General features: G+C 67.1%; 99 protein-coding genes, 3 tRNA genes and 1 pseudogene (2 of these 103 running past the window's edge). 35 read left to right on the top strand and 68 right to left on the bottom strand.

Annotated features, from left to right (window positions below; translation table 11 throughout):
* The 3 genes from LDO14_RS12225 to LDO14_RS12235 form a co-directional block, all read right to left on the bottom strand.
* Positions 1-731, bottom strand: the 5' portion of a protein-coding gene (locus tag LDO14_RS12225) for an MBL fold metallo-hydrolase (protein ID WP_223991959.1). 91 nt of this gene lie to the left of the window's left edge; the window shows 731 of its 822 coding nt (coding positions 1-731); its start codon is at positions 729-731; its stop codon lies beyond the left edge, outside the window.
* A 216-nt stretch (positions 732-947) separates the two neighbouring features.
* Entirely contained in the window at positions 948-2,060 is a 1,113-nt protein-coding gene (locus LDO14_RS12230; protein WP_018768328.1) for a branched-chain amino acid aminotransferase, read from the bottom strand.
* A gap of 104 nt (positions 2,061-2,164) precedes the next feature.
* A complete protein-coding gene (locus LDO14_RS12235) occupies positions 2,165-3,217 on the bottom strand; it encodes a 3-isopropylmalate dehydrogenase (protein ID WP_018768329.1) in 1,053 nt (350 codons plus the stop codon).
* A gap of 150 nt (positions 3,218-3,367) precedes the next feature.
* Here LDO14_RS12235 and LDO14_RS12240 point away from each other — a divergent pair, with 150 nt between their 5' ends.
* The 4 genes from LDO14_RS12240 (at position 3,368) to LDO14_RS12255 (ending at position 8,707) form a co-directional block, all read left to right on the top strand.
* Positions 3,368-4,561, top strand: coding sequence for a histidine kinase (locus LDO14_RS12240; RefSeq protein ID WP_223991960.1), 1,194 nt, complete (start codon positions 3,368-3,370; stop codon positions 4,559-4,561).
* A gap of 2 nt (positions 4,562-4,563) precedes the next feature.
* Positions 4,564-5,292, top strand: a complete 729-nt coding sequence (locus LDO14_RS12245; protein ID WP_196804743.1) for a response regulator transcription factor — start codon at positions 4,564-4,566, stop codon at positions 5,290-5,292.
* Between the two features lie 101 nt (positions 5,293-5,393).
* Entirely contained in the window at positions 5,394-6,170 is a 777-nt protein-coding gene (locus LDO14_RS12250; RefSeq protein ID WP_056387913.1) for an ABC transporter ATP-binding protein, read from the top strand.
* A gap of 2 nt (positions 6,171-6,172) precedes the next feature.
* On the top strand, positions 6,173-8,707 hold the full coding sequence (locus LDO14_RS12255) for an FtsX family ABC transporter permease (protein WP_144599845.1): 2,535 nt from the start codon (positions 6,173-6,175) through the stop codon (positions 8,705-8,707).
* A gap of 88 nt (positions 8,708-8,795) precedes the next feature.
* On the opposite strand, the gene metG is transcribed toward LDO14_RS12255, so the two are convergent.
* The 8 genes from metG to ilvD all read right to left on the bottom strand — a co-directional run bounded on the left by metG (position 8,796) and on the right by ilvD (position 21,502).
* The gene (metG, locus tag LDO14_RS12260; RefSeq protein ID WP_018768335.1) at positions 8,796-10,355 is read right to left on the bottom strand and encodes a methionine--tRNA ligase; all 1,560 of its coding nucleotides are present in this window, start codon (positions 10,353-10,355) and stop codon (positions 8,796-8,798) included.
* 36 nt (positions 10,356-10,391) lie between these two features.
* On the bottom strand, positions 10,392-11,147 hold the full coding sequence (locus tag LDO14_RS12265) for an ATP-binding cassette domain-containing protein (RefSeq protein ID WP_018768336.1): 756 nt from the start codon (positions 11,145-11,147) through the stop codon (positions 10,392-10,394).
* A complete protein-coding gene (locus LDO14_RS12270; RefSeq protein ID WP_018768337.1) occupies positions 11,144-13,942 on the bottom strand; it encodes an FtsX-like permease family protein in 2,799 nt (932 codons plus the stop codon). Before LDO14_RS12270 ends, LDO14_RS12265 begins: the two co-directional genes overlap by 4 nt.
* 218 nt (positions 13,943-14,160) lie before the next feature.
* Entirely contained in the window at positions 14,161-15,750 is a 1,590-nt protein-coding gene (gene serA, locus LDO14_RS12275) for a phosphoglycerate dehydrogenase (protein ID WP_223991961.1), read from the bottom strand.
* Positions 15,751-15,875: 125 nt separating this feature from the next.
* Complete coding sequence (gene ilvC / locus LDO14_RS12280) at positions 15,876-16,901, bottom strand: ketol-acid reductoisomerase (RefSeq protein ID WP_026265624.1); 1,026 nt, start codon at positions 16,899-16,901, stop codon at positions 15,876-15,878.
* 83 nt (positions 16,902-16,984) lie between these two features.
* Positions 16,985-17,497 (bottom strand): acetolactate synthase small subunit, encoded by a 513-nt coding sequence (ilvN, locus tag LDO14_RS12285; protein WP_018768340.1) that lies wholly within the window; start codon positions 17,495-17,497, stop codon positions 16,985-16,987.
* A gap of 2 nt (positions 17,498-17,499) precedes the next feature.
* A complete protein-coding gene (locus LDO14_RS12290; RefSeq protein ID WP_018768341.1) occupies positions 17,500-19,407 on the bottom strand; it encodes an acetolactate synthase large subunit in 1,908 nt (635 codons plus the stop codon).
* Between the two features lie 376 nt (positions 19,408-19,783).
* Positions 19,784-21,502, bottom strand: a complete 1,719-nt coding sequence (gene ilvD / locus LDO14_RS12295; RefSeq protein ID WP_056387922.1) for a dihydroxy-acid dehydratase — start codon at positions 21,500-21,502, stop codon at positions 19,784-19,786.
* 261 nt (positions 21,503-21,763) lie between these two features.
* On the opposite strand from ilvD, the gene LDO14_RS12300 reads away from it, so the two are divergent.
* The 3 genes from LDO14_RS12300 to LDO14_RS12310 all read left to right on the top strand — a co-directional run bounded on the left by LDO14_RS12300 (position 21,764) and on the right by LDO14_RS12310 (position 24,306).
* Positions 21,764-22,930 carry a hypothetical protein gene (locus LDO14_RS12300; protein WP_134163866.1) on the top strand — a complete coding sequence of 389 codons (1,167 nt, stop codon included), beginning with the start codon at positions 21,764-21,766 and terminating at the stop codon, positions 22,928-22,930.
* Between the two features lie 55 nt (positions 22,931-22,985).
* Entirely contained in the window at positions 22,986-24,116 is a 1,131-nt protein-coding gene (locus tag LDO14_RS12305; protein ID WP_223991962.1) for a PQQ-dependent sugar dehydrogenase, read from the top strand.
* Between the two features lie 114 nt (positions 24,117-24,230).
* Positions 24,231-24,306: transfer RNA gene (locus tag LDO14_RS12310), tRNA-Lys, on the top strand.
* Between the two features lie 168 nt (positions 24,307-24,474).
* Here LDO14_RS12310 and LDO14_RS12315 read toward each other — a convergent pair.
* Positions 24,475-24,933, bottom strand: coding sequence for a MarR family transcriptional regulator (locus tag LDO14_RS12315; protein WP_018768344.1), 459 nt, complete (start codon positions 24,931-24,933; stop codon positions 24,475-24,477).
* Between the two features lie 96 nt (positions 24,934-25,029).
* Here LDO14_RS12315 and bcp point away from each other — a divergent pair, with 96 nt between their 5' ends.
* The 8 genes from bcp to LDO14_RS12355 all read left to right on the top strand — a co-directional run bounded on the left by bcp (position 25,030) and on the right by LDO14_RS12355 (position 35,027).
* Positions 25,030-25,503, top strand: coding sequence for a thioredoxin-dependent thiol peroxidase (gene bcp / locus LDO14_RS12320; protein WP_223991963.1), 474 nt, complete (start codon positions 25,030-25,032; stop codon positions 25,501-25,503).
* 120 nt (positions 25,504-25,623) lie between these two features.
* A tRNA-Leu gene (locus tag LDO14_RS12325) sits at positions 25,624-25,705 on the top strand.
* A 230-nt stretch (positions 25,706-25,935) separates the two neighbouring features.
* The gene (locus tag LDO14_RS12330) at positions 25,936-26,628 is read left to right on the top strand and encodes a fasciclin domain-containing protein (RefSeq protein ID WP_056387927.1); all 693 of its coding nucleotides are present in this window, start codon (positions 25,936-25,938) and stop codon (positions 26,626-26,628) included.
* A gap of 160 nt (positions 26,629-26,788) precedes the next feature.
* Positions 26,789-28,456, top strand: a complete 1,668-nt coding sequence (locus tag LDO14_RS12335; RefSeq protein WP_223991964.1) for an ABC transporter substrate-binding protein — start codon at positions 26,789-26,791, stop codon at positions 28,454-28,456.
* A 79-nt stretch (positions 28,457-28,535) separates the two neighbouring features.
* On the top strand, positions 28,536-30,038 hold the full coding sequence (locus tag LDO14_RS12340) for a malate:quinone oxidoreductase (RefSeq protein WP_056387928.1): 1,503 nt from the start codon (positions 28,536-28,538) through the stop codon (positions 30,036-30,038).
* Positions 30,039-30,106: 68 nt separating this feature from the next.
* The gene (locus tag LDO14_RS12345) at positions 30,107-33,337 is read left to right on the top strand and encodes an efflux RND transporter permease subunit (RefSeq protein WP_223991965.1); all 3,231 of its coding nucleotides are present in this window, start codon (positions 30,107-30,109) and stop codon (positions 33,335-33,337) included.
* A 113-nt stretch (positions 33,338-33,450) separates the two neighbouring features.
* The gene (locus LDO14_RS12350; protein ID WP_018768350.1) at positions 33,451-34,560 is read left to right on the top strand and encodes an LLM class flavin-dependent oxidoreductase; all 1,110 of its coding nucleotides are present in this window, start codon (positions 33,451-33,453) and stop codon (positions 34,558-34,560) included.
* Entirely contained in the window at positions 34,560-35,027 is a 468-nt protein-coding gene (locus LDO14_RS12355; RefSeq protein ID WP_018768351.1) for a MarR family transcriptional regulator, read from the top strand. The genes LDO14_RS12350 and LDO14_RS12355 overlap by 1 nt, the downstream gene beginning before the upstream one ends.
* Positions 35,028-35,102: 75 nt before the next feature.
* Here LDO14_RS12355 and LDO14_RS12360 read toward each other — a convergent pair whose 3' ends face one another.
* Both LDO14_RS12360 and LDO14_RS12365 read right to left on the bottom strand, forming a co-directional pair.
* Positions 35,103-35,909: a transglutaminase family protein gene (locus LDO14_RS12360; protein ID WP_134163864.1), complete on the bottom strand. Its 807-nt coding sequence runs from the start codon at positions 35,907-35,909 to the stop codon at positions 35,103-35,105.
* A gap of 66 nt (positions 35,910-35,975) precedes the next feature.
* Positions 35,976-36,803: a hypothetical protein gene (locus LDO14_RS12365; RefSeq protein ID WP_043424747.1), complete on the bottom strand. Its 828-nt coding sequence runs from the start codon at positions 36,801-36,803 to the stop codon at positions 35,976-35,978.
* Between the two features lie 180 nt (positions 36,804-36,983).
* Here LDO14_RS12365 and LDO14_RS12370 point away from each other — a divergent pair, with 180 nt between their 5' ends.
* Both LDO14_RS12370 and LDO14_RS12375 read left to right on the top strand, forming a co-directional pair.
* Positions 36,984-37,646: a DUF1684 domain-containing protein gene (locus LDO14_RS12370; RefSeq protein ID WP_018768354.1), complete on the top strand. Its 663-nt coding sequence runs from the start codon at positions 36,984-36,986 to the stop codon at positions 37,644-37,646.
* Positions 37,647-37,732: 86 nt separating this feature from the next.
* On the top strand, positions 37,733-38,221 hold the full coding sequence (locus LDO14_RS12375) for a GtrA family protein (protein WP_018768355.1): 489 nt from the start codon (positions 37,733-37,735) through the stop codon (positions 38,219-38,221).
* A gap of 14 nt (positions 38,222-38,235) precedes the next feature.
* Here LDO14_RS12375 and LDO14_RS12380 read toward each other — a convergent pair whose 3' ends face one another.
* The 5 genes from LDO14_RS12380 to LDO14_RS12400 are packed head-to-tail and all read right to left on the bottom strand — an operon-like array spanning position 38,236 to position 44,130.
* The gene (locus LDO14_RS12380) at positions 38,236-39,402 is read right to left on the bottom strand and encodes a cysteine desulfurase family protein (RefSeq protein ID WP_018768356.1); all 1,167 of its coding nucleotides are present in this window, start codon (positions 39,400-39,402) and stop codon (positions 38,236-38,238) included.
* A 7-nt stretch (positions 39,403-39,409) separates the two neighbouring features.
* Positions 39,410-40,327: a carboxylating nicotinate-nucleotide diphosphorylase gene (gene nadC, locus LDO14_RS12385; protein ID WP_223991966.1), complete on the bottom strand. Its 918-nt coding sequence runs from the start codon at positions 40,325-40,327 to the stop codon at positions 39,410-39,412.
* Positions 40,320-42,122 (bottom strand): FAD-dependent oxidoreductase, encoded by a 1,803-nt coding sequence (locus tag LDO14_RS12390; RefSeq protein ID WP_223991967.1) that lies wholly within the window; start codon positions 42,120-42,122, stop codon positions 40,320-40,322. The genes nadC and LDO14_RS12390 overlap by 8 nt, the downstream gene beginning before the upstream one ends.
* Positions 42,122-43,423: a quinolinate synthase NadA gene (gene nadA / locus LDO14_RS12395; RefSeq protein ID WP_056387944.1), complete on the bottom strand. Its 1,302-nt coding sequence runs from the start codon at positions 43,421-43,423 to the stop codon at positions 42,122-42,124. Before nadA ends, LDO14_RS12390 begins: the two co-directional genes overlap by 1 nt.
* Positions 43,420-44,130, bottom strand: coding sequence for an NUDIX domain-containing protein (locus LDO14_RS12400; protein ID WP_018768360.1), 711 nt, complete (start codon positions 44,128-44,130; stop codon positions 43,420-43,422). The genes nadA and LDO14_RS12400 overlap by 4 nt, the downstream gene beginning before the upstream one ends.
* 385 nt (positions 44,131-44,515) lie before the next feature.
* On the opposite strand from LDO14_RS12400, the gene LDO14_RS12405 reads away from it, so the two are divergent.
* The 3 genes from LDO14_RS12405 to LDO14_RS12415 all read left to right on the top strand — a co-directional run bounded on the left by LDO14_RS12405 (position 44,516) and on the right by LDO14_RS12415 (position 47,483).
* Positions 44,516-45,823, top strand: coding sequence for an amino acid permease (locus LDO14_RS12405; protein ID WP_223995213.1), 1,308 nt, complete (start codon positions 44,516-44,518; stop codon positions 45,821-45,823).
* 81 nt (positions 45,824-45,904) lie between these two features.
* A complete protein-coding gene (locus LDO14_RS12410; protein ID WP_018768363.1) occupies positions 45,905-46,732 on the top strand; it encodes an alpha/beta fold hydrolase in 828 nt (275 codons plus the stop codon).
* A gap of 103 nt (positions 46,733-46,835) precedes the next feature.
* Positions 46,836-47,483, top strand: a complete 648-nt coding sequence (locus LDO14_RS12415) for a phosphoribosyltransferase family protein (RefSeq protein ID WP_223991975.1) — start codon at positions 46,836-46,838, stop codon at positions 47,481-47,483.
* 79 nt (positions 47,484-47,562) lie between these two features.
* Here the strand turns inward: LDO14_RS12415 and LDO14_RS12420 are convergent, their stop codons facing one another.
* Entirely contained in the window at positions 47,563-48,897 is a 1,335-nt protein-coding gene (locus LDO14_RS12420; protein ID WP_018768365.1) for an MFS transporter, read from the bottom strand.
* A gap of 250 nt (positions 48,898-49,147) precedes the next feature.
* On the opposite strand from LDO14_RS12420, the gene LDO14_RS12425 reads away from it, so the two are divergent.
* Positions 49,148-49,879 carry an IclR family transcriptional regulator gene (locus LDO14_RS12425; protein ID WP_018768366.1) on the top strand — a complete coding sequence of 244 codons (732 nt, stop codon included), beginning with the start codon at positions 49,148-49,150 and terminating at the stop codon, positions 49,877-49,879.
* Between the two features lie 35 nt (positions 49,880-49,914).
* Here LDO14_RS12425 and LDO14_RS12430 read toward each other — a convergent pair whose 3' ends face one another.
* The 4 genes from LDO14_RS12430 to LDO14_RS12445 all read right to left on the bottom strand — a co-directional run bounded on the left by LDO14_RS12430 (position 49,915) and on the right by LDO14_RS12445 (position 56,643).
* Entirely contained in the window at positions 49,915-51,171 is a 1,257-nt protein-coding gene (locus LDO14_RS12430) for an MFS transporter (protein ID WP_223995215.1), read from the bottom strand.
* Positions 51,172-51,337: 166 nt separating this feature from the next.
* Positions 51,338-54,466 carry an SMC family ATPase gene (locus LDO14_RS12435; protein WP_223991977.1) on the bottom strand — a complete coding sequence of 1,043 codons (3,129 nt, stop codon included), beginning with the start codon at positions 54,464-54,466 and terminating at the stop codon, positions 51,338-51,340.
* Positions 54,463-55,641 carry an exonuclease SbcCD subunit D gene (locus LDO14_RS12440; protein ID WP_026265630.1) on the bottom strand — a complete coding sequence of 393 codons (1,179 nt, stop codon included), beginning with the start codon at positions 55,639-55,641 and terminating at the stop codon, positions 54,463-54,465. The genes LDO14_RS12435 and LDO14_RS12440 overlap by 4 nt, the downstream gene beginning before the upstream one ends.
* Before the next feature lie 57 nt (positions 55,642-55,698).
* Positions 55,699-56,643, bottom strand: a complete 945-nt coding sequence (locus LDO14_RS12445; protein WP_223991981.1) for an aquaporin — start codon at positions 56,641-56,643, stop codon at positions 55,699-55,701.
* A gap of 229 nt (positions 56,644-56,872) precedes the next feature.
* Between LDO14_RS12445 and LDO14_RS12450 the strand changes: the two genes are divergently transcribed.
* A complete protein-coding gene (locus LDO14_RS12450) occupies positions 56,873-57,958 on the top strand; it encodes an ADP-ribosylglycohydrolase family protein (RefSeq protein WP_223991986.1) in 1,086 nt (361 codons plus the stop codon).
* Here the strand turns inward: LDO14_RS12450 and LDO14_RS12455 are convergent.
* Positions 57,939-58,418, bottom strand: coding sequence for a DUF4395 domain-containing protein (locus LDO14_RS12455; RefSeq protein WP_223991988.1), 480 nt, complete (start codon positions 58,416-58,418; stop codon positions 57,939-57,941). The two genes, LDO14_RS12450 and LDO14_RS12455, sit on opposite strands and share 20 nt — an antisense overlap.
* Before the next feature lie 83 nt (positions 58,419-58,501).
* Complete coding sequence (locus tag LDO14_RS12460) at positions 58,502-59,557, bottom strand: exonuclease domain-containing protein (RefSeq protein ID WP_223991989.1); 1,056 nt, start codon at positions 59,555-59,557, stop codon at positions 58,502-58,504.
* Positions 59,558-59,625: 68 nt separating this feature from the next.
* Between LDO14_RS12460 and LDO14_RS12465 the strand changes: the two genes are divergently transcribed.
* Positions 59,626-60,420, top strand: a complete 795-nt coding sequence (locus tag LDO14_RS12465; protein ID WP_223991998.1) for a VTT domain-containing protein — start codon at positions 59,626-59,628, stop codon at positions 60,418-60,420.
* Positions 60,421-60,550: 130 nt separating this feature from the next.
* Here the strand turns inward: LDO14_RS12465 and rdgB are convergent, their stop codons facing one another.
* From rdgB to clpS, 6 genes are all read right to left on the bottom strand, one after another.
* A complete protein-coding gene (gene rdgB / locus LDO14_RS12470; protein WP_018768375.1) occupies positions 60,551-61,198 on the bottom strand; it encodes an RdgB/HAM1 family non-canonical purine NTP pyrophosphatase in 648 nt (215 codons plus the stop codon).
* Positions 61,195-61,953, bottom strand: a complete 759-nt coding sequence (gene rph, locus LDO14_RS12475; protein WP_026265632.1) for a ribonuclease PH — start codon at positions 61,951-61,953, stop codon at positions 61,195-61,197. Before rph ends, rdgB begins: the two co-directional genes overlap by 4 nt.
* Positions 61,954-62,004: 51 nt before the next feature.
* Positions 62,005-62,802, bottom strand: a complete 798-nt coding sequence (locus tag LDO14_RS12480) for an MBL fold metallo-hydrolase (protein ID WP_018768377.1) — start codon at positions 62,800-62,802, stop codon at positions 62,005-62,007.
* Positions 62,799-63,869 (bottom strand): glutamate racemase, encoded by a 1,071-nt coding sequence (gene murI / locus LDO14_RS12485; protein WP_043424768.1) that lies wholly within the window; start codon positions 63,867-63,869, stop codon positions 62,799-62,801. The genes LDO14_RS12480 and murI overlap by 4 nt, the downstream gene beginning before the upstream one ends.
* 66 nt (positions 63,870-63,935) lie before the next feature.
* On the bottom strand, positions 63,936-64,502 hold the full coding sequence (locus tag LDO14_RS12490; RefSeq protein WP_056387968.1) for a DUF2017 domain-containing protein: 567 nt from the start codon (positions 64,500-64,502) through the stop codon (positions 63,936-63,938).
* Positions 64,495-64,878, bottom strand: coding sequence for an ATP-dependent Clp protease adapter ClpS (gene clpS, locus LDO14_RS12495; protein WP_018768380.1), 384 nt, complete (start codon positions 64,876-64,878; stop codon positions 64,495-64,497). Before clpS ends, LDO14_RS12490 begins: the two co-directional genes overlap by 8 nt.
* Positions 64,879-65,092: 214 nt before the next feature.
* Here clpS and LDO14_RS12500 point away from each other — a divergent pair, with 214 nt between their 5' ends.
* Entirely contained in the window at positions 65,093-66,421 is a 1,329-nt protein-coding gene (locus LDO14_RS12500; RefSeq protein WP_056387970.1) for a nicotinate phosphoribosyltransferase, read from the top strand.
* Between the two features lie 9 nt (positions 66,422-66,430).
* Positions 66,431-67,063: an isochorismatase family protein gene (locus tag LDO14_RS12505; protein WP_018768382.1), complete on the top strand. Its 633-nt coding sequence runs from the start codon at positions 66,431-66,433 to the stop codon at positions 67,061-67,063.
* Positions 67,064-67,078: 15 nt separating this feature from the next.
* Here LDO14_RS12505 and LDO14_RS12510 read toward each other — a convergent pair whose 3' ends face one another.
* The 5 genes from LDO14_RS12510 to LDO14_RS12530 form a co-directional block, all read right to left on the bottom strand.
* A complete protein-coding gene (locus LDO14_RS12510) occupies positions 67,079-68,860 on the bottom strand; it encodes a DEAD/DEAH box helicase (RefSeq protein ID WP_018768383.1) in 1,782 nt (593 codons plus the stop codon).
* Entirely contained in the window at positions 68,860-69,201 is a 342-nt protein-coding gene (locus LDO14_RS12515; protein ID WP_026265633.1) for a DUF3039 domain-containing protein, read from the bottom strand. Before LDO14_RS12515 ends, LDO14_RS12510 begins: the two co-directional genes overlap by 1 nt.
* A 108-nt stretch (positions 69,202-69,309) precedes the next feature.
* The gene (gene nagB / locus LDO14_RS12520; protein WP_056387972.1) at positions 69,310-70,089 is read right to left on the bottom strand and encodes a glucosamine-6-phosphate deaminase; all 780 of its coding nucleotides are present in this window, start codon (positions 70,087-70,089) and stop codon (positions 69,310-69,312) included.
* A gap of 21 nt (positions 70,090-70,110) precedes the next feature.
* Positions 70,111-71,682: a transporter gene (locus LDO14_RS12525; RefSeq protein ID WP_134163853.1), complete on the bottom strand. Its 1,572-nt coding sequence runs from the start codon at positions 71,680-71,682 to the stop codon at positions 70,111-70,113.
* A complete protein-coding gene (locus tag LDO14_RS12530; RefSeq protein ID WP_026265634.1) occupies positions 71,664-72,458 on the bottom strand; it encodes an ABC transporter ATP-binding protein in 795 nt (264 codons plus the stop codon). Before LDO14_RS12530 ends, LDO14_RS12525 begins: the two co-directional genes overlap by 19 nt.
* Positions 72,459-72,509: 51 nt before the next feature.
* Between LDO14_RS12530 and LDO14_RS12535 the strand changes: the two genes are divergently transcribed.
* Positions 72,510-74,384 carry a Na+/H+ antiporter gene (locus LDO14_RS12535; RefSeq protein ID WP_026265635.1) on the top strand — a complete coding sequence of 625 codons (1,875 nt, stop codon included), beginning with the start codon at positions 72,510-72,512 and terminating at the stop codon, positions 74,382-74,384.
* Positions 74,385-74,398: 14 nt separating this feature from the next.
* Here LDO14_RS12535 and LDO14_RS12540 read toward each other — a convergent pair whose 3' ends face one another.
* From LDO14_RS12540 to LDO14_RS12555, 4 genes are read right to left on the bottom strand one after another with little or no spacing between them, the layout of a single operon-like run.
* The gene (locus LDO14_RS12540) at positions 74,399-74,683 is read right to left on the bottom strand and encodes a DUF3253 domain-containing protein (protein ID WP_018768389.1); all 285 of its coding nucleotides are present in this window, start codon (positions 74,681-74,683) and stop codon (positions 74,399-74,401) included.
* Positions 74,684-74,697: 14 nt separating this feature from the next.
* Positions 74,698-75,759: an NADH:flavin oxidoreductase/NADH oxidase gene (locus tag LDO14_RS12545; protein WP_263422478.1), complete on the bottom strand. Its 1,062-nt coding sequence runs from the start codon at positions 75,757-75,759 to the stop codon at positions 74,698-74,700.
* A gap of 35 nt (positions 75,760-75,794) precedes the next feature.
* Positions 75,795-76,787: a tetratricopeptide repeat protein gene (locus LDO14_RS12550; protein ID WP_223991999.1), complete on the bottom strand. Its 993-nt coding sequence runs from the start codon at positions 76,785-76,787 to the stop codon at positions 75,795-75,797.
* Positions 76,788-76,838: 51 nt separating this feature from the next.
* A complete protein-coding gene (locus tag LDO14_RS12555; RefSeq protein ID WP_223995217.1) occupies positions 76,839-78,512 on the bottom strand; it encodes a hypothetical protein in 1,674 nt (557 codons plus the stop codon).
* 324 nt (positions 78,513-78,836) lie between these two features.
* Between LDO14_RS12555 and LDO14_RS12560 the strand changes: the two genes are divergently transcribed.
* Positions 78,837-80,066 (top strand): AI-2E family transporter, encoded by a 1,230-nt coding sequence (locus LDO14_RS12560; protein WP_223995219.1) that lies wholly within the window; start codon positions 78,837-78,839, stop codon positions 80,064-80,066.
* A gap of 37 nt (positions 80,067-80,103) precedes the next feature.
* Here LDO14_RS12560 and LDO14_RS12565 read toward each other — a convergent pair whose 3' ends face one another.
* Positions 80,104-80,901 carry an alpha/beta hydrolase gene (locus LDO14_RS12565; RefSeq protein WP_018768394.1) on the bottom strand — a complete coding sequence of 266 codons (798 nt, stop codon included), beginning with the start codon at positions 80,899-80,901 and terminating at the stop codon, positions 80,104-80,106.
* Positions 80,902-80,930: 29 nt separating this feature from the next.
* The gene (locus LDO14_RS12570; RefSeq protein ID WP_026265638.1) at positions 80,931-81,284 is read right to left on the bottom strand and encodes a hypothetical protein; all 354 of its coding nucleotides are present in this window, start codon (positions 81,282-81,284) and stop codon (positions 80,931-80,933) included.
* A gap of 119 nt (positions 81,285-81,403) precedes the next feature.
* On the opposite strand from LDO14_RS12570, the gene nucS reads away from it, so the two are divergent.
* Both nucS and LDO14_RS12580 read left to right on the top strand, forming a co-directional pair.
* A complete protein-coding gene (gene nucS, locus LDO14_RS12575; RefSeq protein ID WP_134163850.1) occupies positions 81,404-82,099 on the top strand; it encodes an endonuclease NucS in 696 nt (231 codons plus the stop codon).
* A 307-nt stretch (positions 82,100-82,406) separates the two neighbouring features.
* Positions 82,407-82,610: a cold-shock protein gene (locus tag LDO14_RS12580; RefSeq protein WP_011692441.1), complete on the top strand. Its 204-nt coding sequence runs from the start codon at positions 82,407-82,409 to the stop codon at positions 82,608-82,610.
* A 94-nt stretch (positions 82,611-82,704) separates the two neighbouring features.
* Here LDO14_RS12580 and LDO14_RS12585 read toward each other — a convergent pair whose 3' ends face one another.
* The 14 genes from LDO14_RS12585 to LDO14_RS12650 form a co-directional block, all read right to left on the bottom strand.
* Positions 82,705-85,317, bottom strand: a complete 2,613-nt coding sequence (locus LDO14_RS12585) for a DUF2156 domain-containing protein (protein WP_134163909.1) — start codon at positions 85,315-85,317, stop codon at positions 82,705-82,707.
* 32 nt (positions 85,318-85,349) lie between these two features.
* Positions 85,350-86,678 carry an alpha/beta hydrolase-fold protein gene (locus LDO14_RS12590; RefSeq protein ID WP_223992001.1) on the bottom strand — a complete coding sequence of 443 codons (1,329 nt, stop codon included), beginning with the start codon at positions 86,676-86,678 and terminating at the stop codon, positions 85,350-85,352.
* Between the two features lie 5 nt (positions 86,679-86,683).
* Complete coding sequence (locus LDO14_RS12595) at positions 86,684-87,115, bottom strand: DUF2550 domain-containing protein (RefSeq protein ID WP_018768399.1); 432 nt, start codon at positions 87,113-87,115, stop codon at positions 86,684-86,686.
* Between the two features lie 10 nt (positions 87,116-87,125).
* Positions 87,126-87,410 carry a F0F1 ATP synthase subunit epsilon gene (locus LDO14_RS12600; RefSeq protein WP_018760117.1) on the bottom strand — a complete coding sequence of 95 codons (285 nt, stop codon included), beginning with the start codon at positions 87,408-87,410 and terminating at the stop codon, positions 87,126-87,128.
* 1 nt (position 87,411) lies between these two features.
* Entirely contained in the window at positions 87,412-88,866 is a 1,455-nt protein-coding gene (gene atpD / locus LDO14_RS12605) for a F0F1 ATP synthase subunit beta (RefSeq protein ID WP_018768401.1), read from the bottom strand.
* 83 nt (positions 88,867-88,949) lie between these two features.
* Positions 88,950-89,840, bottom strand: coding sequence for a F0F1 ATP synthase subunit gamma (locus LDO14_RS12610; RefSeq protein ID WP_018768402.1), 891 nt, complete (start codon positions 89,838-89,840; stop codon positions 88,950-88,952).
* A gap of 72 nt (positions 89,841-89,912) precedes the next feature.
* Complete coding sequence (atpA, locus tag LDO14_RS12615; RefSeq protein WP_018768403.1) at positions 89,913-91,550, bottom strand: F0F1 ATP synthase subunit alpha; 1,638 nt, start codon at positions 91,548-91,550, stop codon at positions 89,913-89,915.
* Between the two features lie 77 nt (positions 91,551-91,627).
* Positions 91,628-92,455 carry a F0F1 ATP synthase subunit delta gene (locus tag LDO14_RS12620; RefSeq protein ID WP_018768404.1) on the bottom strand — a complete coding sequence of 276 codons (828 nt, stop codon included), beginning with the start codon at positions 92,453-92,455 and terminating at the stop codon, positions 91,628-91,630.
* On the bottom strand, positions 92,455-93,006 hold the full coding sequence (locus tag LDO14_RS12625) for a F0F1 ATP synthase subunit B (protein WP_018768405.1): 552 nt from the start codon (positions 93,004-93,006) through the stop codon (positions 92,455-92,457). The genes LDO14_RS12620 and LDO14_RS12625 overlap by 1 nt, the downstream gene beginning before the upstream one ends.
* 54 nt (positions 93,007-93,060) lie before the next feature.
* Positions 93,061-93,279, bottom strand: a complete 219-nt coding sequence (atpE, locus tag LDO14_RS12630) for an ATP synthase F0 subunit C (RefSeq protein ID WP_003804776.1) — start codon at positions 93,277-93,279, stop codon at positions 93,061-93,063.
* A gap of 109 nt (positions 93,280-93,388) precedes the next feature.
* Entirely contained in the window at positions 93,389-94,189 is an 801-nt protein-coding gene (gene atpB / locus LDO14_RS12635; RefSeq protein WP_026265641.1) for a F0F1 ATP synthase subunit A, read from the bottom strand.
* Between the two features lie 81 nt (positions 94,190-94,270).
* The gene (locus tag LDO14_RS12640) at positions 94,271-94,609 is read right to left on the bottom strand and encodes an AtpZ/AtpI family protein (RefSeq protein ID WP_018768407.1); all 339 of its coding nucleotides are present in this window, start codon (positions 94,607-94,609) and stop codon (positions 94,271-94,273) included.
* Positions 94,602-95,084, bottom strand: a complete 483-nt coding sequence (locus tag LDO14_RS12645; RefSeq protein WP_223992007.1) for a hypothetical protein — start codon at positions 95,082-95,084, stop codon at positions 94,602-94,604. Before LDO14_RS12645 ends, LDO14_RS12640 begins: the two co-directional genes overlap by 8 nt.
* A gap of 111 nt (positions 95,085-95,195) precedes the next feature.
* The gene (locus tag LDO14_RS12650) at positions 95,196-96,308 is read right to left on the bottom strand and encodes an MraY family glycosyltransferase (RefSeq protein WP_018768409.1); all 1,113 of its coding nucleotides are present in this window, start codon (positions 96,306-96,308) and stop codon (positions 95,196-95,198) included.
* A gap of 275 nt (positions 96,309-96,583) precedes the next feature.
* Between LDO14_RS12650 and LDO14_RS12655 the strand changes: the two genes are divergently transcribed.
* The gene (locus LDO14_RS12655) at positions 96,584-97,480 is read left to right on the top strand and encodes a glycosyltransferase (protein ID WP_018768410.1); all 897 of its coding nucleotides are present in this window, start codon (positions 96,584-96,586) and stop codon (positions 97,478-97,480) included.
* Positions 97,481-97,520: 40 nt separating this feature from the next.
* On the opposite strand, the gene LDO14_RS12660 is transcribed toward LDO14_RS12655, so the two are convergent.
* The 10 genes from LDO14_RS12660 to argS form a co-directional block, all read right to left on the bottom strand.
* A complete protein-coding gene (locus tag LDO14_RS12660; RefSeq protein WP_056387995.1) occupies positions 97,521-98,279 on the bottom strand; it encodes a WecB/TagA/CpsF family glycosyltransferase in 759 nt (252 codons plus the stop codon).
* Entirely contained in the window at positions 98,279-99,091 is an 813-nt protein-coding gene (locus LDO14_RS12665) for an L-threonylcarbamoyladenylate synthase (RefSeq protein ID WP_134163845.1), read from the bottom strand. Before LDO14_RS12665 ends, LDO14_RS12660 begins: the two co-directional genes overlap by 1 nt.
* Positions 99,088-99,975, bottom strand: a complete 888-nt coding sequence (gene prmC, locus LDO14_RS12670; RefSeq protein ID WP_223992008.1) for a peptide chain release factor N(5)-glutamine methyltransferase — start codon at positions 99,973-99,975, stop codon at positions 99,088-99,090. The genes LDO14_RS12665 and prmC overlap by 4 nt, the downstream gene beginning before the upstream one ends.
* Positions 99,976-100,012: 37 nt before the next feature.
* Entirely contained in the window at positions 100,013-101,086 is a 1,074-nt protein-coding gene (gene prfA / locus LDO14_RS12675; RefSeq protein ID WP_018768414.1) for a peptide chain release factor 1, read from the bottom strand.
* 106 nt (positions 101,087-101,192) lie between these two features.
* The gene (gene rho, locus LDO14_RS12680; protein ID WP_223992009.1) at positions 101,193-103,394 is read right to left on the bottom strand and encodes a transcription termination factor Rho; all 2,202 of its coding nucleotides are present in this window, start codon (positions 103,392-103,394) and stop codon (positions 101,193-101,195) included.
* A gap of 293 nt (positions 103,395-103,687) precedes the next feature.
* The gene (gene thrB, locus LDO14_RS12685; protein WP_018768416.1) at positions 103,688-104,662 is read right to left on the bottom strand and encodes a homoserine kinase; all 975 of its coding nucleotides are present in this window, start codon (positions 104,660-104,662) and stop codon (positions 103,688-103,690) included.
* Between the two features lie 2 nt (positions 104,663-104,664).
* On the bottom strand, positions 104,665-105,771 hold the full coding sequence (gene thrC, locus LDO14_RS12690) for a threonine synthase (protein ID WP_018768417.1): 1,107 nt from the start codon (positions 105,769-105,771) through the stop codon (positions 104,665-104,667).
* Positions 105,772-107,088 (bottom strand): homoserine dehydrogenase, encoded by a 1,317-nt coding sequence (locus LDO14_RS12695; protein ID WP_018768418.1) that lies wholly within the window; start codon positions 107,086-107,088, stop codon positions 105,772-105,774.
* Positions 107,089-108,561: a diaminopimelate decarboxylase gene (gene lysA, locus LDO14_RS12700; RefSeq protein ID WP_018768419.1), complete on the bottom strand. Its 1,473-nt coding sequence runs from the start codon at positions 108,559-108,561 to the stop codon at positions 107,089-107,091.
* A gap of 4 nt (positions 108,562-108,565) precedes the next feature.
* A complete protein-coding gene (gene argS, locus LDO14_RS12705; protein WP_018768420.1) occupies positions 108,566-110,215 on the bottom strand; it encodes an arginine--tRNA ligase in 1,650 nt (549 codons plus the stop codon).
* A 210-nt stretch (positions 110,216-110,425) separates the two neighbouring features.
* Here argS and LDO14_RS12710 point away from each other — a divergent pair, with 210 nt between their 5' ends.
* From LDO14_RS12710 to LDO14_RS12725, 4 genes and pseudogenes are all read left to right on the top strand, one after another.
* Positions 110,426-110,917, top strand: coding sequence for an FMN-binding protein (locus LDO14_RS12710; RefSeq protein WP_051081309.1), 492 nt, complete (start codon positions 110,426-110,428; stop codon positions 110,915-110,917).
* 3 nt (positions 110,918-110,920) lie between these two features.
* Positions 110,921-111,794 (top strand): annotated as a pseudogene (locus LDO14_RS12715) (FAD:protein FMN transferase).
* A complete protein-coding gene (locus LDO14_RS12720) occupies positions 111,791-113,341 on the top strand; it encodes an FAD-dependent oxidoreductase (RefSeq protein WP_223992012.1) in 1,551 nt (516 codons plus the stop codon). The pseudogene LDO14_RS12715 and the gene LDO14_RS12720 overlap by 4 nt, the downstream one beginning before the upstream one ends.
* Before the next feature lie 110 nt (positions 113,342-113,451).
* Positions 113,452-113,524 (top strand) — tRNA-Arg (locus LDO14_RS12725).
* Positions 113,525-113,607: 83 nt separating this feature from the next.
* Here LDO14_RS12725 and LDO14_RS12730 read toward each other — a convergent pair.
* Positions 113,608-114,558, bottom strand: coding sequence for a cation transporter (locus LDO14_RS12730; RefSeq protein WP_056388010.1), 951 nt, complete (start codon positions 114,556-114,558; stop codon positions 113,608-113,610).
* A 125-nt stretch (positions 114,559-114,683) separates the two neighbouring features.
* Here LDO14_RS12730 and LDO14_RS12735 point away from each other — a divergent pair, with 125 nt between their 5' ends.
* On the top strand, positions 114,684-115,099 hold the 5' portion of the coding sequence (locus LDO14_RS12735; protein WP_134163840.1) for a M4 family metallopeptidase. 637 nt of this gene lie beyond the right edge of the window; the window shows 416 of its 1,053 coding nt (coding positions 1-416); it begins with the start codon at positions 114,684-114,686; its stop codon lies off the right edge, out of view.

Below are 115,099 nucleotides of genomic sequence, written 5' to 3' on the forward strand. Positions count from 1 at the left end.
ACGGAAGGCTCGACGTCGGAATAGACGGCGTCGGCCACCTCCCCCGCGGCTGCATCCTGGCCCAGCCGGTCCAGCGCGGCGCGGATCTGCGCCAGCCGTTCTTCCCGGTGTGTCCGGTAGTCCCGTGCGATGGCTTCAAGGGAGGGCAGCACCGGGCCGTGGGCCGGGAGGACGGTTGCGGGCCCCAGCGCTTCGAGCCGGTCCAGGGATGCCATGTAGTCGCCCAGCGTGCCGTCCGGATAATCCAGGACGGTGGTGCCGCGGCCAAGGACGGTGTCGCCCGTCAGCACCGATCCATGGTCCCCGTCCGCAGGCAGGTGGAAACAGACGGAGTCTGAGGTGTGGCCGGGCGTGGCCAGGACGACGATCTCCAGCCCTGCGGCCTGGATCACCTCTCCATGGACCAGCGGCACTCCCCCGCCGTGGCAGTGGCCGGGCTCCGCCGCCCGGACCGGCGCGCCCGTCAATTCATGCAGGCGGGCGGAACCCGCCGTATGGTCCGCGTGCCGGTGGGTCACCAAAATCAGTTCGACGGCGGCGGTCCCGGCCAGTGCGTTCAGGTGCGTTTCGTCCCGGGGACCGGGATCCACGACCACCACGGAGGAATGGCCAGGGGCACGCAGGAGGTAGGAGTTGGTGCCGTCCAGGCTCATGGGGCCGGGGTTGGGTGCCAGGATGAACTGTGTGAGCCCGGAGCTGCGCTGCAGCCGGGGGCCGGAAACTGAGGTCACCGGTCCATCCTTGCATCCGGCGCTGCCCCACCCCAGCCCCGCAGCGCGTCGGTGTGCCGGCATCCACCCCGCAACAGTCAGCAGCTTGTTCGCAAAACCACGCCTTCAAGGTCAGGATCTGCGAACCAGCCCAGGAATGCCTGTTGGCCGGAACGCAGGACGGCGCCTGCCGGACCCAAGTCCGGCAGGCGCCGTCGTACATTGAAAACTGCCAGGCTATGCCAGGCGGGTCAGCCAGCCGTGGGTGTCCGGCTCCGTGCCCGTCTGGATGCCCAAGAGCTTTTCGCGGATGGCCATGGTGGTCTCCCCCGCCTTGGCGTCCTCGGAACCGATGAACTCGGTGGCGTCCTTGAGGACTCCGATGGGAGTGATGACGGCTGCCGTGCCGCAGGCGAACACTTCGGTGATGTCACCGGAGGCCACGCCGTCACGCCACTCGTCAAGGGTGATCTTCCGCTCGGAAACCTCGCGGCCCATGTCCTTGGCCACCTGGATGACGGACATCCGGGTGACGCCTTCCAGGATGGTCCCGGTGAGCGCGGGCGTTACCAGCGAGCCGTCCTTCATGACGAAGAACACGTTCATGCCGCCCAGTTCTTCCACGGCGTTGTCGTTGGCCTGGTCAAGGAACAGGACCTGCTTGCACCCGTTGGCCTCGGCCTCCTGCTGCGCGATCAGCGAAGCCGCGTAGTTGCCGCCGCACTTGGCGTCGCCGGTGCCGCCACGGCCGGCGCGGGCATACTGCCGGGAGATCCAGATGGACACGGGCTTGAGCTCGCCGCCGAAGTAGTTGCCGGCAGGCGAGGCGATCACCCGGAAGGACACCTCGCGGGCGGCGCGGACGCCCAGGAAGGCCTCGGTGGCGATCATGAACGGCCGCAGGTACAGGGCCTCGCCGTCGCCGGAGGGGACCCACTCCTTGTCCACTGCCACCAGTTCGCGGATGGCGCCGAGGAAGTACTCGGCCGGCAGTTCCGGAAGGGCCAGACGGCGGGCGGATTTGTTCAGCCGCGCCGCGTTCGCCTCCGGGCGGAAGGTCCAGATGGACCCGTCCGCGTGGCGGTAGGCCTTCAACCCTTCGAAGATCTCCTGGCCGTAGTGGAAGACGGCGGCGGAAGGATCCAGGACGATCGGACCGTAGGGTTCGATCCGGGCATCGTGCCAGCCGCCGTTGCCGTCCGCGTCCACGCTGTAGTCCACGATGGCGGTGTGGTCGGTGAAGTAGTTGCCGAATCCCGGGTTTGCCAGGATGGCTGCACGCTCTTCGGCGGACTTCGGGTTGGCCGAAGGCTGCCGGGTGAATTCGACGCCATGGGCGGTCTGGGTCATGGTTCCTCCACGATCGGCCGCCACCTCGTTCAGCGCTGAACGGCGGGGCGGCATTTGGTGATTCGAGACAAGCTTACGCCCGATGCCGGATGCCCCGGCGCGGGCTAAAGGCCGGCGGTGATGGCGTCGCCCACGGCCGTGGTGCTGCGTGCGGTGCCGTCACGCTTTTCGACGTCGGCAACCACGGCAGCTTCAATCCTGCGGGCGGCGTCCGTGTAGCCCAGGTGGTCCAGCAGGAGGGCCGCGGAGAGGATCGCCGCGGTGGGATCTGCCTTGCCCTGGCCGGCGATGTCCGGCGCAGAACCGTGGACCGGTTCGAACATGGAAGGCGCGGTGCGGTCCATGTTGATGTTGCCGGAGGCGGCCAGGCCGATGCCGCCGGTGATGGCAGCGGCGAGGTCGGTGATGATGTCGCCGAACAGATTGTCCGTGACGATGACATCGAAGCGGGACGGGTCCGTGACCATGAAGATCGTGGCGGCGTCCACGTGCAGGTAGTCGTGAGTGACGTCCGGGAATTCCTGGGCGACGGCTTCGACGGTGCGCTTCCAGAGGTGGCCGGCGAAGACCAGGACGTTGTGTTTGTGCACCAGGGTGACGTGCTTGCGTTCCCGCGCGCTGGCGCGTCGGAAGGCGTCACGGACCACGCGCTCCACGCCGTGGGCGGTGTTCAGGGAAACTTCGGTGGCTACCTCGTGCGGGGTGCCCGCACGCAGGGTGCCGCCGTTCCCGACGTAGGGCCCTTCGGTGCCTTCGCGGACCACGATGAAGTCGATGGTGCCGGGGTTGGCCAGGGGGCTGCCGACGGTACCGTAAAGCCGGGAAGGCCGCAGGTTGACGTAGTGGTCCAGGCTGAACCGGAGCTTGAGGAGCAGCTCACGCTCGATGATGCCGGACGGGATCCGGGTGTCGCCGGGGGCGGCGCCCACCGCGCCGAAGAGGATGGCGTCGCGGGTCTTCAGGTCGGCCAGGACGTCGTCCGGCAGGGTCTCGCCGGTGCGAAGCCAGTGCTCGGCGCCGAGCTCGTAATGCGTGGGCTTGAGCTCCACGCCCTCCGCCGCAACAGCCTTTTCCAGGACTTTAAGGGCCTCGGCAATGACCTCGGGGCCGATGCCGTCGCCGGGAATAACTGCAAGATCGATGGAGGATGCGCTCATGTCTTCAGGGTAGCCAGACCATCCATATGCTGGTCAAGCCGTCCCATATTCCGGACACCGGGTCCGTCGGCGGCGTTGGAGTCCCGGACGTGTACAGCGATCAGCCCCAGGCATGAGGCACCCGCCACCGCATCAGCATAGAGTTTCGGGGTGGAATTACGGCACAAGGCTTATCACTGGCTCCGGGTCAACACCTTCCGGGTGGACCTGGTCCTCATGCTGGCGCTCCTGCTTTTCTGCGGCCCGGTGTACCTCATCGCGGACCGACCCTGGCACTTCGTGCTGTCGAGCGCACTGGTGGTGCCGCTGGCATGGCGACGCACCCGGCCGGTGCCCGCGGCGGGCGCCATTGTGGTGGCATCTCTGGCGTTATGGGCATCCGGGCTGGAGCCCCTGGCGGGATTGATGGCTGTTCCGCTGATCATCTATGCCGTTGCCGCCTACGGTCCTGCCCGGGCCAGCCGGTCGGTCCTGGGCCTGGGCCTGCTGGGCGGCGTGCTGCTGACCACCCGAAACCTCAGCAGCACGGCCCAAACGGGCGTGCTGGGCCTCACCATTAGTGCCGTGTACACCGTACTGATCTGGATGCTGGTGTTGTTCAGTTGGACCCTCGGGGACCTGACACGCGTCCGCCGTCAGCAACTGCAGACCCTCGCGGACCGTGCCCGTCGGCTCGAAACCGAACAACAGCAGGAACGCTCCCTGGCCGCCGCCGATGAACGCGCCCACATTGCCCGTGAGATGCACGACATCGTGGCGCATTCCCTGTCCGTGATCATCACCCAGTCCGACGGTGCACGATACGCAGCGGCAGCCAACCCTGCCGTGGCCACGGAAACGCTGGCCACCGTCGCCGCCACGGCACGGGAATCGTTGGCGGAAATGCGCCGGCTGCTGGGTGTGCTGCGGCACGGCGATGAGTCCACCACCCGCCCGTTGCCCGGACTTGTGGACCTCGATGAGCTGTTCCTGGGGTTCCGTTCGGCCGGCCTGCCGCTGGACGTCGAACAGCTGGGATCGCCGCGGCGCACCCTGCCTCCGGGCGCCGAACTCACGGCATACCGGGTCCTCCAGGAATCCCTGACGAACGTCCTCAAGCATGCAGGTCCGCGGGCCCGGGCCCGGGTTTTGGTGCGGTGGCAGCCACGCGGGCTGCAGCTCGAAGTGCACGACGACGGCCGGGGCGCTGCTGCCCATCCGGCGGTGGGTGCCGGGGAAGACGGCGGTAACGGGCTGCGGGGCATGCGGGAACGGATCAGCCTTTACGATGGTTCGTTGGCGGCCCGTCCGGCCGCGGGCGGGGGCTTCCAGGTTTCGGCCTTCCTTCCCTACACCGAGGCTTGAGCATGACTTTGCCACTAGACCGTGACACAACCGCTCCGATCCGAGTGGCGCTGGTCGATGACCAGCAACTGGTGCGCTCGGGATTCAGAATGCTGATCAACTCCCAGCCGGACCTTGACGTCGTGGTCGAGGCCGGGAACGGGCTCGAGGCACTCCAGGCCCTCGGAGCAGCAGCCGCCGACGTCGTCCTGATGGACGTGCGCATGCCGGGAATGGACGGCATCGAGGCCACCCGCCGGCTTATCGAACGCGCCGCTTCCGCCCCCGCCGGGTCAGCCAGGGCTGAACTTCGCGTCGTGGTGCTCACGACCTTCGATCTGGACGAGTACGCACTGGCGGCAATCGAAGCCGGCGCCAGCGGTTTCCTCCTGAAGGACGCCCCGCCGGAGGAACTGCTGGAAGCCATCCGCACGGTCCACCGCGGGGACGCCGTCATCGCCCCCTCCACCACCCGCCGGCTCCTGGACCACGTAGCTCCGCTGCTGCGCGCGCACGGCAACGAACGGCCCGAGGACCACGAGGCCGTCGAACGGCTCACAGCCCGCGAGCGCGAAGTGTTCACCCTCATGGCACAAGGGCGATCCAACCCTGAGATCGCGGCAGACCTGTTTGTCTCCGAAGCAACCGTCAAAACGCATGTAGGGCACATCCTGGCCAAGCTTGGGGCACGGGACCGGGTCCAGGCAGTCGTGCTCGCCTACGAGACCGGGGTTGTCACTCCCGGGGGCTGACGCCTGGCGCGGTGGTCTCAGACCTGGGTATGAGGCCGGCCCCGGCAGGACCAGACCACCGGCCGATCCCCGGGCGCCGGGTGCGGCCATAGCGTGGAAACATGACAACTTCCGCGCATGCCCATACTGCTTTTAACAGGCAAAACATCACCTCCGCTCCCGCCGTGCAGGCCCTCTCCCTGGCCAAGACGTACGGCCGCGGCGCCACCCGCGTCAGCGCCCTGCGTGAGGTCAGCGTCACATTCGATGCTGGCCGCTTCACCGCAATAATGGGCCCTTCCGGCTCCGGAAAGTCCACCCTGATGCACTGCCTCGCCGGCCTGGACACCGCGGACTCCGGACGGATCCTGGTGGGCGGGACGGACATCACGGCCCTGAACGACAAGCAGCTCACCACTCTTCGCCGCGACAGGATCGGATTTGTCTTCCAGGCCTTTAACCTCGTGCCGACGCTGACAGCCGAACAGAACATCACGCTGCCGCTGGCATTGGCAAACAAGGCCACCGACACCGCCTGGTTCGACACAGTGGTGGCCACGCTTGGCCTTAAGGACAGGCTCCGGCACCGGCCGCACGAGCTCTCCGGCGGTCAACAGCAGCGGGTGGCCGTGGCCCGGGCCCTGCTGACCCGGCCCGACGTGGTGTTCGGGGACGAACCTACCGGCAACCTTGATTCGACCGCCGGCGGCGAGGTCCTGGCACTGCTGCGCCGCAGCAGCCGGGAAATGGGCCAGACGATCATCATGGTCACCCACGATCCGGTGGCGGCCAGCTACGCCGACCGCGTGGTCCTGATGAGTGACGGCGGTCTGGTGGGCGAGATCGCCGAGCCCACCGCCGGGTCCGTCCTCGCTGCCCTCGGCAAGCTGGGAGGCTGATCGTGCTGCGCGTTGCCTTCTCGCAATTCCAGTCCCACAGCCGCCGGTTCATTGCCGTCGGCCTGGCGGTGATGCTGTCAGTGGCGTTCCTGTCCACCACCCTGATGATGGGGGCGAGTACCCGTGCTTCGCTGGGTGCCAGCCTCGGAGAGGCTTACAGCAAGGCCGGCCTCATCGCCACCCCGGACACGGGAACCTTCAATGATGCCGCCCTGGCAGCAGTCCGTGCGGTACCTGGCGTGACCGAGGCCTATGGCCGGATGGAGGCGTACGCCGAGTTCACCGCCGGCGGCCAGGAGGTGTTTGCGCAGGCCCGGAACCTGGCGCCGATGGCCTTGGAAACCGCGGCCGTGACCGACGGCGCCCTCCCGGAGAGTGCTGACGGCGTTGCGGTGGACAGGGCTGCCGCCGCCCGCTATGGGCTGCGCGTCGGCGACTCCCTGACCCTCAGGGCCCCCGACGGCGCCACAACCGTGGCCATGACCGTCACCGGGATCCTTCGCGGCAGCAACGACCCCTTCACCTCTGCCCTCCCGCAGATCGTCGCCGGGACACCGGCCGTCAGTGCCCTGGCAGCCGGTGCCCGGGACCCGCAAGGTGGTACCGGCGCCGGCGCCGGCTACGGGACCATCCAGTTGGCCCTGGCTTCAGGCACCGACGCCGCCACAACCAGCAAGAACGTGCTGGCGGCGCTCACCGGCGTCGGCGCAGGCGCGCAGGTCAAAACAGCAGACGAACAGGTCACCGCCCAGGTGGCGATGATGACCGGAGGCCAAGATGAACTGACAATCATCCTGCTGGCGTTCGCCGGGGTCGCCCTGATTGTCTCCGGCCTGGTGGTGACCAACACCTTCGCGGTGCTGGTGGCCCAACGCACCAGGGAACTGGCGCTGCTCAGGTGCCTGGGGGCGTGCCGGAGCCAGGTACGCAACTCGGTCCTGGCCGAAGCCCTGGTGGTGGGCCTGGTGTCCTCTGCGGCTGGTGTGCTCGCCGCCGTCGCCCTGATGGCTGCCCTGATCGGCTGGGCCGGGACGCAGCCGGACATGGCGTTTGCCACCATGGCCGTCCCGTCGTCGTCCGTCATTGCGGGGCTGGCAGTAGGCACATTCCTGACCCTGGGCGCCGCCCTGGTTCCCGCGAAAGCTGCCACGGCCGTGGCTCCGCTTGCTGCCCTGCGGCCGGCTGACGATGCCGGAATCGGGAACCGGCGCGGCCGAGTGCGACTGGTGCTGGGCCTTGCCGCCCTTGCCCTTGGTATTCCGTTGCTGGCCCTCGGCGCCGCGGGCGTGATGCTGGTGGTGGCCTTCGCCGGCGGCGTGCTCTCCTTCGTCGGAGTCCTGCTCTGCGCCACCCTGTTCGTCCCGCAGCTGGTGGGCCTGGCGGGACGGTTGGCCTCCCCTGCCGGCGTCCCCGGGAAGCTGGCCGCACTCAATGCCGTCCGCAACCCGGCCCGGACTTCCGTCACCGCTGCCGCCCTCCTGATCGGCGTCACGCTGGTGTCCCTCATGATGACCGGGGCTGCCACTGCCCGCCAGGCGTTTGATGACGCCCTCGCCGGTACCTACCCCGTGGATATGGCCATCACCGGGGGTGCACTGACAGCCCTCGAGCGTGACGCAGTAGCACGGATCGACGGCGTCGCTACTGCGGCCTTGCTGCCGGTAGCAGGCACCATGGCCGGCGAAGGCATGGACAGCCCCGTCTATGCCCTCGACGCGGCGGAGGCCGGCCGGCTGCTCCGCGACACCACTATTACCCTTGAACCGGGCAGGATCTACCTGCCCGAAGGCTCCCCGGCCGGATCCGTTGAGGTCAACGGCGCCGCCGGACGGGCCACCTTGGAAGCCGTGGTGCTGCGGACCCGCAACATCCCGGCCCTGGTGTCCACCGACACCGCCCGCCAGTCGGGCCTGACGGGCAGTGGCGTTGCCCCAACAGACAGTGCGCGGACCGATGGCACCGGCCCCGCGGCCAGTGCCGTCTGGCTGCGCCTGGCGGACGCTCCCGGCGGCGCACCGCTGTCCGCAGACCGGATCAAGGACATCCAGTCCGCTGTTGCCCAGGCAGCAGGCGTGTCCGCGGGTGCGGTCAGCGGCGCCGCCATAGAGCGGGTCACCTTCAATGAGGTCATCGACGTACTGCTCCTAGTGGTCACGGGCCTATTGGGGGTGGCGGTGCTGATCGCGCTGATCGGCGTGGCCAATACACTGTCGCTGTCCGTGCTCGAACGGACCAGGGAGAACTCCCTGCTCCGGGCGCTGGGCCTTACCAAAGGCCAGCTGCGGGGCATGCTGGCCCTTGAGGCAGCCCTGGTGGCCGGCGTCGCCGCAGTGATTGGTGCTGTCCTGGGCAGCGTCTATGGCTGGCTGGGGGCGCGGTCCGCCCTCGGCAGCCTGGCCGAGGTCACACCCTCCGTCCCTTGGCTGCAGTTGTTGGGGGTACTGGCCGTGGCCGTGGTCGCCGGCCTGCTGGCGTCGGTCATTCCTGCCCGGCGTGCGGCACGGCTGTCGCCTGTCCAGGGGCTTGCCGCCGCATAGCCCGCCGACGGCCGGGCCAGGGCGCCGGAACGGGAAAGGGCAGGTGGCGCGGAAGTCCGCCTCACCTGCCCTTTCGTGCGCCGGAACCTCAGGCTTCGGCCGGTTCCTCGAACTTGGGGAACACAGGAGTGGGAGCCGGCAGTGCCGTTCCCGGGACGATCGGGCTGGCGATGGCGGCGAACTGGCGGGCTTCACCTTCTGCCTGGCCCAGGGCGTCCAGGAGCTTGGCCGTGGCGTTGGGCATGACCGGCTGGGCCAGGATGGCCACGATCCGCAGGACCTCCAGGGTCACGTACAGGACGGTGTTCATGCGTTCGACGTCGGTCTTCCGCAGGACCCAGGGCGCCTGATCGGCGAAGTAGGCGTTGGTGTGGTGCAGCACGCCCCAGACAGCTTCCAGGGCGCGGCTGAATTCCTGCTTGTCGAAGGCGGCGCGGGCGGCGTCCAGCAGGCCGTTGGCCTGGTCAAGGATGGCCTGGTCCGCAGCCGTGAACTCTCCGGGGGTGGGAACCGAGGCGCCGCAGTTCTTCGCCACCATGGACAGCGACCGCTGTGCGAGGTTGCCGAAGTTGTTCGCCAGGTCCGCGTTCATGCGCCCCACGATGGCCTCGTGGTTGTAGCTGCCATCGGCCCCGAACGGGACTTCGCGGAGGAAGAAGAACCGCACCTGGTCCAGCCCATAGCGGGCAACGAAATCGGCAGGAGCCACCACGTTGCCCAGGGACTTGGACATCTTGACCCCGTTGTTGTGCAGGAACCCGTGGATCATGACCCGCTTGGGCAGATCCAGCCCTGCGCTCATCAGGAAGGCGGGCCAGTAGATGGCGTGGAACCGGGAGATGTCCTTGCCGATGATGTGGACGTCGGCGGGCCAGTACTTCCGGAACTTGTCCGAGTCCACATCCGGGTAACCGACGCCCGTGAGGTAGTTGGTCAGCGCGTCCACCCAGACATACATGACGTGCTTGTCGTTGCCGGGCACGGGAACGCCCCAGTCGAACGTGGTCCGGCTGATGGACAGATCCTCCAGCCCGCGCTTGACGAAGCTGATGACCTCGTTGAACCGGTACTGCGGCGCGCCGAATTCCGGGTGGGATTCATACAGTGCCAGCAGTTTGTCCTGGTAGGCGGACAGCCGGAAGAAGTAGCTCTCCTCCGCCGTCCACGTCACCTCAGTGTCCGTCTCTTTCGAGTAGCGCACGCCGTCGTCCTTGACCACGGTGTCATCCTCGCCATAGAAGGCTTCGTCCCGGACGGAGTACCAGCCCTCGTACTTGGAGAGGTAGATGTCCCCGTTCGCTTCCATCTTCTTCCAGATGGCCTGCGAGGCAGCGTAGTGGTCCTCGTCCGTGGTGCGGATGAAGCGGTCGTAGCTGATGCCCAGCGCGGCGTGCGCGGCCATGTAGACCTCCGCGTTCCGGTCCACCAGCTCCTTGGGCGTGACGCCCTCCTTCTCCGCGGTCTGGGCAATCTTCATGCCGTGCTCGTCCGTGCCGGTCAGGAACATCACGTCATAACCGTCCAGCCGCTTGAAGCGCGCCATGGCGTCGGTGGCTATGTACTCGTAGGCATGGCCGATGTGCGGCACACCGTTGGGGTAGGTGATGGCCGTGGTGATGTAGAACGGCGTTTTTTCTGGAGCAGTCACGTTCGGACGGTTACCTTCAGTGCGGAGTGGGCGGGGCTAGATCAGTTCTGTCAGGGTATCGCTCAGCCGGACCAGTTCGTGGTCGTGGGAGGCCACCAGGACGGCGATCCCGTCAGAGGTGGTGTCCTTCAGGATACTGATAATGCGGTTGGCAGAGGCACGGTCCAGGCTGGCTGTGGGCTCGTCCACCACCAGGACCCTGGTGCCCAGGATCAGGGCGCGGGCGATCGCCACGCGCTGCCGTTCACCGCCGGACAGCTGGGCGGGACGGTGCCGCATCCGCCGGCCAAGGCCCACCAGGTCCAGGAGGTCCTTGGCCATGTCGCGCCGCTGGTCCACTTCGCCGTCCGGAACGGCAGGCAGGAGCACGTTCTCCAGTGCGCTCATGCCGTCGATCAGGGCACCGCCCTGGTCCACATAACCGATCAGTGCACGACGGCGGTCGGCGATTTCGTCGTCGCCCATGCTTTCGAGCGAATCGCCTTCCCAGAAAACGCGGCCCGACGTCGGCAGGGTGAGTCCCGCGCCGACGGTCAGGATGCTGGTCTTGCCGGAGCCGCTTCGGCCGGCCACACAGTGCATTTCGCCGGCGTGCAGGGTCAGGTCGAAGCCTTCCACCACGCTCACGGCCTCGGCGCCGCCCTTTCCACCGCCATAGCGGATGGTGATGTCGCGCATCTCCAGCGGGGTGGCGTGGTCGGCCGACTTGACGATGGTGTTGGCCCGGGTCTGCAGGGGGACCTCGTTGGAGCCGCTCCTGCGGCTGCGCTGGAGGTTCGTCGGGTTTGTCATTGGACCACTTTCGTTGCAATAGGTATCCAGCAAATTACAGCCACCAGGCCGGCTACGGCGGCCCAGATGGCCGCGTAGGGTGCCAGCAGCAGGCCGATGCCCAGGGCGCCCAGCACGCCCAGCGGCAGGGCCACGGTTCCCACCAGTGCGTTCTCGAACAAACGGACCTGGCGGAGCATGTCAGGGTTCCAGCCCATCGCCTGGAGGATGCCAAGGTATTGCCGCTTGGCGTTGAGCTCGAAGCGGCCTGTCACCAGGGTGAGCACCAGTCCCACGGCCACCCCCGCAAGCGCCAGCAGGATGCTCGGCAGGGTGACGCTGGCCGCCGCCAGGCCGCTCAGCGCGCTTGCACCCGCTGCCCGCGGGATGTCGATCAGCAGGGCGATCAGCCCGCCGACGGCGGCACCGAAGACGCCGACCGCAACCGCCAGGGACAACGTGTTGAACTTGTTGGTGCTCAGCTGCCGGTTGGCGAAGGTCAGCGGCGAATCCACCGGGATGAGCCGTTCGTCGTGCTGCGGCTCCTGGTCGATCACGTCGCGGTGGCGGAGCTGCTGCGCGGCGAAGAGGGCCGCGCCGCAGTACAGGACCAGGACGGCGGCGCACACCAGTGCGGTGGCAAGGCTCCAGCTCACCAGGCTCAGCACGATGCCGGCGGCGGCGAGCAGTACGGCCCCGACGCCGAATTCCTCAAGTACCCAGCTGCGGATCCGCCGCTGGGTCCAGCCCATGGCCCGCAGGGTTCCTGCCTCGCTGCGCCGTTTCCGGATGTAGCTCACGGTGGAGGCCCCCGTCAGCAGGGCGGCGCCGCACAGGGTGAGGAACAGCAGCGTGATGTTCGTTCCGGACAGTGCTCCGGCCACGGCTTCGGCAGCGTTCTGCCGGACCCAGGACTGCTGGACGGTGCCCAGGGCGGACTCCTTGCCGGCTCCGTCCTTGGAGTAGCCGGGAACGAAGATGCTGGTGTCCTCACGCGCCGAACCGGCCACCACGGTGGCGTCCAGGCCCATGTCCCTGATCTCGGCGGCGAGCTTCTCCACCTCGGGCTGGGCGTCCTTCCAGCTGCCCGGCGCCTTGGCGCGGACGCGCACGGCGTCGATGACGGCGGCGTTCTGCTTGTAGCCGCGCGCTGCTGCGAGTCCGTAGTAGTCGGTGATGGCACCGGCGGACTGGCTGGCCAGCCCGGTGGCGCTCAACGAGGGCTTCAGGTCTGCTGCGGGAACATCCTTGCCGGCAGCATCCTTGACCAGCGTGAACGGCGTGGGGTCGTAGCCGCCCAGCGGGAGCTTGTTGACGTCCCCGGAGGCCGCCTCGACAGCGGCGGGGTCGAACGTGCCGTACACCATGGGCAACGGCGTTGCCGCCTGCTGCTGGCCGGTGGACAGGTTGTCCCGGTAGGACCGCTCGTCCACCGGGTTCCGCTGGGTCTGGTCAACGGGCGCGCCGTTGGCGGCCTTGTCAGGAAGGCGGTTGACGGTGACCCATTCGCCGGGAACAGCGGTCTTGTCCACGGCACCGTTGGCCGCTGTGTCACTGTCGTTGTATTTGGGGGCGCCGGCGAAGTTGGTGCTCCACTTTGCCGGGGTGTACAGGCCCGCGTTGAAGTTGCCGTTGTTGCCCAGCAGCGACGAGTGGTCCGTGGAGCCCGGCCATGACAAAACGAACGGGTCCTTCGAGACGAACGGCAGGTAATCCTTGCCCAGGGACTTCGACACGGTGCCGACGTCCTTGACTACCTTGCCGGCGTCGTCAATCTCCTCGATCTTGACGTTGTACTTCAGGTCCAGGGATGTTCCGGAACGCACGATCAGCGGGACGGCCTGCGAGCCGCTGGTCAGCTGGCCGGTGCGCTTGGCCTGCTGGTACTGGGTCATCAGCGGAGCCCAGTACTTGAGCTTGACGCCCAGGAAGTCCGGACCTTCCTTGAGTTGGTCCATGCTGATGCCGTTGGTGAAGAGGCCTTCCAGGTAGCGGCCCACGGCGCCCGCGTCGCGTGCGTCGGCGGGCGGGGCCTTCTCCAACGGGGCCAGGAAGTCGCCCGCGGAGCCCAGCAGGGCCCGTTCAGCGGCCGGGTCCACTGCCACCACGGATTCGGTGACCTCGGGAGCCAGCGGGAGGGCGACGGAAAGGTTGAAGAGATTGTGCTCGGAGCCGCCGGCGGGGGCGGGGAATTTGATGCCGGTCTCCCCCGCCGCCGGGGCGATGCGGATGCTGCTGCCGCCCTGGGCCTTTTCCTCCACGAGCCGGGCCTTGCCCAGCGTGCCCTCGGCGGTGGTCTTGAAGAGGGTCTGCTCCGAGTTGCCGTCAGAGCTCACTGCGCTGGCGGTCAGCCGGTACTTCTTGGCGGCATCGGTCAGGACCGATTCAGCGGCCGGCCACTTGTCCGGTGAGGTGGCACCCGCCGCCTGGTCCGCGGTGGCGGTGCCGGCCAGCCCGGCGTTGTAGCCGAGGTAGTCCATGGCGTCGAGCCGGGGCGTCTCAAGGTTCTGGGTGACCCGCGAGACCAGGCTGATGGGGGCCGCCACGGACGTGCCGGACAGCTTCCGGATGGAGTCCAGCTGGTCGAAGCCGATGCCGCCGGCGCCGTTGGCGATCTCGGGCTGCAGGAGGGCCCCGGAGGGTGCCTTGGCCTGGACCAGGATGTCGTAGAGCCCCCTCGAGTTTTCATCAACCGTGCGGTTGAGCGCAGCCTGTGACTGGCTTTGAACGAGGACCGACAAGCACATGGCTGCGATCAAGATGGCCGCGGTCAACAGCAGCACCCTGCTTCTGATGAACCTCTGGACGGCGTTCATGGAACTCCCTGAAACCTGGATTGCGTGCGCACACTTCCATCCGCCCGGGCAGACGTGGACAATGACGGACGGATGTGCGAAAGGTATTGGCCGGTCTGCCGGCTACGGTCCTGAATCAGGACCAAGCCATTGTAAGCAGACCGGCCAATCATACGTGGCTCCGCAGTGGACGAAGCCTTGCGGAGGGGCGGCAGCGGCGTTTCGGCCGGTGTGTCGCGTTAGTCTTCCAGGTCCACTTCCCGGACCATCTCAGCGCCGATGCCTGCCTTGATGGCGTCCAGCACCTGCTGCGGCACAGAGCTGTCGATGGTCAGCAGGGCAAGGACCTGGCCGCCCTCGTTGGAACGCGCCACCTGCATGCCGGCGATGTTGATGTTGTTCATGCCCAGGATGTGGCCGATGGTTCCGATCACGCCGGGGCGGTCGGTGTAGGCAACCACCACGAGGTGCTCGCTGATGGGGATCTCAACCTCGAAGCCGTTGATGCCCACCAGCTTCTCGATCTGCTTGGGACCGGTCAGGGTGCCGGCCACGGAGATCTGGCTGCCGTCGCTGAGGGCGCCGCGCAGGGTCAGGACGTTGCGGTAGGACTCGGTCTCCGGCGTGGTGATCAGGCGGACGTTGATGCCGCGCTGCTCGGCGATCACCGGGGCGTTGACATAGGACACCTGTTCGGTCACGACGTCGGCGAAGATACCCTTCAGCGCGGCCAGTTCCAGGACCTTGACGTCGAGTGAGGAGATTTCGCCGGCCACCTCGACGTCGAACTGGGTCAGGGAGGCGTGGGTCAGCGCGGTGAAGATGCGGCCCAGCTTCTCGATCAGCGGGATGCCGGGGCGGACGTCGGGGGCAATGACGCCGCCGGCAACGTTGACGGCATCCGGCACCAGCTCGCCGGCGAGGGCGAGGCGGACGGACTTGGCCACGGAGACGCCGGCCTTCTCCTGGGCTTCGTCGGTGGAGGCGCCCAGGTGCGGGGTCACCACCACGTTGTCGAGCTTGAAGAACGGCAGGTCGGTGCTGGGCTCCTTGGCGAAGACGTCCACGCCGGCGCCGGCGATCTCGCCGTCCTGGAGGGCGGTGAAGAGGGCTTCCTCGTCCACCAGGCCACCGCGGGCCACGTTGACCACGTAGGCGGTGCTCTTCATCTTCTTGAACGAGTCAGCGCCCAGCATGCCCACCGTCTCGGGCGTCTTGGGCATGTGGATGGTGATGAAGTCCGACTGGGCCAGGAGTTCGTCCAGGGTCACCAGCTGCACGCCCAGCTGCGCGGCGCGGGCGGAGGTGATGTAGGGGTCGTAGGCAAGGATCTTGGTGTCGAAGCCCTTCAGGCGGGCTGCCACCAGGGCACCGATCCGGCCCAGGCCGATGATGCCGATCTTCTTTTCGAACAGCTCGATGCCGGTGTACTTGGAGCGCTTCCATTCGCCGTCCTTGAGGGCGGCGCTGGCCTGCGGGATGTGGCGGGCCAGGCTCAGGATGTGGCCCACGGTGAGTTCAGCGGCGGACACGATGTTGGACGTGGGCGCGTTGACCACCATGACGCCGGCCTGGGTGGCGGCCTTGATGTCCACGTTGTCCAGCCCCACGCCGGCACGGGCAATGACCTTCAGGTTCTTGGCCGCAGCGATGGCTTCGGCGTCAACCTGGGTGGCGGAGCGGACCAGGATGGCGTCTACGTCACTGATCGCAGAAAGCAGCTGGGAACGGTCGGCACCGTCGGTCTGGCGGATTTCAAAGTCCGGGCCAAGGGCCTCGACGGTGGCGGGGGAAAGTTCTTCGGCGAGCAGTACTACGGGTTTTGACACGGCTGATCCTCTGCGTTGCAGTCCTGGGGATGGAAACAAGTCTAGGCCGACGGAAAGGCCGGGCTCACATTGTTAAGTGTGAACCCGGCCTCACCGTTGCGGTCTATGTGGTTGGGCTGGCAGCCTTAGCGGGCTGCGGAGCCTTCCACGTAGTCGACGTCCTGCTGCTGCCAGGAGAACAGGGAGCGCAGTTCGCGGCCGACAGCCTCGATGGGGTGCTGCTCGGCCTTGGCACGCAGTTCCTTGAACTCCACGCCGCCGTTGTCCTGGTCCTCGATGAAGCGCTTGGCGAAGGCACCGGACTGGATGTCGGCCAGGACGGCCTTCATGTTTTCCTTCACCTGGGGGGTGATGACGCGCGGGCCGGAGACGTAGTCGCCGTATTCTGCGGTGTCCGAGACGCTCCAGCGCTGCTTGGCGATGCCGCCCTCCCACATGAGGTCGACGATGAGCTTGAGCTCGTGCAGCACCTCGAAGTAGGCGATCTGCGGCTGGTAGCCGGCCTCGGTGAGGGTCTCGAAGCCGTACTGGATCAGCTGGGAAACGCCGCCGCAGAGGACAGCCTGCTCGCCGAAGAGGTCCGTTTCGGTCTCTTCGGTGAAGGTGGTCTTGATGACGCCCGCGCGGGTGCCGCCGATGGCCTTGGCGTAGGACTTGGCCAGCTCCCAGGCGTTGCCGGACGCGTCCTGCTCGACGGCGATGATGTCCGGGATGCCGCGGCCGGCCTCGAACTCGCGGCGCACGGTGTGGCCCGGAGCCTTCGGGGCGACCAGGATGACGTCAACGCCTTCCGGTGCCTGGATGTAGCCGAAGCGGATGTTGAAGCCGTGGGCGAACGCCAGTGCCTTGCCGGGGGTCAGCTTGTCCTTGATGGAGTCGTTGTAGATCGCGCGCTGGTGCTGGTCCGGCGCCAGGATCATGATGACGTCAGCCCATTCGGCGGCGTCGGCAACGTTCTTGACCGTGAAGCCTGCATCCTGCGCCTTGGCGGTCGACTTGGAGCCGTCCTTCAGGGCGATGACGACCTCGACGCCGGAATCGCGCAGGTTGAGCGCGTGGGCGTGGCCCTGGGAACCGTAGCCAACGATGGCAACCTTGCGGCCCTGGATGATCGACAGATCGGCGTCGTCGTCGTAGAACATTTCAGTCACTTGCGTAACTCCTCTTGAGTGGTTGTAGATAGTGGTCTTGCGGTGCTGCGGTTACGGGCGCGGGGCCCGCCTTGGGCAGGTGCCTAGGCGGAGCGGAGCGCCCGGTCACTCATGGAGCGGGATCCCCGTCCAACGGCCAGGGTGCCGGACTGCACAATTTCGCGGATGCCGAAGGGCTCCAGCACTGAAAGCAGTGCCGTGAGCTTTTCGGGGTGGCCGGTGGCCTCAATGACGACGGAGTCGGTGGAGACGTCGACCACTGAGGCACGGAACAGGTCTGCGGCCTGGGTTACCTGCAGACGTGTTGCGGCATCCGCACGTACTTTGACCAGGATGTGGTCGCGCTGTACGGAAGATTCTGGGGTCAGCTCAACGATCTTGATGACGTTGATCAGTTTGTTGAGCTGCTTGGTGACCTGCTCGATGAGGTCGCCGTCGGCGTCGACCACCACCGTCATGCGGGATACGCCCGGCACTTCGGTGGGGCCAACGGCCAGGGAGTTGATGTTGAAGGCGCGGCGGGCGAACAGGCTGGCCACGCGGGTCAGGACGCCGGGCTTGTCCTCAACCAGGACGGAGAGTGTGTGGCGGCTCATGCTCAGTCTTCCTCTTCCCATTCCGGGGTCATGTTGCGGGCAACCTGGATCTGGTCGTTGCTCACGCCGGCGGGCACCATCGGCCACACCATGGAGTTGGGGCTCACCACGAAGTCGATAACCACGGGGCGGTCGTTGATTTCGAGGGCCTTTTGGATGGTGGCGTCAATGTCCTCGTCGCGTTCGCAGCGGAACGAGGCACAGCCGTAGGCCTCCCCCAGCTTGACGAAGTCCGGGATGCGGACGGTGTCGTGGCCGGTGTTGAGGTCGGTGTTGGAGTAGCGGCCCTCGTAGAAGAGGGTCTGCCACTGGCGCACCATGCCCAGCGAGGAGTTGTTGATGACAGCAACCTTGATGGGGATCTTGTTGATGGCGCAGGTGGCCAGTTCCTGGTTGGTCATCTGGAAGCAGCCGTCGCCGTCGATGGCCCAGACCACCCGGTCCGGCTCGCCCACCTTGGCGCCCATGGCCGCCGGCACGGCGTAGCCCATGGTTCCCGCGCCGCCGGAGTTCAGCCATGCGTGGGGGCGCTCGTACTTGATGAACTGGGCAGCCCACATCTGGTGCTGGCCCACGCCGGCCACGTAAACGCCTTCAGGCCCGGTCAGGGCGCCGATCCGCTGGATGACCTTCTGCGGTGCGATGAGGCCGTCGTCAGGCTCCGTCCAGCCCAGCGGATAGGTTTCCTTGAGGTTGTTAAGGAAGGCCCACCAGGTGGTCAGGTCAGGGGCGCCGGAGGCCTCGAACTGGCTGCGTACGGCCTCGGTCAGTTCCGGGATGATCTCCTTGACGGACCCCACAATGGGCACATCGGCGGTGCGGTTCTTGGAGATCTCGGCCGGGTCGATGTCCGCATGGATGACTTTGGCGTTGGGCGCGAAGGTCTTCAGCACGCCGGTCACGCGGTCATCGAAGCGGGCTCCGAGGGTGATCAGCAGGTCGGACTGCTGCAGGGCCGTGACGGCGGAAACGGTGCCGTGCATGCCGGGCATGCCCACGTGCTGCGGGTGCGAATCCGGGAATGCGCCCTTGGCCATCAGGGTGGTGACCACAGGTGCCCCGGTTGCTTCGGCGAGTGCAAGCAGTTCAGCTGACGCGTGTGCCTTGACCACGCCGCCGCCCACGTACAGTACCGGCTTGGTGGACGCCGCAATGAGCTTGGCCGCCTCGCGGACCTGCTTGTTGTGGCCGCGGGTGACCGGCCGGTAGCCGGGCAGGTCGATCTTCGGCGGCCAGGAGAACGTCATCTGGCCCACCTGGGCGTCCTTGGCGACGTCGACAAGCACAGGGCCCGGACGGCCGGTGGAAGCCAGGTGGAAGGCTTCGGCCATGACGTGCGGGATGTCGTTGGGGTCGGTCACCAGGAAGGAGTGCTTGGTGATGGGCATGGTGATGCCCACGATGTCGGCTTCCTGGAAGGCGTCGGTGCCGATGACGCCGCTGGACACCTGGCCGGTGATGGCCACCAGCGGCACGGAGTCCATGTGGGCATCCATGATGGCGGTAACGAGGTTGGTGGCCCCGGGACCCGAGGTGGCGATGCAGACGCCAACCCGCCCGGTGACCATGGCGTAGCCTTGCGCGGCGTGGCCGGCTCCCTGTTCGTGACGGACCAGCACGTGGTTCATGGTGGAGGCCATCAAGGGGTCGTAGGTGGGCAGGATCGCGCCACCCGGCAAACCGAAAATGTCGTCGACGCCGAGTTCTTCGAGCGAGCGGACGATTGCTTGCGAGCCGGTCATCACCGTCGGGGGTACGACGTTGTTCGGCCCAAGGACAGGAGAGACGGCAGCAAGGTCGGCGACGACGGCGGCGTGGTCAGCCGTCCGGTCGGCGCGTTCCGGAGCCTTGGCGGCTCCAGCGGACTTGGTGGCCATCAGCGAGGGGCTGATGGGCGATCCTTTGCTCATCGGACTCTTCCTTGTGGATCTTCTGTGGTTTCTGGCTGAGGGAAATAAAAAAACCCCTCAGCCGGGTGGCTCTGTGAGGGGTTTCGCGCGTGACGGTTCGTTACCAGTGGAGGCTAATGTGCCACGCGCTTGGTAAGGACGACGACGGTGCCGGCGGTAACGAAAGTCATGCGTTCAGTCTTCCCTCTCGGTGAGACAGGTGTCAACGAGCGACAACCCTATCTCACCATGTGGACCCCGTTGTCCACTCTTTGATCCTATCTCGGAAGGACCGACCGAAACCCAACCGCACAGGCGGCAGGGCTTAATAAGGGGGATCCCGAGGGCCCCAAGTGATGCGGCGGCCGCGCCGCATCACTTGGGAAGGGATCACCCGTCAGCCGGTGTAGGCGCCCTGGCTGGCGCTGTGCACCAGCTTGGCGTACTTGGCGAGCACGCCCTTGGTGTAGCGGGCAGGGAGCGGCTCCCAGCCCACCTTCCGGGCTTCCAGTTCTGCGTCGTCCACCAGCAGGTCGAAGCTGCGGGCGGCGATGTCCACCCGGATCCTGTCACCGTCCTTCACGAAGGCGATGGGGCCGCCGTCGACCGCTTCCGGGGCAACGTGGCCGATGCACAGGCCGGTGGTGCCGCCGGAGAACCGGCCGTCGGTGAGCAGCAGGACGTCCTTGCCCAGGCCTGCCCCCTTGATGGCGCCGGTGATTGCGAGCATTTCGCGCATGCCGGGGCCGCCCTTGGGTCCTTCGTAGCGGATCACGACGACGTCGCCCGCCTGGATCTTGCCGTTGTCCAGCGCGTCCAGGGCGCCCTGTTCGCGCTCGAACACGCGGGCGGTTCCCTCGAAGACATCGGCGTCGAATCCGGCACTCTTGACGACGGCGCCTTCGGGCGCCATGGAGCCGTGAAGGATGGTGATGCCGCCGGTCTTGTGGATGGGATTGTCCAAAGCGCGGAGGATCTTTCCGTCCACGTCCGGCGGGTTGATCGCTTCCAGGTTTTCCGCAACGGTCTTGCCCGTGACGGTGAGGCAGTCGCCGTGGAGCAGGCCGGCGTCGAGCAGGGCTTTCATGATCACCGGCACGCCGCCGATCCTGTCGACGTCGGTCATCACGTAGCGGCCGAAAGGCTTCAGGTCGCCCAGGTGCGGGATCCTGTCGCCAATGCGGTTGAAGTCGTCAAGGGTGAGCTCAACCTCGGCTTCGCGGGCAATGGCCAGCAGGTGCAGGACGGCGTTGGTGGAGCCGCCGAAGGCCATGGTGACGGCAATGGCGTTCTCGAAGGCCTCCCTGGTCATGATGTCGCGGGCCGTGATGCCCTTGCGCAGGAGGTTGACCACGGCTTCGCCGGACTTGCGGGCGAACTCATCACGACGGCGGTCTGCCGAGGGCGGTGCGGCCGAGCCGGGCAGGGACATGCCCAGGGCCTCGCCGATGCAGGCCATGGTGTTGGCCGTGTACATCCCGCCGCAGGCGCCTTCGCCGGGGCAGATGGCCTTTTCGATGCGGGTGAGGTCCTCCATGCTCATCTTGCCGGCCGCGCATGCGCCGACGGCTTCGAAGGCGTCAATGAGGGTGACTTCCTTCTCGGAGCCGTCCTCGAGCTTGACCCAGCCGGGCATGATGGAGCCGGCGTAGAGGAACACGCTGGCAAGGTCCAGTCGGGCCGCCGCCATCAGCATGCCGGGCAGGGACTTGTCGCAGCCGGCCAGGAGGACCGAACCGTCGATCCGTTCCGCCTGCATGACGGTCTCAACGGAGTCGGCGATGACCTCGCGGGAAACCAGGGAGAAGTGCATGCCCTCGTGGCCCATCGAGATGCCGTCGGAGACGGAGATGGTGCCGAACTGCATGGGGAACCCGCCACCTGCGTGGACGCCTTCCTTGGCGCCCTGCGCAAGCCGGTTCAGTGAGAGGTTGCAGGGGGTGATCTCATTCCATGAACTCGCCACGCCCACCTGCGGCTTGGCGAAGTCGTCATCCCCCATCCCGACCGCCCGGAACATGCCGCGCGCGGGGGCCGCATGGATCCCGTCGGTCACGACGCGGCTGCGGGGTTTGATGTCAGGCGTGGTCTCGGAGGCGGTCTGGGCGTCACTCATAGGGGAAAGTCTAGGGCTCGGACCGTCGCGGAAACGACAGTCTGCGCAGAGGTTGGGCCAAAAGGCACGGAAATGGTTGTCAAATAGTGGACATTCGTCTCATATTTCGAGACTCAGCGCAGCGCATGCCGGGTCCCGACCGGCCGCAGGAGCTTCACGGCCATGACTCCCCCGGCGTGGCGCGGGATCTCTGGACAGCAGTGGTGACCCGACGTAGCGTCGGGGACAGGACACCGAGCCACTTGGACCGAAAGGCCTGCCATGGACATTGTTTTCTGGATCATTCTCGTCGTTATCGTCATCATCATCATCGGCTGGCTGGTGAACCGCAGCAGGTCCGCCAATCAGCGCGGCGGATCATCGGCGGGGGCAGGGACGGACAGGGTCCGGACCGATGGAGCGCTCGAAGGCGGCAGTGCCGCGGCCTCCGCCCAGGCTGCGGGCACCACCGGCATCCCCACGGCGGCGGGGTTCGGAAAGCCCGCCGAACCGGCCGTCCTTCCCACCGCTGAGGAACCGGCTGATTCCGCCGCTGCATCCAGCGCCGGCACTCCGGCAGGCGGCACGTCGCCCCGCAGCACGTCACCCGGCAGCACAGAGGACGGGGACGGTCGCAGCCAGGACCAGGCACAGAACCAGGCGGCAGACCAGGCCGAGTGGGAAACCCAGTGGTCCGAGGCCGGCTCCGGTTCAGGCTCCTCCGCCGTAGGTGCAGCCGGAACTCCCGCGGAACAGCCGGCACAGGCCGGAGCTCCCGCCGGGGCGCCGTCCGGGCAGGCTTCACCCCCGGCGACCCGCCCGGTCCACCATGACGAGTACACGGCACCGCACGCCCCCACGCTTCCCGGCGCTGAAACGGCTGCACTGGAAGGCACGGACGACGGCGGCGCGGCGCCAGCGCAGCCGGCCGGCGGGCACGCGCCACGGCACCACGCCGACACGTCCGCATCACCGGCCCACCAGGAGCCGGCCGTGCCGCCAGCCGCCGATGGCACCGAGGGACAGGCCGCAGCGGCCGAAACACTGGACCGCACCCAGTCCTCCGCCCTGGTGGAGAACGGGGCGGATCACCACCAGCCCTCCGGCCAGGACCAGGGTGTGCCCGCGGCCGGGCAGGACGTGGCAGCGGCCGGGCAGGGCGCGCCGCCACAAGGCGGTCACGCCCAGGGCGCTCAGGCACAGGGTATGGCTGCCGTCGAGCCGGCCGGACACCTCGCAGCAGATGAGCCCTATGGCGCAGGTTCGGCCGCGCCGGGCCCCGATGGGAGCGGACCGGCGGACTACACCGTGAAGGGCGATGCCGCCGCGATGGTCTACTACGAAGAAGGACATCCCGACTATGAGCAGACCCGGGCGGAAGTCTGGTTTGAATCTGCCGCACACGCGGAGGCCGCCGGCTTCCGCGCGCCCCGGCGCAAACGGCTCTAAGAGGAGGAAGGCCCGCCGCGTTGCGGCGGGCCTTCCTTGCCTGGACTCATCCAAGGTGCTGGCATCGTGCCTGGCGCTGGCCCTGTCCCTGGCGCTTGCCGCCTGCACGGGGACCCCCGGGCCGCCTGCACCGGCCACAGGCACGGCAAGCCGCGGCACCCCGCCGGAAACCGCCGTCGTTGTTCCCCCACTCTCTACCGCCCCTGCCCCTTCCGCTTCTTCTGCCCCCGTACCGGCGGTGCAGGAACGGCTGGACCTGCAGCTGAGCATCCCTTGGGCGGCGGTCTTCCTTCCGGACGGCACCGCCATCATCTCCGAGCGGGACACAGCGCTCCTGAAGGCCGTCCGGGAAGGAAAAGCCACAACGCTTGGCAAAATCCCGGGCGTGGTCCCCGCCGGGGAAGGGGGCCTGCTTGGCCTGGCACTGTCCCCGCACTTCGCCACGGACCACCTGCTGTACACCTACCTGACCGCACAGGAGGACAACCGCATCATCCGGTTTACCGTCAAGGCCAATGGCGATGGTTCCCTGGCGCTCGGCCAGCCCCAGGTTGTGTTTACAGGAATCCCAAAGGCCACCACCCACAACGGCGGCAGGATCCGCTTTGGCCCGGACGGCCTCCTGTACGTGGGCACCGGCGACGCCCAGCGCCGCGGGCAGCCGCAGGACCCCAACGCCCTGGGCGGAAAAATTCTTCGGCTTACGCCCGACGGCAGCCCCGCCCCGGGCAACCCGTTCGGCAACGCCACCTACAGCCTGGGCCACCGGAACGTCCAGGGCCTGGCCTGGGATGACGCCGGCAGGCTGTGGGCCAGCGAGCTTGGACCCGAGGTGGACGACGAACTGAACCTGATTATGCCGGGCGCCAACTACGGCTGGCCGCTGGTCACCGGCGCACCGCACCGGGCGGAGTTCCAGGATGCGAAAGTGGTGTGGCCGTCGACGAGCGATTCTTCACCCAGCGGACTGGAGATAGCCGGGGGCGTTGCCTATCTGGGTGCCCTCCGGGGGCAGCGCCTGTGGACGGTGCCGCTCAACGGGACAGAGGCGGGCACCCCTGTGGCCTATGTCACAGGCGGATACGGCCGGATCCGCGACGTGATTCGGACCCCGCAGGGAGGTTTGTGGCTGCTGACGAACAACGAAAACCCTGATTTCGTGCTGGTTTTGCGCCCATTCCAGTGATTCACGCACCGCCACCCGGGCCGATTTCACTTGCACCAAAAGTTCGTGTAGAGTTTCATGTCGTTGCGGAGATCAACGGGAAAGAAAAAGCCCGGGGATGGAAGCAAAAAAGATGCACCTCTAGCTCAATTGGCAGAGCAATTGACTCTTAATCAATGGGTTCCGGGTTCAAGTCCCGGGGGGTGCACCACTGGGAAAACAGCCTCCGGTTTGTGGAAACACAAACCGGAGGCTGTTTTGTTTTAGGGCTTCACGGCGTCCGGAACGGGCACCCTGCAGTCGGGCACCAAAAAAGCGCGGTCCCGGCTTTTCCATGCCGGGACCGCGCTTTTCCTTAAACGGCCTGCGGGGCCAACTGCTACTTGGCGGCGTTGTCCACCAGGTCGCCCGCGTTGCTGGGCGTGGTGGAGAACTGGCTGGCCAGTTCGCGCACTACGGCCTTGAGTTCCTGGCGCAGCAGTTCGGGGTCGATCGACGCCGATGCAAGCACGGAGCGCTCCATCTCCACCGCCTGGGCAACGGCTTCCTTGCCCTGCTCGGTGAGCGACACGACGTGGCTCCTGCGGTCCGAGGTGCTGCGGACCCGGACGATGTGGCCGTGGGACTCAAGCCGGCTGAGTGTCTTGCCCATGGTCTGGGCCTGGACACGGACATACTGGGCAAGCTGCGCCTGGGTCATGGGTCCTTGCGCGGCAAGGACCTCGATGGCGATAACACCGGCGTGGGTGAGTCCGATGGCGCCAAGTTTTTCGTTCCAGGAGTGTTCAACGAGGCGCGCAGCAGTGGACAGGAGGCGCCCTGTGGGCCAGTGATCCATATCAGGCATAGCAGCAAGTATAGCCAAATGCCGATTAGCACTCGCCCCACGTGCTTACTAGGCTGTTGTGTCCCGCCCGCGACAAGGAGAAAAACAATGGCTGAAAGACTCGTTACCGGCGACAAAGCACCCGCTTTCACTCTTCAGGATTCGACCGGCAAGGACGTCAGCCTGGCTCCCCGGCCCGGCCGCTCCACCATTGTGTATTTCTACCCGGCTGCCTCCACGCCCGGCTGTACCAAGGAAGCCTGCGACTTCCGGGACAGCCTTGCGTCGCTGCAGGCCTCCGGCTACGACGTCCTTGGCATCTCCCCCGACCGGGTTGAAAAACTGGCCAAGTTCGCTGCCAACGAGTCGCTGACGTTCCCCCTGCTCTCCGACGCGGACCACGCGGTGGCCGAGGCTTACGGCGCCTGGGGCGAAAAGAAGAACTACGGCAAGACGTACCAGGGCCTTATCCGCTCCACAATCGTCGTGGACCCCTCTGGCAACGTTTCCCTTGCCCAATACAACGTCCGCGCCACGGGACACGTCGCCAAACTGCGGCGGGACCTCAATCTGGACAACTGACCCCGCAGGCAACCGCCCCTGTCAGTTGTCCAGGCACCCTCCCAGCCACGTACCCGGGCAACGCTACAATGGACACTGGCATCCGCCGTCGAACCTTCAGGGTTCCCGGCAGGAAACCGCGCGCGAGTGGTGAAATTGGCAGACACGCAGGATTTAGGTTCCTGTGCCTTCGGGCGTGGGGGTTCAAGTCCCCCCTTGCGCACCTGGGATCCCCCGGCTTCGGCCGGGGGATTTTGCGTTAAAGGCATGACGGTGCTTGGGCCGGATTAGTGCCTCAAATCGAAAAACTCCAAAGATCACCCATCCACCACTGCCCAACGGCCGAATAGCCATTGAGACACCAGCCAAGGGCAGGTGCTTACCCCAAGGCAGACTGCAGGCCGCGGACATCCCATCCGGGGCGGCAGGCAAAACGATCCAAGGAGAACTGAAATGCAGACCTTCAAGCGCACAACTTTCACCGTCGCAGGCGTTGCAGCGGCCGCTCTGCTCAGCCTCACCGCATGTGGCGGTTCCGGCAGCACCTCCGGTTCGTCGGCGTCGTCGGCGCCGATGTCATCCTCCCCCAGCTCCAGCATGGCGTCCCCGTCCGCCAGTGCGTCGGCCAGCTCCTCGGCCGGCATGATGGACCCGGCCGCAAACCTGGTTGGCCCAGGCTGCGCCGCCTACGCCAAGCAGGTTCCCACCGGTGCGGGCTCGGTGGAGGGCATGGCCCTGGACCCGGTGGCCGTCGCCGCCTCCAACAACCCGATCCTGACCACGCTCACCGCTGCAGTCTCCGGCAAGCTGAACCCCAAGGTGGACCTGGTTGACACGCTCAACGGCGGCGAATTCACCGTCTTCGCGCCGGTGGACGACGCCTTCAAGAAGATCGACGCCGCCACGATCGAGACCCTGAAGACGGACGATGCGCTGCTCAGCAAGATCCTGACCTACCACGTGGTTCCCGGCCAGATCACCCCGGACAAGATTGCCGGCACGCACGCCACGGTCCAGGGCGGCTCCGTCACCGTCACCGGCAGCGGCGACAACCTCAAGGTGGACAACGCCAACGTGGTCTGCGGCGGCGTCAAGACCAAGAATGCGACGGTCTACCTGGTCGACTCCGTCCTCATGCCCAAGTAAGCCCTCTCTTCCCCACATGACCAAGGCCGGGTCCGCTGCAACGAGCGGGCCCGGCCCTGGCGCGTCCCGGACGTGCCTGGGATTGGCCCCATGCCTTGTCCTCTAGACTGGTCCCGGCCCGCAAGGGGCGGAGCCGGCAGCATCCAGAGGTGATAAACGAGTGCCCAGCAGTACATCGCGGCGAACGGTCATCAAGGCCGGCGCCGTCCTCATGGCGCTGGGCATGACGTCATGCACCGGGACGCCGTCCCCTTCCCCCACATCCGGAACGCCCAGTTCCGCGCGGGCGGAGCCTGGTGCCACCTTCAGTTTCGGCACGGCCGCCCAGCCCCTGGGACTGGATCCCGCCCTGTCCAGCGACGTGGAGTCGCAGCGCATCACCCGCCAGATCCTTGAAGGCCTTGTGGGCGTGGACCAGACCACCGGCAAGCCGACCCCGCTGCTGGCCACGGAATGGAACGAGTCCAACGAGGGCCGGACCTACACCTTCAAGCTCCGCTCCGGGGTTACGTTCCAGGACGGCACGCCATTCAACGCCGATGCCGTCTGCGCCAACTTCAACCGCTGGTTCGCGTTTCCCGCCGAGTTGCGGAGGCAGGCGCCAGGCAGCTCGTTCAAGAGCGTGTTCAAGGCGCACTCGGACGAGCCCGGATTGTCCATCTTCAAGAGCTGCACGGCGGTCTCGGCCGACACCGTCCAGATCGACCTGACGCAGCGCTTCACGGCGTTCCTCCAGGCCCTGACCCTGCCGGCTTTCGCCATTGCGTCCCCTGGGGCCCTTGCCGCCGGCACGGCAGACGTCCTGGACCAGAACCGGGGCGGCCAGGCCATGTCCAGGTTCGCCACGAACCCCGTCGGCACCGGGCCCTTCACCCTGGCGGCGTGGGGCAGCGACAGTGTCACCCTCTCCAGCAACAAGACCTACTGGGGTGACCGCGGCCAGATCGCCACCATCAATTTCCAGGCCTACAACCATCCCCAGATTCGCCTCCAGGCCCTGCTGGACGGAAAGATCGACGGCTATGACGCCGTGACCGTGGGGAATTTCGACCAACTGGTCAAGCGCGGCAAACAGATTGTGCAGCGCGACCCGTTCTCGGTGATGTACGTCGGCATGAACCAGGACATCCCGGTACTGCAGAACCAGAAGATCCGGCAGGCGGTGGAGCTTGCGATCGACAAGGAAACCCTGATCCGGAAGTTCTTTATCGACAACACGGCCAAAGCCACGCAGTTTGTCCCGCCCAAGATCAGCGGCTTCAACAATGACGCCCCGGCACTCGGGCACGATCCGTTGAAGGCCAAGGATTACCTCAAGGAGGGCGGCTACGCGGGCGAGGAACTGAAGTTCTACTACCCCATGAACGTCACCCGGCCCTACCTGCCCACGCCGGAAAAGGTTTACGCCGAGCTCAGCCGCCAGCTCACCGCCGTCGGCTTCAATATCCGTCCTGTCCCCGTGGACTGGTCGGACGGCTACCTCCAGAAGGTCCAGTCCGCCGGCGACCACGCGCTGCACATCCTCGGCTGGAACGGCTCGTACTCGGACGCGGACAACTTCGTCGGCCCTCTCTTCGGAGAGAAGAACGGCGAGTTCGGCTACCAGGATCCCCAGGTGTTCTCGAAGATCAACCGGGCACGGGGACTGCCTGACGGCAAGGAACGGGATGAGCTTTATCACACCATCAATGCCCAGATCGCCGCGACCGTGCCGGCAGTCCCCATCGCCTTCCCCATCTCCGCGCTTGCCCTGTCAGACCGGGTGCTGAGCTACCCTGCATCGCCGGTCTTAAACGAAGTTTTCACGAAGGTCCAGCTAAAGCCTTGACGGGCCCGGCCAATTTCAGTATGCGGGCCGCGCGGGGATATTCTGTGACAGCCAGAGCCGCTGCAATCGGAGACTGATCGTGACCTTCATTTCCAAGACCCCACACGCCGACGTTGTCCTGATAGGCGGCGGCATCATGAGCGCCACCCTGGGGGCATTCCTCAAGCAGCTGGAGCCGGACTGGACCATCTCCCTGTTCGAACGGCTGGACCAGCCGGGCCTCGAAAGCTCGGACCCCTGGAACAACGCGGGCACGGGCCACGCCGCCCTCTGCGAACTCAACTACTCCCCCGCAGCCAAAGACGGCTCGGTCAACCCCGGCAAGGCACTGCTCATCAACGAACAGTTCCAGCTCTCCCGCCAGTTCTGGTCCCACTTGGTGGACAACAACCTGATCGGTTCGCCCAAGGGCTTCATCAACACTGTCCCGCACATGAGCTTCGTGATCGGCGAGGACCACACCCGGTTCCTGAAGACCCGCTACGAGGCGCTGAAGCCGCACCCCCTGTTCCGCAGCATGGAGTACTCCGAGGACCACGCGCAGATCGCCAAGTGGGCGCCACTGATCGTCAAGGGACGCGACCCCCAGCAGCGCATCGCCGCCACCCGCGCGGCCGAGGGCACCGACGTCGACTTCGGGGCACTCACGCGCGAGCTGGTGACCTACCTTGGGCACAACGGCGTCGAAATCAACTACAACCACGACGTCACCGGGATCTCCCGCGCCTCCGACGGCGGCTGGGACCTGACGCTGAAGTACCCCAAGTCCGGGGAACACGGCAAGATCCACGCCAAGTTCGTCTTCGTCGGAGCCGGCGGCGGGGCCCTGCACCTGCTGCAGGCCTCCGGCATCCCCGAAAGCAAGGGCTATGGCGGCTTCCCCGTCTCCGGCCAGTTCTTCCGCTGCACGGACGAGGCCATCGCGGCCCAGCACAGTGCCAAGGTCTACGGCCAGGCCTCCGTGGGCGCTCCCCCCATGTCTGTTCCGCACCTGGACACCCGCTACGTCAACGGGAAGCGTTCGCTCCTGTTCGGTCCGTACGCCGGCTTCTCCACCAACTTCCTGAAGAACGGCTCCTACCTGGACCTGCCGCTGTCCATCCGGCCCGGGAACATCATCCCGATGCTGGCCGTGGCCAAGGACAACATGGACCTCACCGCGTACCTCGTCAAGGAAGTGGTCAAGCGGCACGACCAGAAGGTTGAGGCACTGCGCGAGTACTACCCCGAGGCAAAGGGCGGGGACTGGGAACTCATCACCGCCGGCCAGCGTGTACAGATCATCAAGAAAGACCCGCAAAAGGGCGGCATCCTTCAGTTCGGTACCGAGGTGATTGCCGGCCGCGACGGCTCCATCGGTGCGCTCCTGGGCGCGTCGCCCGGAGCCTCAACCGCTGTCCCCATCATGATCGAACTGCTGCAGAAGACGTTCCCCAAGAACTTCAAGGGCTGGCAGGGCAAGCTCAAGGACATGATGCCCGGCTACGGGGTGAAGCTGGATGAGAATCCGAACCTTGCCGCGGAGCTGGAACGGGCAACGGCCGCGTCCCTCCAGCTGGAGAGCGTTTCCGCCAGCCACTGACCCTGCGGGGCCAGCGGCTGGCACCCCCAGGGCATGTACCAGTCACTTAGACCCCCAGGAGACCACCCATGTTCCGGCTGGCGCACCTTTCCCTGGCAAACCGGGCCCTGATCGCACTGATCACCGTGTTCGCCTCGGTCTTCGGCGTGATCACCATGTCATCGCTGAAGCAGGAACTCATCCCTTCCATTGAGTTCCCGCAGATCACGGTGCTCAGCTCCATGCCGGGCGCGTCGCCGGAAGTGGTGGACAAGCAGGTCAGCGGCCCGCTTGAGAAGGCGCTGAACGGCGTGGAGGGGCTGGAATCCACCTCCTCCACGTCACGCACCGGCGTCTCCCAGATCACCATGGTGTTCACGTACGGGTCGAACCTGGACCGGGCCAGGAACCAGATCGACCGGGCCATCTCCAATGCCAAGCGGTCCCTGCCCAGCGATGTCCAGCCGCAGGCCATTGCCGGAAGCATCAGCGACTTCCCCATCGTCTTCCTCGCCGTCTCCTCGGACAAGACGCTCAGCGAGCTGAATGCCGACCTGCAGCGCCTGAGCGTTCCCCGGCTGCAGAAGATCGACGGCGTCCGCAGCGCCGATGTCACCGGCGGCGCATCCCAGCACATCGAGATCCTTCCCAGGGCCGACGCCATGGCAGCGGCGGGTACAGGTGTCACCTCCATCCGGGACGCGCTGTCCAATAACGGCGCGCTGGTCCCCGCCGGGACGCTCCAGGAGCAGGGCAAGACGCTGTCGCTTCAGATTGGCAGCCCGGTGGACTCCCTGGACGCCATCAAGGCACTCCCGCTGGCAGGTGCCAGGAATGGGGCAACAATCGGCTCCGTTGCCGATGTTTCCCTCAAGGATGACGAACGCACCTCCATCACCCGCACCAACGGCGCCGAAACCCTTGCCATCTCCGTGACCAAGAAACCCGAGGGCGACACGGTGGGCATCTCCCATGCGGTGCGGGACTCGCTGAAGGGCCTGGAGGCGGAACTGGGCTCCAACGCCAGGTTCACGCCGGTCTTCGACCAGGCACCCTTCATCGAAAAGTCCATCAAGGACCTCACCACGGAAGGCCTGCTGGGACTGGGCTTCGCCGTCGCCATCATCCTGCTCTTCCTGATGTCCGCCCGCTCCACGCTGGTCACAGCGGTGTCCATTCCGCTGTCCCTGCTGATCACGTTCATCGGCCTGTCGGCCACCGGCTACTCGCTGAACATCCTGACGCTCGGCGCGCTCACCATCGCGATCGGGCGCGTGGTGGACGACTCCATCGTTGTCATCGAAAACATCAAGCGGCACCTCAGCTACGGTGAGGAAAAGTCGACGGCGATCCTCACCGCCATCAGGGAGGTGGCCGGCGCCATCACCGCCTCCACCCTGACCACGGTGGCGGTGTTCCTGCCCATCGCCTTCGTCGGCGAACTGGCCGGCGAACTCTTCCGGCCATTCGCTTTGACCGTGACCATGGCACTGCTGGCGTCGCTGCTGGTGTCGCTGACCATCGTCCCCGTGCTCGCCTACTGGTTCCTAAAAAACCCCAAGGGCGCGGCGGGCAGGGCGCCCGCCGGCTCCCCCGAGGCCCGGCGGATCGCCGAGGAGGCGAAAGCGAAGGCCCACGAAGCCGAACAGCGAAGCCGCCTGCAGCGCGGCTACCTGCCCATCCTCCGGTCCACGCAGAAGCACCCCGTCATCACCCTGGTTGCCGCGGTCCTGGTGCTCGGTGCCACCGGTGCCATGACACCACTGCTTGCCACGAACCTCCTGGGAAACTCGGGACAGAACAGCCTGACCGTACGGCAGGTGCTGCCGGCCGGGACCAGCCTGGCCGACAGCAGCGCCGCCGCCATCCGCCTCGAAGAGGTGCTGCGGGGCATTGACGGCATCAAGGACGTCCAGGTGACCTCCGGCAACGCCCAGGCCGGCTTCGCCGCGCTCACCTCCACCGGATCCTCCAACTCCACCTTCACAGTGGTGACAGACGAAAAGGCCAACCAGGAGCGCCTCCAGGAGACAGTTCGCTCAGAGCTTGCGAAGGTGCCCGACTCGGGCAAGGTATCGGTGGGCACCCAGCAGGGCGGCTTCGGCACGTCATCCACCGTGGACATCACGCTGAAGGCTGCCAGCAGCGCCGACCTGCAGGCCGCCAGCGACACCATGGTCGCGGCCATGACGGGCGTGCCCGGCACCAGCGAAGTTGCCAGCAACCTGGCCGCCAGCAACCCTGTGGTGCAGGTCAAGGTGGACAGGGCCAAAGCCGTCGCCGCCGGCCTGAACGAGCAACAGGTGGCCGGGGTCCTGGCATCGACCATCAGCCCCATCCCTGCGGGCACGGTCCGGATCGATACCAACGATTTTCCCGTCCGCATCGGCCAGGGCACCAAGTTCACCAGCATCGACGCCGTCCGGAACATCCCGCTGCCCGCAGGCGGCCGGCCTGTAACGCTGGGAAGCATCGCGTCCGTGGAGCAGGTGGACGTCCCCGTCTCCATCACCGCCAGCAATGGCGAGCGGACCGCCAAGGTGTCCATCACGCCGTCGGGCTCCAACCTGGGCGCGGTGAACACGGAAGTCCAGAAGCGCCTGGCGGACGTCCAGCTGCCCGCCGGCGTCACCGCGGCGATCGGCGGCGCCACCACCCAGCAGGCAGAATCGTTCCGGCAGCTGGGCCTGGCCCTGCTGGCAGCCATCGCCATTGTCTACGTGATCATGGTGGCCACCTTCAAGTCGCTCGTCCAGCCGCTGATCCTGCTGGTCTCGGTTCCGTTCGCTGCGACCGGCGCGGTGGCCCTGCTGCTGCTCACCGGAGTGCCCCTGGGCCTGCCGTCGCTCATCGGCATGCTGATGCTGGTGGGCATCGTGGTTACCAACGCCATCGTGCTGATCGACCTGATCAACCAGTACCGGCAGCCGCGCGACGGCAGGTCCGGCATGAACGTGGCGGACGCCATCACCAACGGCGCACGCCAGCGCCTCCGCCCCATCCTGATGACGGCCCTTGCCACGGTCTTCGCCCTGACGCCGATGGCCCTGGGCATCACGGGCGGCGGCGGGTTCATCTCGCAGCCGCTGGCCGTGGTGGTGATCGGCGGGCTGGTGTCCTCCACCGCACTGACCCTGATCCTGGTCCCGGTGCTGTACCGGCTGGTGGAGGGACGGCGCGAGAAAAAGGCACTCCTGCGCGACCTGCAGGCCCGCCCCGAAATGGGACCGGGTGCCGACCTCGACGCCGAATTCATGGACTGGACCACCGGCCAGGTCCCCAAGGTCAGCGGCCGGCGCGCCGCTCCCGGCGCAGACTAAACGGCGGAATATTTCCGGCGTGGCTGCGTTGTATCCGGCGATAGATGCAAATGCATCTAAATTGGTTTACACTGGAGCCAAGCCCAGCAAGTCCAGGAACGGAAAGGCACGCCATGCAGATCGGTGTTTTCAGCGTCAGCGACATCACCACGGACCCCACCACGGGCCGCACCCCCACCGAGCACGAACGCATCAAGGCCTCGGTGGCCATCGCCAAAAAGGTCGAGGAAATCGGCATGGATGTCTACGCCCTGGGCGAGCACCACAACCGGCCCTTCTTCTCCTCCTCACCCACCACCACCCTCGCGTACATTGCAGCCCAGACCGAACGGATCATCCTCTCCACGGCCACCACGCTGATCACCACCAATGACCCGGTGAAGATCGCCGAGGACTTCGCCATGCTCCAGCACCTGTCCGACGGGCGCGTGGACCTGGTCCTGGGCCGCGGCAACACCGCCCCGGTGTACCCGTGGTTCGGCAAGAACATCCAGGACGGCGTGGAGCTGGCCATTGAGAACTACAGCCTCCTGCGCAAGCTGTGGGACGAGGACACCGTCAACTGGTCCGGCAAGTTCCGCACCCCGCTGCAGAACTTCACCTCCACGCCCCGGCCGCTCGACGGCGTGGCCCCCTTCGTGTGGCACGGCTCCATCCGTACCCCGCAGATCGCGGAGGTGGCCGCGTACTTCGGCGACGGCTTCTTCGCCAACAACATCTTCTGGCCCAAGGAGCACTACCAGCAGCTGATCGGCCTCTACCGCGAGCGGTACGAGCACTACGGACACGGCAAGGCGGACCAGGCGATCGTCGGGCTCGGCGGCCAGTTCTTCATGCGGAAGAACTCCCAGGAGGCGGTAAACGAATTCCGCCCATACTTCGACAACGCCCCCGTGTACGGCCACGGACCGTCCCTGGAGGACTTCACCTCCCAGACCCCGCTGACCGTGGGCAGCCCGCAGGAAGTCATCGAGAAGACCCTGACCTTCCGCGAGCACTTCGGCGACTACCAGCGCCAGCTGTTCCTGATCGACCATGCCGGCCTGCCGCTGAAGACCGTCCTGGAGCAGCTGGACCTGTTCGGCGAGGAAGTCCTGCCCGTGCTCCGCAAGGAGTACGCGGCCCTCAAGCCAGCGCACGTTCCCGAGCCTCCCACCCACGCCGGCCGTGTCGCCGCCCTGCTGGCATCGCAGGACGCCGACAAAGCCACCGCGGAGGCGTGATGGCTGCGGGAGGAACGGAATCGCCGGTGCGGCTGGCAGCCGAAACCTGGGAGTCCCTGTTCCGCGCCCAGGTAGCGGTGATGCGCAAGCTGCAGTCCGGGCGGGCTTTCCGGAAGCTGGCGGTCAACGAATACGACGTCCTGTTCACGCTCTCCCGGTGCCCGTCCGGCTGGCTGCGGCTCAACGAGCTCAACGACAACGTGCTGTTGAGCCAGTCCAGCCTGAGCAGGCTGGTGGAGCGGCTCGAAAAGCGGGGGCTTGTGGCCAGAATGCCGGCCCCCGAGGACGGCCGCGGCATCCTGCTGAAGCTGACCGACGAGGGGCGGGAGCTGCAGAAGGAAATCGGCCGCGAGCACGTCCGGGACATTTCCGCGCTGGTGGGTCCCGCCCTGACGGCCGCGGAGCAGAAGGAACTGAAGCGGCTCACGGACAAGCTGCGAAGTTCGCTGGGTCCCCTTCCGCGGTAGCAGGCGGCTTCCCGGCGGCCGCACGGGCCGGCCGAACAGGACGGCCCGTGCCGGGTGGACAGCCAGGGTGGACAGTCAGCCGAGCGCCACCAGCCGGGAGGGATCCTCGCCGGGCAGGTCCCCGTCAACCACGGCCGTGACGCGCAGCTGGTTCAACACCAGGCTTCCACCCACCGTGGAAAGGAACGCCGTGTCTGATGAGTCGCGGCCGGCGGTAATGCGCAGCATCGACTCCCGCGGCGCGAGCCCCGTGGGGTCGATGACGTGCCAGGCCCCCTCCACGTAGGCTTCCGCCACGGCGTGGAAATCCATCGGGCTCAGGCCCGGTGCGTAGACGGCCGCCAGCCGGGCCGGGATGTCCTTGGAGCGGAGCAGCGCGATGGCCAGGTGCGCAAAGTCCCGGCACACGCCGCGCCTGCTGAGGAGGGTCTCCACGGCACCGTCCGTGCCGCGGGAGGAGCCGCTGATGTACCGCAGTTCACCGTTGACCCAGTCGCGGACGGCGCGCACCAGGTCCGCTCCCTGGACCCCTTCGAACTCGGCATAGGCCGTGGGCAGCAGCCGGTCCGACTCGGCATACCGGCTGGGGCGGACGTAGCGGATCCGCTCGGCCAGGGTGGCGTCTTCCGGAACGGCGCGGCCCGTCACCGTGGCGGAATAGTCCACGCTGACGTCGGTGGGTTGGGCAAACTCCATGTAGTGGAACCGGCCGCCGTGGTGGTCGGAAACTTCCGTGAGAGGAACCTCGGCCCCGCCGGCAGTGACGGAGAGGGACTCCGTGAAGGATGAGTAGCCGCTGTTCCGTGCTACGGCGATGGCCATGGCCACCTTGGTGTTGGCGATGGTCCTGAAGGCCAGGCGTGCGGAAACAGAGCGTTCCATGTCTCTCCGGGGGTGTTGGGGGAAGGTAAGTCGCACACCCCGCACTTGTGAGTGCCGGCAGCGGGACTAGTTTTTGACCTTCAGCGACATTAGCATCCGCTGCACGTTGGCGAAGTCAGCGCTTTCGTTGACGTACTGGGCGGCCTGGCCAAGGGTGTCGAAGGCCTTCGCCGGTGCCACTTTCTCATCCGGCGCAAAGGCTTTGAGGGTCACCAGGTCGCCGAACGAGTAGTCCCCCTTGCCGGCCGGACCACGAACCACGTTGCGCAGCCCGCACGCCTGCCCGTCTGTTCCGCCCACCAGGTTGGTGATGCCGTAGGAACCGAAGTAGCGGTACCCCTGGATCACCCGGTAGACCATCCGCGGCGGGATGGTTCCCTCCCCGCCCGGGACGGAGAGCTCAAAAGGCACGCTGCTGATCACGGTGTACGGGTGCCGTGCGTTGTCGGGACAGTCGACGTTCGACGGCGGCAGTCCGGTCCTGAGCGCGGCGACGAAGGTTCCGTCGGGCTTCTTCACCTCAATCTTCAGCCCACCGGGAAGCACGCCTTCCTCGGGCGCCACCGACTGCGCGATCCAGTCCGCCGGCAGGTCGAAGCTCACCGTCCTGGCAGGATCCGAGTATGTCTTCCAGGAGGCGGCGGTGGCCGCCCCCTGCGGCTCGCCGGCCGTTGCGGAGGCAGGGGCCGGGACGGTGCCGCCGGCGTCCGGTGACGCCGACGCCGTTCCGGATGTTGGCCCGGCCGCTGCAGATCCGGAGATTGCGGCCCCGGAGGTTGCCGGCTGTGCCGTCCATCCCGGGCCGGCCGGTGATCCGGAGCAACCCGTCAGCAGGACCACGGCGGCCACCAGTGACATCCGGGGAAGAGCGCTCAATACTTCCTTGCCTGTCATGGAAGCCAGCCTAATAGCGGCATGGCTCCTCTCCGGGCCGGCACGGCGGTGTTTCCTGCGCTTGCGAACGGTGTTCCGTGGCCCCCTCTGCCGGGCGCCGGCCATCCGTTCCCCCGGGCACATACCCGGCGTGTCGCCGTCGGACGGCTGCCACGCTGCCCGGGGACTAGGCTGGGGGTTATGGCGGAAGAGCAGCACGGCGCAGCCGAAGACAACCCGGCGGACATCTCCGCCCTGGATATCGCCGACTGGCGGCTGAGGACCTTTGCGCTCTACGACACCGTCCGCCGGCTCTCGGTTGAAAGCCCGTCCGAGGCACACTCGTACTGGCGCCACCAGCGTGACATGATGTTCGCCACCCACCCGGCTTCTGCGCTGACCGCCGCGGGCAAGGCGCGCTTCTCCGGGCTGAAGACCGCCGACTACGATCCCATCTACCGGTTCCACGTGCCCTTGACCAAAGAGGGTGCCGGCCGCGAGATGAGCGTCGACACCGGGACCGACGGCGTGGTGCACTTTGTCCGGCTGGGCACCTTCGATTTGCCCGAAATGGGCCAGCTCGCGGTGTGGAAGCTCCACGGGTACGGCGGCGGGATCTTCGTTCCGTTCCGCGATGCCACGGCAGGCCAGCCCGGCGGCACCTACGGGGCGGGTCGCTACCTGATCGACACCATCAAGGGCGCCTTCCACGGCGTAGCCGGCACCGGCCCGGGCGCCATGTTCGTCCTGGATTTCAATTTCGCCTACAACCCCTCCTGCGCCTACAACGAGGCCTGGGCCTGCCCGCTGCCCGGGCCCTCCAACCGGCTGGCAGTGGAAATTCCCGTGGGCGAGCTGTACTGACGGATGGCGGTTCGTCCTGGGCGCCCTGTGCGCATCTCCTGCTTGCCCCCTGCCCGCGGCGCTGACCGTCCTGCCGGTGCCACCGGATGAGGCAGGGACTGTCCGCACCAGCAGTACCGGAGACCAGCACCCGGCGCCTGCCTGCCACCAGGCATTACCGGGGAGTCCTGCGCTATCCGGTCATCCGGCAGTTGCTCCGCTTCTCCGGTGTCGGCGTCATCTGCACCGCTGCATCACTGTGCCTCTACGCGCTGCTGCGGCCATGGCTTGGCGCCCAGCTGGCCAACGCGGTGGCGCTGGTCCTCACGTCGCTCTTGAACACTGCCTTGAACCGCCGGCTGACGTTCAAGATCGCAGGCCAGCAGCGCCGCACCCGTGACCACCTCAACGGCCTGGTGGTGATCGCCGTGGCCCTGGTGATCACCGGCAGCAGCCTGGGTGTGCTGCACTGGTTCAATCCGGAGGCCACCGTGGCGGACGAACTGCTGGCCACCACGTTGTCCGGCTTCCTGGCCACGGCGGTGCGCTTCAGCATGCTGCGGCACTGGATTTTCCGCCGCGCGCGGCACCGCTGACCAGGCAGCGACGGTCAGCGGCCTTTGCCCGCGCCCAGGTTCTTGACACTGGCGACGGCGGCCCGCACCGCGTCCGCAGCCACGTCCAGTTCCTCCCGGGTTACCGATGCGTCGAAACTGAACCGGACCGCTGTCTGCGCCACTTCGGCGGAAATTCCCAGCGCGGTAAGCACGGGCGACGGCGCATCCGAGCCGGCAGCGCAGGCTGAACCGCTGGAGCAGACCACGCCGCTCCGTTCCAGCTCCAGCAGCACAGACTCGCCGCTGGTTCCGGGGAAGCAGAATGATGCTACGGAGGGCAGCCGTTCGGAGGGGTGGCCGGTCAGGACAGCGTCCGGCACCGCGGCCAGCACGGCGGCGATGAAACGGTCCCGCAAGGCGGCCACCCTTGGCTGCTGGCCGGCCTGCCGGCCGTGGGCCAGCGTGAGGGCCGTGGCCAGCCCCACCGCCCCGGCCACGTTTTCCGTCCCCGAGCGGCGGCCCCTTTCCTGGCCGCCGCCGTGAATGACCGGTTCCAGCCGCGTACGGCTCCGGACGAAGAGCAGGCCGCAGCCTTTGGGCGCCCCCAGCTTGTGCCCGGAGATGCTCATGGCGTCCACGCCCAGGGCCTTGGTGTCCAGCGGCAGCCATCCGGCGGCCTGGACGGCATCCGTATGGAAGGGGATTCCGTGGTGGTGGGCGAGTTCTGCGAGCGCGGCGATGGGCTGGACGGTGCCCACCTCATTGTTGGCGTACATGATGCTGACCAGCGCGGTCTCCGGGCACAGCACCCCGGCCAGCGCATCAGGGGTGACCTGGCCGGTTGCGTCGACCGGCACCACGTCCACCACGAAGCCGTGGAAACGCTCCAGGTAGCGCGCGGATTCCTCCACGGCCGGATGTTCGACGGCGCTGATCACCACCCGGTTCCAATGCGGGTTTGCCGCCTGCCGGGCCAGGGCAATGCCCTTGACGGCCAGGTTGTCCGCTTCCGTTCCCCCGGAAGTGAACACGACCTCGCCCTGCCGGCAGCCAAGGACGCCGGCCACCGCTGCCCGCGCCCCCGCGAGCGCCGCAGCTGCCGCCTCACCAAGGGTGTGGTGGCTGGAGGGGTTCCCGAAGGAGCCGGTGAGGTAAGGCCACATGGCGTCCAGTACTTCGCGGCGGACGGGGGTGGTGGCGGCGGCGTCGAGGAAGATCATGGCGTGCTCACCAGGCGGTCAGTTCGACGTCGAGGCCCAGGTCCAGTGCGGCCACGGTGTGCGTCAGTGCCCCCACCGAGATGACGTCCACCCCTGTGGCGGCAATCGCCGCGACGGTGCCGGGGTTGACGTTGCCGCTTGCTTCCACGCGGGCGCGACCGGCCACGAGGGCCACGCCGGCCTTCAGCTCCTCAACCGTGAAGTTGTCCAGCATGATGGTGTCCACGCCGGCGGCCAGCACGGGCTCGATCTGCTCCATGCTGTCCACTTCCACTTCAAAGTGGGTGGTGTGCCCCAGCTGGGCCTTGGCGGCCAGCAGGAGCCCGGTGAGCTTTGCCGGGTCTCCCCCGGTCATCACGGCCAGGTGGTTGTCCTTGGCCAGCACCGCGTCGGACAGGCTGTACCGGTGGTTTGCGCCGCCGCCGCACCGTACGGCGAACCGTTCCAGCACGCGCAGGCCCGGCGTGGTCTTGCGCGTGTCGGTGATGCGGGCCCGGGTCCCCTCGGCGAGCCGGACGAACGCGGCGGTCTTGGTGGCGATGGCGGACATCCGCTGGACCAGGTTGAGCGCCACGCGTTCTGCCATCAGCACCGAACGGGCGCTGCCGGTGACCCTCGCAAGGTGCGTGCCGGCGTCGAACGCTTCCCCGTCCGCCACGAGCAGCTCCACCTGGGTGGCGGGATCCACCAGCTGCATCGCGTCGCGGAACACTGTTGCGCCGCTGAGGACCCCGGCCACCCGGGCATTGAGGACGGCCGTGGCGCGGGCCGAGGCGGGAATGAGCAGTTGCGAGGTGATGTCGCCGGAGGGTGCATCCTCGGCGAAGGCCCGTTCCAGGATCTCCCTGACCGGTGCCACGGGAAGGGTGAGGTCCAGTGCGGGGCGCAGGGTGGCTGCCTGGTCGATCACGGCGGGTTCAGTCATGGAGCAGGCTCGCTTTCGGGCGCGGAGGGTAAGTGGTTTCAGGGTCTGCGGGATCATCACTGCGGTAGTGCGCCCCGAGGGATTCGCGGCGGCCAAGGGCGCCGTTGACGAGCAGCTGGGCGGCCAGCAGCAGGTTCCGGTCCTCAAGCACGGCAGGGCCGGCAGAGGGCGAGTCAGCATGGGGACGGACGACGGCGGCCCACCGGTCAAGAGTGGAAGCAGCCTCAGCCAACAATTCCCCGGACCGCAAAACCCCGGCATGCGAGGTCATGAGGCGGCGAAGGGCGCCCCGCGAAAACGCCTCCCCGGCCTCCCCGCCCCCGCCGAAGTTGGACGGCAGGCTCCCGAGCGGACCATCTGGCCGGTCCGCCGCGCCTTCTGCGGCAGCACCCAAGGGGACCCGACAAACGTCGACTGAGGGTGCTCCGGAAGCGAGCGTCAAGGGGAGGCCGGCAGCGGCCGAGACAGCGAGCGGAGGAGCGCCGTCAGGCGACACCCAAGGAAGCGCGTCACCGCAGAGGAAGTCTTCGACAGCGCGGCGGCCAAAGACGAGTCCTTCGAGGAGGGAGTTGCTGGCCAGCCGGTTTGCCCCTTGGACGCCGGTGCACGCAACTTCACCGGCTGCGTAGAGCCCGGGGACGGTGGTGCGGGCGTGGAGGTCGGTGGTTACGCCGCCCATCCAGTAGTGGGCGGCGGGTGCGACGGGGACCAGTTCGCGGGTCCAGTCGATACCGGCGTCGAGGGTCTTGCGGGTGAGGGTGGGGAACCGCTGTTGGAGGAACCCGTTGCCCCTGGCCTGTTCGATGGCGCGGGCGTCGAGGTAGGCGTGGCCGTTGGGGTCACCGAGTTTGGCGAGGTGGAGGGCGATGCTGCGTGAGACGACATCGCGGGGTGCCAGTTCGGCGTCTGGGTGGTAGGCCTTCATGAAGCGCCGGCCGTTGGAGTCGAGCAGGACGGCGCCTTCGCCGCGGACGGCTTCGGAGATCAGCAGGGGTCCGTCCAGGCGTCCGGGGTGGGCGGTGGCGGAGCTGACCAGGCAGGTGGGGTGGAACTGGAAGAATTCGAGGTCTGCCGTGGCTGCGCCGGCGCGGACGGCGAGCGCCAGGCCGTCGGCGGTGGCCACGGCGGGGTTGGTGGTTTGGGCGAACAACTGGCCGGCTCCCCCGGTGGCGAGCAGGACGGCGTCCGCGTCCAGGCTGAGGTTGCGGCCGTCCTGGTGGTATTCGACCCCGCTCACATTCCCGTCGCGGGTGGTGAGGGCTGTGACGTGGGCTTCCGTGAGGAGCGTCAGCTTACCCGCGTCCCGCAGGGACAGGACCGCCTGGATCAGTGCACCGGCGACGCGCGCGCCCGTGGCGTCCCCTCCTGCGTGCAGGATGCGCGGGGCACTGTGTGCTGCCTCGAGCCCAAGGGCCGGGCCGCCGTCGTGCCTTGCGTCACCGTGGCCCGCTTCCGCTGGCCCCGCGTCAAACGCCACCCCGTAGCGCTGGAGGCCGGCGATGTCCTGCCGTGCCTGCGTGCACATCAGCCGGACGGCGTCCTCGTTGCAGTGCCCCGCCCCTGCCCGGAGCGTGTCCGCGATGTGCGCGGCAACGGTGTCCCCCGGCGCAGGTTCGGCGAGCACGGCGGAGATGCCGCCCTGCGCGTACCAGGTGTTGCTGTGCTCCAGTGCGCCTTTGGTCACCAGCACCACGTCGGCGCCGGCATCTGCGGCAAGCAGGGCGGCGTAAAGTCCCGCGATGCCGCTTCCGACGACGGCGAGCCGGCGGGCGGGTGCGTCGGGCCCGCGGCGCATCAGGGCCTCGCAGCGAGCATGCGCTCGAGCGCCGTCCTGGCGTTGGCCTGTACATCGTCAGCCACCGTGATGCGGTTGACGATGCGGCCGGCCACCAGTTCCTCCAGCACCCAGGCAAGGTAACCGGGGTGGATGCGGTACATCGTGGAGCAGGGGCAGATCACCGGGTCCAGGCAGAAGATGGTGTGCTGCGGGTATTCGGCGGCGAGCCGGTTCACCATGTTGATTTCGGTGCCGATGGCGAACGTGGTGGGCTCGGTGGCTGCGGCGATGGCTTTCTTGATGAAGTCGGTGGAGCCGGCGGAATCGGCGGCGTCCACCACTTCCATGGGGCATTCGGGGTGCACGATCACCTGCACGCCGGGGAAATCGGCGCGGGCCTTCTCGATCTGGGCTACGTTGAAGCGCTTGTGCACGGAGCAGAACCCGTGCCAGAGGATCACCCGGGAGTCGAGCAGCGCCTGTTCGTCGTTGCCGCCGAGGTCCTTGCGCGGGTTCCACATGGGCATCTGCCCAAGCGGTACGCCCAGGGCCTTGGCGGTGTTGCGGCCGAGGTGCTGGTCGGGGAAGAACAGCACCCGCTGTCCGCGCTGGAACGCCCACTCCAGGACGGTCCTGGCGTTGGAGGAGGTGCAGACGATGCCGCCGTGCTCGCCGCAGAAAGCCTTCAGGGCTGCGGAGGAATTCATGTAGGTGACGGGGATGACCGGAACCCGGCCGTCGGCGTCGGGCTCGGTGCCGAAGATCTCCGCCAGCTGCTCCCAGCATTCCTCCACGGAGTCCGCGTCCGCCATGTCGGCCATGGAGCAGCCGGCGGCGAGGTTGGGCAGGATGACCGCCTGCTCCGGGGTGGAGAGAATGTCCGCGGTTTCGGCCATGAAATGGACCCCGCAGAAGACGATCGCCTCGGCCTCCGGCCTGGTGAGTGCCGCGTTGGCGAGCTGGAAGGAGTCACCCACGAAGTCGGCGTACTGGATCACCTCGTCGCGCTGGTAGAAGTGGCCCAGGATGACGGCGCGTTCGCCCAGTTCGGCTTTGGCGGCTTTGATCCGTTCGCCGAGTTCGGCGTCGCTGGCCCGCTTGTATTCCTCGGGGAGCTGGCCCTGGCGCGGGGTGGTGGCGGGGGCGGGGTCGGCGCTGGATGCACCCGGGCCGTAGGCGGGGACACCCGCCAGCGCCTCGGCCAGGTCGTAGTCCCAGGGTCCGCTCGCCAGTGCCGGGCTGCAGGTGCTGCGTTCGGCTGCGCCTTTTTCGGCCTGTTCGCGCGTGATCAGCTGGATTGCCGTGTTGACGCTGCTCATGGTGTGCTCCTGTTGTCTGGGTCAAGGCCTGGCCGGCCGGTGTAGCGGTAGAGGCGTGGCGGACGGTGTTTCCCGCCTTGGAGGTATTCCCCGGTTTCTTCGATTTCCGGGGTGGATTTGAGTTGCCGGCGGAAGTTGGCGGGATCCAGTTCGCGGTCCAGGACAGCTTCGTAGACTTCGCGGACCTGGGCCAGGGTGAAGTACTCGCCCAGCAGGTGGTACGCCACTGAGCCGTAGGCCAGCTTGTTGCGCAGTCGCCCGAGGGCGTAGTCAACGATCGCGTTGTGGTCGAAGGCCAGCCCGCCCAGGCGGTCCGCGCGGAACCACCGCACGTTCTCGGATTCGTCGGCGAGCGCAGCCTCCGTGGGCTGGACCAGGGCCCAGTACACGATGGAGACCACGCGCTGCGTGGGTGAGCGGTGCAGGCCGCCGAAGGCGTACAGCTGCTCAAGGTAGCGGGGCGCCAGGCCTGTGGTTTCCCGCAGGTTCCTGGCCGCGGCGTCCTGGAGCGACTCCTCATGGCTGAGGGGGCCGCCCGGCAGTGCCCACAGCCCCTTGAAGGGCTCACGGATGCGCCGCACCAGGGGCAGCCACAGCGTGGGACGGCCCGACGTTTCACTGGGCCGCAGGGCGAAGATCACCGTGGAAATGGCCAGCGACGGCGGCGCGGCCTGCCGCTCAGACACGTTTGCCGAGCTGTAGTACACGTTCCACCGCCTCTCGTCGTGCCCATCGCCGGATGCGGCGGTTCTTCAGAGTTATGGTCAAGTTGACCAAAACTAATTCTACGACCAGCAGCGCAGGAATGGGAAATGTTTCTGCTGCCGCCTGGGGACGCCGGAACGGTCCAGGGTCAAGGGCGCGCCCGCCCTTCTCCCCTGGCGGTTCTTCCTGCCGTTTTTGGGCGGCTCCTCGAAGCCGGTAAATTCAAAAGGTCCCACAAGGACCCCCGGACCATCCGGACCGGACTGTCGAACCAGCTCCAGAAGGTGCACCATCCCAATGACGATGAAGTCTGGCCGGACCATGTCCGCCGCAGCCCCGCCCAAGACGCCGGCAAGCCACAGCATGAAGCCGCGCCAGCTCACCATGATGGGGCTGGGCAGTGCCATCGGCGCAGGCTTGTTCCTGGGATCGGGTGCCGGGGTCCAGGCCGCCGGACCGGCAGTCCTCATCTCCTACCTGGTGGCCGGCACGCTGATCATCCTGGTGATGTGGGCCTTGGGCGAAATGGCGGCCGCCAACCCGAACAGCGGCGCCTTTTCCGTTTACGCCGGGCGGGCCATGGGCCGTACGGCCGGGGCCACCATCGGATGGCTGTGGTGGCTGCAGCTGGTGGTGGTGATCGCAGCCGAGGCACTGGGCGCCGCCGGGCTGCTGTTCTCCGTCTGGCCCATGATCCCGGCCTGGGCGCTGGCGCTGCTGTTCATGGTGGTGTTTACCGGCATCAACCTGGCCGGTGTCCGGAACTTCGGTGAGTTCGAGTTCTGGTTCGCCATCCTCAAGGTGGCCGTCATCGTGCTGTTCCTTGCAGTGGGGGCCGCTTTGCTCCTGGGGCTGCTGCCCGGCGTCGACTCCCCGGGAGCCGGAAACCTTACCGGCAACTTTGCTCCCCAGGGTCTGGGCGGCGTTGCGGCGGCCCTGTTCGTGGTGATCTTCGCATTCGGCGGGACGGAAATCGTCTCGGTGGCCGCGGCCGAAACCGAGGACCCGGAACGCAGCGTGGGCAAGGCCATCCGGACCGTGGTGTGGCGCATCCTGGTGTTCTACATCGGCTCCGTCTTCGTCATCGCCGCCGTCCTCCCCGCCACATCCAGCAGCCTGGCCTCGCCCTTCGCCGGGGTGCTGGATGCGGCCCGGATCCCCGGTGCGTCCACCGCAATCACCTTGGTGGCCGTCGTCGCACTTCTCTCGGCACTGAACGCCAACCTCTATGGCGCGTCCCGCATGGTGTACTCCCTGGCGCAGCGCGGTGAAGCGCCGCGCGTCCTGACCCGCCTCAACGGCGCCGCCGTGCCCCTGGCCGCAGTGGCGGTATCGGTGGCCTTCGGCTTCATCGCCACCGTCCTGGAGCTGCTGTTCCCGGACCGGATCCTGCCCGCCCTGTTCCAGCTGGTGGGATCGACGTGCCTGGTGGTCTGGGGCAGCGCCCTGGTCTCCCAGTTGATCCTGCGCCGCCGGGCAGACCGGGACGGAATCCCGCTTCCGCTGCGGATGAAGGGCTTTCCCGGCCTGACCATCCTGGGCCTGGTCCTCCTTGGGGTGATTTTTGCCGTCGGCCTCAGCGCGGAGAGCAGCCGGGTGCAGCTTTTCAGCACCTTCGCCCTGGTTGCCGGCATCGCGCTGGCGTGTGCTGCCGGGGCCCGCCTCACCGGCAGGGACCAGCCTGCCAACAGGTAGAGTGGTGCGTACCTTTCCAAGGAAGACGCACCGACGCGCCGGGCCCGCCCAGGCGCCGTACCTGATTGGGGAACTGACACCATGAGCGGCAGGCACACCGGACAGCAGCACGCGCACACCGTTGAAGGCACCGACCCCCAGCTGTATGTGGCGGTCCATGAGCCCGCAAACGATGCCGGCCTGCGGCCGGTCCTGCTGCTGCACGGCTTCTCCTCCTCCTCCAAGCTCAATTGGGAGGACACCGGCTGGGTGTCGGCGCTGCTCGAGGCCGGCCGCCGGGTCATCACCGTGGACCTTCCCGGCCACGGCCGCAGCGGCGCGCCGGAGGACCGTGACTCCTACTCCCCCAGCAGGATCAGGGCGGACCTGCTCCAGGCGGCGTTCGACGCCGGCGTCCACCCCCTGCAGGACGGCGACCCTTCCAGCGGGCTGGACGTCGTAGGCTACTCCCTGGGATCCAGGCTCGCCTGGGAGTTCGCCGCAACCCAGCCCGAGCTGGTGCACCGGCTGGTGCTCGGCGGCCCCAACGACTCCGACCCCCTTGCTGCATTCGATCTCATCGCCGCCCAGGACTACCTTGCGGACGGGACACCGATCCAGGACGAATCAACCGCCCAGCTCCTGAAGATGGCATTGCTGCTGCCGAACAACAACATCTTCGCGCTGCTGTCCCTGGTGGAGGCCATCAAGGCCGAGCCCTACGACCCCGCCGAGGCAGTCCCCCATGTTCCCATGCTGCTGGTGGCGGGCGACAAGGACGAACGCGCTGCGATCCTGCCCAGGCTCGCCGAGCTGGCCCGCGGCGCCGGTTCCATGGTCGAACAGCTGGTCCTCCCGGGCCGGAACCACACCAACGCCATCACCAGCAGGGCCTTCAAGCAGGCCGCGATCTCGTTCCTGTCCGTCTAGGCAGGGCCCGGGTCTTGCTGGAAAGCCTGGCCCCGGGCTGAAACCGCCAGGGCATCCAGCAGTACGCTGGGGGCAGGCAGGCCGCAGTTGCCGGGAGGGACAGATGGGTACGCGTTTCGAAGACCGCACTGACGCCGGCCACCGCCTGGCCGCTGCGCTTGGACAGTTCCAGGAACAGCCGGACACCGTGGTCCTGGGCCTGGCGCGCGGCGGTATTCCTGTCGCCGCGGCTGCAGCGGCTGCCCTCGGCCTGCCCCTGGGCACCGTCCTGGTGCGGAAGCTGGGCATTCCGGGTCACGAGGAAACCGCCTTTGGGGCGCTGGCCTGGGCGCAAGGGCGCACGGTCCGGTTGATCAACAAGCCGTTGCTGGAACGCGTCCTTGACCACGGCGTGCAGCAGGAATGGCTGGATGACGTTGAGAGGCGCGAACGGGACGAACTGCTCCGTCGGGTGGAGCTGTATCCGGGAACCGGCATCGACGTGGCGGACAGGACCGTCCTCCTGGTGGATGACGGCCTGGCCACGGGCGCCACGATGCGTGCCGCCGTCGAAGCCATGCGGGAGGGCGGCGCGGCTGCCGTGGTGGCGGCAGCTCCCGTGGGATCGATCGACGCCGAAGCCTCGCTTGAGCGTGTGTGCGAAGCCGTGGTGTGCCTGCACCTGCCGGGAAGATTCCGGGCTGTTGGAAGCTATTACCGGCACTTTGGGCAGTTGAGCGACGACGACGCGGTCAGGCTGCTGGCGCACTAGGCCGCCCGGAAGCACAGCAGGCCCGGACCTTGCGGTCCGGGCCTGCAGTCCTGCCCACGTCGTCCGGGGGCGATGGGGATCAGTGGTGGTTGCTGACGCCCAGCGGGCGGCCCTTGGTTTCCTTGGCCAGCACCACGCCGACGGCCGAAATGACGCAGAGGACCATGATGTAGATGCCGATCGAACCGGTCCACTTGGTGGCCTGCAGCAGTGACTCGGCAATGGTGGCCGCGAAGGCGCCGCCCAGGATGGCGCCGAAGGCGTAGCCGATGGAGATGCCGGAGTACCTGACGTTGGCGGGGAACATCTCTGCATACATGGCCGACATGGGACCGTAGGACAGGCCCAGGCCGATGGTCAGGACGAACAGGGCGACGCCGTAGAGCAGGATGTTCTTGGTGTCGATGAGGGCGAACATGGGGATCATCCAGGCAAAGACGATGGCGTAGCCGGTGAGGAAGGTCTTCACGCGGCCGATCCGGTCCGACAGCCAGCCGCCCACCAGGGTGAAGATCAGCCAGCCAAAGGACGCCAGCGTGGTGGCCAGGAGGATCTGCGGGGTGGGCATCTTCAGGGTCTTGGTCGCGTAGGAGATGAAGAACGCGATCAGCAGGTACCCGGCGGCGTTGTTGCCGATGAAGATCAGGGTGGAGTACAGGACGGGCAGTTTGTGGTTCCGGATCAGCTCGCCCAGCGGCGCTTTGCTTTCCTTCTTCCGCAGGGCCATCTCCTGGAAGACGGGGCTCTCGGCGACTGCGCGGCGGATCAGGTAGCCCACCACGATCAGGACGATGGAGAGCAGGAACGGCACGCGCCAGCCCCATGCCGCGAAGTCTTCCTTGGACATGCCGGTGTTGAGGAAGTAGAGCAGGCCGGTGGCCAGGATCATGCCTACGGGTACGCCGATCTGCGGGTAGGCTCCGAACAGGCCGCGGCGGCTGATGGGTGCATGCTCAACAGCCATCAGGGCGGCGCCGCCCCATTCCCCGCCGGCCGAGAAGCCCTGGATGACGCGCAGCAGGATCAGCAGGATGGGAGCCCAGGCACCGATCTGCGCATACGTGGGGAGCATGCCGATCAGAGCCGTCGCGGCGCCCATCATGACCAGGGTGAAGACCAGCATCGCCTTACGCCCCAGGCGGTCGCCCAGGTGTCCGGCGACAACAGCGCCGAGCGGGCGGAACAGGAAGCTGATGCCGATGAGGGCAAACGAGAGGATCTGCGCCAGTCCCGGGTTGGACTCGTTCAGCGGTGCCAGGAACAGCGGCGACAGCAGCGTTGCGGTCAGCTGGGCAAAGATGAAGAAGTCGTACCACTCGATGGTGGTGCCGACGAGGGTGCCGGCGAGGACCTTGCGTTCCTCCCGCCGGCTGCTGGGACCGGCGGGGGTATCCACCTTGGAAGGTGTGGTCATTGAAACTCCATTGTTTATTGGGCAGCAGTGCCACCCGGACGCCTTCAGAATTACCGACAGAACGGTCAGTTAGTTAGTAGGGTACTACGGAATTGTGATGCGGGACACGGGGTGGGGATTTTTTTCAAAGGGATGTGCCCGGCATGAGTTCTATATTCGAACTGCAAGTTCGTATAGAGGACAATACCCGGTGCGCCCGGATGAGACAAGAGTCACGGCAGGCCGCGCGTTCGCCCCTAGGATGGATTTCATGACACCTCCAGCAGCCGCAGCCCGGACGGCGGAGCCGCAGGCTTCGCCGTCCCAGACCCTTTCGCGCGGCATCCGCGCCCTTGAGATCCTGGCAGCTGCCCCGGGCCCGCTGACCATCGCCGAACTGGCCGACGCCATGGGTGTCCACCGTTCGGTGGCCTACCGGATCCTGCGTACCCTGGAAGACCATTCCCTCCTGGTGCGTGACGATGCCGGACGGGTCCAGCCCGGCCCCGGCCTGGCAGTCCTGGCCCGGGGAGTATCGCGCAACCTGCAGAGCGCCGCCCTTCCCGAGCTCACCCAGTTGGCGAACTCGCTGGATATGACGGCGTTCGTTGCGGTGTGGGACCACCATGACTGCATCACGCTCGTCACGGTTGAGCCGCGGCATTCGGGCGCCACCGTGGCCCAGCACCCTGGTACGCGCCACCCCATCAACGCAGGCGCGCCGGGTATCGCCATCCAGTCGGCCCTTTCCGAAGCCGAGTGGGACCGCTTGGATACGGGTATCCCCTACCGTCCGGAGGCGTCGGAAGCGCGGAGGAGGGGTTACTCAGCCAGCCATGACGAGGTCATTGCCGGGGTTTCCTCGCTGGCAGCCCCTGTCCGGGTGCCCGGCGGGCGCCCGGCCGCCCTCGCCGTCGTCTACATCCGTTCCGCCCATGATCCGGAAACGGTGGGGGCGGCCATCGCCGCAAGCGCGGCCAGGATCGAGGGCCAACTGGCGTAGCAGCGGGAGGGCGGCAGGCTGGCATGGAGGCCCTGTCAGGTCCTCCGGCGGAGCACGACGGCGGCCCCGGCCCCAAGCAGCGCCAGCGCTGCGGCCGCGCAGACCGGGACAAGGAACGCGGCCGCCGGGCCGTGGAGTTGGGCCAGCTGTCCCCCAATCGAGGACCCGATGGCCGTTCCGGCGACAATACCGCTGGCCAGGGCGGTCATGACCGTGCCAAGCCGGCCGGCGGGAGCCACCTGTCCGCCCACGGCGAAGACCGTGACCATGACCGGACCCACCGGGAGTCCAAGGACCAGCAGGACCGCCGCCATCATGGGCAGCGATGCCGGCACCAGCAGCAGGACCGCCAGCCCCGCCATCAGGGCTGCGCACAGCACCCAGCGCAGTGCCAGGCCGGCGCGCCGCGGCCAGTAGGCAACCGAGAATGCCGCCACTGCAGAGCTTAGGCCCATCACGGCGTACAGCAGGCCCGCAATTTCCGTGCCTGCGAGCCCCGCAGAGAAGGCGCTGAGGGCGGCCTGGGTGGAACCGAAAAAGGTCCCCATGCAGACCATGGCCAGAACCGGCAAGGCAACGACCCATGGCAGCTTCACGGGTTGTGCCCTGCCCGTGCCCTTCCTGCGGACGGGACGACCGGTGGCAGGTACGGCGCCATGGGTAGGGTGCACCGCGAAGGCAGGGACAAGGGTGATGGTCATGGCCGCTGCCAGCGCCAGGGGAAGCCAGGGCGCCACGAGGCTGGCCAGGATTCCCACCAGGGCCGGCCCCAGGACAAACGTCAGTTCATCGGCCGTGCTCTCGTAGGAGAGCGCGGTGTCCAGCTCACGGGCAGCGCCACCGGACGGCGCCGACGGACCTGCGGCATTGGCTGTCAGCGCCATCCACCTGACCCGGGCCAGGGGTCCCACCTGGGGGCAGGTGGCGCCGGCGGCGAAGGCGGCCACCAGGACGGCGGGCGGGAAATCCCCCGCCTCGGATGTGGTGTTGGCGATGAAGACCAGGGCCAGCACCGCCACGGTGTTGAGCAGAGCGGACAGGAGCAGGACGGGCCGTTGTCCCCGCCTGTCCGCCAGGGCTCCAAGCACCGGAGCTCCGAGCGCGGAGCCGATGCCCACCGCGCCGGCCGCGGCCCCGCCGGTGGCGAAGGAACCCGTGACCGAGGTGACCAGGGTCAGCGTGCCCATGGCCAGCATGGCCAGGGGAAGCCGCGCAAAAAGTCCCAAGGGAATGAAGCTTCTGCCGGCGAGCTGCGGCAGCCGGGAAAAACGCCCCCTCGCTGCCCGTTCCATGGAGTCCGGGCTGGAGGTTTCCTGCTCTGCGGCGGTGCCGGCAGGAGTGTCGGGGGTGGTTGAAGGAGTAGTTTGTGGTGTCAATTCCGGGCTCGTTCAATAGGTGCGCATCGTCCCTCCTCCCGATGCGCGCAACCCGGTAACGCGCTCCATCATATCGGCCTGGTCAGGCGAGGGCGTCCACAGTCTCGGAGATCCGCAGCGTGGAGCCGTTCCGGCTCTTGATCACTTGCAGCTGGGTCCCGATGCGCTGTTTCATCTCGGCAACATGGCTGACCAGTCCCACCACCCTGCCGCCGTCGCGGAGCCCCTCAATGGCATCCATGACCTGTTCCAAGGACTGTTCGTCCAGGCTTCCGAAGCCCTCATCCACGAACAGGGTCTCGATTTCCACCCCTCCGGCTTCCTGCTGGACGACGTCCGCCAGCCCGAGTGCCAGCGAGAGCGACGCCATGAAGGACTCGCCCCCGGACAGGGTGGAGGTGTCCCGCCGGAAGCCCGTCCACTGGTCCACCACTTCAAGTCCCAGCCCTGATTTTGCGCCACGCGCTGCCTTGGCGTCGGTGTGCTGGAGCAGGTAGCGGCCATCACTCATGGCCACCAGGCGTTCGGACGCGGCGAGGGCCACCTGCTCCAGCCTCGCCGCCAGGACGTAGCTGTTCAGGCTCATCCGGTACGTGTTCTCACCCCGGCCGGCTGCGGCGTCAGCCAGCCCGGCAAGCATCTGTGCCCGCTCCGCCGGTTCCCGGGATGCGCGGACCAGCTCCTGGTAGTCGGCGGCGATCGTTTTCAGGGATTCCAGGCAACGCGAGGCGAGACCGGCGGCAAGATCGGCTTCCCGCGCGTCATTCTGGGCAGTGGCCGCCTCCAGGCGAAGCGCTGCCAGCCGCTCCTCGTCTGCCCGGAAGCCGTCCGCGGCTTCTGCCAGTGCCAGCACAATGTCCTCGGATTCGAACAATCCGGCAACGCGCGCGGCTTCGTCCTGGGCTGCACGGCCGGCGGCTTCCAGGGCTGCCGCTTCGGCGGCGCCAAGGAGCTGGCTGCGGACGTCGTCTGCCGTGGCGAAACCCGCACCCGGCAGGGCCAGTTCCAACTGCTCCTGCGCTTCGGCGGACTGCAGCCGCGCCGCGTCCAGCCGCGTCTGCGCCTCGACGGCCTTGTCCAGGACTGCTGCGGCGTCCTCGAGTGCCCGCAGCCGGCGGGTCAAGCTGGGGTGGGGGCCGCGCAGGGCGGCGAGCGCCTTGTCCAGTGCTGCAGCCTGTTCGGCCGCCTCGGCAAGGGACACGGCAGTCCGGGACAGCTCTGCCTCTGTTTCGGACAGCGCGGCACGCGCCTGCCCCAGGCCGGCATCCAGCGCTTCCAGCCGTTGCCGCCTGTCCTGCAGCTCCTCTGCGGCCTGCTCGGCGTCCGCGGCGGCAGCGAGGGCGGCCTCGGCACCGGCACGTGCCTCTTCAACAGGGGTGGTCCCGCCCTGGCCCGCGAGGACTGCCACGGCCTGCTCCGCTTCTGCAAGGTCAGCGGCAACAAGGGCATGGGCTGCCTCTGCGGCCTCGTATAAGCGGTGGGCTTCCTCTTCATCCTGGGCCAGGCCCGGGCCGGTAGTGCCGCCATCCGCGGGGCGGGGATGCTGCCCGCTTCCGCAGACGGGACAGGGCTCGCCGGCAACCAGCTTGGCTGCCAGCTCGGATGCGGCGTTGGCGAGCCTGACCTCCCGCAGGTCCAGCCAATGGCGTTTTGCCTCCAGGAGGTCCTCCCGCGAATCGTCATGGCGGATCCTGGCCAGGTCCCTCCGCTGGGCAGCCCGCCCGTGCCGCCGGACGATGTCCAGCAGTTCCGCGGCCGCAGCGGCTTCCTTGCGGCGGAGTGCCACCTCGATGGAGCGCGCTTCCAGCTGGTCCATACCGTCGGCCAGTACCGCCCGATCGTCCTGCAAATGGGCTGCGCGATTCCCCAGCGTCTCCACGGTGAGCCGGAGCTCTTCCTGCCGGCCGGCCAGGCTCCGGTGCCGCTTCCGCAGGTCCTGGAGCCTGTCCTCGTCCGGCAGCCGGGCCTCGACGACGGCCAGCAGCGAACGCAGCCGGCCCAGTTCGTCCGCTGCCCCGGGGACGCTGCCTCCGGCGGCGAATGGTTCCAAACCCAGTGTTTCGGAGCCCGGTGTTTCGGAGCCCGGTGATTTGGAGCCCAGTGTTTTGGAGCCCAGGGTTTCCAGACCCAGCCGGGCCAGTTCGCCGTCGTCCGTGGCAGCCATCCGCAGCAACGTCAGGGCAGATTCTGCAGCGGCTTCCGCGTTGTGGACCTTGGCTGCCGCAGCGTCCACGGCCTGCAGCTGCCCCTGGAGGACCTCGGCCTGGCGGTGCCGGGCCAGACGGGAGGAGAGCTCATCGCGATGCGCGGCCCCGTCCTCCACGGACTTCCGCCGGGCGGTGGCCGCCTGGAGTTTCCGGTGCCGCTCATGCCGCGCGGCTTCGCTGTCCACCTCACTTCGGCGGTCCTGGCTGAGCGCCGCCGCGGCTGCGGCGTGCTCCGTGAGTTCCGCCAGCCGGCCGGCAACGGAAGCCTGCAGCCAGTCAAGGCGGCCGGGGACGTCGTCCGCCGGCGGAGCTCCGGCATCAGGAAGCCGGAGCGGAGCGGCCTCGGTTTCGGCACGCGAGGCAAGGAGGCCGAGTTGGCCGGACAGGGCGGCGACGTCCTCCCGGGCGGCGGCAGCCTGACGCGAGAGTTCCTGTTCCAGGGCCTCGAAGCGCTGGGTGCCGAAGAGCTTTTGCAGCAGGTCCAGGCGGTCGGCGGCCTTGGAGCGGAGGAAGGCAGCGAAATCACCCTGCGGCAGCATGACCACCCGGGTGAACTGCTCACGGTCCATGCCCAGCAGCGCCATGATCTCCGCGCCTGCTTCGTCGTTGCGGGCGGACTTTTCCACCCACGCACCATCGATCCGTTCGCGGAGCAGCGTCTTTGCCTGCTGGACCGTGAAGCCATTCTTGCCCCGCGCGCTGGGCTTGTCCCACGCCGGCGAGCGGGTCACTTCGAAGCGGCGGCCCTGCGAGGAGAACTCGCAGGTCACGGCAGGTTCCTGACCAGGTTCCGCGTGGTCGCTGCGCAGCCGCTTGCCGTCCTGCCGGGCACCGGGGACAGATCCGTACAGGGCAAAGCAGATGGCATCCAGCACGCTGGTCTTGCCGGCACCGGTGGGCCCGTTCAGCAGGAACAGGCCATGGGCGCTGAGGCGGTCAAAGTCGATGTCCTCGGTTCCGGCGAAAGGGCCGAACCCGGAGATGCGCAGATGGTGGATCCTCACCGTGACGCCTCCAGCAGCCTGACGTTTTCCAGCGCGGCGGCGAGCGCGTTCTTCTCCGCCGGGTCTGCAGCCCGTCCCCGCACATGCTCCAGGAAACCGCAGCACAGGGCGAGGTCATCCGGTGCGCCCGCGAGCCTGCTGCTGTAGCTGGCCTGGGGGGCGGCAGCCCCGCCCTGCGGATCGAAGGACAGGACCAGGGTGTCCGGGAACCTGGCGCGGAGCCGTTCCATGGCACGGGCGGGACGCTGGGCATCCGTCAGGGTGATCTGGCAGTAGGCGGTCTCAGCCCAGGCGTGGCCCGGGTCCGCCAGGAGATCTTCCAGGGTTCCGCGCAGTACGGCGAGGGACCGCGGGGCCTCCCACAGGACCTCCGCCACGGATGTGACTCCCGCCGGACCGATGTCCACCAGCCAGGCACCCTTCCGGTGGGCGGCCTCGGAGAAGGAATAGGCCAGCGGCGACCCGGAATACCTGACGGAGCCGGACAGCTGTTGACGCCCGTGCAGGTGGCCCAGGGCGGTGTAGCTGAAGCCGTCGAAGAGGTCCAGCGGCACCGCGCCCACGCCGCCGATGCTGAGGTCCCGTTCGCTGTCCGAACTGATGCCTCCGCTGGCGAAGGTGTGGGCCAGGATTACGGAGTGGACGGTGGCGGTAGCCGCACGCCGGGCGATGTCTTCCCGGATCAGGGCGGTGGCCGCCCGGGTTACCTCGAAATGGCTTGGCGTTTCCGCCCCCAGCTGTTCGGCGACAAGCCTGGGCTCAAGCCATGGGATGCCGTACAGCGCGAGGACGGCGTCCTTTCCGGCAGCATCCGCGCCCAGCGGCAGCAGGAGCGGGTGGGCGAGGTCCTCCACCCTGGTGCGCAGGTGCACTCCCCCGCGTTCCAGCAGGCGGGAGGCGAAACCCAGGCGGATGGCGGAGTCGTGGTTCCCGCTGGTAAGCACCACTTTTGCACCCGTGGCAGTCAGGCGGACCAGTGCGTCATCAAGCAGGTGGACCACGTCCACGCCCGGCAGCGCCCGGTCATAGACGTCGCCGGCGATCAGGACAACGTCCACGCTGTCCCGCTGGACCGCTGCCACCAGCTGGTCAACGAAGGCGCGCTGGGCGTCCAGCATGCCGACGCCGTGGAAGGAACGGCCCAGATGCCAGTCCGAGGTGTGAAGTAACCGCATATCCCTAAGCTATCGGCAACCACTGACACTCAAGGAAAACGCCGCGGCCAGCGGCGGTCAGGACCGTTTTCCTTCGAAAAACTCCTGCGCCTCGTTGACGCCGCCTGCGTCCTGCCGGGCGGCCGCTGCGGGCACAGCCCTGTCCGTGCCGGCACTGTCCATGGCGTCGTCGTCGGCCTCCCCGGCGTCGTCGTCAGCCTCGGCGGCGCCCTCGTCGTCATGGAGGTCCGCGCCGTCCTCAACGGATGCAGCGGACTCAGCCACTCCGGTAATGCGGAACGCCAGCCCCGCGATGGCAGCGCCGGCCAGCGGCGCGACCAGGAAGACCCACAGCTGCTCCACGGCCCAGCCGGAACTGAAGACGGCGGAGGCGACGGCGCGGGCGGGGTTGTACGGCAGGTTCCCCACCGACTGGCCCACCTGCAGCAGGGCCGCGAAGGACAGGCCGACGGCAACCGGCGCCGCGCTGCGGCTGCCGCCGGAGCGGCCGGCGGCAAGGAAGACAGCCACGATGATCGCGGCCCCCAGCAGTTCCAGGAGCACGACGGCGGCGAGCGGGGCCTGAATGATGGAATGCTCGCCGAAGCCCGCGGTCACGGTGTCGAAAGCAGTACGGCTGTCAGGGATGCTGGGCAGGGTGCGGAGGATGCCGAACAGGGCAAGGGCACCCACCAGGGCTCCCACCACCTGGGCGGCGGCGTATGCGGCGGCGGCGCCGGCACGGATCCGTCCCGCCAGGAGGTGACCCAGGGTGACGGCGGGATTGAAATGGCCGCCGGAGATGTGTCCGAAGGCGAGCATTGCCGCCGTGATGGCCAGGCCGGCGGCAAGGGCCGCCGGCACCGGGCTGGACTGCGGAATGCTGAACAGCGGCACGCCCAGCCCGGCCACGGCCAGGAAGAGGCTGCCGAAGGCCTCGGCCACCAGGCGGGTCATCAGAGCGCTGGGCGCGGTGGCCGCGCCGGGCTGCAGTGCGTCGCGGGCGGGGACAGGGGTGCTCATGATGGGACCTTCGCTTCTTGGGGCCGGGGCTTTGCGTTGCAAGCGGCAACTGCTGCCGGTTCCGGGGGTTCCACCAGCTTGCGGGGCGGCGCCGGGCAACCCGTGCAGTATTCCAGCCCAGGCTGGGCGTTGGCTGGACACCAGCCGTGCGCAATGGCCGGCGGGACGGAAGGGACCCGGCGGAAAGGACCGGACCGGGGGACCGGTTTTTGGACGGTAAATTTACTTCATGAGCATCGACCCCGTCATTCCCGCGCCCACCCTCAAGTCCCGGATCCATGGCGCGCTGCTGGGCGGGGCGCTGGGGGATGCACTGGGCTATGCGGTGGAGGCTGATTCCATCGGCGCCATCCGCCGGCGCTTCGGAGCCCGGGGCCTGAGCGGGTTTGACGCTCTGTCCGGTTCCTGGCCTTTTTCCGACGACACGCAGCTGACCCTGTATACCGTGGACGGGCTGGTGGAGGCGTTGGAGTGGGCCAACGAGGGGGTGGGTGCGGATGTGAACGCCTGCCTCTGGCTGGCGTACCTGCGCTGGCTGGCCAACCAGGGCGAAGACGCCGGGGCTTCAGCGCCCGCACCCCAGCCCCGCTGGATCGACGGCAACGAGGTGCTGCGGCAGCGCCGGCATCCGGAGCAGGACTGCATCACCGGGCTGGCCTCCGGCGAGATGGGCACGTCGGTCCGCCCCGTCAACCCCGAGGCCAAAGGCGCCGGCACGGTGATGCGTTCGGCGCCGTTCGGGCTGATTCCACATATTGCGCCCGACGCCGTCTACAAGCTCAGTTCCGACGCCGCTTCCCTCACGCACGGGCACCCTTCCGCCCGCCAGAGCGCCGGAATCTTCAGTCTCCTGATCCATAAGCTCGTGTCCGGCGAGGCGCTGCGGGACGCCGCTGCCGCGGTGGCCGCGCACGCGGCCACCCTCCCGGACGTGGCGCCGGAACTCCCGGAGAGGCTTGAGGCCGCCCTTCGTCTCGCCGACAAGGCAATCGTTGCCCCGGAGGAACTGGTCCACGTGCTTGGCGGGGGCCGGATGGCGGAGGAGGCACTCGCCGTCGCACTGTATGCAGTCCTGGCCACGTTGCCCGCTGACGACGCGGACGCCGGGCCCGGCCGGCATTTCCGGGACGCTGTTGTTCTGGCCGTGAACCATGACGGCCCCAGCAGTACCACGGGCTCGCTGGCAGGGAACATCCTGGGCGCCTTCTATGGGGAAGACTGCCTGCCGGCGCAGTGGCTCGGGGCCCTGGAAGCGCCCGGGGTGGTCCGCGGCATGGCCAATCAGTTGGTGAAGGTCACAACCGGCGAAGGCTGATGTTGTTGCAGGCCTCGCAGACGTCCTCGGGGACCAGCCCGCGGCGCTGCAGGAACCCGAAGATGGCGCACCCCAGGCAGAACCCGGCGAAGGCCTCCAGGGAGGCTGCCACCACCAGGATCCCCAGGAGGGTCCAGGCTGCGGCTGCTGCACCTGCGGCGAACAGGAGCAGCGCCGAGGTGGATACGGCGGCACCTATCCCCTGGGCAAAGCGCTTGGGCGGCCCCGGCACAAGTCTTACCTTTCCCAGCCGCGGAGTGATGACCTTGACTGAGAGCAGCGCCAGGGGTGAAATCCGCGGGCCGAAGAGCAGACGCAGCCAGAACCCGATGGAGATGGCCAGCAGCCCCCACCCGGAGCCCGCCAAGGCGGTGACGACGGCGAGCAGCACCACGAGCGCTGCCGTGACACGGGCGGCGTACTCGTTGACGGGATTGGGAAAAGCGAACAGGGACGCCATATGGCAAGGCTAGGAGCCTGTGGCAGGGCTGCCAAGCTGTGTTGCGCCGCATGAAGCGGGCGCGACTTTGAGTGCCGGCCGCGTCAGGCGCTGACGGCAGTCGCGCGGGCGCCGTCCCAGGTTTCCCCGGGGTCGGCGTGCAGGGCGTCCCCGTTGCCCGCCATCTGGAGGAACTCACCCTCGGACAGCACTTCGATGGCTTGTCCCCGCTCATGGAGCTCCAGGACGCGGCGCGCCTTGCCGGTGAGCCTGCCGGAGCGCAGGTCTGAGGCAACGAAGCCATCCCCCACCACCAGCACGGTGGTACGGCCGGTGACCCGGCTTTCCGTCCGGGCACCGCACCTGGCCGAGCGCAGCTTCGCTTCCGGACGGGCAATGGAGAGCTGCCCGGTGAATACCACCGTCTGCGCGTACAACGGATGGCCTGGCTCGGCGTCCAGGTTGGGTTCCGGGTTCAGCCCTTCCTCGGGCCAGCCGGACTGGAACCGGCGCACCAGTGCGGCACCGTTGCCGGACGCAGCAGCCATGGCCGCCACGCTTGGCTTCGACAGGTCGCCCGAGGCGGGATCGAAGGCCTGCTGGTGCGGCATGGCCAGCCCCAGGGAGAGGAAGAGTTCGGCGATGCTGTTGGCACCGTTGCGCGCGGCGATGTCGACGAGGATCCCGGCACAGGCGCGGGCGTCCTCGGCGGCGTCGTGGTGGTTGACCAGCGGTACGCCCGCTTCCTCGGCGGCGAAGGGAAGCGAGTTGGAGACGAGCGAGTAGCAGCGCCGGGACAGCATGACGGTGCAGACGTAGTCGTAGGCGGGACCGGGCAGGCCCGATACCTCCAGCGCCGAGCGGATCACGCCCAGGTCAAAGGCCGCATTGTGGGCTGCAAGCACGTCGTCGCCGATGAACGCGCCAATCTCCGGGAACAACTCCCCAAAACGGGGCCTTCCGGCAACATCCGCAGCCGTGATGCCGTGGATCCGGACGTTGTGATGGTCAAAGTGGTCATAACCGGCCGGGGGGCGCATCAGCCAGGAGGCCTCTGCGACGATTTCCCCGCCCCTTACCTTCGTCAGTCCCACAGAGCACGGGGAGCCGCGGAAGCCGTTGGCCGTTTCGAAGTCGATCGCCGTAAAGTCCAAACCCACGGCCCCTACCTTACCGCCGCAGGCCTCCCAGACCGGTCAAGTACCCTTGAGAGGTGAACTTTCCTGTGATGAATGACCTCGCTGTGTCCATGCTGGTGGGTGCGGGACCGGTCCAGCCAAGAATGGCTTCCTTCCTGCCCGATTGGCTGAACCCCCAGGTCTTCCTGGCCGATCCCGCGCTCGCCCCCTGGGTGGTCCTGCTGGTGTGCGGCATCGTCTTCGCCGAAACCGGGCTGCTGGTGGGGTTCTTCCTCCCCGGAGACTCCATGCTGTTCACCGCCGGCCTGCTGGTGGCCACGGACACCATCAAGTTCAACATCTGGCTTTTGGCCCTCCTGATCGTAGTCTCGGCCATCATCGGCAACCAGACCGGCTACCTCATCGGTTCAAAGGCCGGTCCCGCCATCTTCAACAAGCCAAACGCCAAGCTCTTCAAGCGCGAGAATGTCGAAAATGCGCACGCCTTCTTTGAAAAGCACGGCGGCAAAGCACTGATCCTGGCCCGCTTCGTCCCCATCATCCGGACCTTTGTTCCTGTGATCGTCGGCGTGGCGCAAATGAGCAGGAGGAAATTCTTCCTCTACAACGTCATCGGAGCGGCACTGTGGGGCGGCGGTGTGACGCTGCTCGGTTACCTGCTGGGCGACAAAGTTCCGTGGGTCCGGGACAACCTGGACATCATCTTCATCGCCATTGTGCTGGTCTCGGTGATTCCCATCGGCATCGAGGTCCTGCGCGGCCTGTCCGCCAAGCGCCAGGCACAGGCCTACGGCACGGACGCGGTGGACGAGTTCATCGAGGAACACGAACCGGACGAGGAGCGGAAGACTCCCCGCAACAGCCACCGCGGCCGGCCGGAGTAGCAGCCTTCCCCCGGCCAGACTGCAAAAGCCGGCCAGGCTGCAAAAGAAGGTGCGCATCCCGCCGGGATGCGCACCTTCTTTTGTTGGCTGGCCGTTTTGAAGTTGGCTGGCCTGCGGGCAGGCAGGTTCCCTAGCGGGCCGCCTCCAGGGCCGCCACAATGGACGGCAGCAGGGCCCGGAAGGCCTTGCCGCGGTGGCTGATGGCGTTCTTTTCCTCGGCGGACAGTTCGGCACAGCTGCGGTCCTCGCCTGCCGGCTGCAGGACGGGGTCGTAGCCGAACCCGCCGCTCCCCCGGGGTTCGCGCAGCAGGATCCCCTCAAGCTGCCCGTACTCCACCACTTCGCGCCCGGGTCCGCCTCCGTCAGCGGGCACGGCCAGCGCGGCGGCGCACACGAATGCGGCGCCACGGTGTTCGTCCGGGACGTCGGAGAGCTGGTTCAGCAGCAGTTCCAGGTTGGCGGCGTCGTCGCCGTGGCGTCCTGCCCAGCGGGCGGAGAAGATGCCCGGGGCCCCGCCCATGACGTCCACGGCCAGCCCGGAGTCGTCGGCAATGGCCACCAGGCCGGTGGCGCCGGCGACGGCGCGGGCCTTCAGCAGCGAGTTTTCGGCGAACGTCACGCCGGTTTCGGCAACGTCCGGCGCACCCGCCGCCGCCGCGTCCACCACCTGGGTGTCGACGTCGAGCCCTGGCACCTGCCCACGCAGCAGCTCACGGAGTTCGCGGAGCTTGCCCTTGTTGTGCGTGGCGAGCACCAGCCGGGGAGCCGGGCTGCTCACAGGGATTCCGCCAAGGTCTCGCGCTGGATGGCAGCGAGCTGGGCGGTTCCCAGCAGGGCCAGGTCAAGGAGCTGGTCCAGTTCCGCCCGGTCGAAGGGAGCGCCCTCGGCCGTGCCCTGCACCTCCACGAACTTGCCGGAGCCGGTCACCACCACGTTCATGTCGGTTTCAGCGCGGACATCCTCGACATAGGGCAGGTCCAGCATGGGAACCCCGTCGATGATGCCCACGGACACCGCCGCGATGGTGTCGATGATGGGCTGGGCGTTCCTGCCGATGAGCTGGTTGTCGCGGGCGAACCGGATGGAGTCCGCCAGTGCCACGTAGGCACCGGTGATGGCCGCCGTGCGGGTGCCGCCGTCGGCCTGCAGGACGTCGCAGTCCAGCACGATCGTGTTCTCGCCCAGGGCCTTGGTGTCGATGATGGAGCGCAGCGAGCGCCCGATCAGGCGCGAAATCTCGTGGGTGCGGCCGCCGATCTTTCCTTTGACGGATTCGCGGTCGGACCTGGTGTTGGTGGCGCGCGGGAGCATGGCGTATTCCGCCGTGACCCAGCCGCGGCCCTCGCCCTTGAGCCAGCGCGGGACGCCTGGGGTCAGCGACGCCGTGCACAGGACCCTGGTGTTGCCGAACTCGATCAGTGCCGATCCCTCAGCCTGGTTGGACCATCCGCGGGTGATGCTGATGGGCCGGAGCTGGTCCGGGGCACGGCCGTCGGCGCGCACAATGGGCACTGCAGTTGCTTCAGATGTCATGCCCCTAGCTTATCGAGTGCCGGTGCATGGCTTGTCGGGGCGACGGCGCGGCTAGATGGTGTAGTGCACGCCCGCTACGGCAACGGCCACGTCCCCGGGGAACACCGGGCGCGCTTCGGCCATGACCGTGGTCTGGGACGTCCATACCGGGATGTGGGTCAGCAGGAGCCGCCGGGCACCGGCCGCCGCTGCAGCCTCCCCCGCCCGCTTGCCGGTCAAGTGGACATCCTTGATGCCGGCGTCACGGCCCTCTTCGAAGGCTGCCTCGCACAGGAACAGGTCCGCGTCCTTGGCGGCTTCCTCAAGCCCCGCGCAGGAGTCCGTGTCGCCGGAATACGTCAGGACCCGGGACACCGACGTGCCGTCCTTGCCGGGCTCCACCACCTCCACCCGGAGGGCGTAGGCCTCCTCAATGGGGTGGTTGACCGCGAAGGGCGTCACGGTGAAGGGGCCCACGGTGACGGATTCGCGTTCGGTCCAGTTGGTGAAGTCGAACTCCTCATGCATGCCGGGGTCCAGGTCAAGCCCATAGGCCGTGGCCATCCTGTCCGCCGTGGCGGCGGGGCCCCACACGGGAATGCGGCCGCGCCCCCACCCGCCGGGCTTCCAGCGGATGGCAACGTGCAGCCCGCACAGGTCCATGCAGTGGTCCGGGTGCAGGTGGGTGAGGAAGATCGCGTCGATGTCCTCCAGGTCCGTGTAGCGCTGGATGGCCCCCAGCGCGCCGCTGCCAAGGTCCATCACCACCTTCCACGACCGCTCACCGTCGGTGGCGGTCAGGAGGTAGCACGACGCCGGCGAGCCGGGCCCGGGGAACGAGCCCGTGCATCCCACGATGGTCAGCTTCACAGGGCGGGTCCTCCGGAGCGGCGTGCGTCGGCCAGTCCGCCGCCCACGAAGTTGGAGATCCTGGGGCGTTCGCGCGCGCCCTGCGCGGCGGCGATCATCTCAGGGGTGATCCGCGCCAGGCTGCCCGTAGGATACTGGGCGGCCACATGGTCCACGTGGCGGACGGACAGCACCTCGGGGCCCAGGAACCGCCGGGCCAGCGCCTCGAACTGCCCGGCGTCGCCGGTGGCCACAAAGTGGTGCTCGGGCGGGGTGGGGGACGTGCGCTGCAGGTTGTGCGTGGCAAGGGCGCGGTACACGTCCTTGGCGGTTTCCTCGGCGCTGGAGACCAGGGTGACATCCGCGCCCATGACGTAGGAAATCACGCCCGTCAGCAGCGGGTAGTGGGTGCAGCCCAGGACCACGGTGTCCACCCCGGCCGCCTTCAACGGGGCAAGGTACTCTTCCGCGACGGCGAGCAGGGCCGGGCCGGTGGTGATCCCGGCCTCCACGTAGCTGACGAACTCCGGGCAGGCGACAGAGGTGATGTCCAGGTCGGGCGCCGCGGCGAAGGTGTCCTCATACGCGCGCGAGCCCACGGTGGCCGACGTGCCGATCACGCCCACCCTTCCGCTGCGGGTGGCGGCAACGGCGCGCCGCACCGCGGGCTGGATGACTTCGATGACCGGGATGCCGTACTTGGCGGTGTACCGCTCCCGGGCGTCCCGGAGGACAGCGGCCGACGCCGAGTTGCAGGCGATGGTGAGCAGCTTGACGCCGGAGTCCACGAGTTCGTCCATCACGCCCAGGGCGTTGGCCCGCACCTCCGCGATGGGGAGCGGCCCGTACGGCCCGTGCGCGGTGTCCCCCACGTAGAGGATCGACTCGTTGGGAAGCTGGTCAATGATGGAGCGGGCCACGGTGAGGCCGCCGACACCGGAATCGAAGACGCCGATGGGACGGGTTTCCGGGGCGACGGCGGGGAACCCGCTGTCGGCGTCCGTGGGCTGTGTTTCCGCCGGTGGTTCCATGCTCGGGGCTGTAGTCATGATTATTCGAGGATAGGTGTTCCCGGAAGCGTCAGCCATCATCTTGTGTCCCGCGACTCATGTCTGCTGCGTCACAGCGGACGGCCTCCCCCTGGCCGCCGTGGCTCACCGGCGGGATTCCATGGACTGCAGCAGGGCCTGGACCAGGGACTCCTGGAGCCAGGTGGTGAAGTTGTAGACCAGGGCCAGGTAGCTTTCCACGTCCTCGGCCTGGGACCAGTCCTGCATGCGGTGCACATGCTCGGCGTCGGCCTCGTCCCGGATGTCCAGCCGTTCGGCCAGGACCAGGCGCACATCGTTCAGCGCCATGGACCAGTGCTGCGCCCCCTCGGGGGTCAGCACGATCTCGTCCTTGTCCAGGTCCAAAGCCGCGGCGCGCAGGGCCCCGATCTTTGTCTCCCGCAGTGAACGCTCGGTGAGCTGGCGGAACTCAAGGGACGCGTCGCCGTCGTCCTTGACAACGTTGGGCAACAGCCGCTTGACGGCCCGGTCCGTGGGTTCTGCCACCTCCATGTCCAGGCCGATCAGTGCCGCCAGCGGGTCCTGCCCGGTGCGGTCCTCGGGCTGGAGCATGGAAATGACGTCGTCGATCAGGCTGCGCAGCAGGTCCCGTTCAGCCGGTTCCAGGTAGCCGGTGATGCCCTTGAGCCCGTATTTGAATGCCTTAGCCACGTTTTCCCTTACCCTGGCCCGGACCGCCGGACTTGCCTGATTTGCCGCCCGGACCGCCGCTGGCCTTTTCCACCGTGGCCCAGAGTCCGAAGCCGTGCATGGCCACGGCGTGGCGCTCCACCTGTTCCTTGCTGCCAGAGGCGACGATGGACCGGCCCTTCCGGTGGACTTCCATCATGAGCTTGTTGGCTTTGGTTTCCGAGTAGCCAAAGTAGCTTTGGAACACGTAGCTGACGTAGCTCATGAGATTGACGGGATCGTTCCAGATCACCAGGTTCCAGGGAATGTCCGGCGCGGTCAGGGAGTCGGTGGACTCTGCTGTGCCGGTCCGGATGCCCTCCTGTGTATCAGGGCCGGGCGCAACGCTTATGGTCATCTGTCCATTCTATGGGGAGGGTGGGCCCACACCGGCGAGGGCCCCGCGGCGAAGCGAAGCGAGACGCGGGAGCCGGTGGGTGGGCCCACACCGGCGAGGGCCCCGCGGCGAAGCGAAGCGAGACGCGGGAGCCGGTGGGTGGGCCCACACCGGCGAGGGCCCCGCGGCGAAGCGAAGCGAGACGCGGGAGCCGGTGGGGACTAGAGTGACTTTCGTGAGCACCTCAGCCGGCTGGGACCATCCCCGCACGTCCTTTTACACCGACCATTATGAGCTGACCATGCTGCAGGCGTCGCTGCATTCAGGGGCTGCGCACCGCAGGTCGGTGTTCGAGGCGTTCGCGCGGCGGCTGCCCGACGGCCGGCGCTACGGCATTGTCGCCGGGACCGGACGCCTGCTGGAGGGCATTGCGCAGTTCCGTTTCGGCGACGCTGAACTGGAGTTCCTGGAGCGTACCCGCGTGGTGAACCGGGAGACGCTGGAGTACCTGGCCAACTATAAATTTTCGGGCGACATCTGGGGCTACGCCGAGGGCGACGCATACTTCCCCAACTCCCCCATCCTGATCGTCGAGGCCTCCTTCGCCGAAGCCTGCATTCTGGAGACCTACCTGCTGTCCGTCCTGAACCACGACACCGCCATCGCTTCAGCGGCTTCCCGGATGGTCAGCGCCGCCGGTGGCAGGCCCTGCATCGAGATGGGATCGCGGCGCACCCACGAGGAGGCCGCCACAGCGTCAGCCCGGGCGGCCATCATTGCCGGCTTTGACAGTACTTCCAACCTTGAGGCCGGCATCCGCTACGGCGTGAAGACCGTGGGCACCGCCGCGCACTCGTTCACGCTGTTGCACGACACTGAACGGGAGGCCTTCGAGGCCCAGATTGCCTCGCTGGGCGAGGGGACGTCCCTGCTGGTGGATACGTACGACGTCGAAAAGGCCGTCCGCACGGCCGTTGACCTGGCAGGGCCCCGCCTGGGCGCCGTCCGCCTGGACTCCGGCGACCTGGTGGCCCAGGCGCAGTGGGTCCGGCGGCTGCTGGACGACCTCGGCAACGACCACACCAAGATCGTGGTGACGTCCGACCTGGACGAGTACGCCATCGCTGCCCTGCAGTCGGCGCCCGTGGACTCCTACGGCGTGGGAACGTCGCTGGTGACCGGCTCCGGCGCGCCCACCGCCAGCATGGTCTACAAACTGGTCAGCCGCACCGACGACGACGGCAACTTCGTGTCCGTGGCCAAGGCGGCCAAGAACAAGGCAAGCGTGGGCGGGCGCAAGTACGCGCTGCGCAAGCTGGACGAACGTGGCACCGCCACCGCAGAGGTGGTGGGCGTGGGCCACCGGCCGGAGGACGACGGCAACGACCGTCCGCTGCTGCAGCAGTTCATGAAGAACGGCGAGGTAATCCCGGGCTGGACCGGACACGAGGGCGTGCTGCGGGCCCGGCAGCGCCACGCCGACTCCATGGCCGAGCTGCCGTCCGTGGTCAACCGCCTGCAGCGCGGCGAGGCCGCCATCCCCACTCTCTACGAGGAAAACTAAGGAGCACCAATGTCCCGCGCTTTGATCATCGTGGACGTGCAGAACGATTTCTGCGAGGGCGGATCGCTCCCCGTTCCCGGCGGCGCGGCCGTGGCAGGCGCCATCAGCGAGTACCTGGACGCCCACAACAGCGAATACGACTATGTGGTTGCCACCCAGGACTGGCACGTGGACCCCGGCAGCCACTTCTCGGACACACCCGACTTCAAGGAGAGCTGGCCGCCGCACTGCGTGGCGGGCACCCGCGGAGCGGACCTTCATCCGGACCTGGACACCGAGTACATCGATGCCTACTTCCGGAAGGGGCAGTTCGCCGCCGCCTACTCAGGTTTCGAGGGGCTGCTGGCCCCGGAGGATGCCGTTCCCACCGGGGAACGGAACGCCGGCGGCCTGCCCGCCGCCAGGGAGGCCCTCGAGCCCGATGAGGACGCCATCGGCCTCGATGACTGGCTGCAGAGCCACGACGTGGAGGACGTGGTGGTGGTTGGCATTGCCACCGACTACTGCGTGAAGGCCACCGCGCTTGACGCCGTCCAGGCCGGCTACGGTGTCACGGTGCTGCGGTCGCTGACCGCCGGCATCGCCGAGGACCTGGAAGACGCCGTTGCGGAAATGGAACTCGGCGGGGCGGACATCGCCTGATTCCTGGGAGTGCCGCTACTTGCGGCCCACGAACCAGTCCTGGAGCTTGCGCAGCCGCGACTTCAGCTGCTCCTCGTTGGCCTGCGCCACGGGAGGGCCGCCGCAAACCGTGCGGAGTTTAGTGTGCACCACGCCGTGGGGCGTCCCGGTCCGGGCAGCCCAGGCGGCCACGTTCTTGGCCAGTTCGTTGCGCAGGTCCATCAGCATCCGGTGGTCGGGAACGGCCGGGGCCTGGCTTTCGGCGGCGGCCGGTGCCTTCCGGTTCTTCCGGTTCAGCTGCTCGTGCTGGCGCTGGCGCAGCAGCGTACCCACCTGCTCGGCGTCCAGCAGGCCGGGGATCCCCAGGAAGTCCAGTTCGTCGTCGGACCCTACCTCGCCGCCGGTGCCGAACTCGCCGCCGTCGAACAGGACCCGGTCAAAGGAGGCCTGGGAGTCCAGTGCCTCGAACTTGCCCTTGGTGAGGCTGTCGGAGGCCTTTTCTTCCCGGTTGGCCTCCTCCATCAGTGAGTCTTCGGGGTTGAAAAGCCCGTCGCCGTCCTCTTTTTCGGGGCGGTCCAGGGCGTGGTCGCGCTCCATCTCCATGGAATTGGCCAGTGCCATCAGCTGGGGAACGGACGGCAGGAAGACCGACGCCGTTTCGCCCCTCTTGCGGGCACGCACGAAGCGCCCCACGGCCTGGGCGAAGAACAGCGGCGTGGACGTCGAGGTGGCGTATACGCCGACCGACAGCCGGGGCACGTCAACGCCTTCGGAGACCATGCGCACGGCCACCATCCAGCGCTTTTCGCCGGCGGAGAATTCCTCGATCTTGCTGGAGGCCTTGGCGTCGTCGGACAGGATGACGGTGGGCGACTCGCCGGTGATCTTCTTCAGCTGGCCGGCGTAGGCCCGGGCGTCCTCGTGGTCGGTGGCGATGACCAGGCCGCCGGCGTCCGGGACGGTGCGCCGGACTTCGCTGAGCCTTTTGTCCGCGCCGGCCAGGACCGCTGGGATCCACTCCCCCGCGGGATTGAGCGCGGTCCGCCAGGCGTGGCTGGTGATGTCCTTGGTCACCGCTGCCTCGCCGAGGGACGCCGCCATTTCCTCGCCCGCGCTGGTGCGCCAGCGCATCTGGCCGGAGTAGGCCATGAACATCACGGGCCGGACCACGTGGTCCCGGAGCGCGTTGCCGTAGCCGTAGGTGTAGTCGGCCTTGGAGCGCCGGATCCCGTCCCGGTCCTCGGCGTACTCCACGAACGGGATGGGCGAGGTGTCGGAGCGGAACGGCGTACCGGTCAGCGACAGGCGGCGCACGGCGGGATCGAATGCCTCGCGCAGGCCGTCGCCCCAGGACAGGGCTTCGCCGCCGTGGTGGATCTCGTCCAGGATCACCAGGGTCCGGGCAGCTTCAGTCTTGGCCCGGTGCAGCAGCGGTTTGCTGGCCACCTGGGCATAGGTGACGGCGACGCCGATGAAGCCGCGGCCGTGCTGGCCGTCGGAGTTCTTGAAGTTGGGGTCGATGGCGATCCCCACCTTGGCGGCAGCATCCGCCCACTGGCGCTTCAGGTGGTCCGTGGGCGCAACGATGGTCACCCGGTTAACGGCGCCGGAATCGATGAGCGTGGAGGCGATGCGCAGCGCGAAGGTGGTTTTACCGGCGCCCGGGGTTGCCACCGCAAGGAAGTCGCGGGGACTGTTCTTCAGGTAAAGGTCAAGGGCTTCCTGCTGCCAGGCACGGAGTTTCGGGGCGGTTCCCCAGGCTGCGCGTTCCGGATACGCCGGAGGCAGGGTGGGACCGCCAAAGAGCGTCTCCGTCACTACTTGTTGCTGCCCGAGTCCCCTCCGGGACCCTTGCCGCCGTCATTGCCCGGCCGGAGGCCCTCGTAGACCTCCTTGCACATGGGGCAGACCGGGAACTTCTGCGGATCCCGTCCCGGCGTCCAGACCTTGCCGCACAGGGCGATGACGGGCTCCCCGGTCAGCGCGGACTCCATGATCTTTTCCTTCCGCACATAGTGCGAAAAGCGCTCCCGGTCCCCGGGTTCCACTTCCTGGCGCAGTTCCTCGCGCTCAATGGTGGCCGTGGACGATCCAGCCCCGGAAAGCTCGCGCATCGGGTCGTTGTCGAGAGGGTCCGTCATGCTAGTCATGGCATCCATCTTAGCCGCTCCCCCGGCCCGGCGTTCGACGGCGGCACGCCCGCGCGGAGGCCCCGCACCGGCCGCCGTCGTACTTTTTCATCGCCGGCGGCAACGCGCGTAAGGCGGCTAGAGTCCCTGCCACGAAGGCTTGTTTTCATAGGTGTGGCGGTAGAAATCTGCCAGTTTGAGGCCGGAAGCGGCGGCCTCGTCCAGCAGGACGGTGGCGTGTGGATGGAACTGCAGGACGGATGCGGGGCAAATGGCAGCCACAGGTCCCTCCACGAAGTCGCGGACGGCCCGGGCCTTTTGCGCCCCCGTGGCCACCAGGATCACATGTTTGGCCTCCATGATGGTGCCCAGTCCCTGGGTGATGACATGGTGCGGTACCTCCGCAAGGTTGTTGAAGAACCTGGCGTTGTCGCGGCGGGTCTGTTCGATCAGGCTCTTGATCCTGGTCCGGGAGGCAAAGGAGGAGCCCGGTTCGTTAAAACCGATATGTCCGTCGGTGCCCACGCCCAGCAGCTGCAGGTCCACGCCGCCCGCCGCGGTGATGGCTTGCTCGTAAGCGTCGCAGGCGGCGGGGATGTCGGATGCAGTTCCATCGGGGCCGTGGACGTTCCCGGGCGCAATGTTCACGCGGCTGGTGAATTCCCGCCGGACCACCTCGCGGTAGGACTCGGGGTGGCCCGCGGGCAGGCCCACGTATTCATCCAGGGCAAAGCCGGAGGCGCGGCTGAAGTCCAGGCCCTGTCCATGCCGGGCCGCCAGTTCGTCATAGACAGGCAAGGGAGAGGACCCCGTGGCCAGGCCAAGGACTGCGCCGGGCTTGCGCCTGATCAGTTTCTCTATGGCGTCCGCCGCGAGTTTGGCGATCTGCCGGCTGCCGCCAAGGATCACGATTTCCATGTTGTTCCTTTCCGGGAACTGTCAGCGGTTGACGGTAACCTGCGCCAGGAGCTCCGGCCCCCGCGCCTCGAGCCACTTGCCGCCCAGCCGCATACCGGCCAGGAAAAGGACCATGCCCAAAACGGTCCCCACGGCGAGGGTGAGCCAACCGAACAGGACGTTGCCGGTGACAGCCTGTGCCACCAGCAGCGCTGCCTCGGGCAGGACCAGGACCATCAGGACCAGCATTCCAACGAACTGAACGGCAAGGGTTTGGCCCACGTTGCCCGGTGGCTTCTTGAACGGACTGTCGCCCGGAAGCGGCACGGTCACCGTGTAGCGGGCCGACACCACCGAGGACAGCCCCAGGCCGGTGAAGAGGATCCCCAGGCTGAACCCCAGCTGGCCGGGCAGCGCGGCCCAGTTGCGGGTGAATGCCGCGTAGCCCACCGAGAACACCAGCACCACGGGCAGGGCGAAGGTCAGGCAGGCCAGGGCCCGGCCCAGCCGGTCAGCCACCCCGCGGACCCCGGTGGCCAGGTGCAGCGCAAACGCCGTGTTGTCGTACGAGACGTCCGCGGAGATGGACCAGGCCAGGATGAAGGCCGACACCGGGGCAAGGAAGGCAAGGCTGCCATAGCTGCCGGTCTGGGCCCCCTGGACACCCAGCACCACCGGAAGCAGCGGGATCACCACCAACGATCCCGAATACCGCGGGTCCCGGATCCAGTAGGTGAGCGACCTGGCCATCACCGCGCCCGCCGGGGTGGCCGGCAGCACGCCGAACAGGCCCAGCCGGCCGCCCTTGCGCTTCCCGGCACCGGCGTACGGCGGGGTGACCAGCGCCCGCTCGAGCAGGAGCTTCCAGCACCAGGCCAGGGCGCCGAGGACCGCCACCGAAACCAGCAGTTTCACCGCCGCCTGCCCGGGCCGGCCTGATGCGATGTCGCCACCGAGGGACCACGGTGCCCCGAGCGGCGTCCAGGACAACGTCCCGGCGAACCCGGGCAGGAATCCGGTGGAAGCGGAGATGCCACGGCCAACCCCTGCCACGATGGGGCCCAGCAGGACAAGCGGCACCATGAAGGCGATGGCGCTGATGTCCTTGAAGCGCCGCGAGGCAGCCAGGCTTGCCGTGGCGGTGGTGACCACCTTGGCCAGCACCACGCAGGTCATGACACCCAGGCATGCGCCAAGGAGGGCGGCAAGCGCGGGGAGCACGCCGCGGGACCAGGTCACCACCGTGGACAGGGCCACGAGCGTGGTGGCCAACCCCGGGATGCCGATCAGTCCGCCAAGGGCGAGGCCGGTGAGCATCTGCTTCATGGGAATGGCAAAGGTGGTGAAGCGCGCCGGATCGAGCGTCATGTCCGTGGCGGATGCCACCACCGGAATGATGCCCCAGCCAAGCACGGCGGCGGAGCCGCCAAGGACGATTGTGGTGTGCGCGGCGGCGGGGCCGGCGTTGCGCAGGAGGACAAGGGCGATGATCAGTGTTGCCACAACCCCCAGCGCGTAGAGCCCCGCAATGGCCATGCCCACCAGCTGCCAGGGGCTGCGGCGCAGTCCGTTGCGCAGCAGCGTGAGCTTGAGCCTCAGAAGGTGCGCAACCATTCCAGCCCTTCCGTGTGGCTGTGGCCTCCGACCAACTGCACGAAACGGTCCTCCAGCGAGGCGCCGGCCCGCACCTCGTCCACGGTTCCTGCGGCCAGCAGCCTGCCCCGGGCCACCACGGCGACGTGGTCGCACATGCGCTGGACCAGGTCCATCACATGGCTGGAGACGATGACCGTTCCACCGGAGGCGACGTACCGGTCCAGGATGGACCGGATGTTCGCCGCCGACACCGGGTCAACGGCTTCGAAGGGCTCGTCCAGGACCAGCAGCCTCGGGGCGTGGATCAAGGCCGAGGCCAGGGCGATCTTCTTTGTCATGCCGGCGGAATAGTCCACCACCAGCGTCCCGGCGTCCTGGGCCAGGTCCATTGCCGCCAGCAGCTCCCCTACCCGGGCGGCCACCACGGCTTTGTCCATGCCGCGCAGCAGCCCGGCGTACGTGATCAGCTGCTCCCCGGTGAGCCGGTCGAAGAGCCGGACGCCGTCGGGCAGGATCCCCATCAGCCGCTTGGCTTCCAGCGGGTGCCGCCACACATCCACCCCGTGCACCACCGCCGTGCCGAAATCGGGACGCAGGAGGCCGGTGGCCATGGACAGCGTGGTGGTCTTGCCCGCACCGTTGGGCCCCACGATCCCGAAAAACGAACCCGCCGGGACCTCCAGGCTGATGCCGTCCACCGCGATCTTCCCGCCGAACCTTTTGGCCAGCCCGCGGATGGACAGGGCCGCCACGGGCCCCGTATTCGGCGCCGGGGACGGTATCGGAGCAGTCATGCTGCCAGCCTAGTCCGCGGACCGGGGCTTCGGGGGTGCGAAACTAGCCCCATGGGTATTGCGTTGGGCCTGCTGGTGATCGTTGCTGTGGTGTGCGCCGGCAGCGCCGTGGGCCGCAGGTTCAATATCCCGGTTCCGCTGCTGCTGGTCCTGGCCGGGGTGGCGGGATCGTTCCTGCCATTCATTCCGCCCGTCGAGCTGAACCCCGAACTGGTGTTGGTCGGCCTGCTGCCGCCGCTGCTGTACGCGGCCGCGTTCCGCACGTCGCTGTTCGACTTCAAGAGCAACCGCCGCTCCATCGGATTGCTGTCCGTTGGCTACGTCATCTTCGGCACCGTGGGAGTCGGGTTGGTGGTGTGGTGGCTGTTCCCGGAAATCCCGCTGGCCGCAGCCATTGCGCTTGGCGCGGTGGTGGCGCCGCCTGACGCGGTGGCGGCTACGGCCATTGCACGGAAGGTGGGGATGCCCCGCCGGATCGTGAACATCCTGGAAGGCGAGTCACTGGTCAACGACGCCACGGCACTGGTGTGCCTGCGTGCTGCGGTGGCGGCCATCGCGGGCTCCGTCTCCGCCCTGGATGTGGCGGGTGGATTTGTGGTGGCGGCCGGCGGCGGCCTGGCGGTGGGACTGGCCGCAGCGTACCTCCTCACCGAAGTCAGGAAGCGGATCAGCAACGTTGCCATCAACACCTCAACATCTCTGATGGCACCCTTCGTTGCGTTCCTCCCCGCCGAGGCGATCCACGCGTCCGGGGTGCTCGCCGTCGTCGTAACCGGCCTGGTGATGGGCACCAAGGCGCCGTCCATGCCCAACGGCGCCGCGCGGCAAAGCGCCCGGAGCAACTGGGACACCGTCCAGTTCCTGCTGGAGAACGCCGTGTTCCTCCTGATCGGCCTGCAGGTGCGGAGCATCATCGACAGCGTCCAGGACGATTCGCTGGGTGCCGGCCGGGTGTGGCTTGGCTGTGCCGTGATCCTGCTGGCGGTGCTGGTGCTGCGGCCCGTCTGGGTTTTTCCGGCCACGTACCTGCCCCGGCTGATCCCTTCCGTGCAGCGGAAAGACCCCGCGCCGCCCTGGCAGTTCCCGGCCATTGTGTCCTGGGCAGGCATGCGCGGCGTGGTTACCCTTGCCGCCGTCCTGACGCTGCCGGACGACCTGGAGCACCGCAACGTACTGGTCCTGGCGGCCATGGTGGTGGTGGCAGGCACCCTGGTGCTGCAGGGATTCACGCTGCCGGCCCTGGTCCGGGTCCTGGGGCTGCCGGGACCGGACAGGCGCGAGGACGCGCTGAACCAGGCCGCGCTGATGCAGCTGGCCACCGCGGCGGGAATGGAGCGGCTGGAGCAGCTGCGGCGCGAGAACGACCCGCCCGAGGTCATGGATATGCTCCGGCGCCGGACCCAGGAGCGGGGACTCGCGGCCTGGGAGCGCCTGGGCAGGCCGGCCGCGGAGTCGGCCACCCCCAGCCAGCGTTACGCCCAATTGCGGATGGCCATGCTGGAGGCTGAGCGGGACAAGGTGCTGGAGCTTCGGCGTGGCGGGGACTTCGCGCATGAAGTCCTCAGTGAGGTCCTGGAACGGCTGGATGTGGAGGAGTCCATGCTTGATGCCTCCCTCAACGAACCCGACGCCGCCACAGAGGGAGGCGGCGAAGGACTTGCCCAGCCGGGCGGCGTGTGCGACCACCTGACCGCCGCCATGCCGTCGCCGGTTCCGGCGAACCCCACCTGTGCCGGGTGCGAACGGGAAGGGACCACACCGGTACACCTGCGAATGTGCCTGGCCTGCGGAAACATTGGCTGCTGCGATTCCTCGGCGGGACGGCACGCCAGCCGCCATTTCAAGGAAGCCGGCCACCCGGTCATGCGCAGCATTGAACCCGGTGAGGACTGGCGCTGGTGCTACGTGGATGACCTGCTCGGCTGAAGCAGGCCGGGTACTTAGTTCGGGGGCACTTTCCGGATCCTGATCGGACCCCTGGCCGTACCCGGATCAACGACGGAACCGCCTTGGGTGATGTGGACCTGCCCTGCGTCCACCAGGCGGCGTGCGGCGGCCCGGGCGGGTTCCATGAGCCGGCGCCAGTCATCTCCGCCCACGGCCCTGGCAGCATCAGAGGGGCAGATGGTGGCCGTGTCCGCACGGGATGCCAACAGTTCCAGGATCTTCGCTTCCAGCTGCCGGTCAACCTTGGTTTGCGGCCCCGTTCCGCCAGGATGCGCCATGCCGGACGCCGCGGTCAGAAGGCACGCCGCGGGATGGCCCGCTCGTACTGGGGCGGCCAGGCAATGTCGTAACCCAGTTCGAATGCGGCCCGCAGCCACCAGTGGGGGTCGCGCAGCGCCGCGCGCGCAATGAAGACGCCGTCGGCCTGGCCGGTGGCAACGGCGTGCTCCGCCTGCCCGGGCGTGGTCACCAGCCCCACCGTGCCGGTGGCGACTCCTGCCTCCTCGCGGATGGCTGCGGAGAATCCGGTTTGATAGCCCAGGCCCGGCTTGATCTGCTGGTGCGCCACGGCCCCGCCGCTGGAGACATCCACCAGGTCCACGCCGCGGGCGGCCGCCTCGCGGGCCAGCCGCACCGACGCCGCCTGGTCCACGCCGCCCGGCGCCCAGTCTGTGGCAGAGATCCGGAGCAGCAGGGGCATGGAATCGGGAATGACAGCGCGGACGGCGTCCACCACGGCCAGCATGAGCCGGTTCCGTCCGGCTTCGTCCCCGCCCCAGTCGTCGTCACGCTGGTTGATCAGCGGGCTCTGGAACTGGTGCAGGAGGTAGCCGTGCGCCCCGTGGATCTCCATCGTGTCAAAGCCGGCGTCCACCGCACGCACGGCGGCAGCGGCAAAATCGGCAATGACGCCGTGGATCTGTTCCACGGTCATGGCGGCAGGCGCCGCATAGCCCTCGAAAGCGGTGGTGGACGGGCCCACCGTGTCCCAGCCGCCGTCGGACGCCGGAACGCTCCCGTGCTTGCCCGAAAACGGCCAGTACGTTGACGCCTTGCGGCCGGCGTGGGCCAGCTGCACGCCGATCCTGGTGCCGGCGGTACCGTGCCGGTGGACAAAGGAGATAATCCGCTGCCAGGCCGCCGCCTGGTCGTCGTTGTAGAGGCCTGCGTCGCGGGGACTGATCCGGCCGGCGGCGTTTACTGCCGCGGCCTCCGTGAGGATCATCGCGGCGCCGCCCGTGGCAAACCCGCCAAGGTGCACCAGGTGCCAGTCGTTCGGAACGCCCGGGGCGTCGTCGGGATCGCAGCTGTACTGGCACATGGGCGATACCCAGCCACGGTGCTGCAGCTCCATGGACCGAAGCGTCAGCGGCTGGAACAGGGCCGGCACTAGAACAGCACCCGGGCAAGCGCCTGCCGCGACTTTGCTACCCGCTCATCACCTGCGCCCACGATGTCGAACAGCTCCAGCAGCCGTACCCGTGCGGTCTCCCGCTCCGGGCCGAAGTTCCTGCCGATGAACGCCACCAGCCGGTTCAGTGCATCCTCGACGTGGCCGCCGGCCACGTCGAGGTCCGCGACGCCGAGCTGTGCCGCCAGGTTGTCCGGCTCATCTGCGGCCTGCGCACGCAGCGCCTCGCTGTCCTGGGCCGACAACGACTGCAGCCGGTCCATCAGTTCCACCTGCGCCAGGCCGGCCTTGGCCTCATGGTCGGCCGGCATCTCCTTGAGCGCCTGGCGGTAGGCCGCAGCTGCGGCGGCGTAGTCGCCGGCCTCAATGGCGTCAAAGGCGGCCTGGTGCAGCGGCGGCAGCGGCGCGGGCTCCTGTTCCCCGCCCGCTTCCCCGCCAAGGCTTCCGGTGACCCCGTTCGCTGCAGCCACCTTGAGGAGTTCGTCGAAGAGGCTGCGCACCTGCTCTTCTTCCGCGCTGCCCTGGAAGAGCGGCACCGGCTGCCCCTTCAAGACGGCGACGGCGGTGGGAACGGCCTGCACCTGGAAGGCCTGGGCCAGCTGCGGGAAGGCCTCGATGTCTGCTGCGCCAAGGACCAGGCGTCCACCGTACGAGGCAACCACGCGCTCAAGGGTCTCGAGCATCCTGCCGGATTCGGGCGAGTACGGCGCCCACAGGGCGAACACCACGGGGACCTGGGCGGACAGTTCCACCAGCTGCTGGAAGTTTGCCTCGGTGACGTTGACCTTGAGTTCGGGGCCGCCGGCGGGTGCGTCCGGCTGGGCGCCCCGGGGCGCTGTTGCAGGGCCTGACGGGGCGGCAGGCCCGGACGGGGCGGCCGGGCGCTTCAGCGAGGAAAGGTCGACGGCGCCGCGCAGGTTAACCGGGTTGGCAGCGGCAGGAGGGACTGGGCGGGAAGCTGGCGAACTCATGTTTCCCACTCTAGCCACTCCGGCCGCTGCCGGTGGTAATACAGCCAGGCCCTACTTGAAGGTGGCTCCGACCAGGCCGCGGGTTGCGGCGACGAGCTTCATCGGGTCCGTGGATCCTGCCGGCGGCACATAGACCGCCATGGATTCCGCGAAGCTCAGCACCATGCCGGTGGTGGTTTCCTTGCCGCCGGCCAGGGCTGCCGCATCGTCGCCGATGCTCAGCTTGTCACCGGCCGCCTTGGGGGTGCCCTCGAAGCCAAAGTTGATCCGGCCCAGGACCAGGGCCCCGCCGTCCGAGGTGCGGAACACCACGGTGCTTTCGGGGACCACCTTGTGAGTGAAGGAGAAGTTGCCGTTTTCGCCTGCCTTCGCCACCTCAGCCTGGTAGGACAGGGTATCGGCGATATACGGCGAGGACTGGCCCTCGACCAGCTTGTCCTTGAACGGCGAGTCCGCCGACGTGAGCCTGTCGGCCAGGCCGGACATTGCTTCCTCGCCGCTGTAGAGCAGCCCGCTCTTGTCCGCTGCGGAAAGCGTCTCGGTACCGCCGCGGCTGATGTTCGGGAAGGTGGTGCCCGGCTGCAGCGGCGTGGTTTCCATGAGCTTGTAGTTTTCCCGCGGCGACTGCTGGACCAGGGTCAGGATCTGCGGAACGACGTTGCCTTCGCCCTGGGTCACGGCCAGCACCGAGCGGGGCCAGTCACGATCGCTGGTAACGACGGTGGTCAGCAGCTTGGTGGAACGTACGGGCATGCGCGGCTCGTAAGTGCCCACCTGGGAGCGGATCTTGTAGTTCTGGGTACGGACTTCCAGTTCCGGTCCACCCACGCGGTCCGCCAACTTGGCCGCATCCTTGGCGGCGTCGCCGGCGTCGGTGGCGCTGGAGACCTGCTCCAGGATCCGGCGGAACTGGGCGTCCAGCAGGACCGGCGATCCCGCGGCTTGCTTCGCCGTGGATGAGGCGCTGCCGGACGGCAGCGGGCTTGGACTGGCGGCCTGGGCAGCAGTGGCGGATCCGGCCAGCAGGGCGGCAACCACGCCGGCCGCCACCATGGTGGCCTTGGAAGAGGAGGACGACGACGGGGCCTGGCCCTGCGTTTCGGCGTTCCGTGCACGGGCGCGGCGGGCGTAGCCGCTGTCACCGCCCTCGCCGTCCTTCCGGCGGGCTGAAAGCAGTCCCAGGACAATTCCGCCCACGATCAGCAGGCTGCCCAGGACCATCAGCGGGACCGCCCAGGGGGTGGACGTGTCGTTGGGGAAGGTCATGGAGACAGAAGCCGGGGCGGCCTTGGTGCCGTCGGAAGCGAGGAGCAGGCTCCAGTCACCGTCGGCGGGCGGGGTCCAGGTGTATTCAAGCTCGCCGCTGGCATTCTCATTGGAAACCCAGAGGTCGGAACCGGCCGGGTTGGGGGCGGTCCCTTCGCCGTCGGCGTGCTCAACCACGAGTGACTTTTCGTCTTCGGTGACGCCGGTGATGGTGTTGTGGGCCGTCTGGCCCACCCAGGCGCTCACGTCATCGGGCCGTCCCGTGGCCAGCATGAAGTTGCCGTCGCCCTGGACGGTGATCTTGACGGTTCCGTCATGCAGGGTGCGCAGCTTCTGGTCGATGACCGTCAACGGCGCGGCGGCGGCATCCGCCGGCACGGACGCTGTGAACGTCTCGGATGGAGCCCAGATGGTTCTCTGGCCGATGCCGGCCAAAAGTGTCAGGAGGCCGAGCAGCACAAGTGCGGCTGCAGTCTTTAAACGCAAGGGAAACACCTATCATCAGCGGGGGTTTGCCTTCAATAGTAACCTTTTTGTTACCAGGAGCCCCTTTTTGCCCGTTCCGGCCCCTCTTCCGAAGACCTCCGGGCGGTGGCTTCGGCTCCCGGTGACAAGCCTGCTGATAGTGTTTGCGATGATCATCACATTGGCCCGCGCACGCGGAGCCACGCACGGAACAGGCCCCCAAAACCAGTGACTGACAAGACGGACCCATCCTCGGCGGCAACCGGAAATCCCGGGGATTCCAGGGGCCCTGTCCCTGCGACGGTGCCTCCCCTGGGAATGGCAGCGGCAGCCCACCGCAGGGGCACGGCAGCGGCTGCACTCGGCCAGGTGGTCCGCAGGCTCCGCCAGCCCTTGCCCGGAGCACAGCCCAGGCTTCGGTTCGAAATGCCCCCGGAATACACCGGGCAGGTTCCCCAGACGGACCACGGCGGTGACGAGGAACCCCAGTTCGGCCACCCCGGGCCGCGCATGTCCCCCCAGCATCCCCTGTACATGGGCTTCATGGGGACAGTGGGCGTGGGACTGGCGCTGCTGGTCTACTGGATCGGTTCCCACACCACGCAGCTGCTGCTGTGGATCGTGGCGGCGCTGTTCATCGCCCTGGGACTTGAACCCGTGGTGGGCTGGCTCGAAAACAGGAAGATCCCCCGGCCCGCCGGCATCCTTGTCTCCGTGGCTGTCCTCATGGGCGCCGTCGTCGGGTTTTTCGCCACTCTTATCCCCACCATTGTTGAACAGGTGTCGGAGATCGTGCGGCAGGCGCCGGACTGGGTGCGCAACTTCATGGACTCGGACTTCTTCCGCAGCCTCGATGACCAGTTCGGCGTGCGGGACCGCATCACCGAGGAACTGGACAAGTTCGTCAATGACCCGGCGGCCATGGGCGGCATTTTCGGCGGCGTGGTGGGATTCGGATCCACCGTGGCCAACGGGCTCTTCGGCACCCTCATTGTCCTGGTGCTGAGCCTGTACTTCCTGGCAGCGCTGCCGGCGATGAAGAAGTGGGGCTACAGGCTGGCCCCCCGCTCCCGCCGCAAACGGGTGGCCGCCCTCTCCGAGGAGATCACCCGGTCAGTGGGAAACTACGTCATCGGCCAGGCATGCGTGGCCCTCCTCAACGCCACTTTCGCCTTCGTGGTGATGTCCATCGTGGGCATCCCCTTTGCCCTGCTGCTGGCGTTCGTGGTGGTCCTGCTCGCTTTCATCCCGCTGGTGGGCGGCATGATCGCAGGCATTGTGGTGATCCTTGTATCCCTCACCCAGGGCTGGCAGGCGGCCGCCATCTACGCCATCTGCTATTTCGCGTACCTGCAGTTCGAGGCCTACTTCATCTCGCCGCGCATCATGCAGAAGGCAGTTGCCGTGCCCGGTGCCGTGGCGGTGATCTCCGTGATTGCGGGCGGAAGCCTGCTGGGCGTGCTCGGTGCGCTGATCGCCATCCCCACTGCCGCAGCGGTCCTGCTGCTGCTCCGGGAAATCTATATCGTCCGGCAGGACCAGCACTGACCCGCTGTCCCCCGCACGTCGTTCCCTGCGGGGCCGCTTAGGCGCCGGCCGTCGCCGCCGGCCCTTCCCATTCCTGCGGCAGCGGTGCTGCGGCGGCATCTGGACTGACAAGCGCCACGATGTCGTTCAGGACCCGTGCGGCGTACTTCTCCCCCACCCACAGATGCTTGGCCCCGGCCACGCCCACTACGCGGGCCTGCGGCACCAGGCTGAACCTTGCGGTTGCCTCGGCAGGCTGGAGGAAGTCGTCGTGCTCCGGCACCAGGACGGTGAGGGGCTTGCCGGATTCGGCCCACAGCTGCAGGTGCTTGTCCGTGGCGCGGTGCAGCGGAGGCGACAGCAGCACCGCCCCCTCGATCTGTGGGGCCACCGGCTCCACGGCCCCGTACATCAGCGCCAGTTCGGTCCCGAACGACCAGCCCACCAGCCAGCGGTTGGGCAGGCCCCGCTCAACGGCGAAGCGCACGGCTGCCTCGACGTCGTGCCGCTCCCCTATCCCTTCCTCGAACGCGCCGCTGCTGGCACCCCGGGGGGAGGCCGTACCCCGGGTATTGAAGCGCAGCACCGCGATGCCCGCCAGCGCCGGCAGCCGGTAGGAGGCCTTGCGGTACACATGGGAATCCATGAAGCCACCGTGCGTCGGCAGCGGGTGGAGCGTGATCAGCGTTGCCTTGACGGGGCCGGATTCCGGCAGTGCCAGCTCGCCCACCAGCGTGTGGCCGTCCTCCGTCTGCAGCTCGATGTTCTCTCGACGGGCGGGCAGGACGGTGGAGGCACGGATGGGGACAGGGCCCCCGGCCTGGGTGAAGTGGTACGACGCCGGATCAAAAGTCATGACTGCCAGCTTAGCGACAGCGGGCGGCGTCAGCGGTACCGGTAGCTGCGCGTCATCCAGCAGTTGGTGTGCCAGTGCCGCCGCTCGGCCAGCCCGGCGGCGGCACCAAAGAGGTGGTCGTCCTTCCAGACCACCAGGTGTGCGACGCCGGGCAGCACGGCGGTGGAGCATTCCGGGCAGATGTAGGTCTTCTCAGCATTCCTGGCGGTCATGGTCCGTACCATCCACTCGCCGTCCGGGGCGCTCTCGCGGCGGGCGATACCGGCCCGTGCCCGTTCCAGGTCCAGTTCGGGAATGTCCCCGCTCCTCTTTCCTCCTGCGCCCCTGCCGGAAGCGGAACCCTTGCCGGAAACAGGACGGCGGGGACGGTTGGAACGCGGCATGTATCCATTCTGCCCCAGGCCGCCCACTCCCCTGTCCCGCTCCTTGCCGCCGCTTCCGATGCACCCGGCGCCCCGCCGTCGGACATGGCCTGCGGAGCCCACGCGATAGTCTGTACGGCGTGCGACTTGTCATAGCCCATTGCTCCGTTGATTACGTTGGCCGGCTCAAAGCCCATCTCCCCCTCGCCACCCGGCTCCTGCTGGTCAAGGCGGACGGCTCCGTGCTGGTCCATTCCGACGGCGGTTCCTACAAGCCGCTGAACTGGATGAGCCCGCCTGCCACGCTGCGGGTTTCTTCCCCCGACGAAGTGGACCTCGAACTTGGCGTGGTGGAGCAGTGGACGGTGCAGTCGGCCAAGACCGATGACCGGCTCATCATCAATATCCACGAGAAGATCAGCGAGTCCTCCCACGACCTGGGCGTGGATCCCGGACTGATCAAGGACGGGGTGGAGGCTGACCTGCAGCGGCTGCTCGCCGAGCAGATCGAGACGCTTGGACGGGGCTACTCCCTCATCAGGCGCGAGTACTTCACCGCCATTGGGCCCGTGGACATCCTGGCGCGCGACGCGGACGGCGCCACCGTGGCGATTGAGCTCAAGCGCCGGGGCGACATTGACGGCGTGGAGCAACTGACCCGGTACCTGGAGCTGCTCAACCGCGACCCTTTGCTGGCACCGGTCCGGGGAATCTTTGCTGCCCAGCAGATCAAGCCGCAGGCCAAGGTGCTGGCAAACGACCGCGGGATCGACTGCATAACGCTGGACTACGACGCCATGCGCGGAGTGGACGACAGCGAATCCCGCCTCTTCTAGTTTTTGCCTTTGTTGCTTTAGGCACTTAATTGTCCGGCATTCGGTGCAGGCTTCAGCGACATCTGTTTTTTACCTAAATTTTGTCCTTTTTGCCCTCCGGCCCGTTGACCTGCGGGAACGGGCATGAAATTCTTATCTCAGTCTTTGTGTAGGTGTTTTTCATGCTCGCAAGACATGTTGCGAGCGCGAAGCTCCTGCAGCGCCGGATCTCCCATCGGGGAAAGGCAATCAGGATTCTTCTCGCGGAGTGACCAAGGTCGGCACGAGGTGTGCCGGTCTTAAAAAGTTCCACAATGAGGAGAAATAAATGGCACAGGGAACCGTCAAGTGGTTCAACGCTGAAAAGGGCTTCGGCTTCATCACCCCGGATGACTCCGATGGCGATGTCTTCGTTCACTACTCCGAAATCCAGACCGGCGGCTTCAAAACCCTCGACGAGAACCAGCGCGTTCAGTTCGAAATCGGCCAGGGTGCCAAGGGTCCCCAGGCTACCGGCGTAACGCTGGTCTAGTACCGCCCGGCCGCTTCCCGCGGCTGTCAGCGAATCAAATGGTCCCCGGCAGGATTGCCGGGGACCATTTTTTATGCCGGCGTTGCTGCCCGCCTCAGGTCACCAGCTTGCGCACCAGCCGGGCGCCCTGCGCCAGGGAAAGACCGGGGAGGTAGGCGCGGGTCAGCGCCCTGCCGATGGCGGGCAGGTGCAACGGATCCTGGTAGTACAGGTAAAGCGCCCGGTACTCCGGCTTGAACCGGGACTTGAAGGCCGCCAGGGAGCGGAAGCCGTAGACCGGCTCAAGCGCGTGGCCCACCAGGTCCAGGATCCTGACCAGGTTCTGCGCGCCCTCATCGGGGGCGCCCTCCTGTTGCCCTGCGTCCTCGCCCCCGCCGGGCCCCCCGGCGCCTGTTCCCTCAGCACCCGTTCCCCCAGCGCCCGTTCCCTCCGCGCCTGTTCCTGTTCCCCGCTCCGGCTGGGCATCGGGACGGCTGGCCAGCGGCGAACCCGACAGGGAGATCACGTCCACGGAATCCCGCAACTCCAGTACGGCGGAGGCAATCAGGAATTCCATCACCCCCGGAAATCCTTCACTGCCGCGGCGCATGACATCCAGGGTCCTGCTTACCAGCCGCCCGCCGTCGTACACGGGCAACCAGCTGGTCACGCCGTGGACCACGCCGTGGCCGTCCACGGCCAGGCAGCACAGGACCTCCTCGTCGTCGAGCTCGTCCACTCCCCCCAGCGTGAAGCCCATTTCCGGAACGGACTTGCCGGCCGCCCATTCCTCGGACACTTCGTTCAGCCTTAGCCGGAGCGTTGCGGGCAGCGAATGGTAGGAGCCCCAGACGGCATGGACGCCCAGCTTCGCGGCGCGGTTCAGGGCGGTCCTGACGTTCTGCCATTCCTTGCCTTTGAACTCAAGCTCGTTCAGCGCCAGCCGTGTCTCCTGGGCCACGGCCACGCGGGAGAAGCCGCGTTCCCTCAGTACCGGCCACATGGTGTCGTCGCAGGAATACAGCGCCGGTATCAGGGCCTGGCTGCGGCAGTAGTCCAGGAAGCCTTCGGTGACCCGCTGCTCGGCCTTGCGGTCACCGAATGCACCGCCCAGGGTCAGGGCCACGGTCCCATGCTGCTGGAAGGCCATGCCGCCTGCGCCGTCCGGGCTGAACCAGTACGTGTTGGGCTCCCACAGTGCCATCCAGGACAAGGGTCCGCCACCCTGGTGGAGCAGCTCCCGGGCGCGGCTGCGGTCCTGCCGTCCGAAGTGGAGGCCGTGGTGCCGGCCCACCAGCACCCACAACACCGCCGCCAGGGCCACGAGCCAGAACACCGGTCCCGAGTAGGCGAACAGCAGTGCTTCGGCACTGTCGCGTTCCGGGAAGACCCGGCGGAAATTCTGCGGAATGGGCACCGGGACGTACTGCCGGGCCAACTCGGCGAAAAGGCCCAGCAAGCCGCCGTCACGGGACAGTCCGCCGGACCAGAACCAGGCCACGGTATATGAGCTGGCCAGCACCAGCCAGGTTCCGCAGACCACCGCAGCGAGCGTCCGCCGGGCGCCCGGACGCGTCTGCACGCGGAACTGCCGCCGGTTCAGCCACAGGACCACTGCCAGCAGCAGCGGAACCACCACGAGCGGCAGCACATGTGCGAAGGCCGAGGACAGCGGCGTTGCATGCGTGCCCTGCAGGCGTGAGGGAACAAGGGCGAACAGTGCCAGGTAGACCGCGGCTAGGGCGGTGACAGCCAACTGGATGGCCAGCGCGATGTTCAGGGCCAGCCGGCGACCCCGGCGCATGCCGTCCGCGCAGATCAGCAGCAGGAGGACCGGCACCACGGCCAGCGCCAGGCCGAACGGGCCGGCAAACCCTGCCCTGCCCGTTTCCAGGCAAGTGGCGTCAACGGTGGCGCCGCAGTTGAAGATCAGTTGGTTCAGCGTGGGCATCGGGCTCAGGACGACGTCCCGGAGCAAAGCCAGCGGGCCGGTTGGCGCACGCGTGATTCCGGTCAGGATGGGACCCACCGCGAACACGGCAACGGTCAGGGCCAGGAGGTTCCTGGTTTCCCGGCCCGTCGACCGGTGACGGTGAAGCCGCCCCTGGTCCCCCTGGATCCACCAGCCTGCAAGGAGGCCAAGAAGGGCGCCGATGAGGCCAATGACGGTTTCGGCGTGCCCCACGTACAGGACCAGCAGCAGGGAAATGGACAGCACCACGGTGCGGAGCCGGCGCTGCCACAGCAGCGTGATCCGGGCACTGGCCGCAAGCCCGGCAATAAGCACCGGGGCATACGGACCGATGAGCCTGTCATCCACCATCCGGTCCAGCCAGCCGTCGCCCACATACACGGCCAGCTGGGTTACCAGGAGGAACACCGTGACGGCCGCGAATTGCCCGCCAAAGAACAGTCCGACGGCGGCCCGCCGGCCAAGCTTGCGCTCCGCCAGGCCCAGCAGCAGCACGATCATCAGCGACGCGGCGAGGTAGGCGAGCGGGTTGGTGGCGAAGAAGGCGCTGGTGAACAGCGTCCACCACTGCCCGCTGCGCAGGCCGGGGCCGCTGACCGAGGCCAGGCCCAGGAGCTGCTCAGGCGGCCCGTCAAGGAAGCTTCCGGTCAGGGCAGCGGCCGCAAGGAAGGCAACCAGCACGCCCAGGGTGAAGGGCATGGATTTCAGCGTGAGCAGCGCCTGCTGGACTGCCGGACGTCCGACGGCGGCCCACATCAGGGCGGCCGTGCGTTCCGGTTTCCTGGTGCTCACCACTGCAGCCCCCACTGGCTGCCAAGGAACTGCAGCGCATCCGCGAACCGCTTGGAGGACGTATCCCAGGAGTGGCCCGTGTGCTCCACCTCGTGTGCCTGCACGGTGAAGCCGGCGGCCTCTGCCGCAGCCGCCAGCGTGTGGAGGTTCCCCACGAACTCGGGATCGTTCTGGCCTGCAGTAAGGTACATGCCGCTGGACTCAAACCGTTGGTGTTTCATGATCTCCAGTGGAGTCTGCTTGGTGAATTCATCTGGGTTTCCGGGAAATGCTGCGTCTATGGTCTTCTGCCGCTCCTTGGCAATGGCAGGTTCGGCCTCGCTGGAGAAGGCGAGCACGTCGGCGTAGACGTCGGGATGCCGGGTTCCCATCTGCACGGCACACGTGCCGCCGAAGGAGAAGCCACCCACAGCCCAGTGGCTGTGGTTGGTATCCACCGCCAGGGTGGAACTGATCCACTGAGGTACATCCTGTGAGAGATAGGTGTCCGCGTTGGCAATGCGGCTGTCCATGCACATGGTGTTGGCGGACTGCGACCCGTTGGGATCCGGAATGACCACCACCGGGGACACTCCGCCGTGTGCCGCAGCAAAGGAATCCATGTGACCGCGGATTGCGCCGCCGGTGAGCCAGTCCGCCGGCCCGCCCGGCTGTCCGGCCACCAGAACCAGTACCGGCAATGCGGGCCGGTTCGCCGCAAAGTAGGCCGGCGGAAGGTAGATGTAGGCCTCACGCGTGTTCATCCCGGACTGCGTTCCAGGGATCGCGGACTTCCGCAGGACGCCCCCGTCCGGCAGCTCCCCTTCCGGCTTCCACCCCTGGAGGGGTACGCCGTCGGACGCGCCCGGACGGCGCATAAGGTCCTGTTCAAGGGCCGGTATCCGGGCCAGGGCCGTACCCAGCAGATCGCTCACGGTCCTGTTGAGGCCAAAGTACGCGTTGACTTGGATCGCCGAGAGCAGCACCACCAGCAGTGCGGCGAGGATCCCTCCCCCGCGTCCGCCCCAGCTGCTCCGGGGCAGCCGGAGCAGGCCCAGGAGAAGAGCCGCAACACCGGGCACAATCCACAGCAGGACGGGGTCCGGCAGGTCCTCGGGGAAGGTGGAGAAGATGTTGATGAGCGCCCAGTGCACCGTACCCACCAGCGCAAAGGCGGCTGCCGCGGCGGTGACGATGCGGACCGCCCACGCCCGGGCGCGGCGCCCCGGCGTCATGGAGGCGCGCCAGGGTGGCACCAGGAGATAGGCGGCGCCGCCCATTCCCAATACCAGGACGGTCCCATACAGTGGACCGTCCGTGAGCCGGATGTCTGAAAGCCAATCCACGTCGGCTAGCGCCAGGTCCCCACGCCTATCACCGGACCTGCCTCAAGCCAGGATGAAAGACCCGTATATGCGTCGAACTTCATGGCAAGGTGCAGGTCCTGCCCCTCATAACGGAGCTCAACGATCACCACGTCCGGTTGGACCTTGACGGCTTCCGCCTCCGTGGGTTTCCGGCGGCCCAGCAGCTCCAGCGAACTGCGCTTGAACGTGTATTTGGGACGCACGCTCAAGGAGATGAGCCTGAACCATTCAAGGTCGTTGTCCTGATAACGACAAACCCCCATCTGCCAGCTGTTTCCAGCAACGCAAATGGAGGCGTCCACCGTGCCGAGGGCACGCCGCAGGTTGAAGCGGCGCACCCCCGAAAGGCACAGTGCAATGATCAGCAATCCGAAGGCGATTGCCAGTGCGATGAACGGAATACCCGGTGCGTCCATCAAGGTCGTGCTAGCGGATCCCAGCGGTAGCCGAGCCGCCCAGCTGGGCGTTGTCAGCAACGATAACCACGCGGTTGTTGTCGACCGAGAAGAACCCGCCGTCGACGTCTACCGCAATACGGTCCCCGGACACCGGCTGGATGGCCAGTTCACCCTCGGCCAGGATCGCCAGCAGGGGCGAGTGGCCGGGCAGGATTCCGATTTCACCATCGCTGGTGCGGGCCTTGACCATCTTGGCCGCTCCGGACCACACGAAGTGGTCCGCTGCGACAATCTCAACCTCAAGCTCAGCCATATTACTTGGTCTGTTCCTGGATCTTGGCCCACTGGCGCTCGACGTCGTCGAGGCCGCCGACGTTGAAGAACGCCTGCTCCGCGACGTGGTCCAGCTCGCCGTCGCAGATGGCCGAGAAGCCTTCAACGGTGTCCTTGATGGAAACCGTGGAGCCCTCAACGCCGGTGAACTGCTTGGCGGTGTAGGTGTTCTGCGAGAGGAACTGCTGGATGCGGCGTGCACGGGACACGACGATCTTGTCCTCTTCGGAGAGTTCATCGACACCGAGGATGGCGATGATGTCCTGGAGTTCCTTGTTCTTCTGCAGGATCTGCTTCACGCGGACTGCCGTGTTGTAGTGGTCCTTGCCGATGTACTGGGGATCCAGGATGCGGGAAGTGGACGTCAACGGGTCAACGGCCGGGTACAGACCACGGGAGGCGATTTCACGGGAAAGTTCCGTGGTCGCGTCGAGGTGTGCGAAGGTCGTGGCCGGAGCCGGGTCGGTGTAGTCATCTGCGGGGACGTAGATGGCCTGCATCGAGGTGATGGAGTGGCCCTTCGTGGAGGTGATGCGCTCCTGAAGGAGGCCCATCTCATCCGCCAGGTTGGGCTGGTAGCCCACGGCGGAAGGCATGCGGCCCAGCAGGGTCGATACCTCGGAGCCGGCCTGGGTGAAGCGGAAGATGTTGTCGATGAAGAGCAGCACGTCCTGGTTCTGCACATCGCGGAAATACTCCGCCATGGTCAGCGCGGACAGGGCCACACGCAGACGCGTTCCCGGCGGCTCATCCATCTGGCCGAATACAAGGGCAGTGTCCTTGAGGACCCCTGCCTCTTCCATTTCAACCCAGAGGTCGTTGCCCTCACGGGTACGCTCGCCAACACCGGCGAAGACCGAGGTACCGCCGAAGTTGCGGGCAACACGGGTGATCATTTCCTGGATCAGCACGGTCTTGCCCACGCCGGCGCCGCCGAAGAGGCCGATCTTTCCACCCTTGATGTACGGGGTGAGGAGGTCGATGACCTTGATGCCGGTTTCCAGCATCTCGGTGGAACCTTCGAGGGAGGCGAAGCTGGGGGCCTTGCGGTGGATCGGCCAGCGCTCGGTGATCTCCAGTTCCGACTCGGCAACGTCCAGGGGCTGGCCCAGCACGTTGAAGATGTGTCCCTTGACGCCGTCACCGACGGGAACGGAGATCGGGGCGCCAGTGTCCACCACGGACGTGCCGCGGACGAGTCCATCGGTGGCCTGGAGGGAGATGGCGCGGACGAGGTTGTCACCCAGGTGCTGGGAGGTCTCGAACGTGATGGTCTTGGTGACACCGTTGAGGGTGATCTCGGTGGTCAGTGCGTGGTAAATGGACGGGATTGCGTCAGCCGGGAATTCGACGTCGACAACCGGGCCGATTACGCGCGCAATACGGCCGGTTGCACCGGACGTTGCGGCTACGTGTTCGGTAGCAGTGGCAGTCATCTCTCTCACTTCATTCAGTAGATGGCGTGGGGTTAAGTGTATCTGTGGTGGTGCAGGTTCCGCGGGAACCGAGGTGGTGGAGGCTAGGACGCAAGAGCGTCGGCACCGGCAACAATCTCGGAGAGTTCCTGCGTAATTTCGGCCTGGCGGGCCGTGTTGCGCAGACGCGTGTACTTCTTGATCAGGTCCGTTGCGTTGTCGCCTGCGGACTTCATCGCCCGCTGGCGGGCGGCGAGCTCGGAAGCTGCTGCCTGCAACATGGCTGCGAAGATACGGGATTCGATGTAGCGCGGCAGCAGGGCGTCAAGAACCCGCTCGGCTTCCGGCTCGAACTCGTACAGCGGCAGAAGGTCCGACTCGGATGCGGCCTGCTCTTCCACGACTTCAAGCGGGAGCAGGCGAATGACCGTCGGCTCCTGGGTGACCATGGACTTGAAGCGGGTGTACACAACGTGGATTTCCTCCACGCCGCCCTCTTCGAAGTCGGTTGCGAATTCCGACAGCAGCGCTTCGCCGATCTCACGTGCCGTCGCGAACTCGGGCGCGTCTGTACCACCGGTCCAGACCCGCGCGTACTCGCGGTTCCGGAAATCGAAGTACGCCTGGGCCTTGCGTCCGAGGACGTAGGTCTTGACTTCCTTGCCTTCTTCGTGAAGAAGCTCGATGAGACCTTCCGCCTGCTTCAGGACACTGGCCGAGTAGGAACCGGCCAGGCCGCGGTCCGAGGTGATTACCAGGACGGCGGCACGGCGGATCTGCTCCGGCTCAGTGGTCAGCGGGTGGTCGATCTCGCTCTGGCTGGCGACAGCAGAAACGGCGCGCGTAATCGCGTTCGCGTAAGGCAGTGAAGCTGCTACGCGCGCACGGGCCTTGCCGATGCGCGAGGTAGCGATCAGTTCCATCGCCTTGAAGATCTTGCGCATCGACGTGGTCGAGCTGATCTTCTGGCGGTAGACCCGGATCTGGGCTCCCATACTTATCCTTTCCTAGCGTTCCATGCACCGGGTGAACCGGACCCGCGGGCCCGGTTCACCCGGTCAGTGGAACTAGCGCTTCTGCCTGACGATTTTTTCCTGGTCAACCTGGGCCTCGTCGATGGGGGCGTGCTCCTCATGCCCGGCACCGACCAGCAGGTTGTCGCCCTCGCCGAAGAAGCCCTTCTTGAAGTCGACGATCGAGGACTTCAAGGCTGCAACGGTGTCATCGTCCAGCACGTTGGTCTGGGCCAGCGTGGTCAGGATCGAGGACTTGTGGCGCAGGTGCTCCAGGAACTCGGACTCAAAGCGGCTGATGTCCTCGACCGGAACGTCGTCCAGGTAGCCGTTGGTGCCGGCCCAGATGGACACAACCTGGTCCTCGACCGGGAACGGCGAGTACTGGCCCTGCTTCAGCAGTTCCATCAGGCGGGCACCGCGGGTCAGCTGCTGGCGGGATGCGGCGTCGAGGTCGGATGCGAACATCGCGAACGCCTGCATGTCGCGGTACTGGGCCAGGTCCAGCTTCAACGTACCGGAGACCTTCTTCATGGACTTCACCTGAGCGGCACCACCAACGCGGGACACCGAGACACCCACGTCAACAGCGGGCCGCTGGTTGGCGTTGAAGAGGTCGGACTGCAGGAAGATCTGGCCGTCCGTGATGGAGATGACGTTGGTCGGGATGTAGGCGGACACGTCGTTCGCCTTGGTCTCGATCAACGGCAGGCCCGTCATGGAACCGGCACCGAGCTCGTCGGAGAGCTTGGCACAACGTTCCAGCAGGCGGGAGTGCAGGTAGAAGACGTCGCCCGGGTAGGCTTCGCGTCCCGGCGGGCGGCGCAGCAGCAACGACACGGCGCGGTAGGCTTCGGCCTGCTTGGACAGGTCATCGAACACGATCAGGACGTGCTTGCCGCCGTACATCCAGTGCTGGCCAATGGCCGAACCGGCGTACGGTGCCAGGTACTTGAAGCCTGCGGGGTCGGAAGCGGGAGAAGCCACGATGGTGGTGTACTCCAGCGCGCCGTTGTCCTCGAGGGTCTGGCGGATGGCGGCGATGGTGGACGCCTTCTGCCCGATGGCGACGTAGATGCAGCGGACCTGCTTGGTCACATCGCCCGAAGCCCAGTTGGCCTTCTGGTTGATGATGGTGTCGATCGCAATGGCGGACTTGCCGGTCTGGCGGTCACCAATGATGAGCTGGCGCTGGCCGCGGCCGATCGGGATCATGGCGTCGATGGCCTTGAGCCCGGTCTGCATCGGCTCGTGCACCGACTTGCGCTGGGTCACGCCGGGAGCCTGAAGCTCCAGTGCGCGGGTGGTCTCAGCCTTGATCTCGCCGAGGTCGTCGATGGGTACGCCCAGCGGGTCAACAACGCGGCCGAGGAAGGCGTCGCCCACGGGCACGGACAGAACCTGCCCGGTGCGGTGGACTTCCTGGCCTTCTTCGATGCCGGTGAAGTCGCCGAGGATGATGACGCCGATTTCGCGGACGTCGAGGTTCTGGGCGAGGCCCAGGGTGCCGTCCTCAAAGCGCAGCAGCTCGTTCGCCATGACCGAGGGAAGACCCTCAACACGGGCGATGCCGTCACTAGCGGTGGTTACGCGGCCGACCTCTACGCGCTCTGCGTTCCCGGGTTCGTAGGACGCCGCGAACTCGTTCAGCGCATTACGGACGTCGTCGGCGTTGATGGTCAATTCGGCCATCTGCAGTCCCTGCTCTCCTGTTTTGTGATCACCTTGCGATGACCGGGGTTTCTATCAGTTAGGTTGTGCTTGTCCGGCTAGCCGGCCAGCTGGCGCTGCAGCTCGCCCAGCTTGGTGAGGACCGAAGCGTCAAGCACTTCGTCACCAACCTGGACGCGGATGCCGCCAATGAGTGCCGGGTCAACATTGAGGTTGACCTTCAGTTCCCGCCCGTACATGGCATTCAGGCCAGCCTGCAGGCGGGCAAGCTGCGTCTGCGTCAAAGGACGGGTCACGCTGACCGTTGCAATCCAGCGCTGCTGCCGCTTGGCCGCAAGCTCGGCGAACCGCTGCACCAGCCGGGTGGGCTTGATGCCGCGGGGCTGGGTTACAGCCTGGGCAATGAGGACTTTCGCTTCCTCACTGGCGCCGGGCACAAGCTTCTCCGCAAGTACAACCTTGGCTGCACCGCTGGCCTGTGGTTCGGACAGAGCACGTTGTACCTCGTGGCTGGAGGCAACAGCCTGGTTGAAGGAGAACAGGTCGTTCTCCAGCTCTTCCAGGCCAGTGATTCCGGAGGCAGAAACGGCCGACTTGTTTTCAGCAACGGAAATGACCACCGTTGCGGCAAGAGTCTCGAGTGCATCGCCGATATCACGGGCGTTTGCCCAGCGTGAGCTGGCCAGTCCGCCTGCAATGTCTGCAGCATCAGCGGAGACTTTCCCGCCAACCAGCTGCTTGACCAGCGCCGACTTTTCGTCACCGTTGCGGGACGGGTCAGTCAGGGCGCGGCGCAAGCCAGCCGAGCTGTCCACCATTCCCAGAATTCCGAAGAGTTCCTTTGCCAGCTGCAGCGACGCGGTGGGAAGCTTTGCTTCCAACTCTGCCAGCGCTGTTGCCAGCGATTCGCTCGATACGCCTGCCATTACTTAGCTGCACCTGCGTTCTGGGACTCCAGATCTGCCAGGAAGCGGTCCACAACCCGCGCTGCACGCTCATCATCGTTGAGCGATTCGCCCACGATGCGGCCTGCCAGGGTAGTGGCCAGGGTGCCTACCTCAGAGCGCAGGGACACAACGGCCGCCTGGCGCTCGGATTCGATCTGCGCGTGGGCCTGCGCGGTGATGCGGGCAGACTCTGCTGCCGCCTTCTCCTTGAGATCCGCGAGGATCTGGGCACCTTCGGCGCGGGCTTCCTCACGGATGCGGTTGGCTTCGGTGCGGGCGTCGGTCAGCTGCTGCTTGTACTCTTCGAGTGCAGCAGACGCCTCAGCCTGGGCCTTTTCAGCCTTGGCGATACCGCCTTCGATGGCCTCGGCACGCTCTGCGAAGGTCTTCTCGAACATCGGGACAACAAACTTGACCACGATGAAGAAGAGGATGGCAAAGCCCACGAAGACAACCAGCATTTCCCAGGCATTGGGAATAAGTGGGTTGACGTCGCCTTCAGCGGCGGCTGAGATGATCAGCTGATGCATATTTCACCCGTCCTTATCTACTCGGTTCTGAATGTTCGCTGAAGTTCTGAAGGTTTACTTGAGAACGAAAGCGAAGACCAGGCCCAGGATGGCGAGTGCTTCGGTCAGCGCCAGGCCAAGGAATGCGATCGGCTGCAGGACGCGCTGGGCTTCCGGCTGACGTGCAACGCCGTTGATGTAGGCAGCGAACACGAGACCCACACCGATACCACCGCCGATAGCCGAGAGGCCATAGCCGATGAGGTTGAGGGAGCCGTTGATGGAGCCTTCCATTTTTTTTCCTTTCAAGATGCCACTTTGTGTGGCAGGTTGTTTGGGTTGCTTCATCCCCGCGAGGGGAAGACTGTGGTGGGCCGGCGGAGCGTCGCTCCCGGCAGGGTGCCTAGTGGCTGTCGGCGTGGAGGGCGCCTTCGATGTAGATCGCGGTCAGCAGCGTGAAGACGTAGGCCTGCAGGACCATGATCAGGGCTTCGAGCATGTACATGGCGATGGCACCTGCCAGCACCAGGACGGACGTTCCCTTCAGCAGCACGTTCTCCTGCATGATGAGGTATTCGATGCCGGAACCGGCGATCATCACGATCAGGTGGCCGGCCAGCATGGTCGCGAACAGACGGAGGCTGTGCGTGACGGGCCGGACAACGAAGTTGGAGATGATTTCGATCGGGATGACGATCGGCAGGATGTACCACGGCACGCCCGAGGGGACGGTGGCCAGCTTGAAGTAGCGCAGGCCGTTCTTCTTCACGCCGATGGCGATCCAGGTGACATAGACCAGGCCGGCCAGCACGTACGCTCCACCCACGTGCGAGAACGTGGGGAGCTGGAACACCGGGATGGCGCCGTAGATGTTGTTGACCAGGATGAAGAAGAACAGGCTGAACAGCAGGGGGACGTACTTCATGAAGTCCCTGCCGCCGATGATGTCCTTGGCAATGCCGTTGCGGACAAAGCCGTAGGCGGCCTCTCCGGCGAACTGGAGCTTGCCGGGTACCAGCTGCTGCTTGCGTGCGGCGAGCACGAAGAAGACGGCGATAAAGACGACAGAGAGGAGGACCAGCAGCATCTGCTTGGAGAATCCTTCTGCGGCACCCCACGGCAGGATTGCCGGCAAATGCATTTCGTTAATACCAGGAGGAGTGAACTCTCCTGAATCTTGGGCCGGGAGCGCAAGCGCGATCAACGCGTTTCCTCTCTGCAGTGTCCATCATTGGGCGTTGGGCGGGGTCCGGCAGCCTGACAGCCTGCTGTTCCCCCTGTGAAATTATTTGGCACTATCTTTTCCGTCCTGGGACGGTGCGCTGGGAGCATGGCGCTCATCAGCAATTTTTCGGGAACTGGTGAGGCCGTGCATGTGGGAAAGGTAGAAACCTCCGACGGCTCCGAGCAGAGCGCCTGCGAGCACAATCCAGCGCGTTCCCCACAGATAATCCAGTCCCCACCCTATCAAACTCCAGACGATGATTCCGCCAATGATGTAGCTGAATACAGCCATTCCAGCGTTGTAGCCGCCATCGGTGGAGGCGTCGGAATCGGTTGCTGCGGAGCCGTTGGATCCGCGTTTGCCATGTGCGGCAGCCGCGGGCTTCTTCTGGTCACGCATGGGTTGCTCCCTTGTCATCTGGATCGTTGTAGATCTGGAGGCGGGCCCTGCTGAATCCGTGGATCTCAGCGGCCTGCCACAGGACGACCGCCACCACGGCGCCGATGATGAACCAGCGGCCGTGGAGCCATTCAGGGGCGCCGATGACGAACAGGACGACGGCGAAGCCAACTACCTTGATGAAATAGGTGGCTACGAACATCCCTATCGCGCCGGACGGGTTCCCGCGTCCCACGAAGTGGCCGATCAGCAGGCTGATGCCGAAGAACAGCATGACCAGCAGGCCACCCAGCACGCTGGAGACCGCGCCGCTTGCTCCATTGAGGAGTCCGGCGGGAATGGCACACAGGGCGAGCCCTGCACCGGCGGCGATCGAGCTGCGCTTAAGCAGGTTCAGCCACAGCGAGCGGGTGGGACCGGAGGCGCCAACGTGTCCGTTGCCGGAGGCATGTCCGGACTCGGCGTTGGAGGTCATTCGATCCCAATCGTCGGCACCACATGGCAAATGGCCAGGAGGCAGGGGGTGGAGTGGCAGCTTGGGCTGCCCCTAAATTCTACATGAGATAGAAATAATTCAGAACCGGCATTACGCCGCAGTTTCCCCGTTGCCGCGGGAAAGGTATGGCCATGCGGTCACCAGTCCCATCACCAGGGTGGCGAAGATGTCGACGGCGAGAACGACCTGCCAGGGGAAAACGGCAAAGGCCAGGCCGCCGAAGGACAGCACGGCGGTCCAGAGATACATCAGGATCACGGCGGTGCGGTGGGAGTAGCCGATGTCCAGCAGTTTGTGGTGCAGATGCCCGCGGTCGGCGGACCAGGGCGAACGCCCGCGGGCCGTGCGGCGGACCACTGCGAGGCCCAGGTCCAGCAGCGGAAGGAAGAGCACGGCGAAGGGAAGCAGGATGGGAATCACGGTGGAAATACCGTTGGCACGGTCATACAGGCCTGAGGAGATCTGTCCTGTGGACACGACGCCGGCCGAGGCCATGAGCAGCCCGATCAGCATGGCGCCGGAATCGCCCATGAAGATCTTCGACGGAAAGAAATTGTGTGGCAGGAACCCCAGGCACCCGCCCACCAGGACGGCCGTAATGAGGGTTGCCAGGTCCGAGTAGTCCAGCAGCACAGCGTTCCGGTGCACCCAGTAGGCGGTGAAGAAGAACGCCGTTCCGCCGATGATGGCCACGCCTGCGGCAAGGCCGTCCAGTCCGTCAATGAAGTTGAAGGCATTCATGGTGGTGACGATGAGTCCCGCCGTCAGCACCACGCGGAGTGTCCCGTCCTGGAGGTAGATGGGGTCGGGCACCCACGGGACGATGGTCATTTGGACACCCCAGATGGCCACGGTGAGTCCGGCGGCGCTTTGACCGATCAGCTTCACCCACCAGCGGATGTCCAGCAGGTCGTCCGCCACGCCCACCAGGACGATCACCGCTGCACCGGCGAGGACCCCCCAGGGGGAGAAATTGTTCCGGTAGATGTCCTTGACGAAAAAGGACTGGCTGGCGAGGACCAGTGCCACCATGACACCGAGGAAGATCGCCACGCCGCCAAGCCTGGAAACGGGGGTGGAATGCATGTCACGGCTGCGGATGGGCAGGTGCAGTTCAAGCCGGTGCCCCACGATGCGGGCGCCCCACGTGGCAGCGTAGGACACAATGGCAGCCACCAGCCCCATGAGCATGTACATGATCATGGGACTGGAGCCGTTTCAGGATTGGTGGTGTCGAAGCCGCTCGGCTGCCCTGGCAGCCGGTCCGTGGTCGGTGGGCTCACTGGCCGGGAATCTGTTCTTCGATAAATGAAACTTCTCCGTCGCCGAGCGCGCAGCAGGCAGTGTTCGGTGCCGTACAGGGCTGTATTACAGTGGACTCTAGTCAAAGATACTAGTGCCACCGGCACCATGGCTCCGCGCCACACGGGCGCATATCAGGCGGGGAACTCCCTGGCGGCCATGCTGAAAGGACCTCCATGACCCCCCGCATTGCGGTTGCCGCCGTGACGTTCGACCGGCCCAAGGAACTGTCTGTGCTGCTGGATTCGATCAACGCGCAGAGCCTGCGCGTGGACACCATTTGCCTGGTGGACAGTGGCACCACGCCTGCACGGGAGGTGGCCGAAAAGCACCGCAATGTGGACTACGTCCGGTCCGAAGCCAACCTCGGGGGCGCGGGCGGGTTTGCGCTGGCCGCCCTCAAGGCAGTCGCCAGCGGTGCCCGCTGGATTTGGATGATGGACGACGACGCCGAGCCGGCTGATCCCGAATGCCTCGCCACGCTGCTGCGCGAGGCCGAGGCGCGCGACCTGGAGGCTGTGGTTCCCCTTGTCACGGCGCCGGGCCATCCCGACCGGCTGTCCTTTTTCTTCCGCCTGGACGGCAAGGTGACGCACGACCGGGCAGAGGTGGAGAAGCTCGGTTTCCTTCCGGACGACGGCCACTTCTTCAACGGCGCGCTGATCCGCTCGGACGTGTTCTTCAAAGTGGGCTTGCCGGATATGCGGCTGTTCATCCGCGGCGACGAGGTCGATTTCACCATCCGGCTCCGCAAGGCCGGTATACGTTTTGGGACGGTCACCACCACGGCCATCACGCATCCGCACGCCTTCACGGAAACGCAGCATGTCTACGGCGCCCGCTGGCATGTCATCGTCCCCGACTCCGCCTTCAAGCGCTATTACTACTACCGGAACCGCGGTTACCTCATCCGCCGGTACTTCCGGGTGCGCTCTTTTGTGGCCGACGCCGGCGGGTACCTGGGCTACTTCCTGCAGCGCCGCGACCTGCCGGGCTTTGTGGCCTGGGCGCGCGCCTTTGGCACGGGTCTGCGGGGCAAGGGCTTTGGCCCCCTGGAGGACCAGAAGTTCTAGCCAGCGCCCCTCTCCCGGTTTCTGACCAGCCGCGGCCGGTTCAGGCCCTGGTCCGCAGCCGGCGCGCGGCCAGGAGCCACAGCAGCACCCACGGCTCGCCCAGGACCCGGTACGCCACGCGGCGGGGATGCAGGAGCAGGCGCCAGGCCCACTCCAGCCCCATCCTGCCAAGCCACCGCGGCGCCAGCTTCTGGACCCCGGCCAACTGCTCGATGGCGCCGCCCACGGCACAATAGACGGCCGGGGGCATGTCGCGCAGCCGCCGCTGCAGCACGTCCTCCTGCAGCGGCATTCCCAGGCCAAGCAGGACCATCTGGGGCTGTTCACGGTGCAGCCATGCGACGGCGGCTTCCTCCAGGGCAGGACCCCAGCCTTCGCCGGGCAGGCCGGACACGCGGGCGCCCGGAACGATCGCCTTCAGCCGGCTGACAGCTCCGGCGTTCGCGTCCGGACCGGCACCGATCACGGCGATCCGTTCCAGCCCCCGGACCTGGTCCAGGGCCGGCAGCCAGTCGGTGGAGCCCAGCCGGTAGTCCATGACCGGGCCGTCAGCGTTGCCGGTCCTCCCCCAGAGCCACAGCACCGGCGCCCCGTCCAGGAGCACCACATCGCTTTCCTCGTAGAGGCGGCGGAACCCGGCGTCGGACAAGGCCAGCGTGACGCTGTGCAGGTTGTGGCCCAGGACGGTGCGCGTGGAACCTTCCGCCACGTAGCTGCTCAGTTCCGCAACGAGCTCGGGCACCCGCAGCGGAGTGGCATGGACGTCCAGGACGGGAATGCGTTGGCGCTCCAGCGTCATCAAGGCCGCGGGTCTCCGGCCGGCGAGGCGGGTTCCGCTGCTGTACCCGTGACCGCGGAGGAGCCGGACGCAGCAGGCGCGGACCCGGCGTCGTTCCCGTCCTCCCCTGCCGCAGGCTGCGCCGGTGCCGCTTCCTTCTCCGCCATGGGGATTTCACCCAGGCCCAGGACGCCCGGGACGTGCTCGCGCAACCGGTCCAGGCTCACTGCCCCGTTGCGCACCACGCGCAGGATGGGGCCGGTGGCATCCACGATGGTTGACGGCACGCCGGCTTCGCCTTCCAGTGGGCGCGGGCCGCCCTCCAGGTAAACCTCCACCGAGTCCGCCAGCTGTTCCCGCGCCGCTGCGGCAGTCTGCGCAGGGGCCTGGCCGGTGCGGTTGGCAGAGGAAACGGCCAGCGGGCCCGTCAGGGTCAGCAGTTCCAGGGCGACCTCGTCGGCGGGCATCCGGAGCGCCACCGTTCCCTTGGTTTCGCCCAGGTCCCAGTCAAGGGACGGCTGGGCGTGCAGGATCAGGGTCAGGCCGCCGGGCCAGAAGGCTTCTGCCAGCTTGCGGGCTTCGGCCGAAACCTCGGTGGCCAGGCCGTCCAGGGCGTTGATGCGGGGAATCAGGACAGGCGGGGGCATGGTGCGGCTGCGCCCCTTGGACACCAGCAGCATGGTGACGGCCTGCGGCGAGAACGCGTCTGCGCCGATGCCGTAGACGGTGTCCGTGGGCAGCACGACGCACTTCTTTTCGCTGATGGCGCGCTGGGCATGTTCCAGGCCGCGTGCCCGTTCGTCGTCAATGGTGCAGTCATAAGTAGTGGTCACTGGCCCATTCTTTCATTCCGTATGGCCTGGTCCGCGAGCACGGCACTTGTGGCGCGCTCCTTGCCGTTGAGGTCCAGGTGCGTCGTGATGGCTGTCCAGGATCCGGTCCTGGCAAGCATGGCGGCTATCCAGCCGGACTGGACTTCCGCGTGTTCCATGACGAAGTAGCCGCCGGGACGCAGCAGCCGGGCAGCGGAGGCGGCCGCCGCCGTCGGAAGTTCCATGCCGTCCGCTCCCCCGCCGTACAACGCCTCGGGCGGGTCGTGCAGGGCCACTTCCGGTTCGTTGGGGATAGCCTCGGCGGGGATGTAGGGCGGGTTGGAAACCACGACGTCGACTGTCCCGTTGAGTTCCGGAAAGGCGTCGCGCAGGTCCCCCAGGACCAGATTGACGCCCAACGGTGCCAGGTTTTTGGCCGCCCAGGCGTGCGCAAACGGGCTGAATTCGACGGCGTGGACCTCGGCGCCCGGTACCTCGTGCGCAATGGATCCGGCAATGGCGCCGGAACCGGTCCCCAGGTCCACGATCCGGGGCCGTTGCATGTCCTTGACGTGGTCGATGGCCAGCTGGACGACGGATTCGGTCTCCGGCCTCGGGATGAACACCCCGGGCCCCACGGCCAGTTCAAGGTAGCGGAAGTGGGCGACGCCGGTGATGTGCTGCAGCGGAGTCCTGCCGGCGCGTTCGGCCACGAGGGCTTCGTAGCCTTCCGGTGCCGGCGCATCGCCGAGCATCATGGCGCGAAGCCGGCCGAGCCCTACGTTCAGCAGGTGGTCCGCAAGCAGCTCCGCGTCCACGCGCGGGCTGGGAACGCCGGCGTCCCGCAGGATGGCGGTGGCCTCGCTGACGGCATCAGCGAGCGACTGGCCTGGCCCGAATGTCATGTCCTGTATTTCGTGTCCTGATGGTGCGCCGGGCGGACTAGTCGCCGATGGCGTCCAGCCGCGCCTGCTCGTCCATCTCGATGGCGGACTGGATGACCGGCTCCAGGTCCCCGTTCATGACCTGGTCAAGGTTGTAGGCCTTGTAGCCGGTGCGGTGGTCCGCGATCCGGTTTTCCGGGTAGTTGTAGGTGCGGATGCGCTCCGAACGGTCCATGGTGCGGATCTGCGACTTCCGCTGGGCCGAGTTCTCGGCGTCGATCTGCTCCTGCTGGTGCGCCAGGATGCGTGCCCGCAGGACGCGCATGCCGGCCTCGCGGTTCTGCAGCTGTGATTTCTCGTTCTGCATGGCCACCACAATGCCGGTGGGAAGGTGCGTGATGCGGACGGCGGAGTCGGTGGTGTTGACGGACTGCCCGCCGGGGCCCGAGGAACGGTAGACGTCGATCTTGAGGTCGTTGGGGCTGATCTCGAGTTCTTCGGGCTCGTCAACCTCGGGCAGGACCAGCACGCCGGCAGCGGAGGTGTGGATGCGGCCCTGGGATTCGGTGACGGGCACGCGCTGGACGCGGTGCACGCCGCCTTCGAACTTCAGCCGTGCGTACACGCCCTCGGCGGGGTCGTTGGAGTTGCCCTTGACCGCCACCTGGACGTCCTTGTACCCGCCGAGGTCCGATTCGGTGGCGGAGATGATTTCGGTCTTCCAGCCGCGCGACTCGGCGTACCGGGTGTACATGCGCAGCAGGTCGCCGGCGAACAGCGCGGCCTCGTCGCCGCCCTCACCGCCCTTGACCTCAAGGATCACGTTGCGCGCATCGTCAGGATCCCGGGGAATCAGCAGGCGGCGCAGCTTGGCCGCGGCAGTCTCCATCGCGGCTTCGAGTTCAGGCACCTCGGCGGCGAACTCGGGGTCCTCGGACGCCATCTCCTTGGCGGCGGCAAGGTCATCACGGATGCCTTCCCACTTGTGGTAGGCCTCGACAATGCCATTGAGCTGAGCCGACCGCCGCCCCAGTTTCCGGGCAAGCCGCTGGTCAGCATAGACAGCAGGATCCCCCAGCTGCGCCTGGATGGCATCATGCTCATCAAGCAGGCCCTGTACGGACTCAAACATTTAAAACCTCTTTCGACTTGTACAAGTCTAGTTTCGCCGGGTGGCTGGTAGGACACGCCAAAGGGCGGGGCCCGCAGATTATGCGACGGCCCCGCCCCTGACTCAGCTACTTGTCGTTATCCGACTTCGCACCAAGCGTCGTCTTCTGGACCTGCATGAGGAACTCGACGTTGCTCTGGGTTTCCCGGATCTTGTTGGTGAGCAGTTCAAGGCTCTGCTGGGTCTCGAGTCCGGAGAGGACGCGGCGCAGCTTCCACATGATCTTGACTTCCTCGGGGGAAAGCAGGTTTTCCTCGCGGCGGGTGCCGGACGCGTTGACGTCCACGGCGGGGAAGATGCGCTTGTCGGCCAGCTGGCGGGACAGGCGGAGCTCCATGTTGCCGGTGCCCTTGAACTCTTCGAAGATGACCTCGTCCATCTTGGATCCGGTCTCCACGAGGGCGGTGGCCAGGATGGTCAGCGAGCCGCCGTTTTCGATGTTGCGGGCGGCACCGAAGAAGCGCTTGGGCGGGTAGAGGGCTGCGGAGTCCACACCACCGGACAGGATGCGGCCGGAGGCCGGTGCTGCCAGGTTGTAGGCGCGGCCCAGGCGGGTCATGGAGTCCAGGAGGACCACCACGTCCATGCCCATCTCCACGAGGCGCTTGGCGCGTTCGATGGAGAGTTCGGCCACAGTGGTGTGGTCGTCGGCGGGACGGTCGAAGGTGGAGGCGATGACCTCACCCTTGACGGTGCGCTGCATGTCCGTGACTTCTTCGGGACGTTCGTCCACCAGCACCATCATGAGGTGGACCTCAGGGTTGTTGGTGGTGATGGCGTTGGCGATGGACTGCAGGATGAGCGTCTTGCCGGCCTTGGGCGGCGAAACAATCAGGCCGCGCTGGCCCTTGCCGATCGGGGCCACCAGGTCAATGACGCGGGGGCCGATCTTCTTGGGGTCCGTCTCGAGGCGCAGGCGCTCGGAGGGGTACAGCGGGACGAGCTTGGCGAATTCGACGCGGTCCTTGAGTTCCTCAGGCGTCTTGCCATTGACGGAAGTGACGCGGACAAGGGCGTTGAACTTCTGGCGGGCGGACTGCTGGCTGCGGTCCTCGCCGTCACGCGGTGCACGGATGGCGCCGACCACGGCGTCGCCCTTGCGCAGGTTGTACTTCTTGACCTGGGCGAGGGAGACGTAGACGTCGTTCGGGCCCGGCAGGTAGCCGGAGGTGCGGATGAACGCGTAGTTCTCCAGGACGTCCAGGATGCCGGCGACGGGCAGCAGCACGTCGTCTTCGGTGATTTCGACGTCGTCCACGTCCGGGCCCTGGTTGCGGCCACGGCGGCGGTCGTTGCGGTCGCGGAAGCGGTCGTTGCGGGAGTTGTCCCGGTCCTGGCCACCGGAGCGGTCGTTGCGGTCGTTCCGGTCGCGGCGGTTACGGCGGTTGCGGCGGCTTCCGCCGTCGCTGTCATCGTTGTCGCGGTTGTCCCGGGCACCTTCACGCTGCGCACCTTCACGCTGGCCGGCGTCGCGGCTGCCGCTGTTGTCACGGCCGCCGTCCGAGTCGCGGGAGGCGTTGTCACGGCCGCGGGTGCGGCCGCCTTCACGGCGTTCGGTGCGCTGGCCGGCGTCGCCTGCTTCGGTTGCGGGGGCTTCGGTGCGCTGCTCGGTTGAACGCTGCTCCGTTGAACGCTGCTCGGTTGAACGCTGTTCCGTGGTTGAACGCTGTTCCGTGGCGGGCTGTTCTGCCGGGGTTTCGGCCGGGGCTTCCTGGACGGCGGCAGCGGCTTCGCTGCGGCGGCGGTTGCGGGTGCGCGGCTGGCGGCGCTCAGGGGCGCCTTCAGTGGCCTCCGTAGTTTCCGCAGGGGCGGCCGACGGCGCCTCGACGGTGGCACCGGCAGGTGCGGCGGGGGTTTCCACAAGGGGAGCTTCGGTTGCCGGGGAAACCACGCCGTCACTGACGGCGCGGCGGCTGCGGCCGCGTCCACGGGCACGGGTGCCTTCCGCGGCGGGAGCTTCGGCGGCCGGGGCCTCCGGAGCGGAAGCCGGTGCAGCTGCGGCCGGGGCCACGGCGGATTCCGTAGCCTTTGCCGCAGCCTTTGCGGGGGCCTTGGCAGTGAGTGTTCCGGCACGGTGGGCGGAAATGGCCGAGACCAGGTCCCCCTTGCGCATGCGGGATCCACCCGAGATACCGAGCTGGCTGGCGAGAGCCTGCAGCTGGGCGAGCTTCAGGCCGGCAAGGCCGCTGCTCTTGGCGGTTGCGGCCGGTGATTCGGCAGCAGAAGTTGAGTGTTCCACAGCTGGCGACAGCTCAGTGGTTTCGGTCACGAAGGATCCTTCCCCCTCGACGGCGTCCAGACTGGGAGCTGGGCGCGATGATTTGATCTGGGCTGCAGTTCAGATCTGCAGCCGGGATTTCGGCCTTGCCGGTTGGATTTCGGCCAGCAGGGCCGGATACTGATTCACCTTGCACTGCGCCCATGGCGCAACGCCGGACTGACGGTTCAGGGGCAGTTGAATGCTGCAGATTCCTGCGACAGACCAAGCAGGCGGCACCGGAATACATTCGCAGTCGTAGATCAAATAGCAACTGAATGCAGGAGCAGATCAGATAGGCGGAATTACCGCCGGTGCAGTTCAACCTTAGCACCTTCAACGTCCACTGCGAGCTTCAGGACGCGCCAGCCGATGTCCGGCGTGTTCTCCGCCGTGTAGGCCTTGATGAAGGCGAGGGCCTTGCCTGCCTGGTCTTCACCGTTTGCCAGCACCAGGACGGTGGGCCCGGCACCGGAAACCACGGCCGCGTAGCCCGCTTTGCGGAGTGCGCCGATCAACGCGGCACTGGGCCGCATGGCGTCCGCGCGGTAGCTCTGGTGCAGGTAGTCCTCGGTGCCCGGCAGCAGGAATTCGGGGTTCTGCGTCAGCGCGTGGATCAGCAGCGCCGCCCGGCCGGAGTTCATGGCGGCAGCGTGGTGTCCCACAGATGCCGGCAACAGGGCGCGGGCTGCCTCGGTGGAGAGTTCGTAGTCAGGTACCGCCACGATGGGGATGACGGACGTGGCCACCGTGGCACTGGTGCTGCTGTACTGCTCACTGTCCTGCCATGACAGCGCCAGGCCGCCGAAGATGGCGGGTGCCACGTTGTCCGGATGGCCCTCCAGTTCACTGGTGAGCTGGAGGATCCAATCCTTTCCGCGCTGGTCCCCGGCCGGCACCATGGCATTTGCAGCCGAGACTGCGGCCACTACTGCTGACGCGGATGAGCCCAGCCCCCGGCCGTGCGGGTTGACGTTGTCCGCAACCACCCGCAGTCCGCCGTGCCGGTAGCCCAGCCGCTCGAAGGCCGCGTCCATGGCGCGGACCACCAGGTGGCTGGCATCCCGCGGCAAAGTGTCCGCGCCCTCGCCGCGGAGCTCAAACACGAGTTCATCCGTGTCGAGGCTTTCCACGGTGAGGGTGTCATGCAGGGCCAGAGCGAGCCCCAGGCTGTCGTAGCCCGGACCGAGGTTGGCGCTGGTGGCGGGCACCCGGACGCTGACGCGCTGCCCGGGCTCGATCAGGTGCAGTCCGACAGTGGCCTGCGAGGTGGTGTCCAAGGCTATTTTTCTTCCAGTCCCAGCTCAGCGGCGACAGTAACCACGTCATTCGGTACCTTGACGGGCTGGACTTCGCTGCCGTCTTCCGTGCGCAGGGCCCACTGGGGGTCCTTCAGGCCGTGCCCGGTGACGGTGATGACGATGGTCTTGCCGCTGGGAACCTCGCCGGCGGCGTGCTTCTTGAGCAGGCCCGCCACGCCGGCAGCGGAGCCGGGCTCCACGAACACGCCTTCCCTGGCCGACAGCCAGCGGTGGGCGTTCAGGATTTCCTCGTCGGTGACGGCATCGATGAGTCCACCGGATTCGTCACGTGCCCCTACGGCCCCGTCCCAGGAAGCGGGGTTTCCGATGCGGATGGCCGTGGCGATGGTGTCCGGCTCGGTGATCGGGTGGCCCGCCACGAACGGTGCTGCCCCGGCTGCCTGGAAGCCCCACATGGCGGGCGTCCTGGTGGCGACGGCGGGCAGGGTGCCGGCCGTGTCGGATTCGAAGGGGGCTGAATACTCCTTGTAGCCCTTCCAGTATGCCGTGATGTTGCCGGCATTGCCCACGGGCAGGACGTGGATGTCCGGTGCGTCGCCCAGGGCATCGACCACTTCGAAGGCGCCGGTCTTCTGGCCCTGGATGCGGGCAGGGTTGACGGAGTTGACCAGGAAGACGGGGTACGACTCCCCCAGCTTGCGGGCGATGTCCAGGCAGTTGTCGAAGTTGCCATCCACCTGCAGGAGGGTGGCGCCATGGGCGATCGCCTGGCTCAGCTTGCCCATGGAGATCTTGCCCTCGGGCACCAGGACGGCGCACTTCAGGCCGGCGGCGGTTGCGTAGGCAGCGGCTGAAGCGGACGTGTTGCCGGTGGACGCACACACAACGGCCTTCGCACCGGAGGCTACCGCCGCGGTCATGGCCATGGTCATGCCCCGGTCCTTGAAGGACCCGGTGGGGTTCATCCCCTCCACTTTCAGGTAGACCTCGGAACCGGTGAGTTCTGAGAGCTTCTGCGCGTGGACCAGCGGGGTGCCGCCCTCCCCCAGGGTGATCACCCGGGTGGACTCCGTCACGGGCAGACGGTCAGCGTATTCGCGGATGACGCCGCGCCATTGGTGAGCCACTTAGACTCCTTCTACCCGCAGAACGGATGTAACTGAATTGATGACGTCCAGGCCCTTTACGGCCTGGACGGTGGCTGCAAGGGCAGCCTCTGATGCGCGGTGGGTGACAATCCGCAGTTCGGCCGACTCCACGTTGGATTCCGCATCCCGGTGGATGGTCTGCCGCATGATTTCGATGGAGACGCCGTGCTCGGCGAACAGCTGGGCGATCCGGGCAAGCACACCGGGCTGGTCTGCAACATCCAGGCCGATGTAGTAGCTGGTGGTGGCCGCTTCGATGGGCAGCGCCGGGACGTGGCCGGTGGTGGTTTCCGTGCGCTGGGGTCCGCCCAGGACCAGCCGGCGGGCGGCCGACACGAGATCGCCCATAACGGCAGACGCCGTGGGGGTTCCCCCGGCGCCCTGGCCGTAGAACATCAGCTCGCCGGCGTTTTCCGCTTCGATGAACACGGCGTTGAAGGCACCGCGGACCGCGGCCAGCGGATGTTCGCGCGGCAGGAGGGTGGGGTGGACACGGACGGACACGCCTTCCTCACCATTGGCGTCGGTCAGCTTCTCCGCGATGGCCAGCAGCTTGATCACGAAGCCGGCGTCCTTCGCCGCGGCGATGTCGGCAGCGCTGACGTTGGTGATTCCCTCGCAGTGGACGTTCTCCAGGGCGAAGCGGGTGTGGAAGGAGAGCGAGGCCAGGATGGCGGCCTTGGCGGCGGCGTCGTGGCCTTCGACGTCGGCCGTGGGGTCGGCTTCCGCGTAGCCAAGGCGCTGGGCCTCGGCGAGGGCGTCCGCGAACTGGGCACCGGTGGAATCCATCTGGTCAAGGATGAAGTTGGTGGTGCCGTTGACGATGCCCAGCACCCGGGTGATCCGGTCGCCCGAGAGGCTGTCGCGGATGGGGCGGAGGATGGGAATGGCACCGGCCACGGCAGCTTCGTAGGAGAGCTGGACGTGGGCCTTGTCAGCCTCTTCGTAGAGGGTGGGGCCGTCCTGGGCCAGGAGCGCCTTGTTGCCCGTCACGACGCACGCGCCGTTGCGCAGGGCGGAGAGGATCAGGGTGCGGGCCGGTTCGATGCCGCCCATCAGTTCGATGACCAGGTCGGCGTCCTTGACCAGGGTGTCGGCGTCGGTGGTGAAGAGCTCCTGCGGCAGGTCAACGTCGCGCGGGGCGTTGACGTTGCGCACGGCGATGCCGCTGAGCTGCAGGCGGGCACCTGTCCGGGCGGCAAGGGCATCGGCGTCCTCAAGGAGGATCCGCGCAACCTGGGCCCCAACGTTGCCACAGCCCAGCAGGGCTACTTTCAGCGTTCGCATTTCCGTCATTCAGGCTCCCATGTCGCGGTTCAGCAGGTCTTCTTCGGTTTCCCCGCGGACAATCAGCCGGGAAGATCCGTCGCGCACCGCGACAACGCCCGGCCGGGCCAGATAGTTGTAGTTGCTCGAGAGGGCCCAGCAGTAGGCGCCGGTTCCCGGTACAGCAAGCAGATCACCGGCTGCCACGTCCTCGGGCAGATATACATCTCTAACAACTATGTCGCCGCTCTCGCAATGTTTGCCCACCACGCGGGACAGCTGCGGCGCCGCGCCGGACGTCCGCGAGGCCAGAACGGCCGAATAATCCGCGTCGTACAGCACTGGCCGGGCGTTATCGCTCATGCCACCGTCAACCGAAACATACCGGCGGGGATACGTAACGTTGTTGCCCGCGTCACCGTCCGCGGAAGCCGCAGGGGCATCCACGCGGACCGTCTTCACGGTGCCCACCTCGTAAAGGGTGAACGTGGTGCTGCCCACGATGGCGCGCCCGGGCTCGATGGAGATGCGGGGCGCGTCAATGCCCAGCTCGGCGCAGGTGGAACGCACGACGGCGGCCATCGCCGTGGCGATTTCAGCGGCGGGGCGCGGGGTGTCCACCGGGGTGTAGGCAATCCCGTATCCGCCCCCGAGGTCCAGTTCCGGCAGGGTGATGGAGTATTTTTCCTGCATGGCGGCCAGGAAGCGAAGGAGCTTCTCGGCGGCCAGCGCGAAACCGTCCGGTTCGAAGATCTGCGACCCAATGTGGCAGTGCAGGCCCAGCAGTTCGATGCCGGGATGGGCTGTGGCCGCCGCCACTGCTTCCTCGGCGGCCGAGATCCCGGCCTCGTCAGTGGTGTCGGCTGCCATGGAGAGGCCGAACTTCTGGTCCTCGTGGGCAGTGGCGATGAACTCGTGGGTGTGGGCGTGCACGCCGGGAGTCAGCCGAAGCATGACCTTGGCCTGTTCACCGCGGGCCTCGGCGATGGTGCCCACCCTGTGGAGTTCGGCCAGGCTGTCCACCACGATCCGGCCCAGTCCCATGTCCAGGGCCCGGTGGATTTCGCCGTCGGACTTGTTGTTGCCGTGCAGCGCGACGTCCGCGCCGGGAATTCCGGCCCGGTGGGCCACGGCGAGTTCGCCGCCCGAGGCGGTGTCCAGGCGCAGCCCTTCCTCTTCCACCCAGCGGACCACCGCGGTGCAGAGGAACGACTTTCCGGCGTAGTAGACGTCCACTCCCCCGCAAATATCGGCAAAGGCATCGTTAAAGGCGTCGCTGAATGCCCTGGCCCGGGCACGGAAGTCGTTCTCGCTCATCACGAAAAGCGGGGTGCCGTACTGCCGCTGAAGCTCGCTGACGGGGATGCCGTCAATGCTGAGTTCGCCGTCCCCGTTGCGTGCCACGTCGCGGGCCCACATCGGTTCGTGGAGGGCATTGAGGTCGTCCGGAACCGTGAGCCACTCCGGGGCAAGCGGAGAAGCCTGGGCTGCTGTGTGCGTCACCGGGTCACATCCGTTCCGGCGCCGAAACGCCCAGCAGGTCGAGTCCGTTCGCCAGCACCTGGCTGGTGGCGTCGTTGAGCCACAGACGGGTGCGGTTGAGGTCGGTCACGGGTTCGTCGCCCATGGGGGCAATGCGGCAGGCGTCGTACCAGCGGTGGTAGGCCCCGGCGATGGCCTCGAGGTGCCGTGCCACGCGGTGCGGTTCGCGCAGCTCTGCTGCCTTGGCCACGATGGACGGGTAGCTGCCCAGGTAGGACAGCAGCTCGTTTTCCGTGGCGTGGTCCAGCAGCGAGGCGTCGAACGCGGAACGGTCCACGCCCGCAGCAACGGCATTGCGTGCGGCGCCGCGCGAGCGGGCATGGGCGTACTGCACGTAGAACACCGGGTTCTCGTTGCTGTGCTTCTTCAACAGGTCCGGGTCAAGGGTCAGCGGTGAATCGGCGGGGAACCGGGCCAGCGAGTAGCGGACGGCGTCCTTGCCCAGCCACTCGATCAGGTCCTTGAGTTCGATGATGTTGCCGGCGCGCTTGGACAGCTTGGCACCGTTGACGGACACCAGCTGGCCGATCAGGACCTCGATGTTGACCTCGGGGTCGTCACCGGCAGCGGCGGCAATGGCCTTGAGCCGGTTGATGTAGCCGTGGTGGTCGGCGCCCAGGAGGTAGATCTTCTCGGTGAAGCCGCGGTCCTTTTTGGACAGGTAGTAGGCGGCGTCAGCGGCAAAGTAGGTGGGCTCGCCGTTCGCCCGGACCATCACGCGGTCCTTGTCGTCGCCAAAGTCCGTGGTCCGCAGCCAGACCGCCCCGCCGTCGTCGAACACGTGGCCCTGTTCGCGAAGGCGGGCCACGGCACTTTCAATGGCGCCGGCGTCGTGCAGTTCCTGTTCGGAGAAGAAGACGTCGAACTCGACGCCGAAGTCCGCCAGGGTGGCCTTGATGTCCTTCATCTGCGCTTCATAGGCGGCGGCGCGGATGACCGGCAGGGCTGCCACTTCAGTGAGCTCGCGGATGTCCGGGTGGGCAGTGAGCACTTCGTGGCCCAGGTCCGCGATGTACTGTCCCGGGTAGCCGCCGTCCGGCACGGGAAGGCCGTGCAGCCGGTTGTAGACGGAGGTGGCGAAGGTGTTCATCTGCGAGCCGGCGTCATTGATGTAGTACTCGGCCGTGACGTCGGCCCCGGACGCCCGCAGCACGCGGGCGATGGAATCGCCCAGGGCGGCCCAGCGGGTGTGCCCGATGTGCAGCGGCCCGGTGGGGTTTGCGGACACGAACTCCATGTTGACGGTGTGCCCGGCGAGCGCCGTGTTGGTGCCGTAGTCCCCGCCGGCCTCGACAATGACCTTTGCCAGGGCGCCGGCGGCCGCGGCGTCCACCGTGATGTTCAGGAAGCCAGGGCCGGCGATGTCGACGGCGGAGACGCCGTCGATGGTCTTCAACCGGCTGCTGAGGAGGGTGGCGAATTCGCGCGGGTTGGTACCCGCCTGCTTGGCGAGTTGGAGGGCAATGTTGGTGGCCCAGTCGCCGTGGTCCCGGTTCTTGGGCCGCTCCACGCGCACCTCAGCCGGAATGGCTGACGCCGCAAGGTCAATATCACCGGCGGCGACGGCGTCTTTGAGGCAGGCGGATATGGCGAGGGAAAGTTCTTCGGGAGTCACCCCTCTAGACTACCGGGGGCCAGTGACAGCAAAGAATTTGGCGGCCTGGGCCGCCCTTCCGGCTCCGTGGACGGGTGGGCCCGGCTCCGCGGTGAACGATTCCGGCCCATCCGGCGTTGACTAGACCGTAACCACTGCCGCACGGGATTGCGCAAAGACGGCATTGCGCAAAGAGACCGGTACAGCCCCAACAGTGAAACGAGAGCCTTCATGAGACCCTCCACCCCTCAAAGCCCCGCCATATCCAGCGCCGCGCTCCGCAAGGGTATCTTCGCCGGCCTTGCAGGCCTGTCCCTCGCAGGAACCGTGGCCGGCTGTGCACCATCCACGGCGGACAGCACCCCGGGCGCTGCGGGAAGCCCGTCCACTCCTTCTGCGGGTTCTTCCGCCCTGGCCGGCAGCGGCGGCAATTACAGAGACGGCACCTACAGCGCGGACGGGAACTACGTGTCACCCAACGGCACGGAAACGGTGGGCGTTCAGCTGACGCTGGCGGCGGGAAAGGTCACGGACGTGCAGATCACCCAGCACCCGTCCAATCCGAACACCCGCAAGTTCCAGGGCCAGTTCGCCGGTGGCATCGCTGCCCAGGTGGTGGGCAGGAACATCGATGAACTGAACGTTTCCAAGGTTGCAGGCTCCTCCCTGACCAGCGGAGGCTTCAACCAGGCCGTGGACAAGATCAAGGCGGAGGCGCAGTAGGCGGTGTCCGTCACGGACTGGGATGACTTCCTGTTCCAGGGGATCGGAACCGGCTGGGACATCACCACTCCCCTGCCGTTACCCGCGTCCCTGCGCGCACGCGTGCTTAACACGGTTGAGAAGTTCGACGCCGACTGGTCCCGTTTCCGGGCCGACTCGCTGGTGTCGGACCTGGCACGGGAGCCGGGGCGTTATCAGTTTTCCGGACGAGGCTGCTCCGCTGGGCGAGCTTTACAGCCTGCTCTACCGGGTGACCGGCGGCGCCATGACGCCGCTGATTGGCGGCAGCCTGGAGCGCCTGGGGTATGACGCAGCGTATTCGCTCCGGCCGGCCGGTCCGCCGCTGCCTGCGCCGGCCTGGGAATCGGTGCTCACGTGGTCCGGAACCGTCCTGACGGCCAGCGCCCCCGTGCTGCTGGACATCGGCGCCGCAGGCAAGGGCCTGCTGGTGGACCTCCTGGCCGCGGACCTGGCGGCCGCCGGCATCGGCGCCTTCGTCATCGACGCCAGTGGCGACCTGCTGGCCCGCGGGGCAGGACCCGTCAGCGTGGCGCTTGAACACCCCTACAACCCTGCACAGGCGATTGGGACGATCTACCTGGACGGTCGCGCCCTGTGTGCGTCGGCTGCCAACCGCCGCGCCTGGGGGGACGGACTCCACCACGTCCTGGACGGGACCACCGGGCAGCCGGTGCGGACCGCCGTCGCCACCTGGGCCTTGGCGGGGACTGCCATGGTGGCCGACGCACTCGCCACGGCCCTGTTCTTTGTTCCCGGCGCCACGCTCCAGGAAAGCTTTGATTTTTCGTGGCTGACCGTCTTTTCCGACGGCAGCGCCGCCTACTCCGCCGAATTCGAAGGGATGCTGTTCTCATGAGTCCCGTGGAAACACCGCACGCCCCGGCGCCGTCCCTGGCCGGCCGGATGGGGACCGCCGTGGGCAGGTTCACCATGTACCGGGTTGTCCTAACAGTCCTGGCGGTCCTGGCCGCCTACAGCATCCTGCTCAACATCCTGGGCTGGCTGACGTTCGGTATCCCGGAAATGCTCGCGCACCTGGCGCTGTGCCTGGGCTTGACCTACGCCTCCAACCGGGCGCTGGCGGCGCTTTTCCGGGTCAACCCCCACACGGAGTCCTCCCTCATCACGGGGCTGCTGCTGTATTTCCTGTTCTGGCCGTCCCTGCAGCCGCTGGACCTGGCCGGGGTGGCACTGGCATGCGTCCTGGCCTCCGCCTCCAAATATGCCTTGGCGTGGCGCGGCCGGCACATCTTCAATCCTGCCGCCGCCGGCGCCTTCGCCACCGGCCTCACCGGGCTGAATATCGCTACGTGGTGGGCGGCCACACCTGCCATGCTGTGGCTGCTGGTGCCGGGCGTGCTGCTGGTCCTGTACCGGACCCGCAAAGTGCTGATGGCATCCATGTTCACGCTGGTGGCCACCGCCATCATCACCCTTGAACTGCTTCGATCGGGCATGACGGCGGGCATGGGCATCTACCAGGCCCTGGCGCAGCGGCCGGTCCTGTTCTTCGTGGGATTCATGCTGACCGAGCCCCTGACCCTGCCGCCCCGCCGCAGGCACCAGCTGGCGCTGGCCGCCGTGGTGGGAGTGCTCTTCGCCGTCCCCTGGAACGTGGGCCTGTTCGCCAACTCGCCCGAGGCAGCCCTGCTGGCAGGCAACCTGCTGGCCTTCCTGGCAGGGCAGCGCGGGGCCGTGAAGCTCCAGTTCACCGGCACCCGGCAGCTGACGCCCGCCACCACCGAGTTCACGTTCAAACCGGCCCGGCCGGTGCGCTTCCTTCCGGGCCAGTACATGGAACTGGACCTGCCGCACGCCAGGCCGGACGGCAAGGGCCGACGCCGGGTGTTCAGCCTGACAAGCCCACCGCGGGAGCGGCTGGTGAAGTTCGCCGTGCGGACGGCCGGTCCCTTGTCTGCGGCAAAGGAGGCGCTGCTGGCCCTGCGGCCGGGCGACGAAGTGGCAGCCACGGCGGTGGGCGGCGACTTTATCCTGCCGCGCGATCCGCACCGGCCGGTGTTGCTCATCGCGGCGGGAATCGGCATCACGCCCTTCGTTTCATACCTGTCCTCCGGAGGCCTGCGGGAGCGGGACGCCGTGCTCCTGCTCCTGGCCCAAAGCGCAGGGGAGGTGGCCTACGCGGAGGAACTCCGGGACGCCGGCATCCGGGTGCTCGTGCGGTTGGCGGACGGTTCCCGGCCGCCCTCCGGCCTGGCCTCCGCTGCCGCAAACACCGGCCCGGGAGCCCGGCTGGACGGAGGGGCCGTTGCGGCGCTCGTGCCGGACATCGCCGCCCGTGACGTCTATGTTTCGGGGTCCCCGGCAAGCGTTGCATCGCTCCGCCGGGCGGCGAAGAGCGCCGGCGCCCGCCGGGTCCGGACGGACTCCTTCGCCGGCTATTGAAACCGCTTCTTTGCCTGTCCATTCCTGGCCGTGGTGTCGGTTTTCCCTTGCGGGCCACCTTCCTGCTAAGCTCTAGGACGTCCCGCCGGGAACGGCAGGGAATACGGATTGCCCTCGTAGCTCAGGGGATAGAGCGTCTGCCTCCGGAGCAGAAGGTCGTAGGTTCGAATCCTATCGAGGGCACAGAAAACCCCCGCCGCTTCACTGAAGCGGCGGGGGTTCTTTCGTTTTCCAGCCTTTCCTGCTGCGCTGCGGAAGCCGCAGGATCAGAAATGCAGGGCAACCTCGTCAAGCGTGGCCAGGGTCAGCACGGCTTCCTCGACAGTTTCATGGTCTTCCAGCTCACGCTCGATCCGGCGCAGGACCACCGCCACTTCATGTTCGGGGTGGTCCCCCTGCAGGTCCACGGCCGCAACCAGGTACAGCTTGCGGGGACCGACGAATTCCAGGTGCAGGTACGTGAGCCGCGCGATCTCGGGGTGCGCCAGCACCCGTTGCGCCATGGACCGTTCAATGTCGGGGGTGACGCCCTGGCCCACCAGGAAGCGCCTGTTGCGGTCGATCAGGACGACGGCGACGACGGCCAGCAGCACGCCGACCGCGATCGAACCGATTGCATCGGGCAACGGCGATCCGGTGACCTGGTGCAGGAACACGCCCACGAAGGCTATGACAAGGCCGATCAGCGCGGCAGCGTCCTCGGCGAAGACGGCGCGCAGGGTGGGATCGGAGCTGATGAGCACCTGCTCCAGCGTGTGCCGGTCCAGCTCATGGGCCGCCTTCCTGGTCTGCCGGAAAGCCTGGACAAAGGAGATGCCTTCGAAGACGAAAGACACCGCCAGGACCACATAGGCCACCATGAAATCTGCGGCCGGCTCCGGCTCGATGATCTCCTGGATGCCATGCATGATGGACACCACCGCGCCGGCGGTAAAGAGTCCGAACGCGGCGAACATGGACCACACGTAGGCTTCACGGCCGTAGCCCATGGGATGGCTCTTGTCCCTGGGCCTGCCTGAACGGCGCTCGGCGAAGAACAGGAACACCTGGTTTCCTGTGTCCGCCCAGGAGTGGGCTGCCTCCGCTGCCATGGAGGCCGAGCCCGAAAGGACTGCGGCCACCGACTTCGCCACCGCCACGAGCGTATTGGCTACGAAGGCGATGATGACCGTGAGGAGGGTGGAGCCGGGCTTGTTGCGCTTTTCGGTGTCAGCCATGCGCCTACCGTACCCATCCGGGCCTGCTGCAGCACCCGGAAGGCAACCGAATTCGCGGCGGCCGCCTGCAGTCAATTGTCGGAGGCTCCTCTTAGGCTGAAACCACCTAGCTGAGGGAGTACGCCATGCAAGTTCAGTTCTGTTCCATCGTTCCGCCCTACCTGTTGCGCCGGCTGGCCCAACAGGACGCACCGGGATTCTCTTCGGCGGCAAGCGCGGCCCGGAAGGCCCTTGGCCACATCGAATCATTCCAGGCAGCACGTGCACAGGCCGTCCCGGTCCTCCCGCCCGGGCTGCGCCAGGTCAAGCCGGGCCCGGTGGACCGCACCATCTACGATGCCGGCGGCGAAGAAACGCTCCCGGGCAGGCTGGTCCGGGAAGAAGGCGGGCGCGCCACCGGCGACGCCGCCACCGATGAAGCCTACGACGGCCTGGGTCACACGCACCGGCTGTATGCCGACGCCTTCGGCCGGGATTCGGTTGACGGACGCGGCATGAAGCTCGATGCCACGGTGCACTTCGGCAACCTGTACGACAACGC

Origin of the sequence: Arthrobacter sp. NicSoilB11, from assembly GCF_019977375.1 — a bacterium.
In the GTDB taxonomy this organism is placed as follows: domain Bacteria; phylum Actinomycetota; class Actinomycetes; order Actinomycetales; family Micrococcaceae; genus Arthrobacter.

Coding starts and splice junctions, on each gene's coding strand:
- LDO14_RS12230 (WP_018768328.1), bottom strand. CDS start 2,060: ATGACCCAGACCGCCCATGGCGTCGAATTCACCCGGCAGCCTTCGGCC.
- LDO14_RS12235 (WP_018768329.1), bottom strand. CDS start 3,217: ATGAGCGCATCCTCCATCGATCTTGCAGTTATTCCCGGCGACGGCATC.
- LDO14_RS12245 (WP_196804743.1), top strand. CDS start 4,564: ATGACTTTGCCACTAGACCGTGACACAACCGCTCCGATCCGAGTGGCG.
- LDO14_RS12250 (WP_056387913.1), top strand. CDS start 5,394: ATGACAACTTCCGCGCATGCCCATACTGCTTTTAACAGGCAAAACATC.
- LDO14_RS12265 (WP_018768336.1), bottom strand. CDS start 11,147: ATGACAAACCCGACGAACCTCCAGCGCAGCCGCAGGAGCGGCTCCAAC.
- LDO14_RS12270 (WP_018768337.1), bottom strand. CDS start 13,942: ATGAACGCCGTCCAGAGGTTCATCAGAAGCAGGGTGCTGCTGTTGACC.
- ilvN (WP_018768340.1), bottom strand. CDS start 17,497: ATGAGCCGCCACACACTCTCCGTCCTGGTTGAGGACAAGCCCGGCGTC.
- LDO14_RS12290 (WP_018768341.1), bottom strand. CDS start 19,407: ATGAGCAAAGGATCGCCCATCAGCCCCTCGCTGATGGCCACCAAGTCC.
- ilvD (WP_056387922.1), bottom strand. CDS start 21,502: ATGAGTGACGCCCAGACCGCCTCCGAGACCACGCCTGACATCAAACCC.
- LDO14_RS12300 (WP_134163866.1), top strand. CDS start 21,764: ATGGACATTGTTTTCTGGATCATTCTCGTCGTTATCGTCATCATCATC.
- LDO14_RS12315 (WP_018768344.1), bottom strand. CDS start 24,933: ATGGATCACTGGCCCACAGGGCGCCTCCTGTCCACTGCTGCGCGCCTC.
- bcp (WP_223991963.1), top strand. CDS start 25,030: ATGGCTGAAAGACTCGTTACCGGCGACAAAGCACCCGCTTTCACTCTT.
- LDO14_RS12330 (WP_056387927.1), top strand. CDS start 25,936: ATGCAGACCTTCAAGCGCACAACTTTCACCGTCGCAGGCGTTGCAGCG.
- LDO14_RS12345 (WP_223991965.1), top strand. CDS start 30,107: ATGTTCCGGCTGGCGCACCTTTCCCTGGCAAACCGGGCCCTGATCGCA.
- LDO14_RS12350 (WP_018768350.1), top strand. CDS start 33,451: ATGCAGATCGGTGTTTTCAGCGTCAGCGACATCACCACGGACCCCACC.
- LDO14_RS12355 (WP_018768351.1), top strand. CDS start 34,560: ATGGCTGCGGGAGGAACGGAATCGCCGGTGCGGCTGGCAGCCGAAACC.
- LDO14_RS12360 (WP_134163864.1), bottom strand. CDS start 35,909: ATGGAACGCTCTGTTTCCGCACGCCTGGCCTTCAGGACCATCGCCAAC.
- LDO14_RS12365 (WP_043424747.1), bottom strand. CDS start 36,803: ATGACAGGCAAGGAAGTATTGAGCGCTCTTCCCCGGATGTCACTGGTG.
- LDO14_RS12370 (WP_018768354.1), top strand. CDS start 36,984: ATGGCGGAAGAGCAGCACGGCGCAGCCGAAGACAACCCGGCGGACATC.
- LDO14_RS12375 (WP_018768355.1), top strand. CDS start 37,733: ATGAGGCAGGGACTGTCCGCACCAGCAGTACCGGAGACCAGCACCCGG.
- LDO14_RS12380 (WP_018768356.1), bottom strand. CDS start 39,402: ATGATCTTCCTCGACGCCGCCGCCACCACCCCCGTCCGCCGCGAAGTA.
- nadC (WP_223991966.1), bottom strand. CDS start 40,327: ATGACTGAACCCGCCGTGATCGACCAGGCAGCCACCCTGCGCCCCGCA.
- LDO14_RS12390 (WP_223991967.1), bottom strand. CDS start 42,122: ATGCGCCGCGGGCCCGACGCACCCGCCCGCCGGCTCGCCGTCGTCGGA.
- nadA (WP_056387944.1), bottom strand. CDS start 43,423: ATGAGCAGCGTCAACACGGCAATCCAGCTGATCACGCGCGAACAGGCC.
- LDO14_RS12405 (WP_223995213.1), top strand. CDS start 44,516: ATGGGGCTGGGCAGTGCCATCGGCGCAGGCTTGTTCCTGGGATCGGGT.
- LDO14_RS12410 (WP_018768363.1), top strand. CDS start 45,905: ATGAGCGGCAGGCACACCGGACAGCAGCACGCGCACACCGTTGAAGGC.
- LDO14_RS12415 (WP_223991975.1), top strand. CDS start 46,836: ATGGGTACGCGTTTCGAAGACCGCACTGACGCCGGCCACCGCCTGGCC.
- LDO14_RS12420 (WP_018768365.1), bottom strand. CDS start 48,897: ATGACCACACCTTCCAAGGTGGATACCCCCGCCGGTCCCAGCAGCCGG.
- LDO14_RS12425 (WP_018768366.1), top strand. CDS start 49,148: ATGACACCTCCAGCAGCCGCAGCCCGGACGGCGGAGCCGCAGGCTTCG.
- LDO14_RS12430 (WP_223995215.1), bottom strand. CDS start 51,171: ATGGAACGGGCAGCGAGGGGGCGTTTTTCCCGGCTGCCGCAGCTCGCC.
- LDO14_RS12440 (WP_026265630.1), bottom strand. CDS start 55,641: ATGCGGTTACTTCACACCTCGGACTGGCATCTGGGCCGTTCCTTCCAC.
- LDO14_RS12445 (WP_223991981.1), bottom strand. CDS start 56,643: ATGAGCACCCCTGTCCCCGCCCGCGACGCACTGCAGCCCGGCGCGGCC.
- LDO14_RS12450 (WP_223991986.1), top strand. CDS start 56,873: ATGAGCATCGACCCCGTCATTCCCGCGCCCACCCTCAAGTCCCGGATC.
- LDO14_RS12455 (WP_223991988.1), bottom strand. CDS start 58,418: ATGGCGTCCCTGTTCGCTTTTCCCAATCCCGTCAACGAGTACGCCGCC.
- LDO14_RS12465 (WP_223991998.1), top strand. CDS start 59,626: ATGAATGACCTCGCTGTGTCCATGCTGGTGGGTGCGGGACCGGTCCAG.
- rph (WP_026265632.1), bottom strand. CDS start 61,953: ATGACATCTGAAGCAACTGCAGTGCCCATTGTGCGCGCCGACGGCCGT.
- murI (WP_043424768.1), bottom strand. CDS start 63,869: ATGGCTGACGCTTCCGGGAACACCTATCCTCGAATAATCATGACTACA.
- clpS (WP_018768380.1), bottom strand. CDS start 64,878: ATGACCATAAGCGTTGCGCCCGGCCCTGATACACAGGAGGGCATCCGG.
- LDO14_RS12505 (WP_018768382.1), top strand. CDS start 66,431: ATGTCCCGCGCTTTGATCATCGTGGACGTGCAGAACGATTTCTGCGAG.
- LDO14_RS12515 (WP_026265633.1), bottom strand. CDS start 69,201: ATGGATGCCATGACTAGCATGACGGACCCTCTCGACAACGACCCGATG.
- nagB (WP_056387972.1), bottom strand. CDS start 70,089: ATGGAAATCGTGATCCTTGGCGGCAGCCGGCAGATCGCCAAACTCGCG.
- LDO14_RS12525 (WP_134163853.1), bottom strand. CDS start 71,682: ATGGTTGCGCACCTTCTGAGGCTCAAGCTCACGCTGCTGCGCAACGGA.
- LDO14_RS12530 (WP_026265634.1), bottom strand. CDS start 72,458: ATGACTGCTCCGATACCGTCCCCGGCGCCGAATACGGGGCCCGTGGCG.
- LDO14_RS12535 (WP_026265635.1), top strand. CDS start 72,510: ATGGGTATTGCGTTGGGCCTGCTGGTGATCGTTGCTGTGGTGTGCGCC.
- LDO14_RS12540 (WP_018768389.1), bottom strand. CDS start 74,683: ATGGCGCATCCTGGCGGAACGGGGCCGCAAACCAAGGTTGACCGGCAG.
- LDO14_RS12545 (WP_263422478.1), bottom strand. CDS start 75,759: ATGGAGCTGCAGCACCGTGGCTGGGTATCGCCCATGTGCCAGTACAGC.
- LDO14_RS12550 (WP_223991999.1), bottom strand. CDS start 76,787: ATGAGTTCGCCAGCTTCCCGCCCAGTCCCTCCTGCCGCTGCCAACCCG.
- LDO14_RS12560 (WP_223995219.1), top strand. CDS start 78,837: ATGGCAGCGGCAGCCCACCGCAGGGGCACGGCAGCGGCTGCACTCGGC.
- LDO14_RS12565 (WP_018768394.1), bottom strand. CDS start 80,901: ATGACTTTTGATCCGGCGTCGTACCACTTCACCCAGGCCGGGGGCCCT.
- LDO14_RS12570 (WP_026265638.1), bottom strand. CDS start 81,284: ATGCCGCGTTCCAACCGTCCCCGCCGTCCTGTTTCCGGCAAGGGTTCC.
- LDO14_RS12580 (WP_011692441.1), top strand. CDS start 82,407: ATGGCACAGGGAACCGTCAAGTGGTTCAACGCTGAAAAGGGCTTCGGC.
- LDO14_RS12585 (WP_134163909.1), bottom strand. CDS start 85,317: ATGTGGGCCGCCGTCGGACGTCCGGCAGTCCAGCAGGCGCTGCTCACG.
- LDO14_RS12595 (WP_018768399.1), bottom strand. CDS start 87,115: ATGGACGCACCGGGTATTCCGTTCATCGCACTGGCAATCGCCTTCGGA.
- LDO14_RS12600 (WP_018760117.1), bottom strand. CDS start 87,410: ATGGCTGAGCTTGAGGTTGAGATTGTCGCAGCGGACCACTTCGTGTGG.
- atpD (WP_018768401.1), bottom strand. CDS start 88,866: ATGACTGCCACTGCTACCGAACACGTAGCCGCAACGTCCGGTGCAACC.
- LDO14_RS12610 (WP_018768402.1), bottom strand. CDS start 89,840: ATGGGAGCCCAGATCCGGGTCTACCGCCAGAAGATCAGCTCGACCACG.
- atpA (WP_018768403.1), bottom strand. CDS start 91,550: ATGGCCGAATTGACCATCAACGCCGACGACGTCCGTAATGCGCTGAAC.
- LDO14_RS12620 (WP_018768404.1), bottom strand. CDS start 92,455: ATGGCAGGCGTATCGAGCGAATCGCTGGCAACAGCGCTGGCAGAGTTG.
- LDO14_RS12625 (WP_018768405.1), bottom strand. CDS start 93,006: ATGCATCAGCTGATCATCTCAGCCGCCGCTGAAGGCGACGTCAACCCA.
- atpE (WP_003804776.1), bottom strand. CDS start 93,279: ATGGAAGGCTCCATCAACGGCTCCCTCAACCTCATCGGCTATGGCCTC.
- LDO14_RS12640 (WP_018768407.1), bottom strand. CDS start 94,609: ATGCGTGACCAGAAGAAGCCCGCGGCTGCCGCACATGGCAAACGCGGA.
- LDO14_RS12645 (WP_223992007.1), bottom strand. CDS start 95,084: ATGACCTCCAACGCCGAGTCCGGACATGCCTCCGGCAACGGACACGTT.
- LDO14_RS12650 (WP_018768409.1), bottom strand. CDS start 96,308: ATGATCATGTACATGCTCATGGGGCTGGTGGCTGCCATTGTGTCCTAC.
- LDO14_RS12655 (WP_018768410.1), top strand. CDS start 96,584: ATGACCCCCCGCATTGCGGTTGCCGCCGTGACGTTCGACCGGCCCAAG.
- LDO14_RS12660 (WP_056387995.1), bottom strand. CDS start 98,279: ATGACGCTGGAGCGCCAACGCATTCCCGTCCTGGACGTCCATGCCACT.
- prmC (WP_223992008.1), bottom strand. CDS start 99,975: ATGACATTCGGGCCAGGCCAGTCGCTCGCTGATGCCGTCAGCGAGGCC.
- prfA (WP_018768414.1), bottom strand. CDS start 101,086: ATGTTTGAGTCCGTACAGGGCCTGCTTGATGAGCATGATGCCATCCAG.
- LDO14_RS12695 (WP_018768418.1), bottom strand. CDS start 107,088: ATGACGGAAATGCGAACGCTGAAAGTAGCCCTGCTGGGCTGTGGCAAC.
- LDO14_RS12710 (WP_051081309.1), top strand. CDS start 110,426: ATGAGACCCTCCACCCCTCAAAGCCCCGCCATATCCAGCGCCGCGCTC.
- LDO14_RS12720 (WP_223992012.1), top strand. CDS start 111,791: ATGAGTCCCGTGGAAACACCGCACGCCCCGGCGCCGTCCCTGGCCGGC.
- LDO14_RS12730 (WP_056388010.1), bottom strand. CDS start 114,558: ATGGCTGACACCGAAAAGCGCAACAAGCCCGGCTCCACCCTCCTCACG.